Raw genomic sequence first — 114,608 nt, 5'->3', positions numbered from 1 at the left:
GTCGACCAGGAGCACCGCATCGGCATCGCTGGCCGCCGTGGCGGCGAGCTTCACGATCTGCTGTGCGATCCAGCCCCGCACGGGCGGCCACGGCTCGCGCACGTTGCCCCACATGTTCGCACCGGGGATCTTGATGAGCCCCCGCGGCAGCACGTCCCGCACCCGCTCGACGCGCACGGTGTCCGACACGAGGGACGAGAAGGCGTCGACGTCGCCGGAGGGAACGATCAGCCGATGCGTGACCGGCTGGCGCGCGAAGGCCCGGATGCTGTGGACCAGGTCATGGCACAGCTCCAGGTCGGGCCGGTAGCTGGGGGTGACGATCTCCATGGTGCGCACACCGCCGTCAACGCTCATCCTGGACCTTCCTGCCCTGGCCGGTGGTCCTGCCGGCGCCGCCGCCCGCCGCCGGCGCCCCACCTCGGGGATCCTTATCGAGCAGCCCCTGCAGACGCGTATCGGCGTCGAACAGGGCCTTGTCGGCCTCGCCGATCGTCCGGATCGCCGCGGTGAGCCCCATCACCAGGAAGAACAGCCCTGCCGAGATCGGGAAGCTCAGGCCGTCGAAGAAGAGGAACAGCGCCGCCAGGGTGGCCACGGATGCGGCGATCGACCGCGCGAGCGTGCGGGTCTCGCCGTAGGGCGAGCGCCGGCTGGCGCGGATCGCGCTCCACATCGCCGCCACGATCAGCGCGGTGAAGCACACCAGCCCGAGGATGCCCAGCTCGATGGCGATGAGCACCCACTGGTTGTCGAAGATGTAATAGCGGGGAAGGAAGGTCCCGAAGCCCTGACCGATGAGCGGTGACGCGCCGATGAACTCCGGCACCCGTGCCAGGGCGTTCGTGCGGGAAAGCGCACTCGGGTCGCCCGCTGCGTTCGTGAACAGCGACAGCACCGTCCCGAACAGACCGGGCACGGCCGCGATGACGATCATCGAACCGCACAGCCCGGCGACCCCGATGACCCAGCGGTATGCCTTGGGCAGCCCGGGCACCGAGGCGACGACGGCGACGACGAGCCCGATGAGGGCCGACCGTGAGACGGCGAGCATCGACACGAGCGCGATGAGAGCCACCGGCGTCCACCACAGCAGCGCCTGCCGGCGCGTGGCCGAGCGATATCCGCCCGCGATGGCGGTGGCGATCGCCAGCGGGAGGACGCCCACGATGGATGCGGTGAACTCGAGCGGATGCGTCGCGGTCCCCGAGGCGCGCGTGAAGTCGCCGCGGCTGTCGACCCCGCCGAGGTCGACGGAGACACCGGGGAAGCTGCGCACCCAGTCGAGCAGGCTCGAACCGGTGAACGACTGCGCCAGACCCAGGACCGATGCCAGGGCCGCGACGACCACGAGCCACCGCACCAGCCGTGTCGCTTCGTAGTACGTGCGCACCCCGTCCATCGCCACGAGCAGCACACCGCCCCACGACATGAGCCGAAGCAGGGCGGTGATCGCCGGGGAGACCTGATCGGCGGGCTGACCGCGCAGCATCGCGGCGGCGAACGCCACGAGTGCGACCACCACGAGTGCGGCGTACGCGAACCGGATGGGCTGCCAGACCGGGCGAGCATCGACGGTGCGCTGCTGCAGCCGCGACAGCACCCACCACACCAGAAGCAGGATGCCCCAGAGCAGCGCGGGGCGGCCGACCGAACCGAGCGGTCCGAGTGTCACGTTGGAGGGGACGGCGAACAGCAGCACGAGGTACACCGTGATCATGGTGGTCGCCGTGACGCCCCGGGGCGCGGTGAACCCGCGATGGCGCCACGCCTCGACCGGCGGTGCGATGGAGCGTTCGAGGGTCATCAGGCTGCTCGGGCTCACCCGCGGCGGGCGGCGACGGGCCGGGGCTTGTGCCGGTTCGCGGCCTTGGCGGGACGGCGCGGCGCGGCAGCGTCCTTGGCCGGCGCGGCGGGCGTCGGGGACGGAGCATCGACGTTCTCGTCCGCGTCGTCGTCCGGCTCGGACGGCGCGACGGACGCGGTCGGCGAAACGTCGCCGCCCTCGGCGCTGCGGTCCTCGACCGCGGACGCGGGCTCGGGCTTGGGCTCGGACAGGCTTCCCGCCGTGTTGACGTGGTCGCCGGCTGCGACCTGCGGCTCCGGCGAACCGTCTCGAGCTCCGACGGGCCCGGCGCCCGTCAACGCATCGTCTTCGTCGTGCACGAGTGCGTCGTCGTCGCCGTCCCGCGGGCCGCCGCGCCCGCCGCGTCCGTCTCGTCGCGAGCGGGTGACGAGTCCGTCCACCGCGCTGGCGATGAGGAGGACGAGGAGTATCCCACCGGCGGCGACCGCGGCGCTCAGCACGATACGGTCGCGCTGCTGCGGCTGGCTGACCTGGTCCACTGCGATCGGCGTCACCGTGATGGCGTCGTCCGCCGGCACGCCCTGCGCACCCTGGAGGTCGGCGAGGATGGTGGCGGTGCGCTGGACCATCTCGTCGATGATCTGTCCCGCGGCCGCGTCACTGGGTGCTGTGACCTTGATGAGGATGACCGGACCGGATGTCGTGGGGTCGCGCGTCACTTCGACCTCGGACCCGGGGTGTTCTTCCACGATGTCGCGGAGGGCGTCCTCCGCCCCGACGGCGCGCACGATCACGTCCGCGGCGGAGGGCAGACCGCCGAGGTAGAGGTAGGGGTTCGTCGCCTCCTCCGGCAGCGTGCCCATGCCCGGGAGCAGGATCTGCGTGGCCGTGCGCTCGTACGCCGGCTCGGTCACCGACCACGTGTACACCCCGGCGACGGCGGCCAGGAGGATGCCCGGTAGCACGATGTACCAGCGTCTGATCAGACCACGGAACGTTTCTGCAAGATTCATGCGGTTACCCCTTTGGACAAGATGAGTGCGGCGTGCCGGTGCGTTCTGCGCCGGGCGAGCAGGTCGAAGGTGACGGCCCCCCACCCTCCGGCCAGGAGTGCCGCGACGGACATCGTCGCGAAGGCCGCCAGCTGGGCGGTCCGCGACGGAGCAATGAAATCGATGCGCATGGTGAGAGGTTCGACGTGGGCGGCGATGCGCTCGTCTGCCGCAGCCGTCGCCGCGCCCAGCTGCGCGTCGACGACCTGGCCGATCTGCGTCAGGACGCGACTCTGCTGCTCGAAGACCCAGGCCTCGGTGCGGCCGACGATCTGGATGTCGATGATCGCGGACCCATAGTTCGGCGCCCATTGGCTGCCGTCGTCGCGGAGACTGACGAGCACGCCCTCACGGACGCCGGCGCCGTAGAACGGCGCGTCGCCACTGGAGTACCGCGGCGTCGGGCGCCCTCGGTTGATCTCGGTCGCCACGGCACCGGCGAAAGCGATGACGCTGGCGTCCTTGGACCCGTTGTCGGCCTCGAGGGTGCTCGCTGCGGGCAGGGTGAAGGTCACCACCGTCTTGGTGGAGTACACCCCGCCGTCCTGGATGAACAGGACCGTCAGGAGCGCTGCGGCCGCCGCTGTCGCGACGAGCACGTACCATCGTCGGGCCAGCGCGGCGATGAGGTCCCGGAACGTCATCGTGCACCCCCTACCCGAACAGTAGCGCGTGCCTCCGCGCGATCCACGAGATCGAGGAAATCCTCGGCCCGGCGCTGCCACGTGTGCGATGCGACGAACGCGCGCCGGGCCGCGTCGCCGGCCTCGTCCGCCCCACGCCCGACGAATCCCCGAACCGCGCCGAGGAACTCGTCGGGCGTCTGGGTCACCGCGACATGAGGGGTGTCGAGCCAGCGGGAGGCGGGCAGGTCGCTGGAGACCACGGGCACTCCGGCGGCGAGATACTCGAACGTCTTCAGCGGCGAGCTCGCGCGGTTGAAGTCGGTGTCGGCGTACGGCGTGAGTCCCACCGAGATCTCGGCGAGGTGGCCCGCCACCGCCGCCGCCGGAACCCGGCCGCGCCAGTCGACGAGCGGATGCGCCAGGAACCCGTCGAGTCGCTCGCCGAAGGAGGGGTCGTGGTCGGCCCGCGGCCCGACCACGCGCACGCGGATCCCGGCCCCCGGCAGCGCTTCCAGCAGGTCGAGGTCGAGACGTTCGTTGAGCTGACCCACGATCCCGGCGATCGGCTGCCGCGTACCCTGCACCGTCGCATCCATCGCCGCCGTGCCGTTCGGCAGCACCACGTCAGCGGCGGCGAGCGCGAGCGCGGGGCTGACGACGGCGACGATGTCGGCCTCCCGGCGATTGCGGCGCAAGCCGCGCATGATGGCGCCGCGGGGCAGCTGCATCAGCGGAGCACCGGCGACCCAGTCGTCGGTCACGTAGAGCACGCGCGCGACGCCGCCGGCGCCGCGGAAGCGCGCCAGCGGGTTGGCCACCACGACGGCCGACGCCCCGCTGCGGCGCACGGCGCGAGCCAGCGCCATGCCCCGCAGCGCGTCGGTGGCGAGCCTCATCGGCCACCGCGTGAGCGCCGGAGGCGCCGTGACTCCCAGTCGGAGGACGCCGGGCACCTCGGTCTCGACGCCGTCCGCGGGCGCGGCGGGCCGCCCGAGCGGCTGCGGCGGGTCGATCCACCACACGGCACGAAGGCGCGCGATCTCCTCGACGATGCGTCGGTCGGTTCCGGCCGTCTCGTTCCACGCGACGCCCGCCGACCAGACGAGCGGGGTGCGTCGCATCATCGGGTTCCCCGCCCGGCGACGGGTTTGGCGTTGAAATCGTCCATCGACTCGCGGCCCAGCGCACGGCGCACCCGCTTCGCCCCGTAATAGCGGGCGTAGCGCGCATAGGCCGCGGCCTCGGACGCACGCGCGTACGACGCGGGCGACGAGGCGGCCTCGGCATAGATGCCTGCCTGCACCTCGGCCGCTCGCGTCAAGGAGAACCGCTCGCGGACCACGGTGAGCCCGAACGCGCCCAGTTCTGCTCGACGCGCCGCATCGGTGAGGAGCGGAGACAGTGCGGCGTCGAAGGCAGCGGCGCCGACGTGCGTCCCCTCCCCCACCCCGTACCATCCGGTCCAGAGGAACTGGTCGAGCGACGAGGGTTCGCACGTGCGCCAGAACCCCTGCTCGCCCTGCACGATGAGCGGCGCCCCGAACGCGAGGGCACGCAACGCCGACCCGCCCATGCCGAGGGCGATGTCGGCGGCGGCGTAGGCCGGGCGCGGGTCGTCGAGCTGCCCCGTGAGGACGACGGCACGCCGGCCTGCGACGGCGTTCGCCGCCGCGGCGGCGCGTGCGACGTCGTCGCGGGCCGGACCGTCACCGACGAGTACGAGCTGCACGGGCGTGCTGCGCGCCAGCCGGCCGATCACCTCGATGGCGGTGAGGGTGCCTTCGAGCTTCAGCTCCCGCGCGAACCGCGCGACCGAGACCACCGTGAGCGCGTGCAGGTCGAGCTGATGCGCCGCCCGGAACGCGGAAGCGTCGCCGGAGGTCGGGTGATTGTGGGCGAGGTCGACAGGAGGCTCGATGACGGACACTCGAGCGCGACCGCTCCGGCGCTCGGCGTCGGCGATCTGCTCGGTGCCGACCACCAGGTCGATCGACCGCGGGATGAAGGGTGGCACCGACATCGACATGACGGTCGACACGATGGCGGTATGGCGGCCACCCGGGAACGCGAGCACCGCGTCGAGGGTGGGCGGCCACTCGTACCCGTGCACCAGGTCGACGGCGCGCTCCTGGACGAGCGCCCGCAGGGCGCGTGCCGTGGACGGAGAGGGACGCTTGCCGGGCGGCGGCGCCTCGACGAACTCGAGACCCAGTTCCTCCACGCGCTCAACGAGCGCCCCTCGCCGGCCGAAGACCAGGACGTCGTGACCGAGATCGCGTACCGCGCCGGCGAGTTCGACGGCGTTCAGCTGGCTGCCACCCATCCCCAGCTCGTGGGGGTAGACGACGATCCTCATGACGCCTCCTCCGCCGCGACCACGTCGGGTCGGAGGACGCGCATGCTCTCACGGGACAACGCGAGGGTGCCCGCGATCACCGCGAGCGCGAACGTCCCTGCGGCCAGTGCGGCCAGGAGGTCGAGCTCGATCAGGTGTGCGGCCAGAAGCGCACCGACACCGGCCACGACACCGCCGAGGACCGGAACGATCGACGTGCGGACCAGTGCCCCGACGTGGACGCCCGCGCGCGACAGCGCCCAGGCGTAGCATCCGACGAGCACGACGGCTGCGACGGCGAGCTGCGCAATGGCGACTCCCTGCATCCCACCCAGGTTGGCGCCGACCAGGAGCGCCGGAATGAGCGCGAGCACCCAGATGATCTGGATGACCATCAGGGTGCTCGAGCGGCGCCGCACCGCGAGGAAGTCGTACGCGAGCTCGAACGCGATCCGCAGCACCGCGTGCAGGGCGAGCCACTGCAGCGCGAGGGCCGCCGGCGCCCACACCTCCCCGTAGACGAAGGTCACGATCGGCAACGCGGCGCCCGCCACGAACGCGCACACCGGGAGGGCGACCACGAGCAGGAGCCGGAAGGCGGCACGGAAACCCGCGTCCATCCGCTCCGGATCGTTCTGGATGCGCGCGAACGCGGCCGGCGCGACGGCGCGCACGGGCTGCGACAGCATGCTCACCGGCCACGACGCCAGGTTGAACGCGAGGAGATAGAACCCGAGCGCCTGAGCCCCGAGAACCGCACCCACGACCAGCTGGTCGGAGTAGCCCACCGCGAAGACGACGATGCTCGCGCCGGCCAGCGGCAGACCGAATCGGAGCAGTGCGCCGGCGTAGGTGCGATCCCAGCCGAAGCGCAGCGGGAGCGGTGAGAACACCAGCAGCATGATGGAGAACACCACCGTGGCCACGACGCGTCCGATGGCGAGGCTCATCGCCCCGAACCCGGTCAGCGCGAGCGCGACCGAGATTCCCGCGCCGAGCCAGATGTTCACCTGGTCGGCGGCGGTGCGGCGCCCCTGCTGGTACTCGCGCTGGAGCAGCGCCGCTGCCGTGGCGACCAGTCCGTTCAGGGGCACGCACACGAGCATGAGCCGTACGACGTCGGTGGCCTGCGGGTCGCCCATGGCGGCGGTGAAAGCCGGCGTCGCGGCGTAGGCGACCCCGAAGAAGATGAGGCTCGCGGCGACCGAGATGGTCGTGACCGTGGGGGCGATCGTCCGAGGATCCTCTTCCCAGCGCACGATGGCCAGGCTGACGCCGAGCTCGTTGACGCTCAGGACCGCCATGAGCGCGACGAGCGCGACGGCGTACGTCCCGAACTCCTCCGGACCGAGCACGCGCGCGATCAGGATCGAGATGAGGAGGGTGCCGAACTTTCCGAAGGCCGTGTTCGCGAAGCTCCACACGAGGGCGCGCCGCGCACCGGGCGGTGTGACGATCGAAGGCCGCCGCGTCGCGGTGCTCACTCAGGCCACCGGAACGAGGGCGCGACTCATCGCTGTGGACAACGCCGCGGCGACCCGCTCCTGCTGCTCCTCGAGCAGGTGCGGGAACATCGGCAGCGAGAGGATGCGGTCCGCCGCGGCCTCGGCCACGGGGAACTGTCCGCGCTGGTACCCCAGGTGGGCGTACGCCTCGGTGAGGTGCACGGGCGTCGGATAGTGGATGCCGGCGCCGATGCCGTCGGCGGTCAGCTCTGCGAGCACGCGGTCGCGCTCCTCCACCCGGATGACGTAGAGGTGCCACACGTCGGAGTTCCCCGGTCGCACCGACGGGAGCCGGACGCCCTCGATCCCGCTGAGGATCTGCCCGTACCAGGCCGCTGCCTCCTGGCGCGAGGAGTTCCACGCATCCAGGCGGCGGAGCTTCGCCCGCAGCACGGTGGCCTGCACCGCGTCGAGACGGGCGTTGAACCCCACCCGGTGGTGCACGTACTTCGTGGCGCTGCCGTGGGCCGCCATGTCCCGGACGGTCCGCGCGAGTTCGGGGTCGTCCGTCATGACGGCACCGCCGTCGCCGGCCGCGCCCAGGTTCTTGCCCGGATAGAAACTCGTTGCCGCGACCCGGCCGAGCGAACCGGCACGGCCCGCGGCCGAAGCGGCACCCTGCGACTGCGCGGCGTCTTCGATGATCGGGATGCCGTAGCGCTCGGCGATCGGAGCGAGCAGCTCGACCGGGGCGGTCTGACCGAACAGGTGCACCGGCACGATGGCGCGTGTGCGCTCGGTGACGGCCGCCGCGACGGCATCGGGGTCGATGAGGAGGTACTCGTCCTCGACGTCGACGAACACCGGGACGGCGCCGATACGTGAGGCGGCCTCAGCGGTGGCGATGAACGTGTTGGCCGGCATGATGACCTCGTCACCGGGGCCGACGCCGACGGCGCGGTACGCCAGTTCGAGGGCGTCGGTGCCGTTGGAGACCCCGACCACGCAGTTCACGCCGAGGTAGGCGGCGTACTCCTGCTCGAAGCCGGCGATCTCGGGGCCGCCCATGAATGCGGCGGAGCGGAACTGCTCGCGCCACTTCGGCAGCACCTCGTCGATGATCTCCGCCTGCTGCGCGGACAGATCCAGGAATGGCACGTTCTCGGTCATTTCGTTACCCCCAGTCGTCGGGCCGGGACACCGGCCCAGATTTCACCGGCGGGGACATCGGAGAGCACTGCTGCTCCCATCCCCACCGTCGCGGCGGCACCGATCGACAACCCCTGCCGCACCGCCGCATTCATTCCGATGTACGCGGCTTCCCCGATCCGCACACCGCCCGCCAACGCGACCCCGGAGGTCAGTGTGGTGAAGTCTTCCAAGACGGCATCGTGGGTGATGACGCAATTCGGCATGACCACCACATGGCGGCCCAGCCGCGCGTCTGCCGTCACCACGACACCGTCGAGCAGGATGCTGCCCGACCCGACGTCGCTCGTGGTCCCCATCCGCGCCGACCGCGCGACATACGTCGCGTAGCGCTCGGCCGCGACACCCAACCGGCCGAGCCGGCGCACCACCTCACGGCGGGTGCCGCTGGGTCCGATGCACACGAGGAGCTGCTCGTTCCCGGCCGCGGCGTCCGCGACCGGGCCGACCACGGGCACGCCGGCGATCTCGGTGCCGTGCAGCGACACATCGTCATCCAGGATGCCGGCCACGCCGGTCATCCCCGCCGCCAGTACCTCGCGTGCGAGGCCGCTCGCCCCCACGAGCAGCACTCCCTCTCCCGCCACGGTCACCCTCCGGGATTGCGCAGCACCGCGATCACGCGGTCCTGATCGGCGGTGGTGAGCGTGTGGAACAGCGGAAGGATGAGCGTCCGGTCGGTGAGCCGCTCGGTGACGGGGAGCGTCCCCTCCGACGCAAGGTGCCGGTACGGCGCATGCCGGTGCGCGGCCATGATGCCTCGCCGCGCCGAGATGCCGGCGTCGGCGAGCGCGACGAGAAGCTGCTCGCGGTCGAGCGGATAGGACGCGTCCACCTCGACCCACAGGGACTGGAAGTTGCTGGTTCCCCATTCCGGGTCGTCCACGAGACGCAGGCCACGGATGTCTTCGATCTCGCGCCGGTAGCGCGCGGCGTTGACCCGGCGGCGTCCGACGACCTCGGGCAGCTTCGACAGCTGCACGATGCCGACGGCGGCCTGCAGGTCGGTCATGCGGAAGTTGTACCCGATCTCGGCGTACTCTTCCGGCGGCGACACCAGGCTGGCGTGCCGATCGGCGGCGGAGATGCTCATCGCGTGCTCGCGGAGCGCACGGGCCCGTGCCGCCCACTTCGGATTGCTCGTGGTGAGCATGCCGCCCTCGCCGGTGGTGAGGATCTTGCGCGGGTGGAAGGACCACGCGGCCAGTTCCGCGCCGGCTCCCACCGGGCGCCCCTTGTAGGTGGAGCCGGCTCCGCACGCCGCATCCTCGATCACCACGATGCCGAGGGGCTCGCACACTGCGCGCACCGCGTCGAGGTCGACGGGGATTCCGCCCTGGTCGACCACGATGACGGCCCGCGTCTCGGGCGTCAGCGCCGCGCTCACCGTTTCGGCCGTGACGTTGCCCGTCTGCGCATCGACGTCGGCGAACACGGGACGCGCACCCACATAGGTGGGTGCGTTCGATGTGGCGATGAAGGAGAAGGAGGGGACGACCACGTCGTCTCCCGGTCCGATGCCGGCCACGACGAGGGCGAGGTGCAGGGCCGTGGTGCAGTTCGACACCGCCACGGCCTCCGTTGTCTGCATGGCCTGCGCGAAGGCCGACTCGAACTCGGCGACCTTGGGGCCCTGTGCGACCCATCCGGACTCGATCACCGCGGTCACCGCGGCGACTTCGTCGGCGCCCAGCCACGGGGTCATCACGTTGATGCGCGACTGCTGAAGGACGCTCATGCCGCCACCACCGTCCGGCCGAGGCCGATCTCGTCGCGCAGCGGACGCCACCAGTCGACCAGCATCCGAAGGCCCTCTTCCAGCTCGATCCGCGACTCGAAGCCCAGATCGCGGCGGGCGGCCTCGGTGTCGGCGAGGCGGCGGACCACGCCGTTCACGGCGCGCTCCGGACCATGCTCGACATCGAGGTCGGAGTCCATCGCCCGCAGGAGCGCCTCGGCGAGGCCGAGCAGGCTCGTCTCGGTACCGCTGGCGATGTTGTAGACGCCCTCGACGATGTCGCTCTCGGCAGCGAGGAGGTTCGCCCGCGCGATGTCGGGCACGCAGACGAAGTCCATCGTCTGCTGGCCGTCGCCGAAGATGAGCGGCGGCTGGCCGTCGGCGATCCGCTCCATCCACCGCACGAGCACCTCGGTGTACAGGCCGTGCACATCCATGCGGGGTCCGTACACGTTGAAGTAGCGCAGGACGACGTAGTCGAGCCCCTGCATGGCGCGGAAGCTGCGGATCAGTCCCTCGTTGAACGACTTGGCTGCACCGTAGAGCGTGTCGTTGTTGTGGTGGTGGTGGCGCTCACCCGTCGGGAACTCCTCCGCCATGCCGTAGACGGACGCGCTGGATGCGGCCACCAGCTTGCCGACGCGATGACGAGCGGCGGATTCGACAACGTTGAACGTACCGTCCACGAGCACCTCGAGCGCGAGGCGCGGCTCCTCCGCGCACTGCGTGATGCGGATGGCGGCCTGATGGAACACGATGTCCTTGCCCGCGACGAGCTCGTCGACGAGGCCCGCGTCACGGATGTCGCCGTCGATGAGTTCGACGCGGCCGGTTGCCAGCGCCTCGTCGAGGTTGGCACGGCGACCGCGCACGAGGTTGTCGAGCACCTGGACGCGTCCCGCCCCGGCCGCGACCAGCTGGTCGACGAGCGTCGACCCGATCGTCCCTGCGCCGCCCGTGACCAGCACGTCGGCATTGTGGATGTTCACCATTCGAATCTCTCCCCTGTGAAGTCGTGAACTACGCGGCAACGCGCGTGGTGGTCTGCTGCGGTGCGCCGAAGCCGTTCAGGCTCTCGTTCGCCGCCTCGAGTACCGACAGCACCCGCAGGCCGGCTTCCCCGTCCGTGCGCGCCGGTCGGCCTTCGCGGATGGCGGCGGCGAACTCGGTCGCGACGCCGGCGAGCGCTTCGCCCTCGGCCAGGGCCGGAGCCCAGGTGTCACCCAGGCGGTACGAGATGTGCGCGGAGCGCGCATCGGTGGTGGTGGCCTTGGACACCTCGGCGATATCGACGCCCCGGTCGTAGACGCTCACCCGCTGCTGCGGGTTGAGGTCGTCCCACACCAGCGTGCGCTTGGTGCCGCCGATGACCATCTGCCGGATCTTCGTGGGGCTGAGCCAGTTGACGTGCACGTGCGCCATGGCGCCGCCGGCCAGCGGCATGGCGAGGTAGCCCACGCATGCCTTGCCGGTCTGAAGCGGGTCGGCGCCGTGCGCGGAAACGCTCGTGACATCGAGTCCGCCGGGCAGGACGAAGTCCATGATGGAGAGGTCGTGCGGCGCCAGGTCCCAGAACACGTCGACGTCGGGCTGGATGAGACCGAGGTTGATGCGGACGCTGTCGACGAACAGGATGTCTCCGAGGAACCCCTCGGAGATGAGCTCGCGGATCTTCAGCACCGCCGGCGTGTAGCAGTAGGTGTGGTCGGCCATCAGCACCAGACCCCGCTCGGCGGCGCGGCTCACCATTTCCCTGCCCGCCGCACGGCTGTCGGCCAGCGGCTTCTCGACGATGACGTGCTTGCCTGCATCCAGCGCGGCCATCACGATGCGGTGATGCGTGCCGGCCGGCGTCGCGATCGCGATCGCGTCGATGAGCGGGTCGCTCAGCACGTCGGCGAGGCTCGTCATGATCGGCGCGCCGCCGACGCTTTCCGCCACCCGGCGAGCGCGATCGATGTCGAGGTCGCAGATCGCGGCCAGGTTCCAGTCGTTGCTGTTGCGGAAGTTCCGCGCCAGGTTCGGTCCCCAATATCCAGCGCCGATGACGGCGATGTTCTTACGGTCGGTCACGGATTCCCCAATCCACGTTGTGATTCCCCAGATGAACGACGGGCCGTCAGCCGGCGCCGTCGAACGTGATGTCGACCCAGTAGTTGTGGATCGTGAGTTCGGCCGGATACCCCCGGCCGTAGGTGAAGGCGCTCCCGTGGCCCGGGATCGTGAACGGTCCGACGCGCGTCTCGAACGCCAGCGTGCCCAGGTCGACGGCGTATCGGCCGGTCGTGCTGTAGAGGCCCACGCGGTACTCCGTGTCCGCCAGGAGCGGGACCGGTGCAGCGAACTGGGCGGTCTGCCATCCGTCCGCCGTCTCGTCGACGAACTCGACCTCGGCGATGCGCTCGCCGGCGGCGTTCCACAGGTACCCCGTGTGCTGCCCGGTGTTCGCCTCGCCCTTGTAGAACCGCACACCGGTGGCGTTCCCCGCCGTGTCGACGGTGAAGCGGGTCGCCACCTGGACGGCATCGGAGTCGGCCCACCAGGGATGCTGCGGCGTTCCGTCACCGAAGATCGTCTGCACATCCGCCACCACCGGCTCCGCCGCGGTGCTGAAGGTCCACGTCGCACCGCTGATATCGCCCTCGGACGAGGAGACGGTGACGGTGTAGGCAGTGGACCACGCCAGCGGCTCCGACGGCGTGAAGACGAGCTCACCCGTGGCCGCGTCGTACGCGGTCTCCCCGGCGATCGCGGCACCCAGCGGCCCCTGCAGCGCAACCGTGGCGGATGCGGGGGCAGGGTTCAGGGTGGCCGACACCGTCGTGGTCGGCGAGACGTCGAGGGCTGCCGCCACCGGTGCCGACCCGCTCACCGCGGCGACCGGACCGCCGGGCTGCGTCGGCGTAGGAGTCGGCGTCGGCGTCGGCGTCGGAGTCGGAGTCGGCGTCGGCGTAGGCGTCGGAGTCGGAGTCGGCGTCGGCGTCGGCGTCGGGGTCGGAGTCGGCGTCGGCGTCGGCGTCGGAGACGGTTCCGGCGTCGGAGTCGGAGTCGGAGTCGGAGACGGTTCCGGCGTCGGAGTCGGTTCCGGCGTAGGAGTCGGAGACGGCGTAGGAGTCGGAGACGGTTCCGGCGTCGGAGTCGGAGTCGGAGTCGGAGTCGGCGTCGGCGTCGGCGTCGGCGTCCCGGTGCCCCCGAAGACGATCTCCGCATCCACGAAGTAGCCCGACGCACCCCACGATCCCGTCGGCATCCCGCCTGTGGGTCCGTAGAGGAAGCGTCCGTTGCTGCCACCGGGCGCCGTGATGTAGCCGCTGGTCACGGACGACCGGAAGTACTGCGGCGTGATGGCGAAGTGACCGTTCGGCGCAAAGTACGACGCGATGTACGTCTTCCCGGGTGTGACCGGCACCGGCTCGGCCAGGGCGGCGCGCTGCCACCCCGCCGCACTCTCGTCGGTGAAGGTCAGGGAGGTCAGCCGCTCCCCCGTGGCCGCATCCCACAGCGACGCCACGTGTTCCCCCGTGTTACCGGGACCCTTGAAGAACCGAAGGGCCGACACGTGGCCGGCACGCGACACCGTGAACGCCGTGCCGATTTCGACCGGGTCGGTGTCGGTGGTCGCCGCGACCTCAGGAGTCTCATTTCCGAACAGCGTGTCGGTCGCCCCCGGAAGCGCGGGCGCCGCGGTGGTGAAGGTCCACTGGTCGAGCACCTCACCGCCGATGCGGACGACGGCCGTATAGGTCGTCGCGGGCACCAGGGCCGATGAGGGCGCGAAGCCGATCGTGCGGGAGGCGCTGTCGTACGTCGAGGTGCCGGGCACCGGCTCCGAGCCGGCCATCAGCGCCAGCGTGGGCGACGGCGCCGCGACCGACAGGACAGCCTTCACGGCCGCATCCGTATCGACGCCGTCACCGACGGGTGTCCTGCTCGTGACGACCGGCACGGGCTCTTCTCCGCCGCCGGGGCGGAACTCCACGTCCACGGAGTAGTTGGACGACCGCCAGCTGGACTCGGGCATGACACCACCGGGGCCGTACTGGAACGTGCCGTTGCGCGGCGACACCGCGGTGAGCGGACCGCTGGAGACCGGCGACGTGAAGAAATCGGGGGCGTGGATGTAGCGACCCTGCGGTGAGAGATAGGAGACCGTGTACGTCTGGCCGGGCACGAGCGACACCGGGGCCGTGAGTTCGGCGCGCTGCCATCCCGAGGGGGATTCGTGGGCGAACGTCACGGTCGCCAGCGCATTTCCGTTCGGTCCCCACAGCGTTCCGGTGTGGGCAGCGGTGTCGCCTGGGGCCTTGAAGAAGCGCAGCGCCGTGATCCGCCCCGGAACCGACGTCGTGAACGCCATGCCCAACTCGACGGATGTTCCGTCGTTGGCGGCCTGGCCGGCCACCGAGGCGGAGCCGAAGAAGCTCACCGAGCTCGGTGATGCGTCGGCCAGGACCCGGAAGGACCACATGCGGTCGACACCGGTCTGCCCGCCCGCGGTGATCCCGGAGATCCGGGTGGCCACGTCGGCACCGGCCGGCAATGCCTCCGTCGGGTCGAACGTCACCGTGCGGCCATCGGTGGAGAGCGTTGCGACCCCCGCCACAGGGGCTCCGTCCGCGGTGACCGTCACCGCCGGCACGGTCGTCAGCTCCGTGTCGAACGTCGCGGTGATGTCGGTGCCGGCGGCCACGTCCGTCGCGCCGGCGAGCGGCGTCGTCGTCTCCAGCGCCGGGCCGGTGGCCGCGCGCTCGAAGATGACGTCCACGAAGTAGCTCGACGAGGAGGTCCGGGCGGGGAACCCGCCCTGGTAGGTGAAGGCGCCGCCCTGGGCGGAGACGGTCAGGGGTCCACGGCTGAAGCCATCGGCGTATGCGCCCGGGCTCACCGCGTAGCGGCCGGACGGCGCGATGTACGAAACCGTGTACTCCATCCCCGGGACCACGGCGATCGGGCGATCGAACACCGCGGTCTGCCACCCCGAGGTGGTTTCATCGGCGAACGTCACGCGCCCGAGTTCGAAGCCGTCGGCATCCCACAGCATCCCCGTGTGCGTGCCGAGGTTCGCCGTGCCCTTGAAGAACCGCATCCCGGTGACGACGCCCGACTCGGCGACCGTGAAGCGCGTGCCGACGGTGACGCTGGACGTGTCGGCATCGGAGGAGATCAGCGGCCGGTCGAGGTCGGTGTAGAGCGAGCAGGGGCACTGCCCCTCCGACGCGATGGCCTGCGCGGTGCGGAAGGTCCACGGCTCGCCCGGCTCGAACGCCGTTCCGTCCGACGGCGTGGCAGCGATCGTCACCGTGTAGTCGGTCAGTTCGGCGAGCGGCTCCGCCGGAGTGAAGCGCACGACGCGCGTGGCGGCGTCGTACGACATGGTCCCGGCGACCGGGCCGCCGTCGACGCTGGTCAGAGACAGCGCGACCGAGGACGCCTCGACGTCGCGCGTGAACACGGCCGTCACGGCGGTGTCGGGTGGCACCGAGCCACTGCCCGCGGCGGGAGTGCGCGCGGCCAGTCGTACGGGCGACGTCGTGGTCGGCTCGAACACGGCGTCGACGAAGTAGTTGGAGTCGCCGGAGGTGCGCCAGGGGTATTCACCGGCCGCCGCGTGGAGACCGGGGCTGGCGCCGCCCACACCGGGTTCCACCGCGAGGGGGCTGCTCGCGGTGTTCTGGTAGGGCCAGTAGTTGTCGACGTAGGCGTAACCGCCCTGCGGGGCCGTGTACGACACGACATACGGCGTCCCCGCGGTCACGGCGACAGGAGCATCGAACAGAGCGGTCTGCCAGCCGGTCGGCGACTCGCCCCGGAAGACCACGCTCGCGATGCGCTCCTGGTCAGCCGACCACAGCGTGCCCGTGTGCGTGCCCGCGTTTCCGGCCCCCTTGTAGAAGCGCACACCCGTGACGAAGCCGTCCGCCTCCGGGGTGATGCGCAATCCGAGCTCGAGCGCGTCCGGGTCGCTCGATGACTCCAGAGCCGGGATCTCCGCACCGAAGACCGTGTACGGCCCGGTCACGGTCAAGTCGATCGCCGTGCCCGTCTGCGAGAAGTTCGCGCTGTCGTCGATGGCGCGGGCGACGATCTTCGCCTCCGCGTAGCCCTGCTGCACGTAGGTGTAGCTCCACTGCGTGGTGCCCGTGGCTGGATGCCAGGACTCGCCGCCGTCGGTCGACACCTCGACACCGGCCACGCGTCCGCCGGAATCGTTGGCGGTGCCGGTGACGGTGACGGTGGATCCGTGCGTCACCGTCTGCCCCGCGATCGGCGAGGTGATCGTCGTCGCCGGCGCGATGGTGTCGACACTCGCGGTTGCGCTCACGAGCCCCGTCATGAGCGATCCGGGCTGGGCGCCCATGTCGGCGAGGAGATTCACCTGCGCCTGCTGCATCCGCTGGTCGGTGTCCACGCGTGTGCCGTCGTGCGTGGAGTCGAGACCCCAACCCCATTGCACGCTGCCGGCGGAGAACACGAGGGCACCGCTGGCCGCCCGGTACAGGGTGAGGTGGTGCGTGGTCGTGCCGGCGCCAACAGTGTTGCCGTAGTCGCGGAGGTACTCGCGCGTCTCACCGACCGTGGTCGACAGCCGGATGAGCCCTTCCGGGCGGAAGCCGTTGTCGATGTCCTCGTTCGACTCGTATCCGACGGTCTGGTCGGCCAGTTCGACACTCGTCCCCGGCGCCAGATTGGCCAGGTCGGTGTTCCGCCACAGTCGCGCCTTGCCCTCGTCGGAATTCACCGTGACGGGCAGGTACACGCTGTTGACCATGTACATGGTGCCGATGAGCTCGTTCTCGGGCAGGTGCCCGCCCTGTGCGGCGTCGGCGTAGCGCGGGTCGCGCCAGGTACCCGTCCACTCCGGGCTGGAGGTGTCGATCTTGTCCCAGCCCCACGTCTCCTTGTACGACACGAGCGTGCGGTAGTCGCCCTGCTCCCCGACCGTCGACGGCTCGTAGCGGGTGCGCCAGTAGCCCTCGTTGCCGGCGAGGAACTGCAGGTTCACGCCGGCGTCGCGCGCAGCTTCCATGTTGGCGCGCTGCGCGCCGGACCAGTACTCGTCGTGACCGACGGAGAGGAAGACCTTGTGGTTGAGAAGCTCCTCACCGCGGCGGTCGGTGTCGACGCCCGCGATGTAGCTCATGTCGTAGCCGTTGCGCTCCAGAAAGCGGACGGTGGCGTATTCGGAGCTGAAGTAGAAGTCGCGCTTCTCGACGCCGCCGCGCGTGGCGAAGGGACGGTTGTAGCTGATCTTGTGCGCGCGGCCCTTCGCCGCCCCCTGGTAGAAATTCGAGCCACCGTACGAGTTGTACGCGTGCCATGTCGGGTCGGAGGTCTGGAACAGCACGTCCGAGGTGTTGCCGTCGCGCCGGACGATGAATGTGATGTGGCTCGCACCGCCGGTGTCACCACGCTCGAGGCGAGCGACATAGACGCCGGAGACAGCATCGGCGGGGACATCCCACGAGGCCGACACGTCCCACGTGCCGCAGTCGTAGAGCTCCGTCGAGATGTCGGAGAGACATTCGTCCTGCACCTGCGGCAGCGGAGCCGATGGCTCGACGCTGTCGATGAGGCGCGCTCCCAGACCCTGGTACCAGCCGGTGCGGTAGATGTCGATGGCGTAGTCCGCGGCATCCGTGTCGATCTTGAAGTCGATCCGCGAACCCGCGTTGACGCTGATGTCGGTGGCGAAGCCCTGGATGGTCGGGTCGCCGGCACCCTGGATGTCCCACACGTCGGGATCGGTGCCGAGCTCGCGGTTCTCGCACTCGATCGGGTTGACGCCGTGGCCGCAGGGGCTCGGCGCGGTGGCCCGCGCCGCCGGAGCCGGCGCGACGAGAAGCGTCGTGACGAGAGCGCCCAGCACGGCGAGCGCGATGATGCGTGCGCGAGTCGATCGTTTCCGATCGACGGCGAGCGTCGAGTACCCCAATTTTTCCCCAGACCACCCGCCGCACTCCCAAGCGCTGCGGGCTTTCCGCCCCCGGCGGACCCCAGTCCACCCGAAGGCGGATATCCATGACAGCCTACGTCCGCGCCGTGACCGGTGCAGAGTCGCCTGTATCCCCGCCGCGAGTATAGCGTTTAGAGCGGGCCGTGCACGAGCATTTTCACGGATCCGCCTGCGCGCAGAGGAGTGTCCATGGTTTCGCACACCGATCAGCCGTTCATCGCGGCCACCGCCGACGTCGCCGAGGGGGCTCAGGTGGGCGAGCGCACCAAGGTGTGGCACCTCGCCCAGGTGCGCGAGGGCGCCGTGCTCGGGGCCGACTGCATCGTGGGCCGCGGCGCCTACGTGGGACCGGGCGTGGAGATCGGCGAGGGCAGCAAGCTGCAGAACTACGCGCTCGTGTACGAGCCTGCACGTCTGGCACGGGGGGTCTTCATCGGGCCGGCCGCGGTGCTGACCAACGACGAGTACCCGCGCGCGATCACGCCCGAGGGGCAGCTGAAGTCGGCGGACGACTGGGATGCTGTCGGCGTCGAGATCGGCGAGGGGGCCTCGATCGGCGCCCGCGCGGTGTGCATCGCGCCGGTGCGCGTAGGGGCGTGGGCGCTCGTGGCGGCCGGCGCGGTCGTGACCAAGGACGTGCCCGACTTCGCCCTCGTGGTCGGCGTGCCCGCCCGCCGCATCGGCTGGGTCGGCCGCGCGGGCCGGCCGCTGTCCCAGGATGGCGAGGACTGGGTGTGCCCCGCCACCGGCGAGCGCTACCGGGAGTCCTCGGGCACGCTGCATCCCCTCGCCTGACCCGGCGGCGCTGTCGGGCGCAACCCCCGGTCGGGGAAATCGGGGCGCGAATACGCTCGGGGCCACTCGAGAAGAGGAGCTCTGGATGTCTGCTGCCCGATTCCTGCGCCAGGTCGCCGCCGGCGCGCTCACCGTCAATGCGGTGCCGCACGCGGTGAGCGCTCTGCGCGGTCAGCCGTTCCCGACGCCGTTCGCCGATCCGCCCGGCCGAGGGCTGTCCTCCCCCGCCGCGAACATCGTGTGGGCGGCGATGAACCTCGCCGGTGCCGCGCTGCTGCGCCGGCGCCCCACGGCCACCTCGGCGCGGGTGGCGTTCGGGCTCGGCGGGCTGGGGATGGCGTTCGCCGTCGCGCAGTACTTCGCCTCGGTGCCGGCCGTCCACGGCAAGCGCGGCCGCTGAACCGCGGCCGCGGGCCTAGAGCTTGCGGAGCCGGACGCGCTCGACGGTGTGGTCGGCGGCCTTCTGCAGCACGAGGGTCGCCCGATGCCGGGTGGGCAGCACGTTCTCCAGCAGGTTCGGCAGGTTGATGTCGCGCCAGTAGCCGAGGGCGCGCTCGACCGCCTCGTCGTCGCTGATGTCGGCGAACACGCGGAAATACGAGTTCGGGTTGCTGAAGGCGCCCTTGCGCATGGCCAGGAATCGCTCGACGTACCACTGCTCGACGTGGGCGGCATCGGCGTCGACGTAGATGGAGAAGTCGAACAGGTCGCTCACGGCGACGTCGTTGGGCGCGGGCGGGGGCTGCAGCACGTTGAGGCCCTCGACGATCACGACATCGGGCCGGCGGACGGTGACGTGCGCGTCGGGCATGATGTCGTACCGCATGTGCGAATAGAACGGTGCGCGAGCCTCGGCGGCGCCGCTCTTGACCTCGCGCAGGAACTCGACCAGCGCACGCCTGTCGTACGACTCGGGGAAGCCCTTGCGGTCCATGAGGCCGCGGCGCTCGAGTTCGGCGTTGGGGTAGAGGAACCCGTCGGTGGTGACGAGTTCCACGCGCGGGGTGTCGGCCCAGCGGCTCATGAGCTCGCGCAGCAGCCGCGCGATGGTCGACTTGCCCACCGCCACCGACCCGGCCACGCCGATGACGAACGGGGTCGTGACGTCCTGCTCACCGAGGAAGGATGCGGTGTCCGCTCCGAGCCGCTTGGTCGCCTTCGCATACAGGCTCAGCAGCCGGCTGAGGGGTAGATAGACCTCGTGCACCTCGCGGACGTCGAGCCGATCCCCGAGGCCCCGCAGCTGCACGACTTCGGTCTCGGTGAGCGGCTGCAGCATCCCCGCGGCCAGTCGCGCCCAGTCGGATCGGTCGATCTCGCGGTACGGGCTCAGCGACGGCGCGGCGGTCTCGGCGGGCACGCGCCCATGCTACCCCGGGCTCCGCACTCGCCGCCTGCCCGCAGCGCCGCGGCCCGCGCTACCCTGGAATCGCGAACACCCGAGCCCGGAAGTTGGCCCTCATGGCGCCCGATCCGATCAGGACACCCGACCAGCGACTCCGCGTCTTCGTCAGCTCGACCCTCGGAGAACTCCAGCCCGAACGAGCCGCCGCGCGCGAGGCCGTGGAAGGGCTGCGCCTGGCCCCCGTCATGTTCGAACTCGGCGCCCGTCCGCATCCGCCGCGGTCGCTGTACCGGTCCTACCTCGACCAGAGCGACATCTTCCTCGGCATCTACTGGCAGAGCTACGGCTGGATCGGGCCAGGGGAGGAGATCTCCGGCCTCGAAGACGAGTACCGCCTCTCCGGCGACATGCCGTCACTCATCTACATCAAGGCGCCGGCCCCGCAGCGCGAGGAGCGCCTCTCGGCGCTGCTGGCCCGCATCCGCGACGACGACCGCGTGTCGTACAAGTCCTTCCACGATCCGGCGGAGCTGCGCGAACTCGTCACCAACGACCTGTCGACCCTGCTCGCCGACCGCTTCGACGCGGCGGCCCGCGCCTCGGTCGTCCCCGCCCCGCCGCCACCGCCGGCCGTCGCGGGCACCGGCATCCCGAGCAGTTTCAATCCGATCATCGGCCGCGCCCACGACCGCGACGAGATCCTGCGGATGCTGCGCTCCCCCGCCGCGCGCGTCGTCACGCTCGTGGGCCCCGGCGGCATCGGCAAGTCGCGGCTGGCGATCGAGGTGGCCTCGGCCATCGCCGCGGACGGCGGCGAAGTGGCCTTCGCCCTGCTGGAATCCGTCGGCTCGCCCGAGGAGGTCCTCCCCGCCGTCGCGCGGGCGGTGGGGGTGCGCGACGGCGGCGACCGGCCGCTGGAAGCCGCGCTGATCGCCGCGCTGGACGGACGCGACTACACGCTCGTGCTCGACAACATGGAGCACGTCCTGGATGCCGCCGACTCCCTCGTCCGGCTGCTCACGGCCCTCCCCCGGCTCACGGTCCTGGTGACGAGCCGGTCGCCGTTGCGCCTGCGCGCCGAGCGGGTCTACGCCCTGGCACCGCTCCGCGCCCCGGGCGAGGACGATGGCCTCGCCGCGATCGAGGCGAGCGCCTCCGTCGCGCTGTTCGTCGAGCGGGCCTCCGCGGTGCTGCCCGGGTTCCGCCTCACCGCGGCCGACGCGCCGACGATCGCCGCGATCTGCCGCGCTCTGGATGGACTGCCGCTGGCCATCGAACTGGCCGCGGCACGGATGCGGTCGCACACTCCCCAGGAGATCCTCGAGCGACTGGGGTCGGCGCTGTCGCTGCTGGTCGACGGCGCCCGCGACCTGCCCACGCGCCAGCGCACCATCCGCAGCACCATCGAGTGGAGCGTGCGTCTGCTCGACGACGACGCGCAGGCCGCCCTGGCCGCGCTCGCGGTGTTCGCGGGGCCCTTCACGCGCGCCGCGGCCGAGTCGGTGCTCGAGGGCCTCCCCACGGTGGATGCGGAACCCGTACTGGACGCGCTCGTTGACGCGAGCCTCCTCCAGCAGCAGGAACGGCGAGGCGTGCGGGTGTTCGCGATGCTGACGCTCGTGCGCGCCTACGCGAGCGAGATGGCGTACCCCGACACCGTGCGGGAGCGCTGGATCCGGCATTACGCGTCGCTGGCGGAGACCGCGGCACATGACATGAACGGCTCGACCCAGCCCGCGTGGCTCCTGCGGCTGGACGCCGAGACGGAGAACCTGTCGGCGGTGCTGCGCGCACTCATCGACGCCTCACGCTTCGACGAGGCGGCGCGGATGGCGTGGGCGCTGTACCTCTACGCGTGGCTGAGCGGGATGCTGGGCGCCCAGCAGGCGCGCATGGCGGAGGTGCTGAGCCGCGCGGAGGCGGAGGGCGTCGCTCTCAGCCCATGGACGGAGGCGGTGGCGAACTATTACGCGCACGCCATCACGTTCTGGCAGCATCCCGATGTCGACGTGATCCCCGGCCTCACGCGCGCCGCGGATCTGTTCGAAGAGGCCGGCGATGCACGCGGCGCGGCTCTGGCGCGACTGTCGCTCGGACTGGCTCTCCTGGCCCGTCGCGAGGGACCCGATGTCGCCGGTGCGCAGGCGGTGCTCACGCACGCGATCGACGGGTTCGCCGCGGCCGCGGATCAGTGGGGCGAGGCGATGGCCCTCGTGCCCATGGGCCGGCTGGATCTGCTGCTGGGCGACACCACCACCGCGCTCGACCGCTTCGAGCGCAGTCTCGCGCTGGCCTCGGCCAACAGCGAGCGCCTGGGCATCGTCATCGCGCAGCACCACCGGGGCTGGGCGCGCCTGGCCCTCGGCGACGTCGACGGCGCCGAGGCCGACTTCACCGAGAGCCTGAACGCATCCCTGGCGCTCGGTCACGACGAGGGCATCGCCTACGGCCTGGAGGGCCGCGCCGCCGTGGCCGCCGTGAAGGGCGACGTCGAAGACGCCGGCCTCATGCTGGGCGCCGCAGCCGCCGCCCGCCGGCGGACGGGCACCACCGACGCCGGCCAGCTCGACCTGTACGCCCCCGCCTTCGAGACCCTCGCCGACGACGGAGCCGGCCCCCTGCTCGATGCCGCCGTCGCGCGCGGCGGCACTCTGTCACCACGGGAGGTTCTGGATGCGGTCGCCCACTGACACCGCCGATCATCGAACCGGCGCACCCACGCGCGACGACGTCGTGCTGCGCGCGACCCGCGTGGTCGCCGTCGTGATCCTGCCGTTCCTGGTGGTCGCGGCGTTCCTGCTGTACGTCGTCCCCGACCGCACCGGCGAGCTGTTCGCGTGGGCGATCGACCCGCCGCTGTCGGCCTATCTCCTCGCGTCGGCGTACGTGGGTGGCATCTGGTTCTTCGTGCGCGTCGCCGTGGAACGCAGGTGGCACCGCGTGCAGCACGGATTCCCCGCCGTCGCGGTGTTCGCCGGGGCGCTCCTGGTGGCCACGCTGCTGCACCTCGACCGGTTCTCGCCGAACCTGTCGTTCGCCGTGTGGATGACGCTGTACGCCACCACCCCCTTCGCCGTCGTCGTCCTCGCGATCATCCAGCGCCGCCACGCGCAGCGCGGTCCCGACCCCGTCGACGTGGAGGTTCCGCGGTTCGCCGCGCTGGGCCTGGCCGCCATCGGCGCGGCGGCGTTCGCCTTCGGCGCCGTGGTCTTCGCCGTCCCCGGATTCGCCGCATCCTTCTGGGCGTGGGAGCTGACGCCACTTACCGGCCGAGTCACCGGCGCGGTGCTGAGCCTGACCGGAGTCGTCAACGTCGCGCTGCTGTGGGACCGGCGCTGGAGCGCGTTCCGCATCCTGTTCCAGGCGCAGCTGCTGAGCCTGGCCGCGATCTGCCTGTCGCTGCTGCTGCGCTCCACCGACCTGCAATGGGAGCGCCCGATGACGGCGGTGTTCCTGGGGCTCGTGGCCGGCGCGGTCGTCGCCTACGGCGGCTTCACCGCCTGGTGCGAGCGCGAAGCCCGCCGCATCCGCCCCTGACCCCCGCGCGCGCCCGCGCCTGCTCCCCACTCCCCACTCCCCACTCTCCACTTCGCCGAGAGTGCATCATCCCGGCGAGAGTGCACGGGATTCGGTGCACTCTCGCCGGGCTCGTGCACTTTCGCGGCCGAGGAGGACAGAATCGATCCGTGCCCAAGATCATCGACCGGGACGCACGCAGGCGCGAGATCGTCCAGACCTACCTGGCACTGGTCGCGCGCGAGAGCATGGAGGCCGCCACGACGCGACGCCTCGCCCAGGAGCTGGGAATGGCGACCGGGGGGCTGTGGCACTACTTCGCGAACTTCGACGAGGTCATCGCGCAGGCGTTCGCGCTGGTCGTCGAGCGCACGACCGCGCGCATCCAGGAACACGTCGGCGAAAGCACGGGACTGGTCGCCCTGACGAGGATGCTGGAGCAGATCCATCCGCTGGACAAGACGACCCAGGACGAGGCCCTTGTCGTGGTGAACTTCTGGGGACGAGTCACCGCGCAACGGCACCACACGGTGCGCGAGGCGTTCGCCGAACGGCTGTGGCAGGAGGAGTATCGCGCGCACCTCGACCAGGCCGTCGGCGACGGAGAGCTTCGTCCGGAGACCCCGACGGAGGCTCTCGCGGACGCGCTCCTCGTGATCGCACTCGGACAGCAGGTCACGTTCGTGCTGCATGCGCCGTTGGCGCAGGCGCAGGCGCAGTGGCGCACGGTGCAGACGCTTCTCGAGCCGTGGATGACCCCTCAGGGCCGCGAGCGCGCAGGGTTCACCCAGCGCCTCGGATGACGCGGCTCAGCTCAGGCCCATCGAGAGCAGGGCCAGTGCGAACATGACGGCCATCGCCCCGACCTCGACGCGGGCGGCGACCGTCAGCACCGGCCGGGCCCTTCCCACAGGATCGCCGGCTCAGTGTCCGTGGTGCTGATGACGGTGCGCGCCATCCGCGTCGTGGTCGGGCGCGGCGTTGGCCAGCCCATGATCGGCCTCACCGCCGGCGGCGGAAGCCGAGCAGTGGTCTCCACCGGACTGGTCGGGAACGTCGATCGTGGGGTTGCGGTCGAAGAACCCGTGCGGCACAAGAGTGAAGCCGGCGTAGTCGACGGGCATGACGGGCCAATCCTCGGTGCGCGGGAAGTGGGTCAGGCCGAACGTGTGCCACACGACGACGTCCTCGCCGTCGATCGAGCGGTCGGCCCGCACGTATGCCGGCAGTCCGGAACCGCCGGGGTTCTGGTTCGTGGTGCGCCCCGCGGCCCACATCTCGTCGCGGTCGTACCGGGTCACCCAGAGGTGGTGGGTGGCGAATTCGGCGCGCGGACGGATGTACGCGTCCTCGTCGGCGAGGAGGGTGGGCTTGCCCTCCGGGAAGAGGAGGTACGACGTCGGCTGGCCCAGGTAGTTCGTCCTGTCGGTGCTGAGGATGCGCCAGACCCGGTCGACCCGATTGTCCGCATCGCGGATTCCCTCCGACTCGGTGGCCAGCCGCGTGTGGGTGCGTGCGAAGGCGTTTCCCCACGGGTTCTCCTCCGACTTCGGCACGCGCACCGCGTCGATCTCCTCGACGGCATTCGCGACGCCGTCCACGGTCAGATCCAGCCGTGCCGAGAAGAGGTGCTGGTGCACAGGTGCGCCCAGTCCCGGCGCCACCTCGGTGGCGTACGGGTAGTCCCCTCCGGGGTGGGCATTCGTGAAGACGATGCCTGTCGCCTTCGCCTCCAGCTCGATCTTCCCGTCGAGGTACAGATACCAGTAGAAGCCATAGTCGTAGTTGCCGACCGTGACGAAGAACGAGATCACGAGCCTTCTCTGACGCCGGGTCTCGCTCGTGCCGTTGATCGCGTCGTTGTGCTTCCAGAGGATCCCGTAGTCCTCCTCGTGGATGCAGATGGCGTTGCGGATGGTCTGCGCCCGACCCAGATCGTCTGCGACCACCGCGTCGACATAGGTGATGTCGCCGACGCAGTCGCACCCGAGCTCCAGCGAGTTCGCGAGCCGTCCGAACTGGTACTCCGACACGTCGTAATAGTTCTGCCACGCGTTCGTGGGCGAGGTGTCGCCGTAGTTGACGACCATCTCCGACACCGACCCGCGGTACAGGATCGGCCGGTCCACCCCGCCGTCGCGGAACCCGAGCTGATGGAGCGTGAGCCCCTCACGCCCGTTGAACCCCAGGCGGACCGACCAGTTCTCCCAGCTGAGCACTCCTTCCTCCAGCGTGAAGCTGACGCCCTCCGGCTGGGAGATCGAGATGGGCTTGAGCGTCGTGCGCTCGGGGCCGCGCACCTCCGGGTCGAGGTAGTCGCCGGATGTCTCGGGCACGAAGGCGAGCTCGGTCTCGACGAGCCGCACGACGCGTTCCGACTGCAGATCCACGTGCGCGACGAGGCCGCCGATGGGATGCGCCCAGTACGAGTCGGTCGGGTGATTCCGCAGGAACGCCAGCACGCGGATCATCCGGACGCCGACCTCGTCCTCGTACCCGAAGACACCCGCCGACAGTGCCACGACGATGACCTTGTCCAGATCGGTCACACCGCGTCGCGCGAGCGCCTCGACGTACGCCTCATCCGACTTCACGATGCGGTCGACGGCCTCGAAGTCCTCGTCGAAGACCGGCCCGAAGCCCTCGGCCGCGGTGTCCACCGCGCGCCGGGAGACGATCCGACGTGACGAGAGGTCCACGACCAGGTCCTCCACCGTCCCCGCGGCCAAGTCGGTGAGCAGGACGGCGACCTCGCGAGGAAGGGGGACGCCGGGCCGCCACTGCAGGACGTCCCGCTTGTCGGGCTCGCGCACGGCGACGTATGAGAACCGCGTGCTGTCGGTGACGAGGCCCTCCCGCGAGAGCAGTTCGCGCAGGTCGGCGATCTCCGGCGCCTCGAGCGGGGAAAGCGGGTGCCTGCTCGCCGTCCGTCCTACACTGACGCCCTGCACTTCGGCGATGGTCATGAGTGTGCTCCTCGGATCGTCGGACCGTCTTCGGTCGCCCTCTCAACATCTTTATTGAGCGTGCGCTCATTATTGATGCCGTGCACGTTTCCCACAAGTGCCCCTTCGGCCGTCACACGACGACGAGTTCGTCGAACCGCTCGAGGTCCTTGTTCAAACCGGCGTACACCTCGGGGCGCTTCGCCTTCAAGTAGGCCGCGTAGGCCACCCCACCCACGACGGCCACCACCAGGAGCCAGGGCAGCAGCTGCACATAGATCGCCTCGGATCCCGCGACGAGGGTGAAGTTGACGATCGCCATGAGGCTGAATACCAGCAGCGCGACGAATCCCACGCCCGGAGCGATGAACGTCGACCACCATCGCGGGTCCCTGCGCCGACGGAAGTAGACCACGATCGACAGTGCGGCGATAGCCTGCACGATCATGACGGCGAGCGTCCCGAACCCGAGTCCCACCGGCACGAGCGTGAGCACGGGCGGGAGCGGATTGCCGTCCGGATCCGTCTCGACGAAGACCGCGAACACGGCGGCGACGAGGATCGCGAAGGCGAGATTGACCAGGAGCGCCCGCTGCGGTGCGCCGTTGCGGTTGGTGTGGGCCAGCCAGCGCGGCAGGACGCCCGCCCGGCCCAGCGCGAAGAGGTAGCGGGCGGCGGAGTTGTGGAACGCCAGCTGGGCGGCGAAGAGGCTCACCACGAGCAGGACGAGTGCGATCGCACCGACGATCGGACCGAGGTAGGTGTCGATGAGGACGAGCGTCAAGTCGCCCGCGGCGAGGCTCTCGAGCGCGGCCGTCTGGGCGTCGCGGACCCCGAGCGCGCTGACGATCGCCCAGCCCACGAGCGCGTGCATGACACCGATGATGACGATGGCGGCGTAGGTCGCGCGCGGCACCGTGCGGCGCGGGTCCTTCGCCTCCTCGCCGAACAGGGCCGTGGCCTCGAAGCCGATGAAGGCCGTCGCCACCATCAGCAGCCCGATCCAGATCGAGCCTCCCACGAGGATCTCCGGGCTGAACGCCAGGGTGAAGGCCTCGATGCTGAATCCGACCTGGACGAACACGGCGACGGCGAAGGCCAGGAGGATGACGATCTCCAGCACGAGAGCGACGCCGAGGACGGCGGCGCTCACGTGAATACCCGAGCGTGCGAGCAGGAAGACGATGACGAAGAGCACGACGGCGACCAGGAACCAGTTGAGTTCGATCCCGAACAGCGCCGGCATCACGACCATGCCGGTGAAGAAGCCGATCGTCCCCAGCGCGCCGGCGACGAAGAAGTTGTACCCGAGGGTGGCGATGATGCCGGTGACCAGTCCAGCCGGGCGACCGAGCCCTTTGACGGCGATGGCGTAGAACCCGCCGGCGCTCACGAGGTCTTTCGTGATCTGGGCGTAGCCCACGGCGAACAGCAGAAGGGCGGCGGCCACGATGATCACCGCGACCGGGATGCCCCCGCCGTTGCCGAAGGCCATGGCCAACGGCAGGACCACGATCGCGACGGTGAGAGGGGCGACCGCGGCGAGGACGAGGAAGACGATGGATGGCGCGCCGAGCTGATTGCGCCTGAGACTGCTTTCGGGTGCGGACATGCGGACCTCCTTGGCCGGATGCACCTGATTCTCGCCATCCGGCGTCGGCGGGGATTGCCGCGCGGTGCGGTCCGCTTGACCCTCAGCGCATGGTCGCGTGGATGCCGCTCACATGCCGGCTCGCGCGAACGCCGTGGTGGGCAGACACGCTCGGATCGGGCGTCGCCCGCGTGGGGGCATCCGACGCGCCGTCGTGACACGACCGCGCCCCACGGGAAATCTGCCCTGACGAGGATGGGATTTCCACCACTCGTCCGGGAAGAGTGATACTGTGTGGCGAATCATATACGATTCATGTTTCACGATGGAGTGAGACCATGCCCACGCACTACAGGCAAGCGCCCGACACGTACGACAGTGTGTTGCCCCTCGATGCCTTCCGCGCGGCGATCAGGACCGCCGTGGTCTCCCTCAACGTCCAGGCCCACTCGCCGGGCGCCTTCCAGGGCGCACTGTGGGGGCGTGCTGCCGGAGACGTGCACGTGCTGGGCATCGCCGCCGACGCGCATTCCGTGCATCGCACCGAATCGCTCATCCGGGAGGCGCCCCAGCACTTCTTCAAGTTCACTCTCGTGGAACGAGGTGCGGGCCTGATCGTGCAGGGCGGCCGCGAGACCGCACTCGCGTCGGGCGATATGACGTTCTACGACACCGACCGGCCCTACTCGCTCGTCTGCGCCGCCGACACCCGCATATCGGTGGTGATGTTCCCCAAGGATCTGCTCGGGCTGCCGGCCGATCTCACCGCGCGACTGACGGCGACGAAGCTGGGCGCCCACTCCCCCGTCGGCGCCATCGTGCGTCCCTACGTCGCGTCGCTCTCGAGTCAGATCAGCGACATGCAGGCGCACCCGGCGCGGCGAATGTGCCGCGGCGCCATCGACATGATCTCCGCCCTCATCGAAGACGGGTTGGGCGCTCAGACGATGGTGTCACCGCACGGTGCGCTCATGCGGCAGGTCCTCGCGTACATCGAGGAGCACCTCGCCTCCCCGGAACTCAGCCCACCGATGATCGCCTCGGCGCACTTCATCTCAGTTCGACACCTGCACGCAATCTTCAACGATCAGGGCACGACCGTCTCGACCGTCATCCGCAACCGCCGCCTCGAGCGCTGCTATGACCAGCTCATCGACCCGCGCTCCGCCGACCGCTCCGTGACGGCGATCGCGCTGGAGAACGGTTTCGTGGATGCGGCGCACTTCAGCCGCACCTTCCGCGCGCACTACGGCGTGCCGCCCAGCGTGGTCAGGCCCACGCGGGCCTGACCACCAGCTCGAAGCCGACGCCGAGCTGACCTGAGGGGCCGGCGGCTTCGAGACGCGCGGAGGGTCGCCTGGGTCAGGTCATCCGTTGATCACCTGGGGGACGGCGACGGCCTTGAGTCCTTCGACGCCGAATTCGAGGCCGTACCCCGAGCCCTTCACGCCGCCGAACGGGATCATCGGGTGCACGCCGCCGTGCGAGTTGATCCACACGGTGCCCGCCTGCATCCGCGCCGCCACGCGGCGGGCCTCGTCGCGGTCGCTCGACCAGACGGAGGCACCCAGGCCCACGTCGAGCCGGTTGGCGCTGGCGATCGCCTCATCCACGTCGGTGTAGCGGATGACCGGCAGCGCGGGACCGAACTGCTCCTCATCGACGAGCGCCACCCCGTCCGCGACGTCCGCGACGATCGTCGTGCGGTAGAACAGCTCTCCCAGTTCGGGCGCGGGCGCGCCACCGGCGACGACGCGACCGCCCTGCGCCTTCGCATCCTCGACCAGGCGCGAGACGATGTCGAACTGCTGCCTGTTCTGCAAGGGACCCAGCACGTTCTCCTCGTCCAGCCCCAGCCCCATCGGCACCTGCTCCGCCAGCGCTCCCAGCGCTGACACGACGTCTTCATAGATCGAGTCGTGCACGTACAGGCGCTTGAGTGCGGCGCACGTCTGGCCGGTGTTGATGAAGGCGCCCCAGAAGAGCCCCTCCGCGATGGCCTGCGGATCGGCGTCCGCAAGCACGATGCCCGCGTCGTTGCCGCCGAGTTCCAGCGTGAGCCGGGCCAGGTTGCCGGCGGAGCTCTCGATGATCTTCCGTCCGGTGGCCGTCGAGCCGGTGAACATCACCTTGTCGATGTCGGGGTGCGCCGCCAGGCGCGCCCCCACCTCCCGGTCGCCGGAGATTCCGATGAGGACGTCTTCGGGGAGCGCGTCGTTGAGCACGGCGAGCAGTGACAGCACGCTCAGCGGCGTGTACTCGCTCGGCTTCACCACGACGGTGTTGCCCATGCGCAGTGCCGGCGCGACCTGCCAGATGGCGATCATCATCGGCCAGTTCCACGGGCCGATGGCTCCCACGACTCCGACGGCCCGGTAGACCAGCTCGGCGTACACCTCGCCGTCGTCCACCACGACCTGCGGGTCCAGCGGCGTGGTGGCGGCAGTGCGCAGCCAGGCGGAGCATGCACCCACCTCGAACCGCGCATTGGGGCCGTTGAGGGGCTTGCCCTGCTCGCGGGAGAGGAGCCGGGCCAGCGCGTCGGCTGCGGCGTCGACGCGGTCGGCCGCCTCGAGCAGGAGGCGGCTGCGCTCGTCGTGGCCCTTCGCCTCCCAGGCCGGTTGTGCGGCCTTGGCGCGCGCGATGGCGGCGTCCAGATCGTCGACCGAGTGCACCGGCGCGCGGCCGATGACCTCGCGCGTCGCGGCGTCCCGGATCTCGCGGCCCCGCCCTTCGGGGGCCCGCACGCGCTCCAGGAGGTCGGCTTCGTCGGACGACGACGCGGCACCGGTAGGAGCATCCGCGTCGACTGCCGGATCGGCGAGGGCGGGAGTGGGGTCGGACATCATCGTCTCCTTCGGTGGGTGGATCGAGGCGGCACCCTCAGCGCACCGCCGATGTCTGCCAGTCTCCGCCAGGCAGAAGCTGTCCACTTGACGAACAGCGCGCGATGAATGACCGGGGGTGAACGCCTCCGCCCCTGCCCCGCTCCCCCGCACGCCTCTCCCCTTCGCCGAGAGTGCATCATCCCGGCGAGAGTGCACGGGATTCGGTGCACTCTCGCCGGGCTCGTGCACTTTCGCGGCCCGGGCGCCGCGAGGCGGCCCCGGCAGGCGCGGGCGGGCTACGCGGCGAGGCGCTCGCGGACGACGGCGGCGATGCGGTCGGCGTACGACTGGGCGGATGCCGCGTCGGCGGCCTCGACCATGACCCGCACGAGGGCTTCGGTGCCGGATGCGCGCAGCAGCACGCGTCCGGTGTCGCCGAGTTCGGCCTGCACGGCCTCGACCTCCGCCTGCAGCACCTCGTCGGAGGCGACGCGGGTGCGGTCGACGTCGCGGACGTTCAGCAGCACCTGCGGGAACACGGTCATGACCGACGCGAGCTCGGCCAGCGACTTGCCCTGGCGCGCCATCTCGGCGACCAGGTGCAGGCCCGTGAGCAGTCCGTCGCCGGTGGTGGCGAAGTCGCTCATGATGACGTGGCCCGACTGCTCCCCGCCGAGGGAGTAGCCGTTCTTGTTCATCGCCTCGAGCACGTAGCGGTCGCCGACGGCGGTCTGCACGACCCGGATGCCGTTCTCGGCCATCGCCCGGTGCAGCCCGAGATTGCTCATGACCGTCGCGACGAGGGTGTCGTCCACGAGTCGCCCGCGGTCTTTCATCGCCACGGCGAGGATCGCCATGATCTGGTCGCCGTCGACGATGCGGCCGGCTGCATCCACCGCCAGGCACCGGTCTGCGTCGCCGTCGTGGGCGATGCCGACGTCGGCGCCGACCTCGCGGACTTTGCGCGCGAGCTGGTCGAGGTGCGTCGAGCCGACGCCGTCGTTGATGTTGAGGCCGTCCGGGTCGGCGCCGATGACGGTGACGCGGGCACCGGCGTCGCGGAACGTCTCGGGCGAGACGCCGGCGGCGGCGCCGTGGGCGCAGTCGAGCACGACGTGGAGGCCGTCGAGGCGGTGCGGCAGCGACCCGAGCAGGTGCACGACGTAACGGTCTTCCGCGTCGGCGAACCGGCGGATGCGGCCGACCCCGGCGCCCGTGGGCTGGAGCATGTCGCCGTCGAGGGCGGCTTCGATGCGCTGCTCGACCACGTCGGGGAGCTTGACACCGCCGCGCGCGAAGATCTTGATGCCGTTGTCGGGTGCGGGGTTGTGCGAGGCCGAGACCATGACGCCGAAGTCGGCGTCGATGTCACCGATGAGGAACGCGGCCGCGGGGGTGGGCAGCACCCCGGCGTCCAGCACGTCGACACCGGATGAGGCGAGCCCCGCGGAGACCGCGGCGGAGAGGAACTCCCCCGACACGCGCGGGTCGCGGGCGACGACAGCGGTGGGCCGCTTGCCCGCGGCGCGACGCGCCGTGGCGGTACGGCCCTGGCCCAGGACGACGGCGGTCGCCTGGGCCAGGTGCAACGCGAGGTCGGCGGTGAGGGGGCCGTTGGCCAGCCCCCGCACCCCGTCCGTGCCGAACAGCGGCATGGAAGGTTCCGAACTCAGCGCTTGGAGTACTGAGGCGCCTTGCGGGCCTTCTTGAGACCGGCCTTCTTGCGCTCGATGACGCGCGCGTCACGAGAGAGGAAGCCGGCCTTCTTCAGGGCCGGGCGGTTGTTCTCGGCGTCGATCTGGTTCAGCGCGCGGGCGATGCCCAGGCGCAGGGCGCCGGCCTGGCCGGAGTCGCCGCCGCCGGAGATGCGGGCGATGACGTCGTAGGCGCCGGTGAGGTTGAGCACCGTGAACGGGTCGGTGATCAGCTGCTGGTGGAGCTTGTTCGGGAAGTAGTCCTCGAACTCACGGCCGTTGATGGTGATGACGCCGGTGCCCGGAACCAGGCGCACGCGGGCGATGGCCTGCTTGCGGCGGCCCACGGCTGCGCCGGGGACGGTGAGGACGGGGCGCTCGGCGGCGACGGCGGTCTGGTCGGCCGGCGTCTCAGTGGAGTAGTTCTCGATGTTCGACACGAGTGATCCTTAATCGGCGCTTACTGGGCGACCTGGTCGAAGGTGTACGTCTTGGGCTGCTGAGCACTGTGAGGGTGCTCGGCGCCGCGGTAGACCTTGAGCTTGGAGAGCTGCTGCGCACCGAGGCTGTTCTTGGGGAGCATGCCGCGGACGGCCTTCTCAATGGCGCGCTCAGGGTTCTTCGCGAGAAGCTCTTCGTAGGTGACCGACTTGAGGCCGCCCGGGTAACCCGAGTGGCGGTAGGCCTTCTTCTTCTGGAGCTTCTGGCCCGTCAGCGCGACCTTGTCGGCGTTGATGACGATGACGAAGTCACCGGCGTCCATGTGGTTGGCGAAGGTCGCCTTGTGCTTGCCGCGGAGCAGGACGGCGGCGTGAGAGGCGAGGCGGCCGAGGACGACGTCGGTCGCGTCGATCACGAGCCACTCGCGCTGAGCTTCGCCAGCTTTGGGGGTATAAGTGCGCGTCACAGTAGTGCTGCTTTCTGATTCGAACGGAGGTGTTCGTGAATCCCGCTCCGGGGGCTTTTCCGGCCGAGGGCCGGCGAAGACACCAGTGGAGGGCTCACGTTCGCAGTGGCACGCCAGCAGGGGGCATGCACCAAAGAGGTAGCTTACGGCATCCGGATGCTGCGGCCAAACAGCATCCACCCGCCCCGGGTTTCGAAACTCTCCCGTTTGTCCCCCAGATGGGGGACAGATCGCTATCGTGTAGACCGCGACGGCGCGCACCACACCCGTGGAGTGCGCCGATCATCTTCGGGGGCTGAGATGAGAAGAGCGGTAACCGAGCGCGCCCGGTGCAGGCATCCGGCGCCGCCGACACCGGCGCACATCGGCGATTGGGCGTCGCAGGTCACGTCGATCGCGATCGTCCGCCTGGATGCTGCGGGCCGCGTGCGTTCGTGGAACCCGGGCGCCGAGCGTATTAAGGGGTACACCGCGCGGGAGATCATCGGATCCGCCTTTGCGCGGTTCTACCGCCCGCAGGAGCGGGAGCGGCACCTGCCGGCGCAGCTGCTCGAGCGCGCGGCGCGAGTGGGGTCGGCCGAGGACACGGGCTGGCGCGTGCGCGCGGACGGGTCGCTGTTCTGGGCGCGTGAGGTGATCACGGCGCTGCGCGCCGAGGACTCCACCCTCACCGGGTACGTCACGCTCACCCGCGACCTCACCGCTGAGAAGCGCGCGGAGGACGAGCGGGAGGCTTTCCTGCGCGCCTTCGCGCACGACCACCTCTCCCCGGTCACGGCGCTGCGCGGCTACATCGACCTGCTGGAAGAGGCCGCGCCGGAGCATCACGCGCTCATCGAGCGCATCTCCACGGTGAGCGACCACCTCGTGTCGATGATGTCGGAGCTGACCGGACACGTCTCGGGCACGCCCGCCGCCGAGTGCGAGAGCGTCGCGCTGGGCACGCTCGTGCGCGAGGCCTCGGCGCTCGTGCTGTCGGACGGGGAGTTCCACCGCCTGCGCATCGCCGGCGACCGGCGGCTTCGCGTCATGACGCACGCGGCGATGCTGCGACGGGCGGTGGCGAACGTGATCGACAACGCGGCGAAGTACAGCTCCGACGACATCGGCGTCACGATCTCCGAGCACGACGGCGAGGCGGAGATCGCGGTGACCGACACCGGCCGGGGGATCGCGCCGGAGGATGTGGCGAGCATCTTCTCGCCGTTCCAGCGGGGGCGCCTCGCCGACGCCGACGACGGCGGTTCGGGCCTGGGCCTGGCGAGCGTCCGTGAGATCGTCGAGCGCCTGGGCGGTCGCGTCGACTTGACCTCCGCCCTCGACGCCGGCACGACGGTCACCCTCACCCTCCCCCTCAGCCTCTGAGCTGGGCTCGCTCAGGACGACAGCGTCGTCCGGGACTGCTCGATCTGCGTGCGCCACCAGGGGGTCTCGACGAAGCCGCGCTTGAGGAAGAGCAGCTCCATGTTGGCCGTCCACCCCTGCACGCCGTCCAGGTGCGCGAGCGAGTCGGTGACGAACCCGTACAGCTCGTCCACCGACGTCGTGATGACCTCGCACAGCAGGGCGTTCTCGTCCAGCAGCGCAGCGAGGTACCGGACGAAGGGGTACTTCGCCAGCTCCCGGGCCACCGCATCCATGCGCGAGGGCTCGACGGTCACGGTGAGGAACGTCTCGGACTCCATGCCCAGCGCCGCCGACGGCACGAGGGTCAGGATGTCCACGCACCGGTTCGAGCGGAGGCGATCGAACCGGCGGCGCACGCTGGATTCGTTCAGGCCGAGCTTCTCCCCCACGCTCTGGAACGACTCCCGCCCGTCTTCGCGGAGGATCGCGAGGATCTCCCGGTCCACGTCGTCGAGGTGCTCGGGCGTGCATCCCTCCGCGGGGAGCTCCTCGCCGTCCCCCTCGGTGGGCGGGATCTCCAGCAGCCCGCCGAACAGCTGGCGGCCCCAGTCGTAGCTGACCTTGTAGACGTGCATGATGAGGTCGCTGCGCCAGCGCTGCACGCCCGCGATGGGCTGCAGGTCGACGATCACCTGCGGATAGCGGGTCGCCGCGCCCCGCACGACGAGTTCGGCGATGATGTCGTAGCTGCCCGTCACGATCGTGCAGAACCGCACGAAGGGGTTTCGGACGAGCTCTTCGGCCACCTCCATGTGCGTGCCGGGCTGACAGTTGATGCGCACGAGGAACTGCGAGTGCGCACCGTCGGCCCCGAGCGCCGGCACCGCCACGACGCGCAGCAGCCCGTCGGCCAGAAGCTGCGGGCCGCGGCGCGACACAGTCGAGACGGATGCGCCGATGCGGTCGGCGATCGCCCGCCAGCTGGCGCGGCCGTCGTGCTGGAGCGCGACGACGATGCGCTTGTCGAGATCGGAGAGCTGGTCGAGTGCGCCCGACCCCATCAACGGGGAGAGACCGTCGTGGGGAACACCTCGCGCAGGAAATCGCGCACTGTTGCCGTCCATTCCTCCGCCTGCTCGATCTGAGGAGAGTGCCCCGATTCCTCGAAGATCGCCAGACGGGCGCCGGGGATGAGCTCCACAATGCTCTCACTGCACGATACCGGCGTGATCCAGTCCGTGCGGCCCACGGTCACGAGCGTCGGCACAGAAACCGACGGCAGCTGCGGCTTGAGGTCGTAGTCGGGCAGGTTGACGGAGAAGGCGTAGTTGTGGGCCTCGTACCGGTACGGCGTGGCCTGCACCTTGCGCTCGGTGGCCTCGGGGTCGTAGTGGAAGTCGTACAGCGGGAGGATCTCGCGCCAGCAGTCCATGAGGTCCTCGTCGTCACGGACGCGGCCCTCGTCGATACGGTCGAACTTCTCCATGTCGATCGTCACGCGGTCGCTCGCCAGCGCATTCTCGCGCGCGAGGGCGGCGTGGGAGTTGTCGGGTGCGGTGTCGCGCAGCACGAGCGCGGCCACCCGGTCGGGGTAGCGGATGGCGTACTCCATCGCCATGAAGCCCCCGTACGAGCCGCCCGCCATGATGATCTTCTCCGCGCCGATCCATTCGCGCAGGCCGTCGATGTCGGCCGCCCACTGCTCGTGGCTGAAGGTCCCCGACCCTTCGCTCTCGCCGCTGCCGCGTGCGTCGAAGACGACGACGCGGTACTCGTCGGCGAGCCGGCCGAAGCTCGCCCGCGGTTCGGCCCGGGAACCCAGCCCCGGCGCGCCGTGGTGGGTGATGATGACCGGCGCCCCTTCGGGTCCGAGCACCTCGACGGCGAGCTCGTTGCCGTTGATGCGCACCTGCTGGGCGGTGGTGGTCGGGCGGGCGAATTCGGGGGACACGGTCTCTTCGGCCATGAAGGGTTCCTTTCGAGTTCAGACGGGGATGACGCAGTCGTCGAGCGACCGCGGGAAGGAGGTGAGGGGCTCGGCGCCGCGGTCGGTGACGAGCATGCTGTCGGAGATGCGGTAGCCCGCGTGCCCCGCGATGTAGATCCCGGGCTCGTTGGAGACGATCATCCCGGCCTGAAGCGGCGTCGGGTCGCCGTCCTCCAGCCACGGCGGCTCGTGCATGCCGAGGCCGATGCCGTGACCCTGGCGGTGGCGGAGGTAGTGCCCCAGGCCGGCGTCGCGGATCACGTCCAGGCACGCCTTGTTGCTGTCGGCGCAGCGCACGCCGGGTGCGATCGCCGTTGTTCCGGTCGCCTGCGCGAGCCGGACGGCGTCGTGGTAGCGCCGCTGCTCTGCGGTGGGCTCGCCGAGGACGAACGTGCGCTCCCCCTCCACGAACCGGCCGCCGACGGCGGCACCGAGCGACAGCTGGAAGGTGTCACCGCGGCGGAGCCGGTACGAGGAGGGCAGTCCGTGCGGGATGGCGGAGTTCGCCCCTGAGTAGACGAGGCCGCCGGCCATGAAGGAGATCACGACGACGTCGGTGTGCTCGCGGTACATGCGCCCGAGACCGTCGCGCCCGACGTGCGCGGCGAGTTCGGCCTCGGTGGGCAGCTCCCCGCCGGATGCGACGGCGTCGCGGACGAGCGCGACGCCCGCCGCCAGCATGAGGTCGGTGATGCGCGCGGCCTCGCGGTGCAGCGCGACCTCCTCGGGGAACTTGATGTAGCGCGCACGCGTGATCAGCTCGGTCGGCTCGAACACGCCGTGCAGGAGGGCGCGGGTGAGCATCGCAAGGCGGTGCTGCGTCATGAGGGTCGTGATGCCGATGCGCTCGGGCGCCGTGCCGATGGCCCGCACGAGAGGTGCGAACGGGTTCTCCACGCCGGGGTACTCGGCGAAGTCGACGATCTCGGCGTGCGCGTGCTGCTCCTCGGCGTGCTGACGCTCGAGGGCGGGCAGGAGCAGTACGGCGCGGGATGCGTCCAGGTAGACCGCGACGGGGCGCTCACCGGGGTGGTGGAAGAAGCCCGTCAGATAGGAGACGTCCTCGGGATCGTCGGTGAGGATCGCGGGCAGGCCCGCCGCATCCAGGTGTGCGCGCACGCGCTCCTGGATGCGGTCGTACACCTCGGGCGCGAGCCTCTGGCTGAATGCGGTCAGGGAGTCAGCGTTCATTGCTCCGGGGGTTTCGTGCGTCGTTGTAGGCGATGGACAGCAGTGTGGCGGACAGGACGAGGGCGAGGATCGCGAGCGAGGGGAACAGCGTCAGCCACCACGCGTTGACCATCGCGCCCGACTGCTGCGCCTCGTACAGGACGCGCCCCCACGACCACGTGGTCGGGTCGCCGAGGCCGAGGAACGACAGGCCCGCCGCCGAGAGCACGGCGCGGGATGCGGTGACCACGACCGACACGACGACCACGGGCGTCACGGCCGGCAGCACGTGGCGGCCGAGGATCCACGCGGAGTTGCGGGTCATCAGCCGGGCGGCGTCGATGTAGGGCAGCTGCACGACGGCCAGCGCCTGGGAGCGGACGAGGCGCGTCACCTCGGGCCACGAGAACGCCGCGACGACGAGGATGAGGGTCGAGGTGGAGGGGCCGACGAGGGCGGCGACGAGGATCATCAGCGGCAGCACGGGCAGCGACAGCGTCAGGTCGACCAGCACACTGACGACCGAGTCGATGCGGCGCCAGTATGCGCCGACGACGGCGATGAGCGTTCCGAAGACGATGGCGATGGCGGATGCGGCGACGGCGACGAGCACGGACTGCTGCGTGCCCCAGATCACCTCGGCGTACACGTCGCGGCCCAGCGCGTCGGTGCCGAACCAGTGCGCGGCGCTGGGCGGCTTGAGCACATCGGTGCCGTAGCTGGCCGGGTAGGGCGCCAGCAGCGGCGCGGCGACGGCGATGACGACCAGCAGCAGGAGGATGACCAGCGAGATCATCCCGAGCGGCTGGCGCCGGAAGGCGCGCCACGTCTGGCGGCTGGCCCGCTTCCCGTCGTCGCCGGCGGGGTCGACGATCGGAGCCAGCAGCTCGATCTCGGGCATCGGAGCGGTCATGCGGTCTTCACTCTCGGGTCGAGGAATCCGTAGGCGATGTCGGTGAGGAGGTTCGCCACCACGACGGTCGCCGCCAGCAGCAGGAAGGCGCCCTGCAGGACGGGGAAGTCGAGCTGGGTGACGGCCTCGTAGATGCCGCGGCCGATACCGGGGTAGGCGAAGACGGTCTCGGTGAGCACGGCACCGCCCACGAGGAATCCGAGCTGGAGGCCGATGAGAGTCGTGGCGGGGAGCATGGCGTTGCGCACGGCGTGCTTCCACAGGATCGTGCGACCGGGCACGCCCTTGGCCTTGGCGAGGGTCGTGTAGTCCTCCCCCAGCGCGTCGATGAGCGTCGCGCGCATCGTCAGCACGTAGGAGCCGAGCTGGATGAGCGTGAGGGAGACGACGGGCAGGACGAGGTGCGAGAGCACCGAGCCGTACCACTCCAGTCCGTACACGCCCTCGTCGTAGGCGCCGCCGATGGGGAACCAGCGGAGGTTCAGCCCGAAGACGAACAGCAGCACGATGCCGATGGAGGGCACGAACAGCGACTGGCCGGTGACGCCGAAGACCTGGACGAGCTTGTCGAGGAAGCGGTTCTTGTGGGATGCGGCGATGACCCCGAGGGGGACGCCGATGACGATCGTGAGCACGAGTGCCGAGAGGGTCAGCAGCAGCGTCCAGGGCAGCCGCTGCAGCAGCACGTCGGCCACGGGGATCGACTGGGTGAAGCTCGTGCCGAGGTTTCCCTGGATGAGCTGCCCGAGGTACAGCACGTACTGCACGATCAGTGGCTGATCCAGGCCGTACTGGGTGAGAAGGGCCGCCCGTGTCTCATCGGTCATGTTCGGGCTCGCGATGGCGAGTGCCGGGTCGCCGGGCAGCAGACGCAGCAGGAGGAACGTCACGGTCACTGCGAACAGGATCGTGAACACGCCTCTGCCGAGCCGGCGGAGTGCGAACAGAGCGATGGACATTGCGGGCGGCCCTCCTCGTGCCTGCTACTCGGCGACCTTGGAGGCGCCGGCGATCGACACGGGGTTGACGATGGACAGGAGCTCACTCGGCTTGGAGATGAACCCGGTCCAGTCCGAGCTGTGCGCGACGTACAGGTTCTGCGTGTACATCACGTTGTCGTAGACCTGTTCGTGCACGATGCGAGCCGCCTCGCGCATGATCTCGACCTTCTCGTCCTCGTCGAACGTGGCGGATGCCTCGTCGATCAGGGCGTTGAGCTCCGGGTCGTCCACCAGCGTGTAGTTGATGGCGCCGTCGGGCAGGTACGACAGGGTGAAGTTGGTGACCGGATCGTCCATGATGGCGAAGTTGCCCGCATAGATGTCGTAGTCGGCCTCGTTCGTCTTGGCCAGGTAGGTGTTGCGCTCCATTCCCTGCAGCTCGATCGTGATGCCGGCCTCGGCCGCGCCGTCTTTGACGAGCTGCGCCCACTGGCTGGTCACCGGATCCTGCAGCGAGTAGATGAGGCGGAACGACACCGGGAAGTTCCCGCTGGCGTCGGCGGTGTAGCCGGCCTCCTCCATCAGCTCGCGCGAGAGATCGGGGTCGTACTCGTACTCGGTGATCGAGTCGTCGTAGTAGTTCGACAGCACGGGCATGAGCGGGCTCGAACCGGTCGACACCGCCTGTCCCTGCAGCACGACCGAGCGGATGGCCTCGTAGTCGGCGGCATGGGCGAGGGCCTGACGCACCTCGGTCTTGGCCAGGTCGGGCTGCTGCATGTTGTACGTCATGTGGGCGTACCCCAGGCCCGTCACCTCGACCACCTCGATGCCGTCGGTGTTGCGCAGCTGCTCCACCTGGGCCGGCGGCAGCGCGTTCGCGATGACGTCGACCTCACCGCTCTGCAGCGCGAGGATCTCGGTGTTGACGTCCGGGTACACGCGGTAGACGACCTTGGCCGGGATGGGCGTGCCGCCCTCCACGAGCGGGTAGTCCTCGACCCGCTCCATCGTGTACGACTGGCCGACCTGCACCTTGGTCAGTTCGTACGGCCCGGCGCTGACCCAGCCGCCGTCGGAGCCGTCGTTGGCGAACTCCGCGACCGAGCCGGCCGGCTCGAACACGTGCTGGGGCACGACGTTGCCCCAGAATCCGATCTCCCCGACGATCGAGGAGTCCGGCTGCGTGAGCGTGATCTCCACGCGCGTGTCGGAGACGGCCTCGGCCGACTCGAAGTTGGTCATCTGGCCGTAGTACGTGCCCGAGGGCGCGTCCTGCTTGACCGCGTTCATCGTGTACGCGACGTCCTCGGCCGTCAGCGGCTCTCCGTCGCTCCACGACATGTCGTCACGGATCTCGTAGAACCCCGTCGTGTCGTCGATGTAGCCCCACTCCACCGCCAGCTCCGCGGCCTTGGAGCCGTCGTCGCCGATCGTGAGCAGGTGCGGGTACATGAGGTTCGTGACCCAGTAGTCGCTGCGGCTGTTGCCGATGAGCGGGTTGTAGTTCACGACATCCGTGGTGGTGGCGATCGTGAGCGTGTCGTTGCCGGCCTCGGCCGACCCCGTGCTGGTGGCCTCCGGCGCCTGCGGGGCGCAGGCGCTGAGGGCGAGTGCGGCGGATGCCGCGAAGACGCCGATGGCGGCGAACCTGCTGTGTGATTTCACACCCATACCTCCTCGAGTACCCGCATGGTGTTGCCGCCGACGACGGCGCGGATCTCGTCGTCGGAGTAGCCGTGCGTGACCAGCCAGCCGATGATGTTGCCCATGGCCTCGGCGGGGTTCTCGACACCGTCGACGTAGGGCACCTCCTCGAACTCGACCTGGCCGTGGGCCTGGCCGAGGGAGAGCTGCGAGGAGAACGCGTGGTGCAGGCCCACGTGGTCGCCAAAGAGCGTGTCGGGGCCGAAGCTCACGTGCTCGAGGCCGACGAGGTCGACGCAGTAGGTGAAGTGGTCCATGACCGACTCCAGCGAGTGCTTCGGGTGCTCCGGCGACAGCGTGGTGTGCGGGGCCGCCTCGATGCCGATGACGCCACCACGGCGCGCGCACTCGATGATCGTCTCGTCTGTCTTCATGCGGTTGGTCGGCCACACGGTGCGGGCGCCGGCGTGCGTGATGAAGACCGGCTTGGTCGAGGCCTTGATGACGTCGACGCACGTGCGGTCGCCCGAGTGGGAGATGTCGATCGCGATGCCCAGCTTGTTCATGCGCGCGACGGCCCGCTCGCCGAAGTAGGTCAGTCCGCCGTCGCCGCGCTCCTTCAGGCCGCTGCCGAGGGTGTTGGCCTCGGAGTACGCGATGCCCATCTGGCGCACGCCGAACCCGTACAGCACGTCGAGACGATCGACCTCGTTCTCGATCATCGTGGCCGCCTCGAGGGCGAACACATGGGCGATGCGACCGGTCTCGTGCGCGTAGCGGATGTCCCCCAGCGTCTCGGCCTTGATGACGAAGTCCTGGTGCGCGAGGTCGGCCATGCGTACGCCGAGGTCGAACAGCACGTCCTGGTACTTCCACCCGGCGTCGCTGGAGATGCAGCACGTGCCGTCCATGCCGTTGTCGAAGACGACGGTGAGGCCTGACCGGGCCAGACCCTCGTAGCCCGTGGGTTCGCGGCCCTGGCGGATGTGGTCCTTGAGGTGGTCCATGTTCTCGGGGAAGACCTGCACGTGCTCGTGCAGCGAGATCACCATCTCCTCGCGCAGCAGGCGCTCGGCCCGCTCCGCCTCGGCGGTGGTGAGCTCGAGTCCGGCGTACTCGGGCACGCGGCCGATCTGCTTCGCGTAGTCGAAGACGCGATAGTCGACGCCGGGCTCGAGATAGTCGTAGGCCTTGTAGCCGGTGTAGCGCTCAGCAGGTTCGAGCACGTTTCCTCCTCTATGAAGACAGCGCACCACCGATTGCCCGTGGGGGACCGAAGGTCGGGGTGTCGAGAGTGACTCTCGCGCCATTCCGGCGTAGATGTCAAGCGTGATGAGCGATTTCGGCACAGAATTTTTGAGGACGAAACATTTCCGAAGCATTTTGCGGTAAGACTGGACTCGTGCAGACGAACGATGACACCGCCCCCGCCGCGCTCCGCGTGCGGGGACTGACGATCGGCTTCCGGTCGGAGGGCACGATCGTGCCCGCCGTGGAGGGCATCGACCTCGACGTGCGCCCCGGCGAGCTGGTGGCTCTGCTGGGCGAGTCCGGCTCGGGCAAGACGGTCACGGCGCGCGCCATCATGGGCATCCAGGATTCCGCGGCGGTCGTCTCCGCCGACGAGGTGCGCCTGGGCGACACCGACCTGCTGTCGCTGGACGACGAGCAGTTCCGCCGCATCCGGGGCGATCGCATGAGCATGGTGCTGCAGGACGCCCTGTCGGCCCTGAACCCCGTGCTCACCATCGGCGACCAGCTCGGCGAAGTGATCCGCGTGCACCGGAAGATGCCGCGCAAGCGGGTGCGCGCCCGCTGCATCGAGCTGCTCGAGCTCGTCGGCATCGCCTCCCCCGAGACCCGCGTCGACGACTATCCCCATCAGTTCTCCGGCGGGATGCGGCAGCGCATCCTCATCGCGATGGCCATCGCCCTCGAACCCGACGTGCTGATCGCCGACGAGCCCACGACGGCGCTGGATGTCACGGTGCAGGCCCAGATCCTGCGCCTGCTGCACGACCTCCGCCGGCGCCTGGGCATGGCGGTCCTGCTCATCACGCATGACATCGGCGTCGTCACCGAGGTCGCCGACCGCGTCGTCGTGATGCGCCACGGCGCCGTCGTGGAGGCCGGTGACGCCGACCGCGTGTTCACCGCGCCGGAGATGCCGTACACTCGCGAACTGCTCGCGTCCGCTCCGCATCCGGCTCCCGCGCGGGTGCTCGACCCGATCGAGAAGGAGGATCGCGTCCTCGAGGTCGTCGGCGTCCGCCGCACTTTCCGCACGGGGCCCGCGTTCGCGCGGCGCTCGGTGCACGCCGTCGACGGCGTCGACCTGGTGCTGCGCCACGGAGAGACCCTCGGCATCGTGGGCGAGTCGGGCAGCGGCAAATCGACGCTCGCGCGCATGATCGTCGGGCTGGAGAGCATCGACGAAGGCACGGTGCGCTACCGCGGAACCGACATCACACGGCGGACGCGTGGGCGGCGCCCGCCCTCGCAGGCGGGCATCCAGATGGTGTTCCAGGATCCCTACGCCTCACTGGACCCTCGCATGCGCGTGCGCGAGGTCATCGCCGAGCCCCTCGCCGTCACGCGCACCGGTTCGGCGGGAGACCGTCGCGACCGTGTCGCGGAGCTGCTGGAACTCGTCGGGATGCGGGCGGATGCGATGTACCGCTTCCCGCACCAGTTCTCCGGCGGTCAGCGCCAGCGCATCGGGATCGCCCGTTCGCTCATGCGCGATCCCGACGTGCTGGTGTGCGACGAGCCGGTCTCCGCCCTCGACGTCACCATCCAGGCCCAGGTGGTCGATCTGCTGGTCGAGCTCCAGGACCGCCTGGGCGTCAGCATCCTGTTCATCTCCCACGACCTCTCGGTCGTGCGCAACCTCGCCCACCGCGTGCTCGTGATGTACCACGGCGAGTGCGTGGAGACCGGGGATGTGGAGCAGATCTTCGACCGCCCGCAGCACGACTACACGCGGCGCCTGCTGGACTCGATCCCCCCGCTCACGCGCGCCGAGCGCGGCCGCCTCGTCGGCGCGGCGGCCTGATCCGGGCTCGAAGCGCCGGCACGGAAACGTCGCAGTAACCGACACGACGTAGCCTGGCCGGATGCTCCGTTCCGCCCGCGATCCGCGCCGACTGCTGCTGGCGCTGCTCGTGGCATACGTCGTCACCCTCGCGCTCATCGCGTTCTGGCCGACGCACGTCGACCGCGACGCGGGCCCGTTCCTGGATGCCATCGAGCGGATCTTCCCGTGGGCGACCTACCGGCGCATCGAATTCTCCGCGAACGTCGCCCTGTTCGTCCCGTTCGGGATGCTGCTGACCCTCCTGATGCGATCGTGGCCGCTCGCGCTGTGCTCGGGTGTCGCCGCATCCCTGGCGATCGAGTTCGTGCAGGAGATCGCCCTCCCCGGCCGCACGGCGAGCGCGCTCGACCTGCTCGCCAACGCGGTGGGCACGGGCGCGGGCATCGCCATCGCGCTCCTCATCGCCCGCGTCGCCGCATCGCGCCGGCGCCCCGCCTCGGCCTAGAGCGGGAAGGCCTAGAGCTGGAAGAGGGCGAGGCCCTTGCGCGTCTGCAGTGCGCGCAGGCCGTCGTCCTCGCCGTCGCCCGCGGGGTCCCACCGGCCCGAGCCGACGCCCACGACACCGACGGTGTACTGCCGCGGGTCGTCCACCTCGCCGTCGATGCCGCAGCCGCGCACGAGGGCCCCACCGGTGTAGCGGACGTTCTGGTTGTACGGGTCGCTCGACTCCGGATAGAACGGCCCGCTGGTCTGGAAGCATCCGACCAGGTCGTCATCGGCGAGCTCGCGGGTCTCGCCGGTCGCGGTGTCCAGCACGTGCGGAACGCCTCCGTCGGTGTAGGCGAGCACACCCGGGGGCGCGACGAATCCACCGTCCTGCTTCCTGTTCCCGACGCCGCCGAGCTCGCCGGTGATCTCCCACTCGGTCTCCCCGGTGCGCGGGTCGATCCGCGTCAAGGCGCCGCCGGCCAGGTCGAGGTCGAGCTGGGTCGTGCTGTCGGGACGGGGCCGGTAGGCGGCATCCCCGGAGCAGAACAGGTCTTCGTGGCACGGGGCCAGGCCCTCGCGGGTCCAGAGCACCTCGCCGGTGTCGTAGTCGAATCCGACCGCGACATAGTCGTGTGCGGAGAACCCGCCCTCCTCCTGCGCCGGCCTCGGGACGGCCGTCACGACGATCGTGGGCCCCTCGTCGAAGTACAGGTACCCGGCGGGCACGTTGTCGAGCGTGGCGCCCTCGCCCCACAGCTGTGAAACCGGATGCGCCCACTGCTGTCCGTCGTCGCCCACGCGCACGATGCTCTGCGCGCCGGCGTCGTCGACCGCGAGGTACACCTCGCGTCCGAAGGAGCGCCCGATCACGCCGACATCGGTGGCCGGCAGGCCGATGCCGCGGCCTGAGGTCACGGTGCCGTCGAGGGCGAGCTGCGTGCGCACCCACGACTGGCGTGCCTCGTCCCACACCAGGTAGCACGCGCCCCCGGTGGCGCACGAGCCCGGGCTGCCCACCCACTGCGGCGGACCCTCGAGGACGACGCGACCGTCGTCGGGGTCGACGAAGCGGACGGTGTGCGCGTATCGCTGGTCGGGCTGCAGCGCCGGCACGCTCACGCTGATGAGCAGCGGATCGCCCTCCGGCGTCGCCGTCCGCATCACGGTCAGAGGGCTGCCGGATTCGATGCTGCCGGGGCTCGACGGCAGCGACCACACCCGTTCGCCGGTCTCGACCGAGTAGCCGCTGAGCGCGAACGGCGTCTCGGGGGTCTGCTCGTAGGTGACGACGACGTCGCCGACGATGATGGGCGCTGAGGCGAAGCCCGTCGTCGGAGCGACCCAGAGCGGCTCGAGCGGCGTGGACAGAGAGTCCAGTGCCGTCTCCGCCGGTGTCTTCTCGGGCGCCGGCTCACCGCTTCCCACAGCGCACGACGCCAGCAGAGCGGCGGATGCGGCGGCTGCCAGGCCCGCCGTCACGAATCGTCGAACAGGTCGTCCCTTCACGCGGCACCTTCCCCCGAATACAGCCGTGAACTGTTCAGAACATATCCAGCGGGAGATTCCGCCCACGGAGGGGTTGCGCGCAGGAGGTGATGTGCGCAAAAGGGACGGCGCGCCACCGGCCAGGGGGTCAGCTGAGGGAAGGCCCGGACGATCCGCCGAGGAGCGTCCCCACGGTGGCGAGCGCGACCCACATGCCGTTGTAGACGACGTGCATGAGCACCGCGGCCCAGATGCGCCCGGTCAGCAGCACGAGGAGGCTCGCGACGATCCCGACCAGTGCGAGCGACAGCGCCTGATCCCACGCCGCCGGCACCAGCAGCGCGTGCGCGGCGACGAACAGGCCGGTGGAGACGAGGGTCGCGGCGAATCCGGCGACGCCGCGTCCGGCCAGCCGGCGCACCGCGGTGTAGGCGGCGACCAGGATGAGCCCGCGGAAGAAGAACTCCTCCAGCACGGGGCCCACGACGGTCGCGGCGACGAGTTCGTCGAAGATCCACCCCGACGGGAGTGCGCCGCCCGCGGTCGGGTACGACGGCCACGCGCCGGTGCCGCCGGCGGCCATGTCGAGCCACCCCTGCACGATGCGGAGGAGGATGCCGAGGGCCAGGCCGTAGAGCAGGTCGAGCGGGCGGAAGCGCAGCAGCGCGCGCGGCACCGACCGGCGGAAGGCCAGCAGCACGGGCACGGCGAACGCGACCCACAGGGCCAGCAGCGACAGGGTCGATCCGAGCGGCTGCGGCAGGAATTCGTTGAGCGCCGCCCCGGCGACGAGCCCCGCGCCGAGGGAGAGCACGGCCCACCCGAGCAGTTCCCAGCCCCAGTGGTGCACCGAGGTGCCGCCCTCGATCCACGTGCGGCGGCGGCGCGGCGACCGGGGCCGACGGCGCCGCTCGGCGGGAGCGGCGGAGGCGTCGTCCGCCTCGGCCTCCACGTCGGGCAGGAGGATGTCGCGGGGCGCGGCGTCGGTAGACTCGGTCATCGACGCCCACGTTACCGGCGGGCCGTCGACGCCGCCGACACTGAGGACGGGATGCTCGACCTTGACCTGAGCGGTTTGTTCGCTCCACGAGGCGATCGGCCGTCGTCGCCGACGATCGAGATCCTCACCGTGTGCACCGGCAACATCTGCCGCTCGCCGCTGGCCGAACAGGTGCTCCGCACGCGCCTGCGCCCCCTCGACGTCACCGTCGCCAGCGCCGGCACCCACGCGATGATCGATTCGCCGATGCCCCCCGAGGCGGCGCGGATGGCCGCATCCCTCGGCGTCGCCCCCGACGACAGCGCCGCCCACCGCGGCCGGTGGCTCAGCGAGCGCGAGCTCGTCTCCCCCGACCTCGTGCTCGCGATGACCCGCGAGCACCGCCGCGACATCGTCGAGCTGGCGCCGGCCAGGGTGCGGTCGACGTTTACGGTGCGCGAGTTCGAGCGCCTCGCGACGGGGCTCCCCGACGCCGAACTGCGGCAGGCGGCGGATGCGGCGGGCACCGACCCGCACGTACGCGTCCGCGCCGCCCTGTCCCTGCTGACCTCGCGTCGTGGCGAGGCGGCGCCGGCCGCGGCGAGCGACGACGACGTGATCGACCCGTATCGCCGCTCGTGGGAGACGTACCAGCGCTCCACGGCGCAGCTGCTGCCCGGACTCGCCGAGGTCGTGCGGGTGCTCCAGGTCCTCCTGGGCTGACGGAAACAGCCCGGTCAGCCCGCTCCCGCGCCGCGACGGGACGGTACCACGACCTGTGGCAGGATGATCGCGTACAGCCGCGACCCCGAGAGGCCTCATGGAGCTCAGCGACTACATCCGCATCCTCCGCAAGAATTGGCTCGTCATCGTCGCGACGACGCTCATCGGCATTGCGACGGCTGCGGGTTACTCACTCACCCGCACGCCGATGTATGAGGCATCCAGCCGGGTCTTCGTGTCGACGCAGGCCGGTGGCACGGTGCAGGAGCTTCAGCAGGGCGGCAGCTTCGCGCTGCAGCGCGTGGGCACCTACGTGCAGCTGGCCGAGAGCCCGCTCGTGCTGAACCCCGTGATCGCCGAGCTCGACCTCGGCGGAACAGCCGACAGCCTCGCCGCGCAGGTCTCCGCGTCGAGCCCGCTGAACTCCTTCCTCATCGACATCTCGGTCGAAGACGCCGATCCGGTGCTGGCGGCCAACCTGGCCAACGCGATCGCCGCGAGTCTCACCACCGCTGTGGAGAGCATCGAGATGCGCGACGAGCAGACGGCCAGCCCCGTCCAGCTCAGTCGGGTGAAGGATGCGCTCCCCCAGGCCAACCCGGTGAGCCCCAACGTCCCCTTGAATCTCGCCCTCGGCGCCCTCGTGGGTCTTGCCGCCGGTCTCGGCATCGCGGTGCTGCGTGCCGTGCTCGACATCAAGGTGCGCAACGCCCGCGACGTCGAGGCGCTCACCGATCGCCCCCTCATCGGGGCGATCCCCTTCGATCCGAAGGCCCGCGAGCGTCCGCTCATCCTCGAGGCCGACCCGCACAACAGCCGCTCCGAGGCGTTCCGCACCTTGCGCACGAACCTGCAGTTCCTCGAGATGGACGGCGGGCACAGCTTCGTCGTCACCTCGAGCCTGCCGAGCGAAGGCAAGTCCACGACGACGATCAACCTCGCCCTCGCCCTCGCCGACGCCGGCAAGCGCGTCGCGCTGCTCGACTGCGATCTGCGCAAGCCCAAGGTGTCGGAGTACCTCAACATCGAAGGTGGCGCGGGACTCACCGACGTGCTCATCGGGCGCGCCCGCGTGGCCGATGTGATGTTCCCGTGGGGCAAGCGCCCGCTGTACGTGCTGCCCTCCGGCAAGATTCCGCCGAACCCGAGCGAGCTGCTCGGGTCGAAGCAGATGGGTCAGCTCCTCGATGCCCTGTCCAAGGAGTTCGACGTCGTCCTGTGTGACGCGCCGCCGCTCCTTCCGGTGACGGATGCTGCGATCCTCTCGCGCTCGACTTCCGGCTCGATCGTCATCGTCGCCGCGGGCCGCACCACGACCCATCAGCTGAACGGCGCCCTCGACGCGCTGGAGACGGTGGGCGGCAAGGTCGCCGGCCTCGTCCTGACGATGGTGCCCACGCGCGGCCCTGACGCCTATGGCTACGGGTACGGCTACGGCGGATACGGCACCTACACCACGTCACAGTCGGCGACGCCCCCACCGGCGCCCGCGCCGGCCCCGCCCAGGGCCCGCCGCAGTCGGCGCTCCGCCGAGCCCGCACGCCAGATGACCCGCGAACCTGAAGAATCCAACCTGCTGCCCTGACCCTGGAGTGTGATGGCTCGTCGTCCACCGGGCGTCCGCACCTCCGCGCGCTGGCTCGCGGGGGTGGCGGTGGCTGTCGCGGCCGTCGCCGCGATCGTCCTGGCCGTGATGGCGCTGCAGCACGGCACATCCCGGCCCGCCGCGACAGACCCCGACCCGGTTCCGTCCTTCACATTCGGACCGCCGGCGACCCCCGCGGCCACCCCCACGCCGACGACACCAACCGCCCCCGTGGCGGTCACGTCTTATCCCCGCTCCGACGAGCGCTTCCTCTCCGTCGGCTCCGGCGGAATGTGGCGCGGAGTCGCCGGTGAATGCGGCGTCACCGCCCCGCTGATCGAGCGTTCGACCGACGGCGGCCAGACGTGGACCGACGTCACCCCGCTCTACCGCGGCATCGGCCAGCTCGTCTCCCTCGACGCCTTCGCCGGCACCGAGGCCGAGGCCATCGCCCGTATGGGCGACGCATGCGAGACCGAGGCGCTCCGCACCTTCACGCAGGGCCGGTTCTGGGAGCCCTACCCCGAGGTGCTCGCCGCGTCGCGCTACCCCGACCCTGCAGCCCCCGCGTCCCTCCTCACGCCCCAGGGCCCCGTGGAGACGCCCTGCGCCGACCCGCGCAGCGCCCGGGCCTCCGGCGCCACCGTCGCGCTCGTGTGCGAGGGCACGGCCTTCGTACTCGGCTCCGACGGCCAGTGGGCGCCGCTCCCGGCGACGGATGCGGCGGCGGTGGCGATCTCCGCTGACGCCGTCCTCGTCGCGACCCGCGAAGACGGCTGCGAAGGCCTGCAGATCACGCGCCTGTCGGGCGACGTGTTCGCGGATGCCACCTCCCTCGGGTGCGCCCCCGTCGACCCCGCCGCTCCCGTCGCCCTCGCCTCCTCCGGCGACGCCACCCTCGTCTGGTCCGGCGACTCCCTCACGCGCCTCCCCTGACTCCGCGCGTCTCGGCGTCGATAGCCCCTTCCGGTAGCTGACCTTGTCGAAGCGTCCGGGTTCGTCCGACCGCACATCGCCGGCCGCGGCGACACCCTATGCTCAGGCACACCGCGGTCCACGCCCCGCGCCGCACCCGAAGCGGCGACACGCCGAGATGGCCCAACTGACCGCCCCAATTTCACCCCTTCTGCCGCCTGGCGAGAAGGGATCGTTTGTCCCCCATTTGTCCCCCATTCCGAAATTCGAGCGACACAATCCGGTGCTAGCTTGAAATTGGGAATCAAGGTCCGTTGGGGTGCCAAGCGACGGAAGGAACTATCCACTGTGACGTCTGACCTGACGGTCGGCGCGACATCGACGTCGCAGACCACCAAGTCCAACTCGCGCCCGACCGCAGAACGAATGCCGTCAACGTACCCGGCAAAGACGTCGTCCAGTGGTCAAGCTCGCGAGGGAGTACGACCCATCCCGTCAAAGTGGCGGCACACCTATGCGCGACGGCTCCTCCTCACAGACTTTCTCGTGCTCGTATGGGTCGTCTACGGCGCTCAGATCGCTTGGTTCGGTATGGGCAACGCCACGGTCGCAATGGCGAACGACGCCAGAATCACCGACCTGTCGTACTGGGCCTTCTCGGCGATCCTGATCGTTGTCTGGATGTGGGCGCTCTCCCTCGTCGACTCACGGAACGAGCGAGTCATCGGCACGGGCTCCCAGGAGTACATCCGAGTGGCAGACGCGAGCTTTCGCCTATTCGGACTGATTGCCATATTCGCATTCCTCACCCAGATCGACCTCGCTCGTGGGTACCTGCTGATCAGTCTGCCGCTCGGCATCGCGACGCTTGTGCTGGGGCGGTGGGTATGGCGTCAATGGCTCATCATGAAGCGTCAGCGGGGAGAGTTCTCCGCGAAAGTGCTGCTCGTTGGATCCCTCGCTTCAGTCACCCAAATTGCGCGCGAACTTCAACGCAACCCGAGCGCGGGTTACCTGGTCGTCGGCGCGTGCGTTCCCTCCGGAAAGGTCGCGGACACCATCCCTGGGTCGACGATCCCGGTGATGGGATCCGTAGATGCCGTCGAACGCGCGATCGCGGCGACGGGAGCCGACACTGTGGCGGTGACAAGCACGGACGAACTTCCCCCCGATAAGGTCAAGGAGATCTCGTGGAGCTTGGAGGCCGGCCGCCAGCACTTAGTGCTCGCTCCGAGCATCACTGATATCGCCGGGCCTCGCCTGCACACACGCCCCGTGGCAGGGCTGCCACTTATTCACGTCGAGACGCCCCGCTTCAGCAAGGGCCAGCTCTTCCTGAAGCGGGCGGTCGACGTGGTCGCGAGTGTGCTGGGCGTCATCGTGCTCAGCCCGCTGCTCGTCGTCCTCGCCGTAACTGTCAAGCTGACGAGCCAGGGACCCGTCCTCTTTCGTCAAACCCGCATCGGACTGCGCGGCCAAGACTTCACAATGCTGAAATTCCGCTCGATGGTCCCGAACGCCGAGGAGTTGCTTGAGCAACTCGCGGACGGGAAGCGCGACGCTGGCAATGAAGTCATGTTCAAGATGAAAAACGACCCGCGAATCACCCCGGTTGGTCGAGTCATGCGTAAGTTCAGCCTCGACGAACTGCCACAACTGTTCAACGTGATTGGCGGCTCGATGTCGCTCGTGGGGCCGAGGCCGCCCCTCCCGAAAGAGGTAGCGCAGTATGCCGACCATGTCCATCGCCGGTTTCTCGCGAAGCCCGGAATCACTGGACTGTGGCAAGTTAGCGGGCGCTCGTCGCTCTCCTGGGAGGATTCGGTTCGCTTGGACCTGTCCTACGTTGAGAACTGGTCCTTGATGGGAGACGTCGTTATCCTCCTGAAAACCGGTCGGGCCGCACTACTTCCCGGAGAAACAGCCCATTGAGCGCGCCACACCCGTCTGGGCCCCATTCGCCAACTCGCGTTCTTCACGTAGTCGAAAGTTTCGGAGGAGGCGTAGGTTCCGCGTTACTCGATTACGTGGCCGCAACGCCTGAGTTCGAACATCACCTTCTGTACGCCGAGCGTGCCGACGCGCCGATTGTGGCGGCCGACTTAAGTCGCTTCACCACAGCTACAGCCCTGCCCCCAGGCCACGGAAGGCGTGCCCGCGCTACGCGCTCCCACCTGCGAAGGAAGCGGTTCGACATCGTGCATGCACATTCGAGCTTTGGTGGGCTTTACGCGCGAGTAGCCGCCCGCAGGGCGCGCACGCTTATCGTGTATACGCCCCATTGCTACGCATTTGAGCGCAAGGATATCGGCGCACTGCAAAGGTTAGCTTTTCGCCTGACGGAGTTCTTCTTAGCGTTCAACACCTCCGTTTTTGCTGCTTGCTCACCGCGAGAAGCGCAGCTTTCTCGGTGGACACCAGGGACTCGAGTTGTGTTTGTCCCCAACGTCGCCCCTCGCGCGAAGGCCGTCGACGTGCGTCCGAACGGCACCCCTCCGCTGAGGGTGGTGGGCGCTGGACGCGCGGCCCGACAAAAGGACCCGGAATTCTTCCTTGCATGCATTCGAGAAGCGAGGCGGCAGGGTGTCGAGGTCGACGCAACATGGGTGGGAGGCGATAGCACATTACAATCAACGGCGGAAGCAGACGGCGTGACCGTGACGGGTTGGTTGCCTCGCGAGGAGGCCTTGCGCCACGTGCGGACCGCAGATATCTACCTGCACACGGCAGCCTGGGAGGGCTTCCCCGTCGCGGTGTTGGAGGCTGTGGCGCTGGGAGTTCCTACGGTCGTTCGCCGCATTCCGGCCTTCGAGTCTTTAGACCTGCCGCAGTTCACAAGCGCAACAGAATTCGCGGACGTGGCAGGAGAGGCGCAGGATCCGCGCCTTCGAAGGATCCTTCTTTCACGGGCAGAGGTCGCGCTATCCGACTACACCCCTGAAACTCAACGCCTTGCACTTCTATCCGCATATCACTCTGGAATCACTAAATGAGCAGCCAGCCCCACGTCCTCGTGTCCGCGCGAGTTCTCGACCGCCAAGTCGGAGGCAACACGCGCTACGCGCGTAGCGTCTATGAGCGCATCGCAGACTTCGGTATCCGTTACACGCTCGCGCGTCCTCCGAGGTTTTCGGATTCCGGCCGATTCCGAAGCGTCGCCTACGCTGGACTAGAAGGAGTGGTGTGGCCTATCTCTCCCCCCGCGGAGGCAACCGTTGCGCATTTCCCTGCCGACACTGGGGCGGTCCTCCGAGGCCGGCTCCCGATAGTCGGAACCATCCATGGTCTGGCAACATTGCACCTTGGCGGCGTGCGGAATTCAGCCGCTGATCGGTTGTGGCGTGAGCGAGTCCGCAGGCTCGCGAAAGTGAGCGACAAGATAATCACCGTCTCGCACTCTTCCGCAGACGACATTGCGTTCTTTGAACCAACGACTGCGGGTCGAATCAGCGTCATTCACCATGGCATCGATCACGACAAGTTCCATCCACGCCCCGCCGGAGACCCGGCCAGCCTTCGTCGTCGGCTCGGCTTACCGGAGCGGTATTTTCTCTACGTCGGCAATCTCGACCCGCGCAAGAACCTACTGGCGCTGACGGATGCTTCGCAGACCGTGTTCAAGGAAACAGGAGTTCCGCTCGTTGTTGCGGGGGCGCCAGCCTGGGGAAGCCGCGACATCATGCAGGCAGTCCGCGGAACGAGGGGCGTCCAGTATCTCGGGCGGGTATCCGAGGCTGATCTCCTTCCACTGATGCAGGGGGCGACCGCGTTTTGCTTCCCCTCTTCCTATGAAGGGTTCGGATTCCCGGTACTCGAGGCTATGGCAAGCGGAACGCCGGTGATATGTAGCGGTCGCGGCTCTCTCAGCGAGGTTGCCGGCGATGCAGCGCGGATCCTCAACGGTATCGACGCCACCTCGATAGCGGAGGCGATGATCGAGCTCGCGCAGGATGAGAAGGCACGTTCAGAGCTCCGCGCGCGCGGGATCGTTAATGCCGAACGGTTTGACTGGCAGCTTTCAGCGAGGGCGCACGCCGATGTATTCAGGCAGGTAAGCCGATGAGAGTGGTTCTCCTGCACGCGTACAGCAGCACTAACTCCGGCGACGGGTTGCTGGTCGAAGAAGCGGTCAAGCTGGTCCGGAGCGTGGACCCGTCGAGTACCGTCACGATCTTGGCTCTCGACCCCGACAGCTTCGCGGACGGGCCGCGACGCACGCACGTCAACCCATTCACCTTGAAGCGTGAGACCCTGCGAAGCCTTGACCTGGCTTCACGCTCGATAGCCAGCGTTCTCCGCGGTGGGCGCCTTCCCAAGGCCGCGCGTCTCCTGATCTCGAACGCAGATCTCGTGGTGGGCGTGGGGGTGGTTATCTCCGCGGCGGCAACCCGGTCGAGGCTTTGAAGATGATGTTGGTTCACTACCCGCAACTTGAGGCTGGCGCACTCAACGGCGCGACCGTGTACCTCTCTCAGAGCGCGGGACCATTCCGATACGCACCGACTCGCATGATCGATCGACGGCTCGGGAAAGCTCGCGCCTACCTCGCGCGCGACGACCGCACGGCCGATCTCCTTCGCCGCAAGGTGAATGTAAAACGACTCCCAGACACAGCGCTCCTGGCGCTCACCACCGACACGACTCAGACTGTTCCGGCTACCCCGCCGGACGCTCTGAACATCGGAGTCGTCGCACGGCAGCTTTCTAGCTCTCGGACGCGGCAAAAACGATACACGGAGAACGTCCGTGAACTCGTCCGGGTTACTGACGGCGAATTGCTCGTCCAAGCGTCCGCGCGTGGAAATGACGATGCATCGTTCTACCATCACTTCCTCGGCGGCGCCGCCAGCCGCTCGCTCGTGGAGGGTACCCTTCCTGGGCCGTCTCGAGTATCCGTAGTGGTCTCGGTCAGGTTGCACGGCGCCATCCAGAGCATTCGAAATGGCGTTCCTGCCGTCCATCTGAGCTACGAAAGGAAAGGTTGGGGGGCGTACGAAGATCTGGGACTGACTCCGTTCGTCCACAACGCCTTTGATTTTGACGTTCAGCATGTGGCACGGCAACTGGAAGAGATCGCGTCCGATCCCACGGAGTACTGGTCACGGATCCGCAGATCGCTCACACGCTTGACCACTGCGCGCAACGAGATCATTTCGACCCTCGGGGCGGCCAGCACATGATCGCAGACCTGACCGTGGTCATCCCGGCATACAACGCGGAGTCGACCATACGAGAAGCCATCAGTTCAGCGCAGCTGGCAGGCGCAGCAAGAGTGATAGTAGTAGACGACGGTTCCACAGACGCGACGGCAAATCTTGCTGCCGCGTGCGGTGCTGAAGTTCACACCCAAGAAAACTCAGGAGCATACGTAGCACGCGCTACCGGATCTAGCCTGTTGGAGAGCGGTTACGTGATCTTCCTCGATGCGGACGATCTGTTGATTCCGGAAGGAGTGAAGAACTCCGTCCTGGCCCTCGACGAAGCTCCCGCAGTCGCTGTCGCGGCAGGCGTTGTTGTCGGCTTCAGCCGCTCATCGACAAGGAAGACGAAGTTTCCCATCCGATACTCTCCTGTCAACACCCACTCCCTGTTGACTGAGGGGTACGGGCCCTGGCCACCCTGCAATGCCGTAGTCCGTGTAAGCGCGCTTCGAAAGGCCGAACAGGCTGCGCCCGAACCACTACGACCCCGTTATGGGGACGACTATGAGTTGCTCCTTCGCCTCTCCCGCGAGGGTTACATCTCCGTCCGCGACGAAGCCACCTCTCTTTACTGCATGGATGGTGGGAAGTCGGTGAAATCGGCTGAGTCGGCAATCCGTTCAAAGGAACTGATTCGCGCTCACTATAGCAATGCCTATGGCATAGCTATTCGCCCAATGACGGAGAGGGAAATTCTGCAGTCAACTCAAGCTCGAATTGCCCGCGCGGCGCTTTCCGCGAGCAGACCGGTCGCCCTCATCGGCGCCGCGTGGCGCTGGATCTGGTCCGACCCACGTGCAGCCGCCGCTCGAGTCGGTAAGCATTTTCGAGGTCTGAGGAGTCGAAGTGAGCGATAAGAGGGATGTATTCGTTTGGTGCACCGGCCAACTAGACAACATCGGCGATTCCTTGTTGCGAAGGCCCTACCTTGCCACTCTGCGTCGCTTTGGCGATATGCATGTGTGGGTGAAGAACGCGGACGAGGGCTTCCTGTCCGGGCTCGGGTTGGTCGCCGGCGATCGTGTGCAACCGTCCTACTCCTCCTGGTACCGACGAGCCTGGATTACGTCCATTCGAGGACGGATCGTGCTCGCCCTGAACGCGGGCGAGGTTCCGGTCTCCCGTCGGGGGGCACTGCGAATGGCGTCGCTATTGCCGCTCGCACTAGCGACGCGTGCGCGGGGCGGCGCGGTGCTTTGGCTTGGCGTGGGCGTGCCTAAGCACCGCGGGCCACTGGCTGCGCCATACCGCTTAATGTCCCACCTCGCCACAGCGGTGTGGGCAAGAGACGGGGTGACAGCAGCGATGCTGCCTGGGTCTGTGATCGTGCCAGATTGGGCCTTCAGCCTTGCCACGGAAGACGCGAAGATGACGCCTCGTAGTTATCTCGGGGTTATGCTCCGCGGTGATCGAGCTGAGCCCGAGCCCGCATGGTTCGATTGGGTGGCCGCGCAGGCGCGTGAACTTGGCCTCGAGTTGGCGTTCGCGTCCCAGGTCACACGGGATAACGCTCGCGCGGAGGAGCTCGCCACTCGGTTCGGGGTTCGTTCAGTGCTATTTGCGGATAATGAACATCGCGCCCACGAGGAGTCGATCCGTGGCTTCTATCGTCAATGCGCGTTCCTAATCAGCGACCGTTTGCACGGGCTTGTAGTGGCGGCGACCGAGGGCGCGATCCCAATCGGATGGGTTCCCACATCAAGGGGAAAGATTGGCCGCCACTTCCTGGCGGCTGGAATGCCGTGGGTCGGCCAGCACGAGGGCGAAGGGCCGCAAGAATACCCGAATATGACGGCGCTCGATGTGGATGTCGATGCAGCCATCCGGCACGCTCGTGCATCCGTACTTACGGCAACCGAGCGTGTCGCTCCGGCATGAGCGATACAGCAACTGACGACTCCTTCAGTTCGCGCGGAGCAAGGGGAGCGTCGCTCGTAACGGCTGGGCAGTTGGCCCGCGTACTGCTTCTCCTCATATCTACGGTGAGCCTGTCACGTCTGCTCTCACCGGGTGATTTTGGCCTCATGGCTATCTGTCTGAGCGTCGTCGCGCTAGGAGAACTGGTCCGCGACTCCGGGTTGGGGCTGGCGGTTGCCCGCGGTGTCCCGCTCTCTCAACACCAGAAGTCCAATCTCTTCTGGATCAACCTGGGTTTAGGGGCCTCAGTCGCCATGCTCACCTTCGGTGCGTCTTGGCTCGTGGCTGCGGTATTCGGATCCAACGAGCTAGCTGCGATGCTGCAGTGGATATCGGTCAGCCTCCTACTTACGGGATTCTCCACGCAGTTTCGCGGAGAAATGAACCGCCGGCTTCAGTTCCTCCGACTGACGATCACGGACACCGCACCCGTCGCCGTCGGACTCGTGGTGGGCATCTTGTGGGCGGTGCTCGAACCATCAGTATGGGCTCTTGTGGCGCAACAACTGACGACGGCGCTGGTTGGAGCAGTTCTCGCCGTAGCACTATCGCGGTGGCGACCCGGGCTTCCGAACCGGGCCTCGGTAAGTGAGTTCCTCAACTTCGGAGTAGGGCTCCTGGGCGCTCAACTGCTAGCGTATGGCGCCCGCAACGCGGACAACTACATGTTGGGCGCGTTTACGGGCGCGGCGGCCTTGGGCTACTACAGCCGTGCTTATCAACTCCTGATGGCACCGATAAACCAAATTCTGGCCCCATTAACCAGGGTTGCCGTCCCCGTCCTTTCCCGAGCCAGCGCCCCGCAAACCTTCAACCGTCAAATCCTCGCCGCCCAGCTCGCTGCGGGAGCCCCACTTGCTACGGCCTACGCGCTTGCATTCGGCACAGCTGGTCCCCTCGTCACGATCCTCCTCGGAGATCAATGGCTACCAGCGATTCCCATCTTCCAGGCCCTTTGCGTGGGCGGCGTTTTCCGGTCGCTCAACCAGGCGTCCTACTGGGCATTCGTTTCAACGTCACGAACCGGTTCGCTCTTCCGTGCGCATCTCGTCACCCAACCCTTGATCATTTTCGCGATGGCGCTGGGGCTGCCCTGGGGGGCTACGGGCGTGGCCTGGGGACACTCGGTCGGTTACGCTGCGGCGTGGGCCATAACTACCACGTGGTGCGGCCGCTCCACGCTGCTCGACAGTCGCCGCACTTTTCTGCAGGCGGCGGTTATCGCGACATGCTTCCTAGTTCCGATCGGCGCAATCGGCTGGCTATCGACTACGTGGGTTCCGAACCCCTGGCTGGCCATAATTACCTCGGTGCTTGCGTCGGTGACGTGGCTTCTTCTGGCCTATCTACTGATCCGCCCCGCGCGGGGCGCGATGCAGACCACCGCGCGGGTTCTACGGCTTGCCACCACAAGGCGCTCGCCAGGTCCCGGCCGTGATTGACTCCCCGGGCGCCACCTCATGGGCGCCACCTCTGGGCCACCCAATGTGACCATTGTCGTTACCCCGACGCCGGAGAACGCAACCCATCCAGCGAACCGGTTTCGACGAGAGGGGCGGGGCCTTCGGCGCATACTTCATCACCCCCGGTCCTTCAGTGCTTCACTCCTCCCCACGGTAGGTTCGTACCAGTGCAGCCCGCGGCTGCGACGCAGGGGGCCCACAGCGTGGCGTCACACGCCAGATCGGGTTCTCCAACTAGACGGTGACGTAGCCGCTCGTCGTCGCACTGATCGCAGCATTCCACGTGCCATCGCATGGATCAGGCTGGTAACAGTAGCGAGCGCCCGGCTCGCATGGTCACGTTCAAGAGACGCGTCTCAGCCGTCGAGAGTTCCGTTTCTCCGGAACCCCCGGCCTGCGCGGTCCGTCAAGGCGCCAGACTCTCTGCGAGAGTGCGCACCCTCTGCGCGCGCGGGCGGCAGGAAGTAGCCTCCCGCGTGGAAGATGACCACCGGCACGATGGCGAGCGTGCGCATCCCTGTGAGGCCGGGGCGATACAACGCGCGATCTTTAGACGGGTTCATCTGCACCTCCAAGGGGGGCCAAAGTAGTGCGCAGTGTTACCCGGGAGGGGAGATGGGGGTGACGATGAGAGGGCGTCTCCACCAAGGTAACGGTCGCGACCACAAAGCCCGCCCCGGCGGGGCTCCTCACCTTCAAAAGTATTCCGTTACGCAGGCAAAATAGAGTTGCCCACACACGGGGTAGCATTTCGGAGACTCGGCGCACAGGCGCCCGCAGACGCAGATAGGGCGAGACACGCGTGAACGCGGCGGTTCAGCAGACGAAGAAGCGTGACGGCTCCCTCGACCTAATGCGCGGATTAGCGATCATGCTGGTGATCTTGTTCCACGCGTCTACGGTGCTACGTGCGGACATGGACGTTCCCTCCTGGTTACAGACATTTAACGCCGTCTTCGCTCCAGTACGAATGCCCGCCATGGTCTTCCTATCGGGACTGCTCGTCGCCCCATCGATCAAGAAGGGCACCGCGCCGTATCTCACGGGTAAGGCTCGGCGGATCCTCTGGCCGTACGTGCTGTGGTCCGTTGGTTTCGTTGTCCTCCTCGCAGTCGCCGCCCCAGAAAAGTACTCTCTCTCTCGTCTAGTGACCGTTCCGATTGACCCGGTGGAGCATCTGTGGTTCCTCTACTACCTGATGGGCTACTACTTCGTGGCTCTCCTCACGCTTCGTATGCGCGCAGAGGTCATTGCTGGCGCGTTCCTGGTTGTGAACGTGATCGGAAGCGTCACCGGTCTTAGCGACCTTCAGATCTTCGGGTTCCTCGGCTGCTTCTTCTTCATGGGGGTGGCCTGCTCCTGGCACCCCGAAGGGCTCGTGTTCCTTCTAAGACAGGGCTGGGCCGCCATCCTTGGAGCAGCATGCCTCATCTGCATGGTCGCGCTCGGACTGGTCGCAGGCGAAGTTCGGTACTTCTGGTACCTCGCCCCGTTCGTCTTCTTCCTCGTTGTCGCGGGCCTCAGACTTGCACGCAAACTCTCACCGCAGAGATGGACGACCCCCTTCAAGTACCTCGGCGTGGAGTCGCTGGTCTTCTACATTGCGCACTACCCGGTGATGATCATCGTCGCAAATCTCGCCAAGCGAGCCAGCGATAATGGCCCCCTCCTCGTTATCATCGTGATCGCCGCGGGCTTCCTGATCCCCTGGGGATTGTCTGCGGTCACCAGGCGAGTCCCTGTGACCCGCTGGATATTCGAGTTCCACCCGTCTACTGCCAGGGCAAGATCTGCCAGCCGGCTCCCCTCCTAGCCGCGAGGTAGGTTCGAACCTATGCCCCCCACAACTCTCGTGCGCCCCGCGCGGAAGCAGCGAACGGATCGACTTGGGCTGGACAGTTGGCTTTGGGTCGTCGTGGTAGCTATCACGCCAATCCAGCAGCTGATCTTCGCCTTGGTTTCATATCAAGTCCGCATTGCTCCGGTCGTGCTCGCGCTTGTGAGTCTGCTCCTGGGCCGTGTCTCACGACCCCGTATGCAGGGTGTGCTCATCGCCGCGGCGGCAATGATTGTCTTGGGAGGGCTCAGTTCCGGCCAGAACAGCAATCTGACGGAGAGCACCACGGTCGCTGTCACGTTCGCGCTCCTCGTAACGGTGGCGCCCGCGGCGATCCTGTTTCAGACACGCCGACACCCGTCATTCGTGCGAATCACCGTCACGCTCACGCTCGTTGTACAGACTGCTTCCGCGGCTGCCGGGATCGCGCAGCTCGGCGGCATCGCCATTTTCGGGGTCATCGCGCGAGAGGGGCGAGTGAATGGACTTGCGTACCACCCGAACGTTCTGGGCATTATGTCTACGCTCGCGATTCTCGTGCTTCTGGATCTGCTGCGCCGTAAGGCCGCTCGGCCTTTTCTGCTTGTTTGCGCTCTTGGAATCAACGTCGTTGCGCTTTTGGCAACGGCAAGTCTGAGCTCGTTGATCACTCTGTTGGTGGGCTTGCTCTTCTTCTTCGTCCGTCTTTCCACCACTGCCAAGATGCTCTCGTTTCTAATCGCGGCGGTCTCCTTACTGGTGTCCCTCTGGGTCGCGAACGGTGACCTCTCGGTGTTGCTTCCCGAAGCTTTCGCCAGCCGCGTCCAGCAAGTCACGGGGGCCTCCGCAGAGGGGGGAGTCGCCTCTTTGCTCGTTCGTTTCCAGACATACGAGTGGGCTTGGAACTACATCACCGCGGATCCGTGGGTGGGCGTAGGCATGGACGCACTGAACCAGGGGACGTTGACGCCATCTCTGGTCGTCCACAACTACATCCTGCGCGGTTGGTACCAGGGGGGCATATTCCTTCTCATGGGGTTCATCTTGATCACGATCTCGCTTCTCGTCGTGGCGATGAACGGCATGCGTAAGACCAACCTCATCGCACCGTCGGCGGTGATCGGGGCTGTGCTGGCGTTCGGCATGACCTCGGCCTTCTATACACAGTCGCATTATTGGATACCGATCCTGGTCGCTGCGGCCGTCCTGAACGACGCCAGCCCCGTTGGGCAAAAGACCACAGCCAAGGAGCGACATGTTGCGCGGATGGCTCGCAGGTGGGCAAACCGCCCGCTCTCCAGCCTCTAACAGGAGGGTCTGGCGCAGGAGTAGGCGACATCAGAGTCGAGTTGACCTGCGCGGAACGCGGGAAGAATGTGTCCACGTCGCGTATACCCGCGAGGCCGGAGTGACCGCCGAGCCGATCGCGACCGACTTCCGAGTCCACCACCCACCCGGTGACGCCGTGGAAGTGGTGGCCTCGAGCCGCGGTCGAAGAGGGTACTAAGCCGGGTCAGACGCATTCAGAAGGCTCGAACGTCGGGAGGCCCAACAACTATCGGCGGCTGGAGCAAGAGGTCGAAGCACTGCGGCGAGCGGCGGCGAATCTTTCGCAGGCGCCCTACCGAAATAGGCTCTGCCGCTCGTGACTGCGGAGCTCGCAGACGCCGGGAGACCCGTGACGGTGACCTGCCGGGTGCTAAAAAGCCGGCAGGTCAGCCCTACTACGGTGGCTGGCAAACCCCATCAGGGCAGTCATGCTTGGCGACGATGCAAGAGAACGTAGCTCCTGAAGGGGACTGCTCCACCTCCGAATGATGGGCGGCGAAGCCGCGGCTAGCCCCGCGCGCGCCACATGCTCACGTGAGGAAGTTGATATGAATAGAGAAGCTCGACGGTGAGTGACCGCGCAAGAGTACGGCAAATATAGGGAGTTCCATGCGTCTGTCAGTCATCGGTTGTGGATACCTTGGTGCGGTGCACGCCGCATCCATGGCGTCGATCGGGCACGAGGTCGTCGGCATCGATGTGGACGAGCGCAAGATCGCTTCGCTGTCCAAGGGTGAGGCGCCGTTCTTTGAGCCCGGGCTCCCGGAGATCCTGACCGAAGGCATCCAGTCGGGGCGCCTGCGGTTCACGACCGACATGGCTGAGGCTGCCGGCGCGAAGGTCCACTTCGTGGGGGTGGGCACACCTCAGGTGAAGGACGGCTACGCGGCCGACATGACCTACGTCAACGCCGCGATCGACGGCCTGCTCCCTTACTTGGCCGCCGGCGACATCGTCGCGGGGAAGTCGACCGTCCCTGTCGGCACCGCCGCGACCCTCGCTGAGCGGGTGACCCCGACCGGTGCGACGTTGGTCTGGAACCCGGAGTTCCTCCGCGAAGGCTGGGCCGTGCAAGACACCATCGACCCCGACCGGCTCGTGGCCGGTGTCCCCGCCGGGGAGGAGGGCAAGCGAGCAGCCGACGTGCTCCGCGAGGTCTACCACCCCTCGATCGCGAAGAACACGCCCTTCATCGTCACCGACTACGCGACCGCCGAGCTCGTGAAGGTCTCGGCGAACGCGTTCCTGGCGACCAAGATTTCCTTCATCAACGCAATGGCCGAGATCGCCGAAGTCACCGGCGCCGATGTCACGACTCTCGCTGACGCGATCGGGCATGACGCCCGGATCGGCCGGCGGTTCCTCGGCGCCGGCATCGGCTTCGGCGGCGGGTGCCTGCCCAAAGACATCCGCGCCTTCTCCGCGCGCGCCGAAGAGCTCGGCCGCGGCGAATCCGTGGCGTTTCTACGCGAGGTCGACGCCATCAACCTTCGACGCCGCGACCGCGCCGTCGACATCGTCGTGGGCGCATTCGGCGGGTCGGTGTTCAAGAAGAACATCACCGTCCTCGGTGCGGCGTTCAAACCGCACAGCGACGACATCCGTGACTCCCCCGCCCTCGACGTCGCCGTCCGCCTGCACGGCCTCGGCGCGTGGGTCACGATCACCGACCCTGCCGCGATCGCGAACGCCCGCCGCATCCACCCACAACTCAACTACGTCGAAGACCGCGACGAGGCCCTGCGAGGCGCGGATGCAGTGATCGTCGTCACGGAGTGGGACGAGTACCGCCGCGAGCTCTCCCCCGAGCACGCCGGCGAACTCGTCGCAGGAAAGGTCATCGTCGACGGGCGCAACTGCCTCGACGCCGCCGCCTGGCGCGGTGCGGGCTGGGAATACCACGGAATGGGACGGCCGTAACCCGCTGACGCGGGGGCTGCACTCTTATTGGAGTGTGGCCAAGTCAGCCCAACCGCTGCGGCGGCTTACTTGATACTCCCGTGGGTGAGGCCTCCCACGAGCCACTTCTGCAGGAACAGCGCCAGCAGGTAGATCGGGATGAGCCCGGAAAGGCTGGCTGCCGCCATCTGACCGAACATCACCTCGCGGCCGCCCTGCATGAGGGCGATGCCGACCGGGAGCGTCTGCGAGTCCACGCTCTGCGTCAGCAGCAATGGGATGAGGAAGTCGTTGTAGACGAGGATGAACACGATGATCGACACGGCAATGATGCCGGGTGCCGCAAGCGGCAGGATCACCGACCACAGCGTGCGCAGCGGTCCACAGCCGTCGAGCGCTGCCGCTTCGTCGATCTCGAGCGGGATCGCGCGGAAGAAGCCGTCGAGGAGCCACACCGCCACCGGCGTGAGCAAGAGACCTTCGACGACGCCCAGCCCGATGACCGAGTCCATGAGGCCGGCGCTCCGGACGAGTACGAATAGCGGGATGATCGCGACGATCGGGGGCGCAACATACGCGGAGACGATGAGGCCCAGCGTCTGCTTTCCCCCTACCCGCAGGCGCGCCATCGCGTAGTTCGCCGGTATCGAGATCGCGAGCGCCACGATCACCGCGACGAACGCGGCGCCGAACGAGTTGCGTAGATACGTGAGGATGGGCCAGTTCTCGAAAGCCGCGACCCAGTTCTCCCCCGCGAGGCGGGACGGGAAAATGCGCGTCGAGAGGATGTCGTCGGGGCTCTTGAACGACATGCCCACCATGTAGAGGACGGGTAGCAACGCGAGTGTGATCGCGACGCCGATGACGATCCACTTCAGCGCCGTCACGAACCCGGACGGCCGCCCCGGCCGCGACGTGCTCGATGTGCGCGACTTGGTGCGACGCCGCCCTGGCGGGACGACGAGCGTTCGAGTCTCTTCACCAAGGGCCTCGTTACGAACCGTGAGCGACACGTTCATCCCTCCTTGTGCATGCGCTGGCGCGCAGCGTTGAGCGGCAGGATGACGATGGTGACGAGCACGAGGAATGCGATCGTCTGAGCCGCCGCCGCCCCGACGTCGAAAGTCTGCAACCCGGTCCGGTAGATCTCGTAGCTGCTGACGGTCGTATCGAAGCCGGGCCCTCCGCTGGTCATGATGAAGACCAGATCGAAGACCTTGAACGACACGACGAGCTTGAGGAGGAGCACCGTAACGAGACTCGGCAGCACGAGCGGGAAGGTGATGCGCCAGAACGTCTGCCAGACGCTCGCACCATCGACTTGCGATGCCTCGTACACCTCCGTCGGCAACGTTTGCAGCGCGGCGAACACGAGCAGAACGCAGAAGGGCGTCCACTGCCACGCGTCGACGAGGATGAGGGAGACCATCGCGGCGGGGCTGGAACCGAGAAACAGGAACGGCTCGGCGCCCGGAGAGAAGGTCTGTCCGATGTTGTTGAGAAGCCCGCCCGTCGGGGCGAGCATGAGCTTCCAGATCACCCCGGCCATGACAGGCGGTGTCATCAGGGGAAGCAGGAGGAGCACGCGGATGACGCGCCCGCCCTTGACCGCCGCGTCCAACGACAGGGCCACGATGAGCCCCGCAATGAGCGCGAGGAGCGCCGAGGGGATCGCGAAAATGAGCGACCTGCCGAGGGACGGGAGCGTGACCCCGTCCCCCAGCAATGCCGCGAAGTTGCCGAAGCCTACCCACTCCGAGAAAGGACGCCCCAGCGACGACTCCGAGAAGGAGGCAGCGACGATGTACGCGAGCGGATAGACGGCGATCAGCCCGATGGCGACGATCGCCGGTGCGAGCAGCGCGCGCCCCGTCCAAGCCGCGCGTCGCGAGACGCGTTTGCCCGAAGCGAGCTGCGACATGGAGGGTCCTTTCCCAGGGCGGTGACGGGTCAGTCGGCCATCGACTGCCACGAGTCCCACGTCTGCTGCATGGCTTCTTCGGCTGTGAGGCTGCCTTGCAGCATGAGCGCGAGATTGTCGCTGAGGGACTGGATCATCTCCGGAGCCTGAGGCGACGTCGGCCACGACTGCGCGTTCGGCAGCACCTCCGCCGCGACCGCCGACACCTCGGGGGCGAACTCGGTGTATGCGGAGCTCTCCAGCGTCGAGGTCCGGATCGGGTCGACGCCCGAACCGGTCGTCGTGATGAGCTTCTCGTTCATGTCCTTCGACGACGCGAATGCGACGAACTGCTTCGCGAGGTCCTCGTCGCTCGCGTTAGGGCTGATTCCCATGGCCCATCCGGCATTGAGTGCACCCGACACCGACCCCTCGGGGCCGACGGGGAGCGGCGCGACGCCCCATCCGTCGACGATCTTGGACTGCTCGGGATCCTGTGCGAAGACGCCGAGGTCGGTCCAGAACTCGATCATTCCGACCGATCCCGATAGGAACTGCGGGAGCGCCTGCTCGAAGCCGATCTCGAGCGGGCTCGGCAGCGCGTAGGGCGCCGCATCCAGCATGGACTGGGCGGCCGCGACCGCCGCATCCGTGTTCAGCTGCGGCATCTGCGAGTCGATCGGGTCGGGAGACATCGTCGCGAGGCGGTTGAAGAACGTGGAGCCGATGTTGAAGGCGCTCTTGGACCCGAGCAGGGCGTTACCGTAGACGCCGTTCGCCTTCTCCGCGTCGGTGATCGTCTTCGACACCTGGAGGTACTCGTCCCAGGTCGCGGGGACCTCGACGCCATTGCGTTCGAAGATCGCCTTGTTGTAGAAGAGCACGTGCGTGTCGCCGTCGATCGGCAGTCCAAAGGTGGCGCCCTCATACTCCGTGTACGGCGCGGTGATGGCTTCGATGAAGTCGGACGAGTCGATCTCTTCATCGCCCTCGACCCACTCGGTGATGTCCGCGAGCGCGTCGGCCTCGGCGAGCGCACCGACCGACGTGTACCAGTACTGGATGACGTCGTAGTTGTTCGTCCCCGACTGCGCGTCGAGGATCGCCTTGGTTTGGATCTGGTCGTACGGAACCACCTCAACTTCGACCTCGACTCCCGTCTCCTCTTCGAAGTCGGCCTCGAGGATCTTCCCCGCGCCTTCCTGCGGCGCGGCGATCAGCACCTTGAGCGTCTGACTTCCGCCGCCGGAGTCGTCGCCCGTTCCGCCTCCGCAGCCGCTGAGCACGAGGCCCGCGCTCGATGCGACAGCGATGACGGCCGTCAGGCGGCGGGCTCGGCGAGCGGGTGATGAGGAGCGTCGTTGCACACTCATGGTCGTGTCCTTTCGATGGGGTGGGGCTGCGGGTCTGTGGCGGACGCGTCCGGCGTCCAGGGCTTGTCCACCTTGTCGCCCTCGACCCAAGGGGACTTGACGAAGATGGCGCGGAAGGTCTCCTCGAAGGGGTTTCGCACGAAGTGCTCTTCGTTCGGCTCGGCGTGCAGTATCTCGCCCGCGGAGGCGACGACCGGCTGCGCCCGGTCTATCCAGAACTCCGCGCGTCCTTCGAGGACGACGAACGACTCGGTGTGCTGTTCGTGGAGGTGGTTGTCGAACTCATCGCCGGGTCGGAGCACGACGATCCCGAACGCTGCGGCATCCGTCGTCGACAGGTAGGCCGGCCCCCACTCGCCGAAGCGCAGCGCAGCGTCTGCCGACCGGAGGATCTCGGCGCTCATGCGAGCGCCTTCGTCTCCGTGGCGTCGCGGAACAACTCGTAGGCGTCAGCCGGGTCGAGATCGTCGTGGACGACCCCGCGGACGGCGGTCATCATCGCGGCGGGGTGGGAGCTCTGGAAGATGTTCCGGCCCATATCGACGCCGGCCGCCCCGGCGCGGACGGCGTAGGACGCCATTGTGAGCGCATCGAGCTCGGGCAGCTTCTTGCCACCGGCCATGATGACGGGCACGGGGCAGCCGGCGACGACATCTTCGAAGCCCTCCTCGCAGTAGTACGTCTTCACGAGTTGTGCCCCGAGCTCCGCGATGATGCGCGTCGCAAGCCCGAGGTACCGGGCATCACGCGTCAGCTCCTTGCCGACTGCGGTGACCCCGAGAACCGGGATGCCTGCGGAGTAGCCCTCGTCGACGAGTGTCGTGAGATTGCGGATGCTGCGCGTCTCGTGCTCCCCGCCGACGAACACCTGCACGGCGACGGCATCGGCATTGATCCGGACCGCGTCGGCCATCGTCATCGCCGTGAACTCGTCGGAGAGCTCCTTGAGGATGGACGGACCTCCCGATGCGCGCAGCACGAGTCCCGCGCGCGTCGCGGGCGGGATCGAGGTGCGTAGCGCGCCCCGCGTGCACATGAGGGCATCGGCGTACGGGGCGAGCGGCGCGATGTTGAGGTCGATGCGCTCGAGGCCCGACGTGGGGCCTTGGAAGTACCCGTGATCGAACGCGAGCATGACGGTGCGACCGGTTCCGGGGTCGAGGATCCGCGCCAGGCGGTTCTGCATACCCCAGTCGAGATTCCCGGCTCCCCGGATCTGGTGTTCGAACCGCGCAGCGGGCGTGTCGGGGTGGAACCGCTTCGCGGCGGAGTTGCCTTCGAGATCTGCCATGGGTTTCTCCTTGTTCGGGGTCGGTCAGCTGAGGTTTCCGGCGCTCGTGCGCCGGAACTCCGCGGGACCGCGCGCGGCTCCCGGAGGCAGGAAGAGAGGTGGGAGGTCAGGGCCAGAGATCGAGAGGACGTCGCGGTAGACCCGGTGCCACCGCGCCACGACGTCGCCGTAGGCGTCACGTTCTTCCGGGTCGACCCGCACGACACGGTCGGGCTCCCCCATCGGAGGGAGTGAGGCGCCGACGCCCTTCGCCGCGAGCCGGGCGGCGCCGTACGAGGTGGCCTCGGGAGCCGGGGTGACGAGCGTCTCCAAGCCGGTGACGCCGGCGATGACGGCGGGCCACAATGCGCCAGCGCTCGATCCGCCGGTGAACGTGACAACCCCTTGCGCGACGGCACGTCCTTCCGTGAGAGCGGACAGGATGTCGAGATGAGCCGCCGCGACGATCGCGGCAGACTCCTCGATCGCCCGGATGAACGCGCCACGCGATGAGCGGACGGCATCGTTGATGTCGAAGCCCGTGAACGAAGGCGCGGCGTGGTGCCACGCATCCGCCTGCATGACGTTGCCCATCGTCGCGACGATCCCGTTCGCCCCCGGCGGCACGTCCGCAGCCCACTCCTCCATGACGGAGAAGGCCGAACGGCCGGTAGCGGCCCCGGTACTCACGGCGTCGGGACACATGGCATCCCGGAACCACCGCATGGCCAGGCCCGAGAGGAATCCGATCCCCTCCAGCATCCAAGTGTCCTGCTCGACATGGCAGAGCGTGCGCAGGCGCCGGTCGGGATCGATGAGCGGCTCGGACATGACCGCTGCGGTCTGCCAGAACGTGCCCGCCACGATCGTCGGCGTTCCTTCGCGCGCGTCGATGCCGTGAAGCGCGAGCTGCGTGTCGGCACCCCCGGTCACCACCGGAGTGCCCGCGGGAACGCCGGTCGCGGCGGCTGCGGTGGGCGTCACGACGCCGACGACCGCGCCGCATTCGACGACGGGAGGGAGGATGGCGCGATCGACGCCGACCAGGTCGGCCAGATCCGCCGACCATTCCCGTGCCCGCAGGTCGAACAGCGCAGAACTCGATCCGCACGTCGGGTCGGTCACGAACGCACCGGTGAGGCGCCGGGTGACCCAGTCGCTGAGCATCCCGAGATGACGAGCGCGCGCGAGCACGTCGGGTTCGTGGCGCGCGATCCATCGCAAGCGCGCGGGCGCGGTGATCGACACCCAGTCGCCGGCAGTGCGGTAGATCGCGTCGGCGATCCCGAGGGCCACCAGTTCGTCAGCCTCGGCGCGGGACCGGCCGTCGGTGTTCGGGCACGCCCAGAGCTCATCTCCATCCGCGCCGTAGAGGACGAACCCCTCTCGCATACTCGACGCTGCGATCGCGGCGATGCGGCGGCCGTCGAGGTGCGCGACCACCTCCGACACGGCGTCACCGATCGCCCGCCAGCCGGCAGACGTGTCGAAGGTCGTGCCGCCCGGGTGGCCCGGCACCGTCGCATGCGACCATTCCCGACCGGCCTGTGCGACGAGCCGGCCTTCGATGTCGAAAGCGAGCGCCCGCGCCGATCCGGTGCCGGCGTCTATCGCGAGGAAGACGTCGCTCATCGTTCCCACCGCAGTGCTTCCCCGGACATGAACGACCTGACCTCGGATGCGAGCATGTCGGCGCCGCGCGACAAGGTCTCCCGCGTCGCCCCCGCCAGGTGAGGGGTGAGGAGGAGGTTGGGCTGCGCCACGAGCTCGCGCCACGGCCCGTCCGGTTCGTTGACATCGAGCGCGACTCCGGCGAGTTGTCCGCTGCGCATCGCGTCGAGCATGGCCTGTTCGTCGACGAGCGACTCCCTCGCGGTGTTGATCAGGAACGACCCCCGGGGCATCCGGGCGATCTGCGGCGCGGCGATCATGTGGCGGTTCTCTGCTGTCGCCCGGGCATGGACGCTGACGACGTCGCTCTGCTCGAGAAGCGCGTCGAGATCCGTCACGATCGACGCGTCGGCGACGGATCCGGGGTCGATGAACGGGTCGTAGGCGATGATGTCGGCGCCGAGGGCTCTCGCCCGCTGCGCCACGAGTCGCGCGACGTTTCCGTACCCGATGAGTCCCAGCCGCAACCCCTTCACTTCGCGACCGAACCACCGGGCGCCCTCGAACGTGGATTCCGCGAGTGGTCGCCCGTCAGCCACGCGCTCGTCGACGTCGCGCACGGATGCCGGAACGTTGCGCACGAGCGAGATCAGGAATCCGATCGTGAGGTCGGCGACCGCATCGGCGTTCTTCCCGGGCGTCGTCGTCACACGCACCCCGCGCGCTTTGGCCGCAGCGAGGTCCACATTGACGGGTCCGCCGCGAGCGCACCCGAGGAGCCGGAGCTCGGGCAGCTCCGCGAGCACCTCGGCTGTCACGGGCGCCGCATGGAATGCGAGGATCTCGTAACCCTCCGCGAGACGTGCGACCTCCGCGGGATCGCCTTCGAACTCTTGGATCCCGGCGGTGTCCCACGTCGGGTCCGCCATCGTCATCGAGACGGAGCCGGCGACGAGTCCGTGGCGATCGAAAGCGCGCACGAACACGTCGGCGGGCATGTAGCTGTCGCCGATGATGAGGATGCGAGGGTCGGTCATCGAATGATCTCCATGTGCGGGGGCGTTCAGCGGGGTGGTCGTGCGCCGGCGCGGCGGCTCTGACGGGGGGCGGGTGGGTACCGGCCCGAAGCTGTCTCGCTCGTCATGCCCGCGGCGTCGAAGCCCGTATCCACGCTCACGCGAAGCCGGTCGGTTCGCACCGACGCTCGCGAGAAGTCGATGGGCTCCCCGCTCTGGTCGTACGCGACCGCTTCCACGACGACGATGGGATGGCCGGGCTCGATGTCAAGGAGCCCGGCGAGGATGCGATCCGCAGCGACGGCTTCGATAGTGCGGTGCATCCGTGCGATGCGGACGTCGGCCACCCTCGTGATCGTGGCGTAGAGGCTTGCCCGAGGGTCGCGGAGGTCGGGAATGACGCCGGCGAAGCGTGTGGGGAGGTAGTTGATGACGTGCACCGCCGTGCGGGCGCCCACCGCGCGCACGCGCTCGAGGACGAAGCCCTGGCCGTCAGGAGAGTCGCGACCGACCACAGCCGCCGCCCAGGAAGGGAGCGGTTCGATGCCCGCGCGGAGGATCTGTGAGCTCAGGGCGCTCCGGCCCTGTTCGCTGTACTCGCCGAGAAGGCTGGGGGCAGAAGGGAGCGTCCACGCCGACGGGCCCTGCACCCGCTCGACGAAGGCCCCCTTGCCCTGTTGACGGGAAATGATGCCCGCGCTCTCCAGACGGGCCAGCGCGTCACGAACCGAGGTGCGAGAGGCGGAGAAGTGCCCACAGAGCTCGCTCTCACTCGGGAGGCGGTCACCCGGTGACCAGGCGCCATCCGCGATCTCCGTCTCGATGGCTCGCATGATCTGAAACCAGATCGGAGCGGTCGATCCGCGGTCGAGTTGTGGCAACGCGAGCATGGACATTCAGCCTCTTCGGTGAGCGAACGTGGTGAGTCTCGTGGGCCCTGACACCGGCGGCATCGCCGGACATGTATCGATCCTGATGGACCGACTTGTATCTGCAGAAGAGACAAGTGAATGATTCCCGCGAAGAGCGGGCGCGATTGCGAATAGATACGCTGATCAGCGTTTTGTCGCTGCGTGCTTCGACGGCGCCCTGGCGCTCTCGTCGCGTGTGGACCACCCCTCCTGTGACATCCGATACAAGTTGGGGCGCGATAGGCCCGCCGCGACCCTCGGGCGCCTTGATACGACGCGCCGGCGAGTTATCCACAGGCTCCGTCCTCGGCCGGTCGGAGCACCCGGGAATGTCGGAACCCCCGAGTAGCTTCGGGTCATGGAGAACAGCCCCCGGCCTGGTGAAATCAGGCCCCACGAAGCCACCCGGATGCATGCCGGGCTGGCGGGGGTGCTCGAAGAGAAGGCGGCCATCGCCCGCGCGCAGGCGGCCCTCATCCGCCACCAGGCAGAGCTCGCCGCGGTCGCGCTGGAGCAGATGGAGCGGTTGTCTTCGCAGGTCTCCCGTGATCGAGAAATGCCGATGCGGTCGCTGTCGGCCGAAGTGGCCTTCGCCACTCACGTGCACGACCTCACCGCGCAGAAAGAGTTGAACGACGCCTACGCGTTCGTCACCCGGTTCTCCGCGACGCTCACTGCGCTCGAAGACGCCCGCATCTCCAAGCGGCACGCCGACGTGATCCTCGAAGTGGGCGCATCAATCGACAACGCCGATGTCCGCGAGGCGTGGGAGCACACCGTGCTCGAACGTGCGGCGCGCGAGACGCCGGGGCGCACGCGCGCATTCGCGCGGCAGCTGGCCGAGGCGGTCAATCCCGTGGGCATGTCGGAACGCCACGCCCAGGCGCGCGAGACCCGCGGGGTGAGCATCGTCGACCTCGATGACGGGATGGCCCTCCTGCAGGTCCGGCTCCCCGCCGCCCTCGCCTACGGCATCCGCGACCGCATCCGTCAGCAGGCTCGCATCATCCGCGACGCCGCCAACGCCGAGCGCGCCCGCCGCGCCGCCGAGAAGTCGGTGACCACTCCGCCCGAACCCGAGACGACACCGGATGCTGCCACCGCGGCGGATGCGGCGGACTTCACGCGCGACGGCCTCACGACTCCGCCCGCCGGGGAGGATGCCGAGCCCGCGCCCGCCGAGGTGATCGACGACACCCGCACGATGGCGCAGATCGGCGCCGACCTGGTCTCCGACATGCTGTTGACCGGCGCTCCGGCCATCGATCCGGTGACCGACCGCAGCGCCGGCGGGCTCGGCGCGATCCGGGCGCACGTGCAGGTGGTCGTGCCGGTACTGACCCTCGCGGGCAAGACCGACGCGGGAGCAAGTCTCCACGGACAGATCCCCATCGATCCCGAAACCGCCCGGCGCCTCGCCGGCGACGCCCCGGGGTGGGACCGGGTGATGTGCGATCCCATCACCGGGACGGTCCTCGAAGTCGACCGATACACGCCGCGCGCCGACCAGCAGCGCTTCCTCCGTGCCCGCGACCAGCACTGCCGCGGATTCGGATGCCGCCAGCCCGCGCACCGATGTCAGCTCGACCACAATCACGAGCACCACGAGGGCGGACCGACCGCGATCGGCAACCTCGCCCACCTGTGCACGCGACATCACACCCTCAAGACCGAAACCGCCTGGACCGTGCGACAGCTCCACGACGGCACCCTCGAATTCACCAGTCCCTCGGCAACGTCTACACCGACGAACCGCCGCCACGGGTGATGTTCGTCCCCGACGGCGACCCACCACCCTTCTGACGCTCCCCCCTGCTCCGCCCGGCCGCACCACCCGCCCGAGGTCGCGCCGTGTAGCCGGCACCCGCCGTCATCTCCCGGCTCCCGCCTGCACCGCACCCCGTGGCCCGCCCTCTCACCACAGAGACCGTCCGGATCGCCCGCCGACTCCGCGAAGACAACCCCGCTGCACCGAGCCGCTCCCCCACGCGGTCGACCACCTGCCCCCCGTGCGCGCACGTACCCCACGACGGCCATCCGACACCGTTCCGAATCCGGTCCACGTCATCATTGCGACGCGCGGCGAGTTCCGCCACGCTATGACCGTGCTGGTGATGCCCCTCCTGCTCTTTGCGCTCCTCGTGATCGCGCTCATCGACGTCATCACCCGCCGCGACGACCAGGTGAATCACCTCCCCAAGTTCGGCTGGGTGCTCCTCATCGTCCTGCTCCCCGTCATCGGATCCATCCTGTGGTTCACCATCGGGCGAGAGTGGGGAAGCCGCCGCGAACCGATGAGCTTCGGCGACCCGCGCCGGTGGGCGACGGATGCGGCGGCCCAGCCGTCCGCGCCACCCGTCCCTCACTCCACCGAGGCGCAGCTCGCCGCCCTCGAACGCGAGATCGAGATCGCGGCACTCGAAGAGGAGATCCGCCGGCGGAAGGCATCGACCCAGCCTCTCGACGACGCGCCCGGCGGCCACCGCAGCTGACGCACGTATCGATGCGCCGGGGCTGGGACGAGAGGTCGCCCCGTGCTCGGCGTGATGTCCCGGCTTCTGTCAGGCCCGGGCGCGCCGGCGACGGGCGCGCAGCACCGCGGCCGCTCCCGATCCCGTTTGCCGGCGAACAGCGACCGGCCGTCGGAGTAGCCGGAGAGATCCTCGATCGCCACGCCGAGATCGACCCCCGCGACGGTCGCCTCGTCCGGTCACGCGCGCCCCGCGGGTAATGTGAGCGCATGGCCCGCCACGACGACCACGACGAGTCGCGGGCGGTCCAGACCCTCGGCGCCGCCGTCCGCGACGCGCGCCGCAGGCTCGGACTTTCGGTGCAGGCCCTCTCCGAGCGCGCCGGGGTCAGCTTCGGCCTCGTGAGCCAGCTCGAGCGCGGCCTCGGGAATCCGTCGCTGCAGTCGATCCAGCGCCTCGCCGGCGCACTGGGCGTCCCGGCAGGGCAACTCCTCGACGAACCCGCCGGCGACCTCGCCGTCGTCCCGGCCGAACGGCGGCACGTGATGCCCCCGGCGCCAGGCCTGCCGCGCGATCAGCAGGCGGTGCGCGAACTGCTCACCCCCCGCGGCGAAGCCATGCTGCAACTGATCCGCTCCACCCTGCCCCCGGGGTTCAGCAACGAGCAGCGTCCGTTCCGCCACATCGGCACCGAGTGCGTCACCGTCGAATCCGGCGTGCTCGTCGTCGCCCAGGGCGACCGCCGGGTCGAACTGCACGCCGGCGACACCGTGACCTACCGGTGCTCCGAAGCGCACTGGTGGGCCAACGGGCACGACGACGTCACCGTCGTGCTCGGCGCCGTGACACCCTTCGAGCGCTAACGCGGCGGCGGCAGGGCGCCCGGCGAGGAGAGATCCGCCGCATCCGACGCCCGCACGTCCACCAGGCGCGCGAGCTCCGTCACGGGGTCGGGGTCATCGTCCACGCGCAGGTCGACGACGATGTCGCCCTCGGCGCGCGCGACCAGGACGGCCGCGCTCTGCCTCCCCCGGAGGTCGCCGCCCGCCTGCTCCCCGCGGGCCAGCACCGCCACCAGGTGGCGGGCGAACTCCAGGGCATCCGGTTCTGCCGGTGGTGACGACAGCGCGGTCGCCATCGCGGCCAGCACCCCGGCATCCGCCAGCAGGTTGCCGGCGACGACGCCGTCGGGCAGCACGAGGTGTCCCGCCCAGCCCGACGTCTGCGCGCCGGTGAACGCGGCGGGCGCTCCCGCCCACGTGAGGGCGGCGACCTGCCGCAGCTCGGGGCGGTCGTCCTGCTCGCCGATCATCCCGACGGCATCGGCCGCGGCATCCCCCGCCCCCAGGCGCTCCAGCAGGAAGCCGCGCAGCGCCCGGTTCGTCCACGCCTGACTGGCCACCGCCCCCACCCGCGGGTCGACGGCGATCACCGCGTTGCCCACCGCGAGCGAGCGACTCGCCGTCGCCGCCCCGATCAGGCCGCCGCGGGGATCCCGCGCGAGAACGGTGTACGTCACAGAGTCCTCCGGGTCGGGGCGAACGTGACGATCGTGTTTCGCCTGCGCCCACTGCTTGTCCTGACCCCCATATTCACACATACTGATCGAATCATCATCAGAGTGATGCCTTGGCATCCGCACGGATGGGGGACCCCATGGGAAAGCGCGTCATCTCCGGAGCCGCCCTGGCGGTCGCTGCACTGCTGGTGGCCGGATGCTCCGCCGGCGAGGGCGTCGACCTCGATTCGTCCGGCGCCGAGGGCGAAGTACTCGTCGCCGCGATCGGCGGAGAGCCCGACCAGCTCGACCCGCAGAAGACGACGTCGTACTTCGCATTCGAGGTGCTCGAGAACGTGTTCGGCACGCTCGTCGAACCCGACGAGAATCTGGAGATGCAGCCCGCGCTCGCCGAGAGCTGGGAGGTCAGCGACGACCAGCTCGAGTGGACCTTCACGCTGCACGACGGGGTGACCTTCCACGACGGGAGCGAATTCACCAGCGCCGACGTCGTGTACTCTTACGACCGCATCATCGACGAAGAGCTCTCCAACGCGTGGAAGTTCGCCGCCGTCACCGACGTGACCGCGCCCGACGACCAGACCGTCGTGATCACGGTCGCCCAGCCCACACCGAACCTGCTGTCCAACCTCGGCGGGTTCAAGGGCATGGCCATCGTGCAGGAAGACAACGTCGCATCCGGCGACATCACGACCGCGCCCGTGGGCACGGGTCCCTTCTCGGTCGAGGAGTACGTCTCCGGCGACCACATCACCCTCACCGCGAACGCCGACTACTGGGGCGGCGCGCCCGAGCTCGGTGGCGTGGAGTACCGCTTCATCTCCGAACCGGCCACCGCGCTCGCGGCCCTGCGCGGCGGGGAGATCCAGTGGACCGACGTCGTGCCGCCGCAGCAGGTGGGCGAGCTGGAAACCGACGAGGCGCTCGAGCTGGGTGTCACGCCCTCCAGCGACTACTGGTACCTGGCGCTCAACCAGGCCCGCGAACCGTGGAGCGACGTGCGCGTGCGCCAGGCCATCGCCTATGCCATCGACCGCGACGCGATCGTGCAGGCCGTCAGCTACGGCACCGCCGAGCTCAACCAGCTCGCGATCCCCGAGCAGAGCGTCTGGCACACCGCGTACGACACGTACGCCACCGACATGGACACCGCGCAGCAGCTCATGCAGGACGCCGGGTTCACCGGTGGCACGCTCGACCTGCTCGCCACGAGCGACTACCCCGAGACGGTGACGGCCGCGCAGATCATCGCCGCGAACCTGGAGCCCCTCGGCATCGAGGTCTCCATCCGTCAGCCCGACTTCTCCACGTGGCTCGACGAGCAGAACTCCGGCAACTTCGACATGCTGATGATGGGATGGCTCGGCAACATCGACCCCGACGACTTCTACTACTCCCAGCACCACAGCACGGGCGCCAGCAACGCCCAGAAGTACGCCAATCCCGAGGTCGACCAGCTGCTCGACGCCGGCCGCGTCGAGACCGACACCGAGGCGCGCAAAGACCTCTATGCGCAGGCCGCGACGATCATCGCCGACGAGGCCAGCTACATCTACCTCTACAACCCGTCGGTGATCCAGACGTGGTCGCCCTCGGTCACGGGCTACGAGGCACGCGCCGACCGCGCCATCCGCTTCCGCGACGCAGCACTCGGCGACTGAGCACGATGAGGATGCAGCCGGCCCGCGTGCTGCGCTTCCTCGGCGTGCGGTTCGTGTCGTCGGCGGTCGTGCTGCTCGGCGTGCTGGTCGTGGTGTTCGCGATCGTGCAGCTCGTGCCCGGCGACCCGGTGCGCCTCGCGCTCGGGACGCGGTACACCCCCGAGGCGTACGAGGCGCTGCGCGCCGCATCCGGGCTCGACCGTCCCCTGCCCGAGCAGTTCGTGGGCTACGTCGGCGGCGCCCTCACCGGCGACCTGGGTGTGAGCTTCCGCAACGGCGAGCCGGTCACCACGACGCTCCTCTCGCGCCTGCCGGCGACGATCTCCCTCGCTTTGGCGGGGCTCGCGATCGCGCTGGTTATCGCCGTGCCCGCCGGAATCTGGTCGGCGCTGCGCGAGGGACGCGTGAGCGATGCGATCGTGCGCACCGCGAGCCAGTTCGGGGTCTCCATCCCCGACTTCTGGCTCGGGATGCTGCTGATCTCGCTGTTCTCGGTGACCCTCGGCCTGCTGCCGGCCAGCGGCTACACCGCCATCACCGACGATCCCGCCGAGTGGGCACGGCGCGTGGCGCTGCCGGCGCTGACCGTGGGTCTTGTCGCGGGGGCGATCATGACCCGCTACATCCGCGCGGCCGTGCTCGACGTGGCATCCGCCGGCTTCGTGCGCACGGCGGTGTCGAAGGGACTCCCCCGCCGCGTCGTCACCTTCCGCCACATCGTGCGCAACGCGCTGGTGCCGGTGCTCACGATCGCGGGCATCCAGCTCGCGACGATCCTCGGCGGCGTGATCGTCGTCGAGGTGGTGTTCGCGTGGCCGGGGCTCGGCCGGCTCGTCTACGACGCCGTCGCCGCGCGCGACTATCCGCTCATCCAGGGCGCGGTGCTGCTGATCGCGGTGATGTTCCTGCTCGTCAACCTGCTCGTCGACGTGCTCTACGCCGTCATCGACCCTCGGATCCGCGTCTCATGAGCACCGACCGCCCCCTCGTCGCCGACGTGCCCGCCGCCCAGCCGCGGATGTCGGCGGTGCGCATCCTCGCCGCCAACCCGGTCACCGTCGTCAGCGCCGCCATCATCGCCCTCGTCGTGCTCGTCGCGGTGCTGGCGCCGTGGACCGCGCCGTACGGCGTCAACGCGATCGACGTCAGCGCGCAGCTGCAGCCGCCCAGCGCCGCGCACTGGTTCGGCACCGACGAGCTCGGCCGCGACGTGCTCTCGCGCGTGATGCTCGCCGCCGGCACCTCGCTGTCGATCGCGGTGGTCGCGGTGACGTTCGCGCTCGTCGTCGGGCTCACCCTCGGCGTGGCGTCCGGATACCGCGGCGGATGGCTCGACATGGTGCTGATGCGCCTGGTCGACGTCATGTTCGCCTTCCCCGTGCTGCTCCTGGCGCTGGCGATCGTCGCGATCTTCCAGCCCGGCATGGTGACCACGATGATCGCGATCGGGGTCGTGTACACGCCGATCTTCGCGCGCATCGCCCGCGCGAGCGCCCTGTCGGTGCGCGTCTCCCCCTTCGTGCAGGTGTCGCAGACGATGGGCACCCCCGGGCTCTCGATCGTCCGCCGCCACGTGCTGCCGAACATCGCCGGGCCGCTGGTCGTCCAGACCTCCCTGTCGCTGGCGTTCGCGATCCTCTCCGAGGCCGCGCTGTCGTTCCTCGGCCTCGGCATCCAGCCGCCGGCGCCGTCGTGGGGCGGGATGCTCTTCACGGCGCAGGGGTTCCTCACGCAGGCGTGGTGGATGAGCGTGTTCCCGGGAGCGGCGATCTTCGTCACAGCCCTCGCCTTCAACCTCTTCGGCGACGGCCTGCGCGACGTGCTGGATCCGCGGCAGCGCACGATCATCGAGGCTCGGAGGACGCGATGACCGGTCCCGTGCTGCGCGTGGACGACCTCCGGGTCTCCATCGGCCGCGCCGACATCGTCCGCGGCGTGAGCTTCGCCGTCGAGGCGGAGCAGACCCTCGGCATCGTCGGCGAATCCGGCTCGGGCAAGTCGATGACGGTGCTCGCCGCGACCGGCCTCATCGACGCGCCCGGCCGCCGGGTGTCGGGGTCGAGCGTGCTCCGTCGCGGCACGGATGACGCGGTCGAGCTCGTCGGCGCATCCGATCGCACGCTCCGCCGCGTGCACGGGGATGCGGTGGGCTTCGTCTTCCAAGACCCCGGCACGTCGCTCAACCCGCTCCTGACGATCGGGCGGCAGATCACCGAATCGCTCGAGACGCACCGCGGCCTCTCCGGCCGGGCAGCGCGCACGCGCGCGATCGACCTGCTGGAGGCCGTCGGCATCCCGCATCCGGACGAGCGCGTCGACGCCTATCCGCACCAGTTCTCCGGCGGGCAGCGCCAGCGCGCCATGATCGCCGTCGCCCTCGCGTGCGACCCGGCGCTGCTCATCGCCGACGAGCCCACCACGGCGCTGGACGTCACGACGCAGGCGCAGATCATCGATCTCGTGCAGACGCTGCAGCGCGAGCGCGGCACCGCGGTGGTGTGGATCAGCCACGACCTCGGCGTCATCGGCCAGGTCGCCGACGACGTGCTCGTGCTGCGCAAGGGCGTCGCCGTCGAGCAGCGGCCGATCGCCGACGTGTACGCACAGCCCGAGCACGCCTACACGCGCGAGCTGCTGGCAGCCCGCCCCCGCATCCGCGCCGACGCCGGGCCGCCACCGCGTCCGGATGCGGCGCCGCTCCTGGATGTCGCCGACCTCGACGTGCGGTTCACCATCGCCACGCCCACCGGGCCCCGCGTCGTGCACGCCGTCGACGACGTGTCGTTCCACGTCCGCCGCGGCACGACGCTCGCCCTGGTGGGCGAGTCGGGGTCGGGGAAGTCCACGATCGCCAACGCGCTCACCGGGCTGGTCTCGCCCAAGGCCGGCACCGCCACCCTCGCGGGCGCCGACCTGCTGCGCGCCCGCCGCGCCGACCGGCGCCGCATCGCGATGGTGTTCCAAGACCCCTTCGCCTCGCTCGATCCGCGCCGCAGCGTCGGCGACGCCGTCACCGAGCCGCTGCGCGTGCACCGTCTGGGCGGGCGCACCGCTTCCCAGCGCCGAGACCGCGTCGCCGAGCTGCTCGACCTGGTCGGACTGCCCACGGCGTTCCACGAGAGATTCCCGCACGAGCTGTCCGGCGGCGAGCGCCAGCGCGTGTCGATCGCCCGCGCGCTGGCGCTCGAACCCGACGTGATCGTGCTCGATGAGGCCACCGCATCCCTCGACGTCTCCGTGCAGGCCCACGTGCTGACGCTCCTGCGCCGGCTGCAGGACGAGCTCGGGACGACCTACCTCTTCATCGCGCACGACCTCGCGATCGTGCAGGAGATGAGCCACGACGTCGTCGTGCTGAAGGAAGGCCGCGTCGTGGAGGCAGCGCCCGCCCCCGAGCTGTTCGCGAACCCGCGCGAGCCCTACACGCGGCAGCTGCTCGCCGCCGTGCCGCCGGAGCGCCCTCGGGCCGTTCGCTCCTGAGCGGGTGCGGCTCAGCCGGGGACCTTGTCGAGGAAGCCGCGCACGTCGGCGACCCGCCCCTCCCCGTCGAGCACGACGACGTCGAAGCCGATGACGACCGGCTCGACTCCCTCGGGTCCGAGACCCCACTGGAACCGCACCTGGTCGTGGTGGGCGTCGGGTGCGCCGACCGGCGTGAACACGAAGCCGGGGAACTGCGCCTGCACTCCGTCGATGAGACTGCCGAGCTCGCCGCGCCCGCGCACCTGTGCGAGCGGGTCGGTGTAGGTCACGGCCGGCGCGAAGTGCTCCTCGAGCAGGCGGCCGCGCTCCTGCGGCCGGGCGTTCCAGGTGGCGAGGTAGCCGGTGACGATGTCGTCCATGGGGTTCTCCTTCATCCGTTGTCGGTACGGCAAGGATCGGCGAACGGATGCAGCGGGGCCATGACCTCCGAGGTCATGAGAGCGCGGGCTCCACGTCTTAGGCTCACCCCATGTCGACCTACGCACCCGACCGGCCGGTGGGCGCGATGCTGCGCGAGTGGCGACAGCGGCGCCGGTTCAGCCAGCAGGAGCTCTCCGACGTCTCGACCGTGTCCACGCGCCATCTCAGTCGCGTGGAGACCGGCCGGGCCCACCCGACGCCGGAGATGATCCTGCACCTCGCCGACACCCTCGACGTGCCCCTGCGCGACCGCAACGGGCTGCTGCTGGCCGCCGGCTACGCCCCGCGTTACAGCGACCGGCCGCGGGGCGACGCGTCCGTGGCATCCGTCATGGCAGGGCTTCGCTCCCTGCTGGACGCACACCTCCCCTATCCGGCGTTGCTGCTCGACGACGACTGGGACGTCGTGGATGCCAATGCCGCCGTCGACGCGCTCCTCGCCGGATGCGCCCCGGAGCTGCGGGAACCGCCCATCAACGTCCTGCGTCTGACGGTCGATGAGCAGGGGCTGGCACAGCGGATCGTGAACCTCGAGGAGTGGACGGCGCACCTGTACTGGCAGGTCGCGCACCGTGCCGACCGCACCGGCGAGCCACGACACCACGAGCTGGCGGCCATGGTCGCACGGCTGCGCGGCGGAGTCCCGCGCCTTTCGCCGTCGACCGGGCCGGTGCTCACGATGGATCTCCGGGTCGATGACACGGTGCTCCGGATGTTCAGCACGACCGCCCGGCTGACCACGGCCAGCGACGTTGCGCTCGAGGGTCTCCACCTGGAGACATTCCTGCCCGCCGACGAGACGACCCGGGCCTACTTCACGGCGTAGCCCGACCGACGCGGAAGATACTGCATCCGGCTCGCCGGCGATAGAGGCCATCGCGCTGATCTTCGCCGCCGCTACCGTGGGCGCTACCCGTTCTTTCGCACTGCCTGCACTCGAGGGGGGAGTCAGTTGGTCACGCTTGCCATTGTCCTGGCCTGGATCGTCGGATCGTTGGGGGTCGGCCTTCTCCTCGGACGGAGCATCATGCTCGCCGACCGCCGCGAAGGAGCGCTCGCCGTGGTGGAGCCGGCCACGCAGTAGGTGGTGGGGCCCGGTCATGTCGCTTTAGCCTGACCGACTCGCCCCCCCCACGTGTGGACAAGGCCCGACGAGGCCTACAAGCCGGTCCACATCTCGGACGATCACCTCGGCATCGACGAGTTCGACACTGTCCATCGGCTTCTGGTGTCGCACCACTACGCAGGCGGAGCGGTGGGCAGACTGGGCGCGAACGCCCTTCACCGCCGAAAGCCGGTCGCACGTCTCGGTGTGGCGGAAGCCGTGGCGGGGGCGGGCTCTCGGTGGGGCCCCCTCCTCCCCAGCCGACGCGGGTGTTGGACTTTTCCACAGGCGATGGGGTGCGCCTGCCCGATGTCGGTGGTAGGTGCGAAACTCATGGCATGAGCAACCCTCTCAGTGACGTAGATATCGACGAAGAAGCGCAGCTCGCTTCCATCGTCGATGGACTGCGCGAGAGTGAGGAGAGCATCGCGGCGATGGAGGCGCAGAAGACCGCGCAGCTCGCCACAGCGATGCGGATCGCGCTGCGGCGGATGGAGGGGAAGCACCCCACGCAGCGCGCGCGGGAGATGGAGCTGCGCTCGATCGCCGCGGAGATCGGCGCTGCGGTGCGCTGGAGCGATCGGGTCGCGCAGCAGCGGATGGCCGATGCGCTCGATCTCGTCGAACGCTTCCCCGCGACCGTCGACGCGCTCGCGGCGGGGCGGATCACCGCCCGGCACGCCGCGGTCATCCAAGACGCCGGCTGCGTGCTGCCCGACGCCACGGAACGCGCCGCCTTCGAGCGCGTCGTGCTGGAGTGGGCCGAGTGCGAAACCGTCGCGCGGACGCGCGACTATGCCCAGGGTCTCGCGGAGCAGATGAACCCCGAGTCGATCACCGAGCGGTTCGAGCGCGCCGACAAGGGGCGCAAGGTGAGCGTCACGGAGCTGGGCGACGGGATGGTGAAGGTCGAAGCCATCGTCGCCGCGGCTCTCGGCCACGGCATCCACGACCGGCTCACGCAGCAGGCCCGCGCGATCCGGCAGGTCGCCGCCGAGGAGACGCGCGAACACGGAGAGCAGGAGGACGGCGCCGACTCGGCGGTCGTCGTCGACACGCGCACGCTCGACCAGACACGCGCCGATCTCTTCTGCGACATGCTCCTCACCGGTCAGCCGGCCATCGATCCCACCGCTGACGCACTTCCCGGCGGACTGGGCGCGATCCGCGCGAGCATCCAGGTCACGGTTCCGGCGCTCACCGCGGCAGGCAGCGACGATCGCGGGGCATCCATCGACGGCAAGAGCCCCATCGACGCCGACACCGCGCGGTGCCTCATGGCCGGCGCACCGGGCTGGGACCGCGTCCTCACCCACCCGGTCACCGGAACCGTCCTCGCCGTCGATCGCTACCGGGCCGGCAACCAGATGGAGCGGTTCCTCGCCGCGCGCGACGTGCACTGCCGGTTCCCCGGATGCCGCATGCCCGCCCGGCTGTGCGATCACGACCACAATTTCGATTGGGCGCTGGGCGGACAGACCGACGTGTGCAACCTGGCCTGCCTGTGCAAGCGACACCACACCCTGAAGACCGAGACCGAGTGGGTCGCCTCCCAATCCCCCGACGGATCCATCCACTGGACGTCACCGCTCGGCCGGGGTTACACCGATCGGGTTCCCCCGCGCGTCACGTTCGTTCCCGACGGCGATCCCCCACCGTTCTGACGCGGTGCTTGGGGAGAACTCTGCTCAGCGGAGGTCGCTGAGCCGCACGCTGAGGAACCCGCCCGCGGCCTCGCCCGCCACGTACCGCAGATCCACGTGCACATCCAGGATCAGCTGCAGCGCCGTCGGGCGCACCACGAGCGAACCCGATCCCGCGGCATCCAGCGTCGCCGTCGCGCGGACGTCACCGGTCGTCAGCGCCTGCACCGTCGCACCCGGGGCACCGCTGAGCTGGATCCGCACTTCTGTCACGGTGCCCACCAGCACCGTGACCGCATCCACGATCGCCGGCGTGCCCTGTGGCAGCACGGGAGTGGGATCGGGAGTGGGCGTCGGTGTGGGCTCAGGCGTCGGCGTCGGCGTCGGCGTCGGCGTCGGCGTGGGCGTCGGCGTCGGTGTGGGCTCAGGCGTCGGCGTCGGCGTCGGCGTCGGCGTCACTTCGGGAGTGGGTGTGGGCTCGGGAGTGGGTGTCGGCTCGGGAGCAGGCGTCGGCTCTGCGCTGGGGGTGGGATGCGGGGTTGCCGACGGCGCCGGAGTTCCGGTACGTCCGGGGTCGGGCGACTCCGGAGTCGGAGGGGTGGTCACCGTCGGCTCCTCCGGCTCACGGTCTTGCACGTCGCTGGACGGCAGCGGGACCGGGGGCACCGGAACCGACACTGCGGGAGCGGGCGTGACCGCCGACGGGGGCGGCGCCGAGCCGGGAGGAGTGTCCGTCGGAGTCGTCGGCATCTCGGTCACCGCGACCACCGGCTGACCCGGGCCACGCTCGGTGCCCTGTGCCGCCGTGAACGACACCCCCACCACGACGGCCGCACCCGCGGCGAGCAGGGCGACGGTCGCACCGATGCCCCCGGCGGCCGCAGAGCCGGCGACCGACGCACCGGCCGCTGTGATCGCGTGGGCTGCACCCACCGCACCGGCCGTGCCGCCGGTACCGGACGCGGCCGAACCGCCGATGACCGCAGACGGCATCGCCGTGACGGCCACCGCAGCCCCGGCGCCATCGCGCAGCGCCGACAGCGTGGCCAGCGTCGCCCCCGTCCCGACGATGAGGGGCAGCAGCGCCATCGCCAGCCGGCTCGACACCTGGCGCGCCTCCGACGCCACGGCAGAGCACCGCGTGCAGCCGGGCAGGTGGTTCCGCACGCGACGGAGATCCCGGCTGGAGAGGTTTCCGCGGGAGTAGGCACCCAGGTGATCGACGACCCAGTGGCACTCCTCGTTGTCGTCGATGGCCCGCAGGTGCGCCTGGATCCACGCCTCCCGCAGACCTTCGCGGGCCCGGAACGCCAGCTGGGCCACCGCCACCGGCTTGATGCCCAGCAGCGGCGCCACATCGGCGGGCTTGAGTCGTTCGACCTCGGTGTACCAGAGCACTTCCTGCCACCGGGCAGGGAGCGCCTTGAAAGCGTCGCTCGTCAGCGAGCGGTCGAGCGTCGCGTCGGAGACGTGCGCGTCGGCATCGGGGTCGGCGACTTCGGCGACCTCATCGGTCGACGCGTCCACCCGTGGCGCCCGCCCCCAATCGGCGGCGGTGTTGCGGATGCTGGTGAACAGGTACGCGCGGAAAGACCCGGTCGGGCCCCCTCCGCTGCGCACCGACTGGAAGATGCGCGAGAACGCCTCCTGGACGAGGTCATCCGCGTCGAAACGTTCTGTGATGGAGCGTGCGACGGTGATCGCCGACCGGTGATGGCGACGCCACAGTTCGGCGAAGGCCTGCGGATCACCCGCGCGTGATCGGTCCAGCAGATCGGCGTCCGACGGCCACGGGCCGTCCGCCTCCACGGCAGCACTGTTCTGCGCCATCTCTCCCCCCAACGCATGTTCCCCCTGAACATGCGAGATTTCGCGCCGCGAGCGCAGCGCCGTCATTCCCGACGGCGAGCGCTCGCCCGTAAACATTACGCCTCCCAGAGCGGCGGCGGAAGATTTCTGCAGAACCGCGTAATAGATCGCGCGTCACTGCGTCTCATCAATGAAGGACACCAGCGCCCCTGCCTGGGGGTGGGGGCTAGGGTCTGCGACGCCTTACTTGGGGGCCACTAGGGTGGCGGGGCGTCGACGCGGGGCCCCAGCGCTCTTCCGGAGGAGTGTTCGGGCCCCGCCACTTCCTTTCTCACGCGCACAGCGGCTCACCCAGATCGATGCGCGTGCCGTCCACGGTGACACTGCCCTCGGCGCACAGGAGCGTGTCGGGGCTCGGACGCACGACCAGGGCGGTGTAGGCACCCGGCACGTCGTGTTCGGTCGCCTCCTGACGGTCGGGGCCATCCCAGCCGGCCTGGCACTTGTCCGACCAGACGACCTCCAGCAGCAAGCTGTCGGCACGGGCGTCGCCCGAGACCACGCGCGCGTCGTCGACGCAGGCCGTCAGGGCCGGATCTTCGCCGGAGGCCACCTCGATCTGCGGCGCCGCAGCACCCGCGGTCTGCGCGGAGAGGATCTGCGTCGCGATGACGGCGGCGATCGTGCCGCTCACGAGCGCCCCGACGAGGAACGCCGCTGCCATGAGCCATCCCGCGGTGCGCCGCGGGATGGACGCCGCCCGCTCCGGGACGGCGGGGGGTGCCTCGCCTGCGCCCTCGGTCGCGGGGGTTTCGGCGGTCGCGGCGGTGGCGGCGCGGCGAGCCTGCGCGAGCGCGTCGCGCCGGTCGATCCAGGCGGCGGGGTCGCCACCGCAGGCGCGCGCGATGCCGTCCACCGTGCGGGTGGAGGGCAGATGGCGCCCGGAGAAGGCCTCCGAAAGGACGGTGCGCGAGATGCCGGTGTCGTGCTGCAGCCGTGCGAGCGTCGGGCTTCCCGCGGCCAGCCGCAGCTTGCGCAGATCGGCCACGAACTGGGCGACCGAATCGGCGTTCTCCGTCACATCGACATCCGGCAATGACCCTCCCCCGAGGCTCGCAGTTCGTCGAATTGATGTATACCACCCGGGGCATGGGTGAGTCCATGCACACGCATCGGGATCTCGAGCGGCGTTCGGAGGTGTTCGGGATTTCCGGATGCGTTCGGATCGGGCTCATCCGCGCCCGCACGCCTCCCCCGGCCCGGTTCAATGGAAACGGCATCAGCGCCGCGCGTTCGTCTCGAACCGCAGCGCAGCCACGTTCGGCTGGGACACCGGGGGGTTCCCCGCCGTACGGTCACGCTCCGCGTGGCCCGAGCGCCCGCCGTCCTGTGGGGAGGCGGGCGCTCGTGCGTTCCGCGGCGATGCAGCCGGGTCGACGGCTACTCCGCGAAGGCGGCCGCGATCTCCGCCAGCGCGCGCGGAGCGTCCTCGTCCGGCTGCACCTGTACGCACACGTGGTCGGCTCCGGCGTCCAGGTGCGCGCGCACGGCGCGCACGAGGTCGGGCGCCTCCCCGTGCACGACGATGCGGTCGATCAGCTCGTCGCTGCCCTCCCCCGCGACATCGGACTCGGTGAACCCGGCGCGACGCATGTTGCCGGTGTAGTTGGTCAGCTGCAGGTACCGCCGCAGGAATGCCCGTCCCGCCCGGCGGGCCGCGTCGACGTCGGCGTCGAGGACGACGGTCTGCTCGGGGGCGACGAGCTTGTCGGGTCCGAGGGCCGCACGAGCCTCTGCCGTCTGACTCGGCACCGTGAGGTACGGATGCGTGCCACCGCTGCGCTCGGCGGCGAGCGCCAGCATCCGCGGCCCCAGCGCCGACAGCACCCGGTCCTCGATCGGAACCCCGTGCTCATCCAGCACGTCGAGGTAATCGGCCATCGCCTGCAGGGGCTTCGTGCGGTGCGGTGTGGCCTCCTGGTGGCCCGAGCCGATGCCGAGCACCAGCCTCCCCGGGTGACGGGCGACGATGCGGTGGTACGCGTCGGCGAGCTCGGCCGCCTCATCACGCCAGATGTTCACGATGCCGGTGGCCACGACCACCGACTCCGTGCCATCCAGCACCTCCTCGGCGCGCTGGAGGTCGGCGCTGGGTGAACCGCCCAGCCACACCGTCCCGTAGCCGAGGCGCTCGGCCTCGCGGGCGAAGGCGACGTCGACCTCGCTCACGCGCGCCCAGACGCCCAGCTGCCCCAGTCGCGTGCTCCACGCGGATGCCGCGGTCATCGCTGGTACGTCCCTTGGATGATCGCCCGGCCGAGCGTCGCGAAGGCCAGACGGAACGACACCACCGCCGGGGAGGCGTCGGGCGTCACGCCGAGGGACTCCTCTCCCACCGCATGCACGACGAAGAAGTAGCGGTGCATCTGGTCGCCCTCGGGCGGTGCGGCGCCGGAGTAGCCGGCCTTTCCGCCGTCGTTGCGCACGTGGAAGGCGCCGGGCGGAAGCGGCGCGTCCGCCGCCCCCGCGGGCAGCTCCGTGACGGAGGCCGGGAGGTCGACCAGAACCCAGTGCCAGTACCCGCTCGGGGTCGGCGCATCCGGGTCGAAGCACGTCACGACGAACGACTTCGTCCCCTCGGGCACGTCCGACCAGCGCAGGTGCGGCGACGTGTCGCCGTGGTCGGCCACCTGAGCGGGAGCGAGCGGCCGGCCGTCGACGACGTCGTCGCTTTCGAGGCGGAAGGCGGCCACCGCGGGAAGCAGCGGATACGGGTCGGGTGCCTGGGGGCGCGTGAGGTCGGTCATACCCCGAACCTATCGAGGCGCAACCGGCCCGGTGGCGGGCTTGCGCGGCTACCGTGAAGTCATGAGAACCGTTCTCCTCGGACCCACCGATGTCCTCGTGCCCAACGTCGTCGCCGGGATGATGCGCATCACCGACAAGAGCGACGACGAGATCCGCGCCCTCGTCTCGGCCGCTCGCGAGGCCGACATCGACTTCTTCGACCATGCCGACATCTACGGCAACGAGCCGCACCACTGCGAGCGGCGCTTCGCCGAGGCCCTGCTGCTCTCCCCCGCCGAGCGTGCGGAGATCACGATCCAGACGAAGGCGGGCATCGTCAAGGACGGCCCGTACTTCGACTTCTCCTACGAGCACCTGGTGCGCTCGGTCGAGGGTTCGCTGAAGGCGCTGCGCACCGATTACATCGACATCCTCCTGCTGCATCGCCCCGACGCCCTCGTCGAACCCGAAGAAGTGGCCCGCGCGTTCGAAGACCTCGAGGCTGCCGGAAAGGTGCGCGCCTTCGGGGTGTCCAATCACACGCCGCGGCAGATCGACCTGCTGCGCACGGCGGTCCGCCAGCCCCTCGTCGCCAACCAGCTGCAGCTGTCGATCCCCCACTCCCCGATCGTCGCGCAGGGCCTGGCGGCCAACATGGACATCGACCAGTCCGTCACGCGCGACGCCGGCGGCATCCTGGACTACTGCCGCGTGCACGGCATCACCGTGCAGGCGTGGTCGCCGTTCCAGGCCGGGTTCTTCACCGGGGTGTTCCTCGGCGCGCCCGAGTACGCCGAGCTCAACGCGGTGATCGACGAACTGGCCGCGACCTACGACGTGCCGCCGATCGCCATCGCGACCGCATGGATCACGCGTCACCCCGCCGGCATGCAGGTCGTCCTCGGCACGACCACGCCCGAGCGGGTGACCGGCGCGGCCCAGGGCTCGGACATCCCGCTCACCCGCCCCGAGTGGTACGCGCTCACGCGGGCCGCGGGGCACCGCGTGCCGTAACCGTCGGCCGGGCGGCCCCGCGGTCGGTCAGAGCCACTGCTTGCGGCGGAACACCGCCCACAGCGCGACCGACGTCCCGGCCATCAGCGCGAGGGCGGCGGGGTAGCCCCACACCCAGTCCAGCTCGGGCATGTAGGTGAAGTTCATGCCGTAGATCGTGCCCACCAGGGTCGGACCGAACAGGATCGCGGCCCACGCGGAGATCCGCTTCACCTGCTCGTTCTGCGCGAGGGAGGTCTCGGTCTGCCGCTGGGTCTCCAGGGTCGCGTTGACCGTCAAGGCGTTCTCGAGGATCGCGCGGAGGGAGGCGAGCTTGTCGGTGATGCGCAGGGCGTGGTCGAGCACGTCGCGCAGCGATCGCTGCAGTTCGATGTCGACGCCGTACTTGTCGGCTCCGCGCAGGAGGGAATCCAGCATCCCGCGCAGCGGCTCGGTGGCCCGCTGGAACAGGATGACTTCGCGCGAGAGGTCGTAGATGCGGCGGGAGAGCCCCGCCCCGCTTCCGGAGAAGAGCTGGTCTTCGATCTCGTCGACGTCGTTCTGCAGACCGGCCGTGACGGGGGCGTACTCGTCGACGACCTCGTCCATGATCGCGTAGAGCACGGCCTCGGGACCCGTGGCGAGGAGGTCGGGCTGGGCCTCCATGCGCTTGCGCACGCGCGCGAGGTCGGGGACGTCGGCGTGGCGCACCGTGACGACGAAGTCAGGACCGACGAACACGTGCAGCTCGCCGAACTCCACCGACTCGGTCGCATCGTCGTAGTGGGCGGGGCGGAGGACGGCGAAGAGGATGTCGCCGTAGCGTTCGAGCTTCGCGCGCTGATGGCCCGACAGGGCGTCTTCCACGGCGAGGGGATGCAGCGAGAACTCCGCCGCGACCTGCTCGAGCTCCTCGCGGCTGGGCCGGGCGAGCCCGATCCACGCCATGCCGTGGTTCTCGCGCATGTACTCGAATGTCTGCTCCAGGCTCACCGGGTTCTGGATGCGGCGGCCGGCGACGTACACGCCGTTGTCGATGAGGGGCATCCGAACATTCTGGACCACCGCGGCCCGTCAAGCCCCCGGCGCCACGGAAGACGGATCCGTATCGTGCAGGCCATGACACGTTTCGGATACACCCTCATGACCGAGCAGAGCGGGCCGCGCGACCTGGTCGACTACGCCGTGAAGGCCGAGTCGGCCGGGTTCGACTTCATCGTCTCCAGCGACCACTACTCGCCGTGGCTGATGTCGCAGGGTCACGCGCCGTACGCGTGGAGCGTGCTGGGCGCCGTCGCCTACGCCACCAAGGACGTCGGACTCATGACCTACGTCACGTGCCCCACGATGCGCTACCACCCCGCCGTCGTCGCGCAGAAGGCCGCGACGCTGCAGCTCCTGTCGGAGGGGCGCTTCATCCTCGGCGTCGGCTCGGGCGAGAACCTCAACGAGCACGTCGTGGGCGAGGGATGGCCCGCCGTCTCGGTGCGTCAGGACATGCTCGTGGAAGCCCTCGAGATTATCCGCGAGCTGCATGGCGGCGACCTCGTCACCTACGAGGGGGACTACTTCCGCGTCGACTCGGCGCGCATCTGGGACTGCCCCGACGGCGGCGTGCCGATCGCCGTGGCGGTCTCCGGCGACAAGTCCATCGACAGCTTCACCGACCTCGCCGAGCACATGATCGCCGTCGACCCCGACGCCGAGCTGGTCCAGAAGTGGAACTCGGTGTCGCCGATGGGCGGGTCGGAGTCGGGAGAGTCGCGCAAGATCGGTCAGATCCCGATCAGCTGGGACCCCGACCGCGACACCGCGATCGCCCGCGCACACGATCAGTTCCGCTGGTTCGGGGGCGGCTGGGCCGTCAACGCCGATCTGCCGACGCCGGCGGGATTCTCCGCGGCATCCCAGTTCGTGCGTCCCGAAGACGTCGCCGAGTCCATCGCGAGCGGTCCCGACCTGGACGAACTGGCCGAGAGCGTCCGGCCCTACGTGGATGCCGGCTTCACCGACGTCGCGATCGTGCAGATCGGTGACGAGCAGCAGGACCGCTTCGTCACCGAGGTCGCCGAGCCGCTGCTGGAGAAGCTGCGCGCACTGTGATCAAACGCCTGTGATCAACGCGCGTAGGTGAGGAAGGCGGCGATCACCAGCACGATGGTGCCGAGCGCGATGATCGAGACTCCGACGATGAGCCACACCGGCTGACGGTACGGCGAACGGACGGGCACCCGAGAGCGAGACTTACCTCTACGGCTTGGCATAGCTCAGAAGGTACTAGATCAGGCTCGTCCTTTGAGGATCATGTGCCAGTACACCCACGGGAGTACGCGACGGTCGGCGATCCACGACAGACGACGTTCGCGGAACAGGGTCCGCCAGAACGGGACGGTGGGGGCGAGCCGGCCTGCGCGGTCGAACTCGGCGAACACGACCGTGCGCCGGCTCACGGTGTAGGGGCAGACCGAGTATCCGTCGAAGCGCGCCCGCGGCTCCTGGCCCCGCACGGCGGCGAGGAGATTGCGCACGAGCACCGTGGCCTGGCGTCGCAGCGCGCCTCCGGAGCGGTACGAGGCGGTGTCGGCGGCATCGCCGAGCCCCCACACGTCGGGGTGGTCGCGGTGCCGCAGCGTCTCCGGATCCACCCGCAGCCAGCCGCCCTCCGACGCCGGGGCGGCCAGGGGCGTCGCGGCGAGCCAGTCGGGGGCGCTCTGCGGGGGCGCGGGGCGCGGCGTGCAGCACGTCGTAGGAGAGCGTCTCGGTGACATCGCCCCGCCCGATCGTGACCATGCGCGCCGACGGCTCCACCGACAGCAGGTGCGTGCCGGAGCGCACCTCGATGCCGTACTCGTCGATCTTGCGCTGCAGCTCGGCGTCGATGGCGGGGATGCCGTGCGGAGTCGGCTCGGGCGTGACGAGGACGACGCGGATGCGGTCGAGCACGCCCACCGCCCGCCACCATGCGCACGCCAGGTACATGGGCTTCTGCGCGGCGCCGGGGCACGAGGTCGTGTCGGCCGCCTGCACGAAGACGACGGTGCCCTCGCGCAGATCCCGCAGCAACGGGGAGGCCTTGACGGCGAGCGCATGGTCGTAGTTCGACACCCCCGCCGGCGTCTGCATCGCTTCGGCCAGGCCCGGCACGGCAGACCAGTTCATCTGGATGCCCGGGCACACCACGAGCTGGTCGTAGGCGACGGTCGCCCCGGAGGCCAGCACCACCTCGCGCGCATCGGGCCGGATGTCGACCGCGGCATCCCGGATCCACTCCACGCCGCGCGGTGTCACCTCCCCCTGCGGACGCACGGCGTCTGCGGCCAGCGCGGCACCGCCGGCGATGTGCGACTGCAGCGGCGCGAAGACGTGCGTCTCCCGCGGCTCGATGACCACCACGTCACGGATGCCGGCGCGCTTGAGCCGTCCGGCCACCGACAGTCCGGCGTTGCCGCCGCCGATCACGACGACCCGAGAATCCGACATACGCGCAATGCTAAGCGTCGGGTACCCTCGACACACAGCAAGGGGAGTACTCCCACCAGCGGCGGACCCGTCAATACGGACTCGATGCAGCGTCCCGGCCCGCCGGCCCGGCTACTTTCGGGACGGAGGAGACCTTGGCGTTCGGCAACGCCTACCCTCTGGAGATCCCATGCTCGTCACCCCGCTCGTCTGGGGCATCACCCTCGCCGTCACCGTCGCGTTCTTCGTGTACGAGTTCTTCGCCCACGTGCGCAAGGCGCATGAACCGAGCATCGGGGAATCGGCGCGCTGGTCGGCGTTCTACATCGGCCTCGCCCTCATCTTCGGCCTCGTCATCGGCCTCGTGTGGGGGTGGGACTTCGGCGGCGAGTACTACGCGGGCTACCTGACCGAGAAGGCGCTGTCCATCGACAACCTCTTCGTGTTCCTCATCGTCATGACCGGCTTCGCGGTGCCCCGCATCTACCAGCAGAAGGTGCTGATGATCGGCATCGTCATCGCGCTCATCCTGCGCGGGGGGTTCATCGCCGTGGGCGCAGCGCTCATCGAGAACCTGTCGTGGATCTTCTACGTCTTCGGGGCGCTGCTGCTGTTCCTGGCGTACCGGCAGGCGTTCGCGCACGGCGACGGCAACCCCGCCGACGGGCGGGTCATGCGCTTCGTGCGCCGTCACCTCCCGGTCACCGACGAGTACCACCGCGACCGGCTGACGGTCGTCAAGGACGGCCGCCGCTTCGTCACCCCGATGCTGCTGACCATCATCACCATCGGGTTCGTCGACCTGATCTTCGCCGTCGATTCCATCCCCGCGATCTACGGACTCACCGAGCAGGCCTACATCGTCTTCACCGCGAACGCCTTCGCCCTCATGGGGCTGCGGCAGCTCTACTTCCTCATCGGCGGGCTGCTGAAGCGCCTGATCTACCTCTCGCAGGGCCTGGCGGTCATCCTGGGCTTCATCGGGATGAAGCTCGTGCTGCACGCCCTGCACGTCAACGAGCTGCCCTTCATCAACGGCGGCCAGGGCGTGAAGTGGGCACCGGAGATCCCCATCTGGTTCTCGCTGCTGTTCATCGGCGCGACGATCCTGGTGGCGACGGTGGCGAGCCTCGTGCGCACGCGCACCCTCCGCCGCGAGGAGTCCCCGACATGATGGTCCGATGAACGCGAAGTCGTGGCGGGCGGTGCTCGTGCCTGCGGTGGCCCTGCTCGCCGCCGGATGCAGCGCGCCCGACGCCCCCGCCCCGCCGCCCGCGGGCGCCCCGTTCGACTATCAGCTCGGCCGCGCGTATCCGCCGCCCGACGGCGTGGAGGTGGTCGTGCGCGACCGGTCGGCGTCCCCGCTGGAGGACGGCTATTCGATCTGCTACGTCAACGCCTTCCAGACCCAGCCCGGCGAGGATGACGCGTGGCCGGCCGACGCCCTCCTCCGGCGGGAGGGAGCACCGGTGGTCGACCCGATGTGGCCGGATGAGATCCTGCTGGATGTCTCGACGTCCGAGCGCAGAGCGGAGATCGCGGCCGTCGTGACGCCGTGGATCCATGAGTGCGCCGATGCCGGGTTCGACGCCGTCGAGTTCGACAATCTCGACACGTTCGCCCGCTCCGGCGGAGCGATCACCGTCGACGACAGCGTCGCGCTCGCCGCCGAGCTGGTCGACGCGGCCCACCGTGCGGGCCTGGCGGCCGCGCAGAAGAACGCCGCCGAATTCGCCGGGCTCTTCGCGCGTGAGGCCGGCTTCGACTTCGCCATCGCCGAGGAGTGCGCGGCATTCCAGGAGTGCGACGCGTACGAGGACGTGTACGGGGCGCACGTGCTCGACATCGAGTACGCCGACGTCCTCCCCCGCCGCTTCGAGGAGGTGTGCGCCGACTCGGCCGTACCGGAGTCGATCGTGCTGCGCGACCGGGGGCTGGTGGGCCCGTCCGATCCGGGGTACGTGTTCGAGAACTGCTAGCGCGTCGACCACCACGCCCACGCGACGAGGGCGGGCTGGAAGAACAGGCGGATGAAGCGCTTGCGGTCGGTGTCGAGCCCGAACGCCGACCGGTGCTTGCGCCACTGATCGATGTTGCCGGGGAAGACGGCGAGGAAGAACGCCGCGAGAGCGGCGCCGATGGTGCGGCGCTCTCGCGGCAGGGCGATGAGTGCCGCTCCGAACGCGATCTCCACGACCCCCGAGGCCAGCACGACGTCGTCCTTGTCCAGCGGCACCGCCTCCACCGCCCAGTCGGGCACCTGCGCCTGGAAGTCGCGCCGGGCCCAGAACACATGGCTGAGCCCCGCGAACAGCATCGCGGCCCCCAGCATCCAGCGGGCGAATGTGCGCATGCGGTCTCCTCTGTGGTTCATCGGAGGACGTGGGCCCGGATGGCCTCGCCCAGCAGTCGCGCGCCCTCGGCGGTGGGATGAAGGCCATCCCACGTCAGGCCCTCGCGAAAGGTCTCATCGGGAGCACGCAGATCCGCCGCGGCGTCGGCGAACTCCCACCCGCGCTCGGCGGCGAGCTCGCGCAGCGCCTGGTTGTAGGGCCCGACGGTGTCGGGGGCGAAGTCGATGGGCGGGACGCCGACGAGCACGACCCGCTCCACGCTCGCCGTGTCGGCGATCTCGACGAGGTGGCGCTGAGTGTCCCGCAGGTCGATGCCCAGGGCCAGGTCGTTCGTGCCGCCGAGGATGACGAGCACGTCGGCATCGTAGGGCCGCACGTTCTCTGCCATCGCCTCGGTCAGAGCGCCGGACACCGCCCATCCGCCGGCGAACACCACGCGCTCATCCAGCGCCCACGGCAGCCATGACCGGTCGCCGAAGTCGCCGCCGGAGAAATCGGCGCTGTCGCCCTCGCTGAGCGAGTCCCCCACCACTGCCATGCGCACCGGGTCTTCCGCGGCCGCCGCGGTCGCGGCGGGGCTCGCGGACGAAGGCGCGGGGTGCGCGGTCGTGCGAGCGCAGCCGGGTGCGAGTGCGACGAGGACAAGGGCCAGCACGACGCCCAACGCAGATGAGAAGATCCTCACCGGCGGCCTCTCGCGCGACCGCATTCGCGGGGGCAGGATTGTCGCCGAGTCGCTTCGCAGCGACGGGCGCGATACGTGGCCGTCGGCCGACTGCCCCGACCGGCCGACGTCCACCACGCCGCTCACATCACGAGGGGATGCCGTGGGGCCACCGGCGGCGGCTCGTCGTCGTCGTCGACGAGCGCGCGGGCCCATTCCCGTTCGATTGCGATGCGGTGTCGCAGTGGAGGACGGTGCGGGATGTCCACGGGCCGCCGCCACGGCTCTTGCGAGGAGTACATGGGATGCTCCGTATTCTGCGTCGTCGCTCACCCCACGATCCCTCGCCCACGCCGCGCGATCGATGGGCTTGACAGCGACGGATGGACTCCCCCAAGAAGCCCACCCGGTCCCCGCCGCGAGCCGCTCAGGCGGCCCGCGCCCCGACCGGGACGCGGGCCTGCGGCGTCGAAACCTCGTCGTTCACCGGCACCGGCATGTTGAGGTCGACGGATAGGCCGCCCGACGAATTGGCGGCGTTGGCCAGGTCTTTCAGGAATGCGGGGTCGAGCAGCTCGGGCTCGGGGGTGGAGAAGACGAACCGAAGGGGGATCGAGGGCTGCAACCAGATGGTCGAGCGTCCACCCGGGACGTCCTCGGGGTGCCGCCAGGAGAGCGTGAAGCTCTCGCCACGACGCAGCTTGGTGGCCGTGACGACCTTGATGTGTGCGAGCAGCCGGTCCGGCATCTCGATGGGCTGAGTTGCGTTCCCGTAAAACAGGCGTCCCATGATGCGGTCCCCTCTGCATGTCAGGTGATTGATTTATTACTCGTCACGTTACTAGGCAAACTAGCTATCAGGCAACTGCATGAGAAACGTCTCATGTCGGTCGGCGACGAGAAAGCTCACCTGGTGAGTAATCACCGTGCCTAACTACAATGGTCACTTCACCGTTCCCGGCTCCGCCCGACGGAAGGATGCAGGTGACCACCCCCACCGACACCGGCGATGCGATCGCCGAGGCTGTACGGGCCGTCGAACGACTCCGGCAGTCGGAGTCGCGCTTGGCCCGCCGTCGCCAGAACGCGTGCGGACCGAGCGAGAACGCGCGAGCCGCCATGCGCTACATCCTGGAATGCACCGACGAGGGCGAATCCGTGACGCCCACGGGGATCGCGCAGCATCTGGGCGTTTCCACCGCCTCCGTCACGGGAATGCTCGACCGCCTCCACGCCGGCGGCCTCATCGCGTTCACCTCGAACCCGACGGATCGGCGCAGCAAGTTCGTCGTCCCCTTCGACCGCGACATCGACCTCACCGACGTCGATCCGCTCAGCACGCGCATCCGGGAGTTCGCCGGCGAACTCTCCCCCACCGAGGCCGAACACGTCGCGCAGTTCCTCGAGCGCGTGCGGGAGGCCGTCGACCAGGAGTGCGCTTAAGCGCGCTCCGTCATCAGCGGTGAGTCGGGGTCGGGCTCCGGCACCACCGTCAGCCCGTGCGGACCGTTGGCCTCGCGCATGAGGTCTTCCACCCACCGCCGGTTCAGCACGGGGGCGCGACTGCCGTAGAAGTGGAAAACCACCGGAATCGACGGATGGATCCATGAGCTGCGGGTCCCGCTGCCGTCGCCGGCGGTGTGGTGGAACATGAACGGCTCGCCCCGGCGCAGTTTGTTCATGAAGATCACCCGGAGGTGGGCCAACGCGCGATCCTCGATATCGAACGAAAACCCGAGCCCCGTGTAAATCAGTTTTCCCACCGTCCGAGCGTACCCAACGACGGCGCCTAACCATTCCAGGATGGCCGCATGAACCACCTCACTCCTGACGGCTAGCCGCTCGCGGGCTTTTCCACAAGGGGAGTGACCTGTCCCCCGAACGGGGGACACGCTCTGTATACTCATGGAAGCGACCCGGCACCGGTCGCGAAGCCCCTGCCGGCGTGGATTTCCATCCGCCGTCGGGGGCTTTTCCTTTGTGCACGCGACGGCCGGGCTCGGCTAGAGTCCAGGTGATGATGAGACCGACCTCGCCACCGGCGAACCGTCGGCGTCTCCGGCGGATCCTGCTCGTGGGCGGATCCTCACTCGCTGTCGCCGGTCTCATCGCCGCCATCGTCCTCGTCGCCACCCACACGCAGACCTTCGTCCAGATGATCTCCGCCCGTCCACCGGCCGTCGGCACGGTCGTCGTGGTCCCCGACGAGTCCAAGGCGGCCCGCGCTCTCACCGAAGGCGAGCCCCCCACCGCTGCCGAGACCGCCGCGACGGAGTATCTCGCCGCCCAGCCGACGGCGTACTGGCTCACCCCTGAACTCGACCCCGCCGACAAGGTGTGGGACCGCATCGCCCATCTGGCCGCGGAAGCGCGCGATCAGGACGCCGCCCTCGCCGTGGTCGTCTACGGCCTTCCCGGTCGGGACTGCGGCAATCATTCGGCCGGCGGGCTGGACGAGGCGGACTACGCCATATGGACCCAGCGGATCGGAGAGGCGCTGCGCAATGCCCGCGATGTGCAGAAGATCGTCGTCCTGGAGCCGGACAGCCTCGCCCTCGCCCCCGAGTGCGGCAACCTCGCCGATCGCGGGGCGCAGCTCTCCGGCGCCGTCGACGCGATGACCGGCGTCGATACCTGGATCTACCTCGACGGCGGTCACTCCAGTTGGCTTCCCGCCGAGCAGATGGCCGACCTCATCCGCGGCATCGGCGTGCTCGACCGCGTGCGCGGCTTCGCGACCAACGTGTCGAACTATCAGACGACCTCGGCGGAGTTCGCCTACGCCCACGAGCTCTCGACCCTGCTCGAGGGCGCCCACGCGGTCATCGACACCTCCCGCAACGGCGCCGGGCCCGATGGCGCGGAGTGGTGCAACCCGCCCGGGCGTCTCGTCGGCGAGCCCGGCGGCACGTACGGCGACGACGTCGTGGACACGAATCTGTGGATCAAGCCACCGGGTGAGAGCGACGGCGAGTGCAACGGCGGACCGGCCGCGGGGGTGTGGTGGCCCGAGGCGGCGGTCGAGCTCACGCGCGACGTGCGATGAGGCCGCCGGCGATCGGCCGCGCACAACGCGACCTTCGAAGTGTGCGAGGATGGCGCACGACCCAGCGGTGGATCGAGTGAGGCGATAACAAGGATGAGCGACTCCGCGGACGCGCACAAGACCGCCGTGATCGTCGAGGACGACCCCGACATCCGGCACCTCCTGGTCGAGGTGCTCGAGTCGGCCGGCTTCTCCACGGTCTCGGTGGGCAACGGCATCGACGGAGTGCGGGCCGTGATCGCCTATCAGCCGCTCATCACGACGCTGGATGTCAACATGCCGGGCATCGACGGATTCGAAGCGGCCCGCCGCATCCGGGCCCAGTCCGACACCTACATCATCATGCTCACGGGGCTCGAAGACGAGGCCGACGTCGTGCTGGGGCTGGGCGCCGGCGCCGATGAGTACATCGTGAAGCCCTTCCGCCCGCGCGAACTCCGCGCCCGCATCGAGGCGCTGCTGCGCCGACCGCGCAGTGGGGCTGCCGGTGCGCCGCGCCAAGGCCCCGTCGGGCCCTCCTTCCCCGGCGCCCGCCCGGCCACCCAGAGCGTGCCCGTCGTGCGGCCCGAGGAGTACGCCGCCGCAGCGGCGACATCGGACGCGCCTGTCATCGTCCCCTCGACGCAGGGTCCTGAGCCGCAGGCGGCCGCCGGCACCGATCTGGCGCCGCGCGGGTTCGGCGATGTCGTCCCGGCGGCGGCGGACTGGCTCGTGCACCGCGACCTGCAGCTCGACCCCGACAGCCGGATCGTGCTCCTGGGTGGACGCGAGCTGGAGCTCACGCGCACGGAGTTCGACCTGCTCGCCACGCTCCTGGAGTCCAAGCGGCGCGTGCGCAGCAAGGCCGACCTGACCCTCGTGCTGCGCGGGGAGTCCTACGTCACGAGCTACTTCGTCGGCGATGCCGACAAGCGCGCGATCGAAGCGCACATGACGAACCTGCGCCGCAAGCTCGGCGACAACCCCACGACTCCGCGGTACATCGAGACCGTGCGCGGCGTGGGCTATCGCCTCACATCGGAGCTCCTGGCCCCCTAGTCTCCGACCCGTCCGAGCGCGTCAGACCTTGAATCCGTGGTGGCGACGGATGAGCTTTCCGAACATGAGCAGGGTCTGCAGCACGGTGACGACACCGACGATGGGCCACCCGATCCACAGGATCGAGGACTGCGCGACCGGACCCACGAGGTTCCAGATGACGGCCATCGCGACCGCGACGGCCAGCAGCACGATGAACGGTGCCCAGTGGCCGAGGCCTCCGCCCTTCTCGGCCTTGGCCTGCATCGCCCAGTTGTCGACCTGCTTGCGGGAGAGGAATCGGGTCCACGAGCGGACGAAGTGGCTGATGCGGATCCACATGAAGATCTCCGCCGGGATGAACGTCGCGGCGAACAGGAGGTCGCGGCCGTTGCAGTTCTGCATCGTGCGAGCGATGCGGACGTTCAGCAGGATCGCGACCACCGGCGGCAGGAGCCACAGCGGGGAGAAGATGAACGCGTCGATCGAGAGCGAACCGGCCAGCAGCGTGAAGAAAGCCACGCGCACGAAGAGGTTCGTCAGCATGCCGAAGTTCTCGAACCAGCGCAGACGCAGGTTGGGGTGGAACGGCTGACCCTTGGTGTCGCCGCGCTGACCCGGCCACATCAGCTCGATGGCGCCGTAGGTCCACTTCACCTGCTGCGCGTCGTAGGCCGACAGCGTCGTCATACCGCCCACGTCGGCGCGGGCGTACGGGCTGATCTTGGTGAGGTAGCCGGCGCTCTTGATCTGCAGCGACAGCAGCGAGTCCTCCACCTCGGAGTCGCGCACCCACGGCGTGCTCTGGTGGTTCTGCTTCATCGCGTCGCGCAGGGCGTTCGTGGCGAAGATCGAGAACTGCCCGCCGAGGACGGCCATGTTGCGCCCCCGCAGGAGGTTCTGCAGGTTGAACGCGGCGAACTGCGTGCGCTGGCCGGCGGTGAGGAACTTCGCGATCAGGCCCTTCATGGGGCGGTCGTCGATGGAGTAGATGGCCGAGATGCCGCCGATGCGGGAGTCGGAGACCGCCTCGGTCTCGAGGTATTCGACGGCCTTGGCATCGGCGATGGTGTCGCCGTCCACGCCCAGCAGGTAGTCGTAGCCCTCCACGAGCGAGTAGCCGTAGTTGAGCGCGCCGACCTTCTTGTCGGGGTTCTTGCCGATGTCGTGCACGAAGACCTCGGTGAACTGCTCCCCCAGGTCGGTGACGATCTCGTGCGGGCCGCTGTACTCGGAGGCGATCTTCACGGTGTTGTCGGAGGTGTTGTTGACCACGACGTGGATCACGTCGGGCACCCGCGTCTGGCTCAGCAGGCCCTCGATCACTCCGGCGATCGAGTCCTCCTCGTTGTACGCCGGGATGATGCATCCGATCGTGGAACGGTGACCGGTGCTGTTCTCCAGCACAGAGGAGAAGTCGTCGGCGAGGTCCATGTCGACGGCGGCGCGCAGCGGCGCGGTCGCATACGACGGGGCGTGTGCGACAGGTGCGAGATTGGTCGATGCGTTCACGGCCGCGCCTCCTGGTCATGCCGGGGAGGTGATCCTCCGGCACTCACAGATTGGCCCACGGGCCGCGAGGTAGCCCGCACGCGGCGACAGTGCAACCGCAAGATTGCCTCAAGACCGCCTGCGCTCCGCGTCCGCAGGCGGACCGCCGGAAGAGACAGGATGGCGCCTAGGCGAGTGGGCCACGGTCACTAGACTCAGACCTATGGCAGCCGCGAACAGCCTCCCGGCCACGTCGCCTGCCGACAACGCACGGGAAGGCGACGAAGGCGGCCTCGTCGACAACCGCACCCGATCCATCTGGCTGCTCCAGCTCGTGCTGGCCGCGAGCGTCGTTGTCACCGTGCTGGTGGTGCAGGCGATGGAACCGGCGCTGTTCGGGGTGTGGACCTTCTCCACCGGGGTGGCGATCATCATCGCGCTCACCGCCATCTGCCTCGCCGTCCCGTGGCGGCGCGTGCCGCGCGAGTACATCGCGCTCGTTCCCTTCGGCGACCTCATCGGCGTGAGCTTCCTCGTTCTGCAGAGCGACCTGCAGTTCGGCTATTTCTGGGTCTTCCCCGTCACGTGGATCGCGACCTACTTCGCGCTACCGGCACTCCTGGGCGCCTTCGCGATGGTCGCCGGGGTCATCGTCCTCGACGCCACCCTCTCCGGACCCGACACCCACGACGTCGTCCGGCTCATGGTGGTACTGCTGGCGCTGGCCTTCATCGGCCTGACCACGTATCTCGCGGCGCGGCAGAGCCGGGCGTTCCGCCAGCTCCTGCGCCGGCAGGCCGGTCGCCTGCAGGGGACGCTCTCCCGCGTCAGCGGGCAGGAGCGGCGCGTGTCGCAGATGCTCAACGGCCTGGACACCGGCATCGCCCGGCTCTCGCGCGCGGGAGAGGTGCTCGCCCTCAACGACACCTATGTGTCGCTGTACGCCATCGACCGCGACGACCCCAAGCGGCCGGGGCGCTCGGTGGAGTACTCGGCCCTGCGCGGCGATCCACTGGCCGAGCTGGACCGCCCGTTCGCGCGCGCGGCCCGCGGGGAGCTGTTCGAGGACGAGCGCGTGTGGCTCTTCGACACCGAAGGCGAGTGGCATGCCCTGTCGGTGTCGACGCGACGGCTGATGCCGGCAGGCGACGAGCCGGAGAGCACGTTGCTGATCGTCCACGACATCACCGCCCTCATCGAGGCCGAGCGCGCCCGGGAGCGCCTCGCCGCGGTCGTCTCCCACGAGCTGCGCAATCCCCTCACCGCCATCATGGGCCACGCCGAGCTCGCACTGGAGGCCGAGCACCTGCCGGCCAAGACGCGCGAGCAGCTGGAGGTCATCGACAACGCCGCGGAGCGCATGCAGACCCTCATCTCCGAGATCCTCGCCGGGTCGCGCGCCGAAGCGCGCGACCACACGGCCGCATCCTCCACCGACGTCCGCCGCATCCTGGACGCCTCGGTGGAGTCGTTCCGCCCCGCCGCCGACGGCCGTCGCGTGCGCGTGATCGTCGACGCACCGCCGTCGCTGGAGGTGCGCGGAGACGCGTTCCGCCTGCGGCAGGCCGTCGACAACGTGCTCAGCAACGCCATCAAGTACACGCCGGGAGGCGGGTCGGTGCACATCGGTGCGCGCGCGGAGGCAGGCCACGCGGTGATCGTGGTCGCCGACACCGGGATCGGCATCTCCGCCGACGAGCTGCCACGCGTCTTCGACCCGTACTTCCGCGCGCGCACGGCGCGGGAGAGCTCGACGCCGGGGACGGGGCTGGGCATGGGGATCCTCCGCACCATCATCGAGGAGCACCGCGGCACGCTGCAGCTGGAGAGCGAGCAGGGCACCGGCACGACCGTGACCATCACCCTGCCGGCGGAGCGCGGCGCATGACCGGCGGCCTGGACTCCATCGCGACCGCCAACCTCGGGATCGCCCAGGCCACCGTCGCCACCCTCGGCACGGTCATGATCATCGGCCTGGGCTTCCTTCAGCGCCCGTCGCGGGCGTCGCTGCTGTGGTCGCTCGCCTTCGTCGTGGCCATGGTGAGCACGTGGGTGAGCCTGGCGGGCGAAGCGCTCGGCAACGAACCGGTGCGGCGCATCGGCCTGGGAGTGCTCCTGGGCGCACCCGCCCTCATCTGGTCGGGCTTCCGGGCGCGGCGGCGCGTTGCCGCCCTCCCCTGGATCGCGGCGGCGGTCTCCGTGCTGTCGGCCCTGGCCCTGTGGCTCGGGTCCCACACCGAGATGTACAACCTGATCTTCCGCGTGGACTTCTTCATCGCGTCGATCTTCGCCGGCCTGACCCTGCTGGAGATCCGCCGCTCCCCCGACCGGCACGAGCGACTGGTGATCCCGCTCGTGCTGGTGTCGGCCAGCTTCGTCCTGCTCGCCCTCTTCATCCTCATCGCCGGCCTGTTCCAGCCGTCCGGATCGCTCGAGGAGCTCTCCTTCGTCCGCCTCCTGAACACCCTCGGGATGCTGATCTACCTCGTGTGCGCGACGGTCACGCTGCTGTTCTTCACCACGGTGTCACCGGTGGGCGCGGAGACCGCCGCCTCCTGGCCGCAGTTCACCGTCACCGCGAGCGACCGGCTCGCGCGCGCCCGGGCGGCCGGCGAGACGTCGTGGGCCATGCTCGTGGTGCGCCTGGACGACCCCGACGACATCCGGGCCGCCGCCGGTGAGGCCCTGTTCGGGGAGATCGTCGAGCGGTTCGAGCACACCGTGCGCGCGTCGTTCCCGGCGGAGGCCGACATGGGACGGGAGGGTCGGGGGCGTGTCGCCGTGCTGGTGTCGCGCCCAGGGCCGGTGCTGCGCGAGCACGTGAGCCGGATGCTGCGGGAGATCACCGAGCTCGATGCCGCACAGCCGATGGCGGTGCAGCTGTCGGCGAGCGTCGGGTGGGCCTCGGCGGACGTCGTGGGGTATGACTTCGACACGCTGCTCGCCCACGCCCAGCAGGCGTCGGAGGACGCATCCGACAGCGGCGGAGATCGCTGGCAGCGCGTCGGCGCGTAGCCTCAGCCCTCCGGAGCCGCTGCGGCGTCGCCGGCGATGGCGACGCGCAGCGTGTCGGTCGTGGTCTGCTTCGCGTACTCGGCCGAGGTGGGAGTCGTCTGCACCAGGAACTCGTACGTGAACTGCAGGGTGACATGGGTCGCTGCCTGGGGCACCTCGCCGATGTTGAAGGTCTGCGAGTAGCTGTACGGCGCGAGCACGGGGTAGCCCGCGGTCTGGCTCGACTGGTCGACCTGCGCCGCCAGCGGCGGGAAGGTCTCGGTCGGGTTGGCCGGCACGGCGATCATCGACACCCGCTGCAGGCCCACCTGCTTGCCGTCGTCGGGCGTGACCGTCGTCGTCATCGACAGGCTGATCGGTTTGAGCGCTGTCGGAGTCCACTGGTCCATCGACAGCGTCGACCAGTAGTTCGCGGCCGCGGCGACCGCGCCGGCCTGCAGCGAGCGCTCGGTCGATCCGCTGGAGAGGTCGTTCGGCACGGGCTGGGGGGCGACCGCCGCGGTGCGCGTGGGGCTCGGCGGTGCGGAGGTTCCCGCGGCGCCGCCCGCCCACGGGGCCGGCCCGCATGCCGTCAGCGACATGCCCACGAGGACGAAAGCGGCGCTCACTGCTGCGCGGCGACGGGTCGATCGAACCATGGGGCACCCTTCGTCGTACGCCGCCAGTCTAGGGGGAGCCGTCACCTCCTCCCGCGCGCGTCGACCATCGCGCGGCGGCTCGCTTAGGGTGATCGAGTGACCGAATACCCCGTGAGCGCCTCACGCCGGGTCGCGGGCCGCGTCGTCGCGGGGCTTCTGGCCGCCTTCGTCGCCGTCCTGCTCCTCGGCGGCCTGTGGATCGGCGTGCGCGGCGCGATGGCCTACGGCCACGTCGTCGACGCCCGCGCCGCGGCGGCCGATGCCCAGCAGTCGCTGTCCGACCCTGCGCAGGCCGCCGAAGTCATCGACCGGATCTCGGAGCACACCTCCGCGGCCAGGGCGCTCACCGGCGACCCCGTGTGGGCGCTGGCGGCGGGACTCCCCTGGATCGGGCCGCAGCTGGACGCCGTCGCCACCCTCACCCGCACCGCCGATGACGTCGCCACCACCGCGATCGCGCCGCTGGCCGAGGTCGCCACGTCGTTCTCCGTCGACTCGCTGCGGCCGCAGGAGGGCCGGTTCGACGTCGCCGCCCTCGCCGACCTGCACGAGCCCGCCGTCACCAGCGCCGCACGTCTGGCCGCCGCATCCGAGGAAGTGGCCCGGATCCGCCCCGAGAACCTGCTCGCGCCGCTGCGGGAACCGGTGGCGGAGGTGCAGGATCTCTTCGCCGACGTCGCCGTCGGCGCCGACGCGCTGGGGCGGGCGACCGCGCTCATGCCCGCGATGCTGGGGGCCGAAGGGCCGCGCGATTACCTCGTGCTCTTCCAGAACAACGCCGAGTGGCGCTCGCTCGGCGGCATCGCCGGGGCGATGGCGGTCGTGCACACCGAGGACGGCCGCATCTCGCTCAGCGCGCAGGGGTCCACGCGCGACTTCCAGCGGTACGCCGACCCGGTGCTGCCCCTGTCTCCCGAGCTCGAGGAGATCTACGCCCTCCGCCCCGCGCAGTTCGTGCAGAACGTCACGCAGATCCCCGACTTCACCGTCGGCGCGCCTCTTGCCCGCGAGATGTGGCAGCGGGAGTTCGGCAGCCAGCTCAGCGGCGTCGTCGCCGTCGATCCGGTGACGCTGTCCTACCTCCTGCAGGCCACGGGGCCGGTCACCCTCCCCACCGGTGACGTGCTGTCGGCCGAGACGGCCGTGCCGCTGCTGCTGAACGAGGTGTACCAGCGTTACGAGGCGCCCGCCCAGCAGGACGCGTTCTTCGCCGCCGCGACCGCCGCGGTCTTCGACACGCTCTCCTCCGGCACCGCCGACCCCGCCAAGCTCGTCGACGCCCTCGCGCGGGCCGGCAGCGAGCGGCGCCTGTACCTGTGGAACGCCGACGAGGCCGACCAGGCCATCCTCGACGGCACGAGCCTGCAGGGCCGGCTGCCGGAGACGGATGCGGAGGCGACGCGGTTCGGCGTGTACCTCAACGACGGCACCGGCTCGAAGATGGACTACTACATGAACGTCGCGGCATCCGTCGGATGGTGCACCGACACGGAGGGCTCGCCCGACGCGCTGCTGTCGGTGCGGCTGCGCAGCGACGCCCCCGCCGATGCGGCGGCCCTGCCGGACTACATCACCGGCGGCGGCTCCTTCGGCACGCCCGCCGGCACGACCGAGACCGTCGCCTACCTGTACCTCCCGGAGGGCGCCGAGATCGTCGCGGCGCAGCCGGGCGGCACCGCGTCGCAGCCGACCGCGGGGTTCGGCGGTGGCATGCACGAGGGCCGGCGCGTGCTCACGTGGGCGACGAACCTGCTGCCGGGCGAGGAGGCGACGGTCATCGTGCGGGTGCGCACGCCCGCCACCCCCGTCCTGGAAGCCGTCGTGACGCCCACCATGCGCGAGGTGGAATCGGCCGAACTTGCTCCGGGGTGCACGCCTACGGGACAATGAGCCACGCCCACGCGGCACCATCCACATCACCGGAAGCGGCCCGATGAAGAAGTTCCTTCCCCGTCTCGCCGCCGTCACGGCTCTCGCAGCCGGTGCCGTGTTCGCCGTCCCCGGCGTCGCTCTGGCCTACCCCGCCCAGGATGCCGCGAGCATCTCCAGCGCGGTGGTGGAACCCGGTGGCAGCGCGACGCTCTCGGTCGCCGACGGCACGTTCGGAGCGAACGAGTCCGCCACCATCACCGTCACCGGTGAGAACGGCGCCGGCGCGACGTTCGGGATGGTGCGCGCCGCGGTGTCGACCGCGACGTACCGCGACGCCGTCACGAATGCCCAGGGCGGGCTGGACCCCGTGCGCATCTCCTTCCCCGCCGACGCCCGCGGGGCCTACACGATCGCCGTCTTCACGGCCTCCTCGCCCGGCGACACCGTCACGGTGACCGTCAACGGGCTCTCCGCCACCGGGGCGGATTTCGGCCCGTACCTGGGCATCTGGGTCGGCGGCGGGGCGCTCGCGCTCGCGGGCGGGGCCGTCGCCGTGGCCACCGCCGTCGTGCGGCGCCGCCGAGACGCGGCGTAGGCCCGGCGGCGGTCAGGCGACCGCGGCCGCCCGCCCCGACGACACTTCCGCCGTCACGAGGATCGGCAGATGGTCGCTCGATCCCTGCGGCAGCGTGCGGATGTGCTCGATGTCGAACAGGTACGACGTGGCGAAGTCGTAGTGCCCGCGGAAGAACCGGTAGCGCGTGTAGGTGCGGGCATCGCTCAGGGTCAGCTCGTACCCCTGGGCGCGCACCTTCTGTCCCAGGTACTCCTTGAAGACGGGGTAGTTGTAGTCGCCGACCATGAGCGCCGGAAGCCCCTCGCCGAGGTTCTCCAGCTCGGCCAGGGCGGTGCGGATCTGGTGGCGGCGCAGCGAGTTCAGTGCCGTCAGCGGGGCGGCGTGGAAGGAGGCGACGATGATGTCGCGGCCGTGGTCGATGTCGTGCAGCCGCACCCCGAGGAGGCGCTCCTCGGCGGGCTTGAGCACGTAGTCGTGCAGCGACTTCTTCAGCGCCAGCGCGCGCACCTCCACGGGACGGAAGGTGTTCGCGCGGTAGTAGACCGCCAGGCCCAGCCGGTTGCGCTGCGTCGAATCCGCCAGACGCAGTCCGCCGATCTCCTCCGGCATGTCGGTGGTGTCGCATTCCTGCAGGCACAGCACGTCGGCCGCGTGCCCCTCGACCAGATCGACCAGTTCGCCGGCGGCGCGGTGTTTGCGCAGGTTGTACGAGATGACCCTCATGACGATTCCACCCTTGCACACGCAGAGTCGGCACGGAGCCGGTTGACACGACCTTCAGCGTTCCCGAAGGACGCTCACTCCGCGTCGCGGCGGTTGCGGGTCTGCTCCGCCCGTGCCGCCAGCAGGTCGGCCGCGGGGTACCCCACCTCCGCGAGGGTCAGCCCGCGGGCGGCGAGCACCTTCGCCTGCGCCGTGCGCTCCCCCGCATCGCGGATGGCCGCCACGTCGCCCACGCTCAGCCGCCCCTCGCCCACCGCGGCGCACGCGCCCACGAGGGCGCGCACCATGCTGTGGCAGAACGCATCGGCCTTCACCTCCGCCACGAGCACGCCCGCCGCGTCGCGCTGCCACCGGAAATCCAGCAGCGTGCGGATCGTGGTGGCCTTCTCGCGCGGTTTGCAGTAGGCGGCGAAGTCGTGCAGGCCGATGAGCGAGCGGGCCGCCGCATCCATCGCCGCCTCATCCAGGATGCTGCGCACGGTGGTCGTGCGGTGGCGTTCGAGCGGGTCGTACCGGCTCGCCGCATCCGCCAGGCGATAGCGGTACCGCCGCCACACGGCCGAGAACCGCGCGTCGAAGCCGTCGGGAGCCGGGGCGGACTGCCGCACGGTGACGTCGGGATACGCACCGAGGACGCCGCGCAGACGCCCCGCCAGCGCGGCGACCGGGTCGCCGTCCCGCCGCCCCCGGGGCAGGCGCAGGCGCTGCTGCTCGTCGAGGTCGATGTGGGCGACCTGTCCGCTCGCGTGCACGCCCGCATCGGTGCGACCGGCGACGACGAGGCGGGGGGATGTGCCGAGGATGCGGGCGAGGGCGTCTTCGAGCGTGCCCTGCACGGTGCGCAGCCCCGGCTGGGCGGCCCAGCCGCGGAAGTGCGTGCCGTCGTAGGCGATGTCGAGGCGGATGCGCACCCGATCAGCCTAATCGGAGCCCGCGCACGCCTCGTCTAGACTGGCATGTCCCCCGGCCGCGACCTCCGACCCGCACGCCTCTATGACCCTGCCTGCCTCGCCCCGCCCCGCGCGTTTCGCCGGGCTCGACGGGCTCCGCGCGATCGCGGTCGCCCTCGTGATCGTGTACCACCTGTTCCCCGGGTGGGTGTTCGCGGGCGGCTTCGTGGGCGTGGACGTGTTCTTCGTCATCAGCGGGTTCCTGATCACGACGCTCCTGCTGAGCGAGCGGGAGCGCACCGGACGCATCTCCCTGAGCGGGTTCTGGAAGCGCCGGGCCCGCAGGCTCCTGCCCGCGCTGGCGCTCGTGGTGACGGTGTGCGCGAGCGCGGCGTGGCTCGTCGGCGGCGATGTGCTCGCCCGCGTGGGCGCACAGGTCCTGGGCGCGGCGACGTTCGGCTACAACTGGATCTCGCTCGCGGAGGGTTCGAGCTATTTCGCCGCCTCCGCGCCCGAGCTGCTGCGCAACCTCTGGTCGCTCGCGGTGGAGGAGCAGTTCTACGTCGTCTGGCCGCTCCTGCTGCCGCTCGTGCTGCTGCTGCCCTGGCGTGCGGCGCGCGTCGGGCTCGCGCTGGCGGCCGCCGCCGCATCGGCGTGGTGGATGGCCCGCCTCGTGGTCGAGGACGGCGCCGTCACGCGCGCCTACTTCGGCACCGATTCGCACGCGTTCGGCATCCTCATCGGCGTCGCCCTCGCCTTCGCGATGCAGCGGGTGCTGCACGATCCGCCCGCGTGGATGCAGCGGCGGCCGTGGCGCGTGGGAGCCCTCGCAGCCGGCGTCGCCGCCGTCGCCGGGATCGTGTGGGTGGGGACCCTCCCCGCCACCGATTCGGCGGCGACCTTCCCCGGCGCGCTGCTGGCGGCATCCGTGCTGACGGCCGTCGCGATCGCCGCCGGGGTGTGGCCGGGCTCGTGGTTCGGTCGTGGCATCGACGCGGCGCCGCTGCGGTGGATCGGCGACCGCTCCTACGGGCTGTACCTGTGGCACTGGCCCCTCGTGATCCTGCTCGCCGCCGGCAGCGCCCCCGGCGCGGGCGTGCCGGCGGGGACGGGCGTGGTGTCGCTGGCCCTCACCGCCGCCTTCGCCGAGGCGTCGTACCGCTTCGTGGAGACCCCCGTGCGCCGGCACGGGTTCCGCGGCGCCGTGCGCCGGCTCGCAGCATCCCTCACCGGCGGACCGGTGCGGCGCCTGGGCGCCCTGGCCACCGTGACGTGCGCGGTGCTCGTGCTGGGCGGGACCACCGCCGCGATCGCCGGAGCGCCCGCTGCCACCACCGCGCAGAGCGCCGTACAGGCCGGCATCGACGCGCTCCGCGACCAGGAGGCGGCGCCGGCTGCGACACCCGAGCCCGAGCCGACCGCGACGCCGGCGCCCTCCCCCACGCCCGTGCAGGGCGCCGAGATCACCGCCGTCGGCGACTCGGTGATGCTCGCCTCGGCTCCCGCTCTCGTGGAGCGCTTCCCGGGCATCCACGTGGATGCGTCGGTGTCACGGTCGATGTACGCCGCGCCGGGGATCCTCGAGCAGCTGGAGGCCGCCGGCACGCTCCGCCGCTACGTCGTGGTGGCGCTGGGGACGAACGGCTCGATCGAGCGATCCACCCTCCAGCGCATGCGGGAGATCGTCGGCCCCGACCGCATCCTGATCCTCGTGACCGCGCACGCCCCGCGCGACTGGATCGCCGGCGTCAACGAGGAGCTCACGACGTTCGCGCGGATCACCGGCGTGGGGCTGGCCGACTGGGCGGGCGCGGTGGCACCGCGCCCCGACGTGCTCGCCGGCGACGGCATCCACCCCGGCGATGCCGGCGGGGTGCTGTTCGCCGACACGGTCGCGGGAGCCGTGGATGCGGCCGAGGCGCGCCGCGCCGCATCCGCTCAGAAGTGACGGGTGAGCACGCGTGAGCGGTCGGTGGCGGCGAAGCCCAGCCGCTCGTACAGCCCGAGCGCGCCGGTGGGGCTGGCGGTGTCGACATCCAGCACGGCCTTGCGCAGGCCCGCGTCGCGCGCGGCCCCGAGCGTGCGGGCGATCACCGTGGGGGCGTAGCCGCGACCGCGGCGGTCACGGACCACGCCGATGAGGTCGATGTAGGTGTTCGGCTCCCCCAGCGCCGCCCAGTCGTCCTCGTTGACCGACGCCAGGCACAGCGCCACGACGCGGTCGCCCTCCACGAGCAGGCTCGACAGGTCGGGGCGCAGGTACGGGCCGTCCACGAAGGCGCGCCACGTCGCCTCGACCGACGGCAGGCTCCCCCAGTGGTAGCGGAAGGCGTCGTTGCGGGCGGCCAGGACATCCATCGCCCGCTCCGGCGCGTAGGGCACCAGGCGCGTCCCCGCCGGCGCCGCCCGCTCCGGGACGGGGTCGTCGAGGTCGCGGACCATCGTGGTGAACCAGCGTCCGGTGGACAGCCCGATCCGCTCGGCGATGGCCGCGGCATCCGTGGTGCGCTCCTCGGCGTACATCGCCACCTCGCCCGGGATGGGCGCCGGGATCGACCCGAGGTGCTGCAGGGCGCGGTCGTACGCCCACGCGAGGGCCACCGTGCCGATGCCGCGTCGGCGGCGGTCCGGATGCACCGTGCCCTCCAGAATCACCTTGGCCACCGTGTCGCGGGAGGGATGCAGGATGGCGCTGGAGGCGGCCACCAGCTCACCGTCCGCACCGAACGCGAGGACCGTGTCGCGGGACGGATCGATGTGCGGGAGCGTGAAGTGGTCGGCGATCTCCTCACGCGGAACCGTGTACGTGGGGTGATCCACCAGGCCCGCGGCGGCGAAGAGCGCGTGCACCGCGTCGATGTCGTCCGCCGTCGCGCCGCGCCACACCGGCGCCTCCGGATGCTGCGGCGCCGGGAGGCGTTCGGGCGCGTGTACGCGCGCGGACAGGGGTGTGTCGTTCACCGATCCACCCTACGAGGAGACCCCCGTCCGCAGGGACGGGGGTCTCGATCGAATGCGCGACGAGCGGTTACTTCGCGGCGTCCTCGGCGGCGGCCTCTGCGGCTTCGCCCTCCTCGGGCGACTCCGCTCCGGCGTCCGCCTCGGCGGCTGCATCCTCGGCCGGCGCCTCGGCGGCGGGCTCGGTGGCAGCCGGAGCGGCGGCGGCGGGAGCCGACGACGTCTTGGACGACTTCACCTTGGGGGTCATCGGCTCGAGGACGAGCTCGATGACGGCCATCGGCGCGTTGTCACCCTTGCGGTTGCCCACCTTGGTGATGCGGGTGTAGCCACCCGGGCGGTCGGCCACCAGCGGCGCGATCTCGGTGAAGAGGACGTGCACGACCTCCTTGTCGCCGATGACGCTCAGCACCCGGCGGCGCGCGTGCAGGTCGCCGCGCTTGGCGAAGGTGATGAGGCGCTCGGCGAGGGGACGCAGGCGCTTGGCCTTGGTCTCGGTCGTCTTGATCGACTTGTGCGTGAACAGGGCCGCGGCGAGGTTGGCAAGCAGCAGGCGCTCGTGGGCGGGGCCGCCGCCGAGGCGGGGACCCTTCGTGGGCTTGGGCATGTCTCAGTTACTCCTGGAAGGTGTCGTGTCGGGGGGCCGCAGGTCAGACGGTCTCGTCGTCGTAGCCGCCGTAGAACTGGGCGCCGTCGAATCCGGGCACCGAGTCCTTCAGCGACAGACCGAGCGAGGTGAGCTTGTCGCGCACCTCGTCGACCGACTTCTGACCGAAGTTGCGGATGTTCATCAGCTGCGTCTCCGACAGGGCGACGAGCTCCGACACGGTGTTGATGCCCTCGCGCTTGAGGCAGTTGTACGAGCGAACCGACAGATCGAGGTCTTCGATCGGCATGGCCAGCTCGTTGGAGAGGACGGTCTCCACCGGCGGGGGGCCGATCTCGATGCCCTCGGCTTCGACGTTGAGCTCGCGCGCCAGGCCGAACAGCTCGGTCAGGGTGCGACCGGCCGACGCGACGGCGTCACGCGGCGACATCGAGGGCTTGCTCTCGACGTCCAGCACGAGCTTGTCGAAGTCGGTGCGCTCACCGGCACGCGTGGCGTCCACGCGGTAGCTGACCTTCAGCACGGGCGAGTAGATCGAGTCGATCGGGATCTGGCCCGCCTCGGCGTACTCGTTGCGGTTCTGGGTGGCCGAGACGTAGCCGCGGCCACGCTCGATCGTCAGCTCGAGCTCGAACTTGGCGGTGTCGTTGAGGGTCGCGATGACCAGCTCGGGGTTGTGCACCTCGACGCCCGCC

The 114,608-nt window shown here is 69.5% G+C and carries 102 protein-coding genes (2 of these 102 running past the window's edge); 45 read left to right on the top strand and 57 right to left on the bottom strand.

The features are described from left to right. The 13 genes in view from F6J85_RS03155 to F6J85_RS18130 are tightly spaced (at most 46 nt apart) and all read right to left on the bottom strand, a layout consistent with a single transcriptional unit that may run on beyond the window. A protein-coding gene (locus F6J85_RS03155; protein ID WP_202980868.1) for a DUF6492 family protein crosses the window boundary here: on the bottom strand, positions 1-357 show its 5' portion. It extends 516 nt beyond the left edge of the window; only the first 357 of its 873 coding nucleotides appear in the window; its start codon is at positions 355-357; its stop codon lies beyond the left edge, outside the window. Further along, a complete protein-coding gene (locus F6J85_RS03150) occupies positions 347-1,807 on the bottom strand; it encodes an O-antigen ligase family protein (protein WP_150923793.1) in 1,461 nt (486 codons plus the stop codon). The genes F6J85_RS03155 and F6J85_RS03150 overlap by 11 nt, the downstream gene beginning before the upstream one ends. A 14-nt stretch (positions 1,808-1,821) precedes the next feature. Next, a complete protein-coding gene (locus tag F6J85_RS03145) occupies positions 1,822-2,820 on the bottom strand; it encodes a YveK family protein (protein WP_150923792.1) in 999 nt (332 codons plus the stop codon). Then, positions 2,817-3,503 (bottom strand): hypothetical protein, encoded by a 687-nt coding sequence (locus F6J85_RS03140; RefSeq protein ID WP_150923791.1) that lies wholly within the window; start codon positions 3,501-3,503, stop codon positions 2,817-2,819. The genes F6J85_RS03145 and F6J85_RS03140 overlap by 4 nt, the downstream gene beginning before the upstream one ends. Next, positions 3,500-4,606 (bottom strand): glycosyltransferase family protein, encoded by a 1,107-nt coding sequence (locus tag F6J85_RS03135; RefSeq protein ID WP_191906729.1) that lies wholly within the window; start codon positions 4,604-4,606, stop codon positions 3,500-3,502. The genes F6J85_RS03140 and F6J85_RS03135 overlap by 4 nt, the downstream gene beginning before the upstream one ends. Continuing rightward, a complete protein-coding gene (locus F6J85_RS03130; RefSeq protein WP_150923789.1) occupies positions 4,606-5,841 on the bottom strand; it encodes a glycosyltransferase family 4 protein in 1,236 nt (411 codons plus the stop codon). The genes F6J85_RS03135 and F6J85_RS03130 overlap by 1 nt, the downstream gene beginning before the upstream one ends. After that, positions 5,838-7,304, bottom strand: a complete 1,467-nt coding sequence (locus F6J85_RS03125; protein ID WP_202980867.1) for an oligosaccharide flippase family protein — start codon at positions 7,302-7,304, stop codon at positions 5,838-5,840. Before F6J85_RS03125 ends, F6J85_RS03130 begins: the two co-directional genes overlap by 4 nt. Continuing rightward, positions 7,305-8,435 carry a DegT/DnrJ/EryC1/StrS family aminotransferase gene (locus F6J85_RS03120; protein ID WP_150923788.1) on the bottom strand — a complete coding sequence of 377 codons (1,131 nt, stop codon included), beginning with the start codon at positions 8,433-8,435 and terminating at the stop codon, positions 7,305-7,307. After that, the gene (locus tag F6J85_RS03115; protein ID WP_150923787.1) at positions 8,432-9,061 is read right to left on the bottom strand and encodes a NeuD/PglB/VioB family sugar acetyltransferase; all 630 of its coding nucleotides are present in this window, start codon (positions 9,059-9,061) and stop codon (positions 8,432-8,434) included. Before F6J85_RS03115 ends, F6J85_RS03120 begins: the two co-directional genes overlap by 4 nt. Positions 9,062-9,063: 2 nt before the next feature. Next, positions 9,064-10,212, bottom strand: coding sequence for a DegT/DnrJ/EryC1/StrS family aminotransferase (locus F6J85_RS03110; RefSeq protein ID WP_150923786.1), 1,149 nt, complete (start codon positions 10,210-10,212; stop codon positions 9,064-9,066). Continuing rightward, the gene (locus F6J85_RS03105) at positions 10,209-11,204 is read right to left on the bottom strand and encodes an NAD-dependent epimerase/dehydratase family protein (protein ID WP_150923785.1); all 996 of its coding nucleotides are present in this window, start codon (positions 11,202-11,204) and stop codon (positions 10,209-10,211) included. The genes F6J85_RS03110 and F6J85_RS03105 overlap by 4 nt, the downstream gene beginning before the upstream one ends. A 28-nt stretch (positions 11,205-11,232) precedes the next feature. Next, a complete protein-coding gene (locus F6J85_RS03100; RefSeq protein ID WP_150923784.1) occupies positions 11,233-12,285 on the bottom strand; it encodes a Gfo/Idh/MocA family protein in 1,053 nt (350 codons plus the stop codon). Positions 12,286-12,331: 46 nt separating this feature from the next. Further along, positions 12,332-18,079 carry a DUF4082 domain-containing protein gene (locus F6J85_RS18130; RefSeq protein WP_150923783.1) on the bottom strand — a complete coding sequence of 1,916 codons (5,748 nt, stop codon included), beginning with the start codon at positions 18,077-18,079 and terminating at the stop codon, positions 12,332-12,334. A 276-nt stretch (positions 18,080-18,355) separates the two neighbouring features. Here F6J85_RS18130 and F6J85_RS03090 point away from each other — a divergent pair, with 276 nt between their 5' ends. Then, the gene (locus F6J85_RS03090; RefSeq protein ID WP_150923782.1) at positions 18,356-18,961 is read left to right on the top strand and encodes an acyltransferase; all 606 of its coding nucleotides are present in this window, start codon (positions 18,356-18,358) and stop codon (positions 18,959-18,961) included. An 85-nt stretch (positions 18,962-19,046) separates the two neighbouring features. Continuing rightward, positions 19,047-19,361: a hypothetical protein gene (locus F6J85_RS03085; protein ID WP_150923781.1), complete on the top strand. Its 315-nt coding sequence runs from the start codon at positions 19,047-19,049 to the stop codon at positions 19,359-19,361. A gap of 15 nt (positions 19,362-19,376) precedes the next feature. Here the strand turns inward: F6J85_RS03085 and coaA are convergent, their stop codons facing one another. Next, positions 19,377-20,321, bottom strand: coding sequence for a type I pantothenate kinase (gene coaA / locus F6J85_RS03080; RefSeq protein ID WP_150923780.1), 945 nt, complete (start codon positions 20,319-20,321; stop codon positions 19,377-19,379). A 101-nt stretch (positions 20,322-20,422) separates the two neighbouring features. Here coaA and F6J85_RS03075 point away from each other — a divergent pair, with 101 nt between their 5' ends. The 3 genes from F6J85_RS03075 (at position 20,423) to F6J85_RS03065 (ending at position 24,625) form a co-directional block, all read left to right on the top strand. Continuing rightward, positions 20,423-22,996, top strand: a complete 2,574-nt coding sequence (locus F6J85_RS03075) for a DUF4062 domain-containing protein (RefSeq protein WP_150923779.1) — start codon at positions 20,423-20,425, stop codon at positions 22,994-22,996. After that, positions 22,980-23,843: a hypothetical protein gene (locus tag F6J85_RS03070; RefSeq protein ID WP_191906727.1), complete on the top strand. Its 864-nt coding sequence runs from the start codon at positions 22,980-22,982 to the stop codon at positions 23,841-23,843. Before F6J85_RS03075 ends, F6J85_RS03070 begins: the two co-directional genes overlap by 17 nt. Before the next feature lie 149 nt (positions 23,844-23,992). Next, complete coding sequence (locus tag F6J85_RS03065) at positions 23,993-24,625, top strand: TetR/AcrR family transcriptional regulator (RefSeq protein ID WP_191906726.1); 633 nt, start codon at positions 23,993-23,995, stop codon at positions 24,623-24,625. Positions 24,626-24,745: 120 nt separating this feature from the next. Here F6J85_RS03065 and F6J85_RS03060 read toward each other — a convergent pair whose 3' ends face one another. Together F6J85_RS03060 and F6J85_RS03055 are read right to left on the bottom strand one after the other, a co-directional pair. Then, positions 24,746-26,788 (bottom strand): primary-amine oxidase, encoded by a 2,043-nt coding sequence (locus tag F6J85_RS03060; RefSeq protein ID WP_150923777.1) that lies wholly within the window; start codon positions 26,786-26,788, stop codon positions 24,746-24,748. Between the two features lie 112 nt (positions 26,789-26,900). Beyond that, positions 26,901-28,379 (bottom strand): APC family permease, encoded by a 1,479-nt coding sequence (locus tag F6J85_RS03055; protein ID WP_150923776.1) that lies wholly within the window; start codon positions 28,377-28,379, stop codon positions 26,901-26,903. Positions 28,380-28,696: 317 nt separating this feature from the next. Between F6J85_RS03055 and F6J85_RS03050 the strand changes: the two genes are divergently transcribed. After that, positions 28,697-29,647 (top strand): AraC-like ligand-binding domain-containing protein, encoded by a 951-nt coding sequence (locus tag F6J85_RS03050; protein WP_150923775.1) that lies wholly within the window; start codon positions 28,697-28,699, stop codon positions 29,645-29,647. Positions 29,648-29,725: 78 nt separating this feature from the next. On the opposite strand, the gene F6J85_RS03045 is transcribed toward F6J85_RS03050, so the two are convergent. The 4 genes from F6J85_RS03045 to rplM form a co-directional block, all read right to left on the bottom strand. Further along, on the bottom strand, positions 29,726-31,204 hold the full coding sequence (locus F6J85_RS03045; protein ID WP_150923774.1) for an aldehyde dehydrogenase family protein: 1,479 nt from the start codon (positions 31,202-31,204) through the stop codon (positions 29,726-29,728). Between the two features lie 278 nt (positions 31,205-31,482). Beyond that, a complete protein-coding gene (gene glmM, locus F6J85_RS03040; RefSeq protein WP_150923773.1) occupies positions 31,483-32,841 on the bottom strand; it encodes a phosphoglucosamine mutase in 1,359 nt (452 codons plus the stop codon). A gap of 14 nt (positions 32,842-32,855) precedes the next feature. Then, a complete protein-coding gene (gene rpsI, locus F6J85_RS03035) occupies positions 32,856-33,320 on the bottom strand; it encodes a 30S ribosomal protein S9 (RefSeq protein WP_150917366.1) in 465 nt (154 codons plus the stop codon). A 20-nt stretch (positions 33,321-33,340) separates the two neighbouring features. Next, positions 33,341-33,787 carry a 50S ribosomal protein L13 gene (gene rplM, locus F6J85_RS03030; RefSeq protein WP_150917369.1) on the bottom strand — a complete coding sequence of 149 codons (447 nt, stop codon included), beginning with the start codon at positions 33,785-33,787 and terminating at the stop codon, positions 33,341-33,343. A gap of 300 nt (positions 33,788-34,087) precedes the next feature. On the opposite strand from rplM, the gene F6J85_RS03025 reads away from it, so the two are divergent. Next, positions 34,088-35,152: a PAS domain-containing sensor histidine kinase gene (locus tag F6J85_RS03025; RefSeq protein ID WP_191906725.1), complete on the top strand. Its 1,065-nt coding sequence runs from the start codon at positions 34,088-34,090 to the stop codon at positions 35,150-35,152. Between the two features lie 11 nt (positions 35,153-35,163). Here F6J85_RS03025 and F6J85_RS03020 read toward each other — a convergent pair whose 3' ends face one another. Genes F6J85_RS03020 through F6J85_RS02990 form a run of 7 tightly spaced genes read right to left on the bottom strand, consistent with a single transcriptional unit; the run spans position 35,164 to position 43,018 of the window. After that, positions 35,164-36,195: an Lrp/AsnC family transcriptional regulator gene (locus F6J85_RS03020; protein ID WP_150923771.1), complete on the bottom strand. Its 1,032-nt coding sequence runs from the start codon at positions 36,193-36,195 to the stop codon at positions 35,164-35,166. Continuing rightward, complete coding sequence (locus tag F6J85_RS03015) at positions 36,195-37,100, bottom strand: alpha/beta fold hydrolase (protein ID WP_150923770.1); 906 nt, start codon at positions 37,098-37,100, stop codon at positions 36,195-36,197. Before F6J85_RS03015 ends, F6J85_RS03020 begins: the two co-directional genes overlap by 1 nt. Before the next feature lie 18 nt (positions 37,101-37,118). Then, positions 37,119-38,312, bottom strand: coding sequence for a M24 family metallopeptidase (locus F6J85_RS03010; RefSeq protein ID WP_150923769.1), 1,194 nt, complete (start codon positions 38,310-38,312; stop codon positions 37,119-37,121). Further along, the gene (locus F6J85_RS03005; protein ID WP_238707043.1) at positions 38,302-39,204 is read right to left on the bottom strand and encodes an ABC transporter permease; all 903 of its coding nucleotides are present in this window, start codon (positions 39,202-39,204) and stop codon (positions 38,302-38,304) included. The genes F6J85_RS03010 and F6J85_RS03005 overlap by 11 nt, the downstream gene beginning before the upstream one ends. After that, positions 39,201-40,163 carry an ABC transporter permease gene (locus F6J85_RS03000; RefSeq protein ID WP_150923768.1) on the bottom strand — a complete coding sequence of 321 codons (963 nt, stop codon included), beginning with the start codon at positions 40,161-40,163 and terminating at the stop codon, positions 39,201-39,203. The genes F6J85_RS03005 and F6J85_RS03000 overlap by 4 nt, the downstream gene beginning before the upstream one ends. Positions 40,164-40,187: 24 nt before the next feature. Then, on the bottom strand, positions 40,188-41,819 hold the full coding sequence (locus tag F6J85_RS02995) for an ABC transporter substrate-binding protein (RefSeq protein ID WP_150923767.1): 1,632 nt from the start codon (positions 41,817-41,819) through the stop codon (positions 40,188-40,190). Next, the gene (locus F6J85_RS02990) at positions 41,810-43,018 is read right to left on the bottom strand and encodes a dipeptidase (RefSeq protein ID WP_150923766.1); all 1,209 of its coding nucleotides are present in this window, start codon (positions 43,016-43,018) and stop codon (positions 41,810-41,812) included. Before F6J85_RS02990 ends, F6J85_RS02995 begins: the two co-directional genes overlap by 10 nt. Before the next feature lie 176 nt (positions 43,019-43,194). On the opposite strand from F6J85_RS02990, the gene F6J85_RS02985 reads away from it, so the two are divergent. Next, positions 43,195-44,847, top strand: a complete 1,653-nt coding sequence (locus F6J85_RS02985) for a dipeptide ABC transporter ATP-binding protein (protein ID WP_150923765.1) — start codon at positions 43,195-43,197, stop codon at positions 44,845-44,847. Positions 44,848-44,908: 61 nt separating this feature from the next. Then, on the top strand, positions 44,909-45,334 hold the full coding sequence (locus tag F6J85_RS02980) for a VanZ family protein (RefSeq protein ID WP_150923764.1): 426 nt from the start codon (positions 44,909-44,911) through the stop codon (positions 45,332-45,334). Between the two features lie 11 nt (positions 45,335-45,345). On the opposite strand, the gene F6J85_RS02975 is transcribed toward F6J85_RS02980, so the two are convergent. Together F6J85_RS02975 and F6J85_RS02970 are read right to left on the bottom strand one after the other, a co-directional pair. Beyond that, the gene (locus tag F6J85_RS02975) at positions 45,346-46,824 is read right to left on the bottom strand and encodes a hypothetical protein (protein WP_150923763.1); all 1,479 of its coding nucleotides are present in this window, start codon (positions 46,822-46,824) and stop codon (positions 45,346-45,348) included. A gap of 127 nt (positions 46,825-46,951) precedes the next feature. Next, entirely contained in the window at positions 46,952-47,803 is an 852-nt protein-coding gene (locus tag F6J85_RS02970; protein ID WP_150923762.1) for a CPBP family intramembrane glutamic endopeptidase, read from the bottom strand. A gap of 51 nt (positions 47,804-47,854) precedes the next feature. On the opposite strand from F6J85_RS02970, the gene F6J85_RS02965 reads away from it, so the two are divergent. The 14 genes from F6J85_RS02965 to F6J85_RS02895 all read left to right on the top strand — a co-directional run bounded on the left by F6J85_RS02965 (position 47,855) and on the right by F6J85_RS02895 (position 64,651). Further along, positions 47,855-48,505, top strand: a complete 651-nt coding sequence (locus F6J85_RS02965; RefSeq protein ID WP_150923761.1) for an arsenate reductase/protein-tyrosine-phosphatase family protein — start codon at positions 47,855-47,857, stop codon at positions 48,503-48,505. 97 nt (positions 48,506-48,602) lie between these two features. After that, positions 48,603-50,090, top strand: coding sequence for a tyrosine-protein kinase domain-containing protein (locus tag F6J85_RS02960; RefSeq protein ID WP_150923760.1), 1,488 nt, complete (start codon positions 48,603-48,605; stop codon positions 50,088-50,090). A gap of 12 nt (positions 50,091-50,102) precedes the next feature. Beyond that, positions 50,103-51,026, top strand: a complete 924-nt coding sequence (locus F6J85_RS02955) for a hypothetical protein (protein ID WP_150923759.1) — start codon at positions 50,103-50,105, stop codon at positions 51,024-51,026. 405 nt (positions 51,027-51,431) lie between these two features. After that, on the top strand, positions 51,432-52,937 hold the full coding sequence (locus tag F6J85_RS02950) for a sugar transferase (protein WP_150927130.1): 1,506 nt from the start codon (positions 51,432-51,434) through the stop codon (positions 52,935-52,937). After that, positions 52,934-53,998, top strand: coding sequence for a glycosyltransferase family 4 protein (locus F6J85_RS02945; RefSeq protein ID WP_420846120.1), 1,065 nt, complete (start codon positions 52,934-52,936; stop codon positions 53,996-53,998). Before F6J85_RS02950 ends, F6J85_RS02945 begins: the two co-directional genes overlap by 4 nt. Then, positions 53,995-55,068: a glycosyltransferase family 4 protein gene (locus tag F6J85_RS02940; RefSeq protein ID WP_150923757.1), complete on the top strand. Its 1,074-nt coding sequence runs from the start codon at positions 53,995-53,997 to the stop codon at positions 55,066-55,068. The genes F6J85_RS02945 and F6J85_RS02940 overlap by 4 nt, the downstream gene beginning before the upstream one ends. A gap of 2 nt (positions 55,069-55,070) precedes the next feature. Continuing rightward, the gene (locus F6J85_RS02935; RefSeq protein WP_150923756.1) at positions 55,071-55,409 is read left to right on the top strand and encodes a hypothetical protein; all 339 of its coding nucleotides are present in this window, start codon (positions 55,071-55,073) and stop codon (positions 55,407-55,409) included. A 2-nt stretch (positions 55,410-55,411) separates the two neighbouring features. Further along, positions 55,412-56,185 carry a polysaccharide pyruvyl transferase family protein gene (locus tag F6J85_RS02930; RefSeq protein ID WP_150923755.1) on the top strand — a complete coding sequence of 258 codons (774 nt, stop codon included), beginning with the start codon at positions 55,412-55,414 and terminating at the stop codon, positions 56,183-56,185. Beyond that, on the top strand, positions 56,182-57,063 hold the full coding sequence (locus tag F6J85_RS18265) for a glycosyltransferase family 2 protein (RefSeq protein WP_150923754.1): 882 nt from the start codon (positions 56,182-56,184) through the stop codon (positions 57,061-57,063). Before F6J85_RS02930 ends, F6J85_RS18265 begins: the two co-directional genes overlap by 4 nt. Continuing rightward, positions 57,053-58,084 (top strand): polysaccharide pyruvyl transferase family protein, encoded by a 1,032-nt coding sequence (locus tag F6J85_RS02920; RefSeq protein WP_150923753.1) that lies wholly within the window; start codon positions 57,053-57,055, stop codon positions 58,082-58,084. Before F6J85_RS18265 ends, F6J85_RS02920 begins: the two co-directional genes overlap by 11 nt. Then, positions 58,081-59,565, top strand: a complete 1,485-nt coding sequence (locus F6J85_RS02915; protein WP_238707040.1) for a lipopolysaccharide biosynthesis protein — start codon at positions 58,081-58,083, stop codon at positions 59,563-59,565. The genes F6J85_RS02920 and F6J85_RS02915 overlap by 4 nt, the downstream gene beginning before the upstream one ends. Positions 59,566-60,388: 823 nt before the next feature. Then, entirely contained in the window at positions 60,389-61,399 is a 1,011-nt protein-coding gene (locus F6J85_RS02910; RefSeq protein WP_150923751.1) for an acyltransferase family protein, read from the top strand. A gap of 222 nt (positions 61,400-61,621) precedes the next feature. Further along, positions 61,622-62,710, top strand: coding sequence for an O-antigen ligase family protein (locus tag F6J85_RS02905; protein WP_191906723.1), 1,089 nt, complete (start codon positions 61,622-61,624; stop codon positions 62,708-62,710). Between the two features lie 630 nt (positions 62,711-63,340). Continuing rightward, the gene (locus tag F6J85_RS02895; protein WP_150923748.1) at positions 63,341-64,651 is read left to right on the top strand and encodes a UDP-glucose dehydrogenase family protein; all 1,311 of its coding nucleotides are present in this window, start codon (positions 63,341-63,343) and stop codon (positions 64,649-64,651) included. A gap of 65 nt (positions 64,652-64,716) precedes the next feature. Here the strand turns inward: F6J85_RS02895 and F6J85_RS02890 are convergent, their stop codons facing one another. The 8 genes from F6J85_RS02890 to F6J85_RS02855 all read right to left on the bottom strand — a co-directional run bounded on the left by F6J85_RS02890 (position 64,717) and on the right by F6J85_RS02855 (position 72,690). Continuing rightward, a complete protein-coding gene (locus F6J85_RS02890; protein WP_191906722.1) occupies positions 64,717-65,517 on the bottom strand; it encodes a carbohydrate ABC transporter permease in 801 nt (266 codons plus the stop codon). A 128-nt stretch (positions 65,518-65,645) separates the two neighbouring features. Continuing rightward, entirely contained in the window at positions 65,646-66,551 is a 906-nt protein-coding gene (locus F6J85_RS02885; protein WP_150923746.1) for a carbohydrate ABC transporter permease, read from the bottom strand. Between the two features lie 29 nt (positions 66,552-66,580). Then, positions 66,581-67,903 carry an extracellular solute-binding protein gene (locus F6J85_RS02880; RefSeq protein ID WP_150923745.1) on the bottom strand — a complete coding sequence of 441 codons (1,323 nt, stop codon included), beginning with the start codon at positions 67,901-67,903 and terminating at the stop codon, positions 66,581-66,583. Next, positions 67,900-68,307 carry a cupin domain-containing protein gene (locus F6J85_RS02875; RefSeq protein WP_150917461.1) on the bottom strand — a complete coding sequence of 136 codons (408 nt, stop codon included), beginning with the start codon at positions 68,305-68,307 and terminating at the stop codon, positions 67,900-67,902. Before F6J85_RS02875 ends, F6J85_RS02880 begins: the two co-directional genes overlap by 4 nt. Continuing rightward, positions 68,304-69,194, bottom strand: coding sequence for a 3-hydroxy-5-phosphonooxypentane-2,4-dione thiolase (gene lsrF, locus F6J85_RS02870; protein ID WP_150923744.1), 891 nt, complete (start codon positions 69,192-69,194; stop codon positions 68,304-68,306). Before lsrF ends, F6J85_RS02875 begins: the two co-directional genes overlap by 4 nt. Before the next feature lie 24 nt (positions 69,195-69,218). After that, the gene (locus tag F6J85_RS02865) at positions 69,219-70,805 is read right to left on the bottom strand and encodes an FGGY family carbohydrate kinase (RefSeq protein WP_150923743.1); all 1,587 of its coding nucleotides are present in this window, start codon (positions 70,803-70,805) and stop codon (positions 69,219-69,221) included. Beyond that, the gene (locus tag F6J85_RS02860) at positions 70,802-71,821 is read right to left on the bottom strand and encodes an NAD(P)-dependent oxidoreductase (protein ID WP_150923742.1); all 1,020 of its coding nucleotides are present in this window, start codon (positions 71,819-71,821) and stop codon (positions 70,802-70,804) included. Before F6J85_RS02860 ends, F6J85_RS02865 begins: the two co-directional genes overlap by 4 nt. 26 nt (positions 71,822-71,847) lie before the next feature. Continuing rightward, positions 71,848-72,690, bottom strand: coding sequence for a GntR family transcriptional regulator (locus tag F6J85_RS02855; protein ID WP_191906721.1), 843 nt, complete (start codon positions 72,688-72,690; stop codon positions 71,848-71,850). A 379-nt stretch (positions 72,691-73,069) separates the two neighbouring features. On the opposite strand from F6J85_RS02855, the gene F6J85_RS02850 reads away from it, so the two are divergent. From F6J85_RS02850 to F6J85_RS02840, 3 genes are all read left to right on the top strand, one after another. After that, positions 73,070-74,479, top strand: coding sequence for an HNH endonuclease signature motif containing protein (locus F6J85_RS02850; RefSeq protein WP_150923740.1), 1,410 nt, complete (start codon positions 73,070-73,072; stop codon positions 74,477-74,479). 346 nt (positions 74,480-74,825) lie between these two features. Beyond that, complete coding sequence (locus tag F6J85_RS02845) at positions 74,826-75,203, top strand: PLD nuclease N-terminal domain-containing protein (protein WP_238707150.1); 378 nt, start codon at positions 74,826-74,828, stop codon at positions 75,201-75,203. A gap of 248 nt (positions 75,204-75,451) precedes the next feature. After that, positions 75,452-76,045, top strand: coding sequence for a helix-turn-helix domain-containing protein (locus F6J85_RS02840; protein ID WP_150917486.1), 594 nt, complete (start codon positions 75,452-75,454; stop codon positions 76,043-76,045). On the opposite strand, the gene F6J85_RS02835 is transcribed toward F6J85_RS02840, so the two are convergent. Then, on the bottom strand, positions 76,042-76,701 hold the full coding sequence (locus F6J85_RS02835) for a DUF1028 domain-containing protein (protein ID WP_150923738.1): 660 nt from the start codon (positions 76,699-76,701) through the stop codon (positions 76,042-76,044). The genes F6J85_RS02840 and F6J85_RS02835 overlap by 4 nt on opposite strands. A gap of 137 nt (positions 76,702-76,838) precedes the next feature. Here F6J85_RS02835 and F6J85_RS02830 point away from each other — a divergent pair, with 137 nt between their 5' ends. From F6J85_RS02830 to F6J85_RS02815, 4 genes are read left to right on the top strand one after another with little or no spacing between them, the layout of a single operon-like run. Further along, the gene (locus F6J85_RS02830; protein ID WP_150923737.1) at positions 76,839-78,362 is read left to right on the top strand and encodes an ABC transporter substrate-binding protein; all 1,524 of its coding nucleotides are present in this window, start codon (positions 76,839-76,841) and stop codon (positions 78,360-78,362) included. 5 nt (positions 78,363-78,367) lie between these two features. Then, a complete protein-coding gene (locus F6J85_RS02825) occupies positions 78,368-79,333 on the top strand; it encodes an ABC transporter permease (RefSeq protein ID WP_150917494.1) in 966 nt (321 codons plus the stop codon). Next, positions 79,330-80,232: an ABC transporter permease gene (locus F6J85_RS02820; protein ID WP_150923736.1), complete on the top strand. Its 903-nt coding sequence runs from the start codon at positions 79,330-79,332 to the stop codon at positions 80,230-80,232. The genes F6J85_RS02825 and F6J85_RS02820 overlap by 4 nt, the downstream gene beginning before the upstream one ends. Next, positions 80,229-81,842 (top strand): dipeptide ABC transporter ATP-binding protein, encoded by a 1,614-nt coding sequence (locus F6J85_RS02815; protein WP_150923735.1) that lies wholly within the window; start codon positions 80,229-80,231, stop codon positions 81,840-81,842. Before F6J85_RS02820 ends, F6J85_RS02815 begins: the two co-directional genes overlap by 4 nt. Positions 81,843-81,853: 11 nt before the next feature. Here the strand turns inward: F6J85_RS02815 and F6J85_RS02810 are convergent, their stop codons facing one another. Further along, complete coding sequence (locus F6J85_RS02810; RefSeq protein WP_150923734.1) at positions 81,854-82,204, bottom strand: nuclear transport factor 2 family protein; 351 nt, start codon at positions 82,202-82,204, stop codon at positions 81,854-81,856. 110 nt (positions 82,205-82,314) lie between these two features. On the opposite strand from F6J85_RS02810, the gene F6J85_RS02805 reads away from it, so the two are divergent. The 3 genes from F6J85_RS02805 to F6J85_RS02800 all read left to right on the top strand — a co-directional run bounded on the left by F6J85_RS02805 (position 82,315) and on the right by F6J85_RS02800 (position 85,034). Next, on the top strand, positions 82,315-83,091 hold the full coding sequence (locus F6J85_RS02805) for a helix-turn-helix domain-containing protein (RefSeq protein WP_191906720.1): 777 nt from the start codon (positions 82,315-82,317) through the stop codon (positions 83,089-83,091). A 126-nt stretch (positions 83,092-83,217) separates the two neighbouring features. Beyond that, positions 83,218-83,349 (top strand): hypothetical protein, encoded by a 132-nt coding sequence (locus F6J85_RS18125; RefSeq protein ID WP_275094059.1) that lies wholly within the window; start codon positions 83,218-83,220, stop codon positions 83,347-83,349. 317 nt (positions 83,350-83,666) lie between these two features. Continuing rightward, positions 83,667-85,034 (top strand): HNH endonuclease signature motif containing protein, encoded by a 1,368-nt coding sequence (locus tag F6J85_RS02800; RefSeq protein WP_150923733.1) that lies wholly within the window; start codon positions 83,667-83,669, stop codon positions 85,032-85,034. A gap of 24 nt (positions 85,035-85,058) precedes the next feature. Here the strand turns inward: F6J85_RS02800 and F6J85_RS18120 are convergent, their stop codons facing one another. From F6J85_RS18120 to F6J85_RS02780, 4 genes are all read right to left on the bottom strand, one after another. Further along, positions 85,059-86,843 carry a sigma-70 family RNA polymerase sigma factor gene (locus F6J85_RS18120; RefSeq protein WP_191906719.1) on the bottom strand — a complete coding sequence of 595 codons (1,785 nt, stop codon included), beginning with the start codon at positions 86,841-86,843 and terminating at the stop codon, positions 85,059-85,061. Between the two features lie 310 nt (positions 86,844-87,153). Then, positions 87,154-87,903, bottom strand: coding sequence for a helix-turn-helix domain-containing protein (locus tag F6J85_RS02790; RefSeq protein ID WP_150923731.1), 750 nt, complete (start codon positions 87,901-87,903; stop codon positions 87,154-87,156). 359 nt (positions 87,904-88,262) lie between these two features. Beyond that, the gene (locus F6J85_RS02785; protein ID WP_150923730.1) at positions 88,263-89,108 is read right to left on the bottom strand and encodes a TIGR03620 family F420-dependent LLM class oxidoreductase; all 846 of its coding nucleotides are present in this window, start codon (positions 89,106-89,108) and stop codon (positions 88,263-88,265) included. Further along, positions 89,105-89,629 carry a YbhB/YbcL family Raf kinase inhibitor-like protein gene (locus F6J85_RS02780; RefSeq protein ID WP_150923729.1) on the bottom strand — a complete coding sequence of 175 codons (525 nt, stop codon included), beginning with the start codon at positions 89,627-89,629 and terminating at the stop codon, positions 89,105-89,107. Before F6J85_RS02780 ends, F6J85_RS02785 begins: the two co-directional genes overlap by 4 nt. Before the next feature lie 61 nt (positions 89,630-89,690). Between F6J85_RS02780 and F6J85_RS02775 the strand changes: the two genes are divergently transcribed. Then, entirely contained in the window at positions 89,691-90,623 is a 933-nt protein-coding gene (locus F6J85_RS02775; RefSeq protein ID WP_150923728.1) for an aldo/keto reductase, read from the top strand. 27 nt (positions 90,624-90,650) lie between these two features. On the opposite strand, the gene corA is transcribed toward F6J85_RS02775, so the two are convergent. Next, entirely contained in the window at positions 90,651-91,649 is a 999-nt protein-coding gene (gene corA / locus F6J85_RS02770; RefSeq protein WP_150923727.1) for a magnesium/cobalt transporter CorA, read from the bottom strand. Between the two features lie 72 nt (positions 91,650-91,721). On the opposite strand from corA, the gene F6J85_RS02765 reads away from it, so the two are divergent. Continuing rightward, the gene (locus tag F6J85_RS02765; protein ID WP_150923726.1) at positions 91,722-92,705 is read left to right on the top strand and encodes a TIGR03557 family F420-dependent LLM class oxidoreductase; all 984 of its coding nucleotides are present in this window, start codon (positions 91,722-91,724) and stop codon (positions 92,703-92,705) included. Between the two features lie 174 nt (positions 92,706-92,879). Here F6J85_RS02765 and F6J85_RS02760 read toward each other — a convergent pair whose 3' ends face one another. Then, complete coding sequence (locus F6J85_RS02760) at positions 92,880-94,082, bottom strand: FAD-dependent oxidoreductase (protein ID WP_338037099.1); 1,203 nt, start codon at positions 94,080-94,082, stop codon at positions 92,880-92,882. Between the two features lie 169 nt (positions 94,083-94,251). On the opposite strand from F6J85_RS02760, the gene F6J85_RS02755 reads away from it, so the two are divergent. Together F6J85_RS02755 and F6J85_RS02750 are read left to right on the top strand one after the other, a co-directional pair. Continuing rightward, complete coding sequence (locus F6J85_RS02755; RefSeq protein ID WP_150923725.1) at positions 94,252-95,235, top strand: TerC family protein; 984 nt, start codon at positions 94,252-94,254, stop codon at positions 95,233-95,235. Positions 95,236-95,242: 7 nt separating this feature from the next. After that, complete coding sequence (locus F6J85_RS02750) at positions 95,243-96,040, top strand: endo alpha-1,4 polygalactosaminidase (protein ID WP_150923724.1); 798 nt, start codon at positions 95,243-95,245, stop codon at positions 96,038-96,040. Here the strand turns inward: F6J85_RS02750 and F6J85_RS02745 are convergent. The 4 genes from F6J85_RS02745 to F6J85_RS02735 form a co-directional block, all read right to left on the bottom strand. Then, positions 96,037-96,414: a DoxX family protein gene (locus F6J85_RS02745; protein ID WP_191639770.1), complete on the bottom strand. Its 378-nt coding sequence runs from the start codon at positions 96,412-96,414 to the stop codon at positions 96,037-96,039. The genes F6J85_RS02750 and F6J85_RS02745 overlap by 4 nt on opposite strands. Before the next feature lie 17 nt (positions 96,415-96,431). Continuing rightward, on the bottom strand, positions 96,432-97,100 hold the full coding sequence (locus F6J85_RS02740) for an SGNH/GDSL hydrolase family protein (RefSeq protein WP_191906718.1): 669 nt from the start codon (positions 97,098-97,100) through the stop codon (positions 96,432-96,434). A gap of 122 nt (positions 97,101-97,222) precedes the next feature. Further along, entirely contained in the window at positions 97,223-97,381 is a 159-nt protein-coding gene (locus tag F6J85_RS17630) for a hypothetical protein (RefSeq protein WP_191906717.1), read from the bottom strand. A 125-nt stretch (positions 97,382-97,506) separates the two neighbouring features. Continuing rightward, positions 97,507-97,869: a DUF7882 family protein gene (locus tag F6J85_RS02735; protein WP_150923722.1), complete on the bottom strand. Its 363-nt coding sequence runs from the start codon at positions 97,867-97,869 to the stop codon at positions 97,507-97,509. A gap of 194 nt (positions 97,870-98,063) precedes the next feature. Here F6J85_RS02735 and F6J85_RS02730 point away from each other — a divergent pair, with 194 nt between their 5' ends. After that, complete coding sequence (locus F6J85_RS02730; RefSeq protein WP_191906716.1) at positions 98,064-98,522, top strand: MarR family winged helix-turn-helix transcriptional regulator; 459 nt, start codon at positions 98,064-98,066, stop codon at positions 98,520-98,522. Here the strand turns inward: F6J85_RS02730 and F6J85_RS02725 are convergent. Further along, positions 98,519-98,899, bottom strand: a complete 381-nt coding sequence (locus F6J85_RS02725) for a DUF7882 family protein (RefSeq protein ID WP_338037098.1) — start codon at positions 98,897-98,899, stop codon at positions 98,519-98,521. The genes F6J85_RS02730 and F6J85_RS02725 overlap by 4 nt on opposite strands. 197 nt (positions 98,900-99,096) lie before the next feature. Here F6J85_RS02725 and F6J85_RS02720 point away from each other — a divergent pair, with 197 nt between their 5' ends. Together F6J85_RS02720 and F6J85_RS02715 are read left to right on the top strand one after the other, a co-directional pair. Then, positions 99,097-100,125, top strand: a complete 1,029-nt coding sequence (locus F6J85_RS02720) for a glycoside hydrolase family 6 protein (RefSeq protein ID WP_238707039.1) — start codon at positions 99,097-99,099, stop codon at positions 100,123-100,125. A gap of 93 nt (positions 100,126-100,218) precedes the next feature. Next, positions 100,219-101,163, top strand: a complete 945-nt coding sequence (locus F6J85_RS02715) for a response regulator transcription factor (protein WP_150923720.1) — start codon at positions 100,219-100,221, stop codon at positions 101,161-101,163. Between the two features lie 21 nt (positions 101,164-101,184). Here the strand turns inward: F6J85_RS02715 and F6J85_RS02710 are convergent, their stop codons facing one another. Then, positions 101,185-102,576 carry a glycosyltransferase family 2 protein gene (locus F6J85_RS02710; RefSeq protein WP_150927126.1) on the bottom strand — a complete coding sequence of 464 codons (1,392 nt, stop codon included), beginning with the start codon at positions 102,574-102,576 and terminating at the stop codon, positions 101,185-101,187. A gap of 280 nt (positions 102,577-102,856) precedes the next feature. Between F6J85_RS02710 and F6J85_RS02705 the strand changes: the two genes are divergently transcribed. Together F6J85_RS02705 and F6J85_RS02700 are read left to right on the top strand one after the other, a co-directional pair. Further along, on the top strand, positions 102,857-104,521 hold the full coding sequence (locus F6J85_RS02705) for a sensor histidine kinase (RefSeq protein ID WP_150923719.1): 1,665 nt from the start codon (positions 102,857-102,859) through the stop codon (positions 104,519-104,521). Beyond that, positions 104,518-105,648, top strand: a complete 1,131-nt coding sequence (locus tag F6J85_RS02700) for a nucleotidyl cyclase domain-containing protein (RefSeq protein ID WP_150923718.1) — start codon at positions 104,518-104,520, stop codon at positions 105,646-105,648. The genes F6J85_RS02705 and F6J85_RS02700 overlap by 4 nt, the downstream gene beginning before the upstream one ends. A 2-nt stretch (positions 105,649-105,650) precedes the next feature. Here F6J85_RS02700 and F6J85_RS02695 read toward each other — a convergent pair whose 3' ends face one another. Continuing rightward, the gene (locus F6J85_RS02695; RefSeq protein ID WP_150923717.1) at positions 105,651-106,286 is read right to left on the bottom strand and encodes a hypothetical protein; all 636 of its coding nucleotides are present in this window, start codon (positions 106,284-106,286) and stop codon (positions 105,651-105,653) included. Between the two features lie 96 nt (positions 106,287-106,382). Between F6J85_RS02695 and F6J85_RS02690 the strand changes: the two genes are divergently transcribed. Then, a complete protein-coding gene (locus tag F6J85_RS02690) occupies positions 106,383-108,176 on the top strand; it encodes a DUF4012 domain-containing protein (protein ID WP_150923716.1) in 1,794 nt (597 codons plus the stop codon). Positions 108,177-108,219: 43 nt separating this feature from the next. After that, the gene (locus F6J85_RS02685) at positions 108,220-108,753 is read left to right on the top strand and encodes a cell wall protein (protein ID WP_150923715.1); all 534 of its coding nucleotides are present in this window, start codon (positions 108,220-108,222) and stop codon (positions 108,751-108,753) included. A 12-nt stretch (positions 108,754-108,765) separates the two neighbouring features. On the opposite strand, the gene F6J85_RS02680 is transcribed toward F6J85_RS02685, so the two are convergent. Continuing rightward, on the bottom strand, positions 108,766-109,458 hold the full coding sequence (locus F6J85_RS02680; protein ID WP_150917528.1) for an endonuclease/exonuclease/phosphatase family protein: 693 nt from the start codon (positions 109,456-109,458) through the stop codon (positions 108,766-108,768). 74 nt (positions 109,459-109,532) lie between these two features. After that, entirely contained in the window at positions 109,533-110,369 is an 837-nt protein-coding gene (gene truA / locus F6J85_RS02675; protein ID WP_150923714.1) for a tRNA pseudouridine(38-40) synthase TruA, read from the bottom strand. Between the two features lie 82 nt (positions 110,370-110,451). Here truA and F6J85_RS02670 point away from each other — a divergent pair, with 82 nt between their 5' ends. Further along, entirely contained in the window at positions 110,452-112,296 is a 1,845-nt protein-coding gene (locus F6J85_RS02670) for an acyltransferase family protein (RefSeq protein WP_150923713.1), read from the top strand. Here F6J85_RS02670 and F6J85_RS02665 read toward each other — a convergent pair. From F6J85_RS02665 to F6J85_RS02655, 3 genes are all read right to left on the bottom strand, one after another. Beyond that, positions 112,287-113,309, bottom strand: coding sequence for a GNAT family N-acetyltransferase (locus F6J85_RS02665; RefSeq protein ID WP_150923712.1), 1,023 nt, complete (start codon positions 113,307-113,309; stop codon positions 112,287-112,289). The genes F6J85_RS02670 and F6J85_RS02665 overlap by 10 nt on opposite strands. Before the next feature lie 67 nt (positions 113,310-113,376). Then, complete coding sequence (rplQ, locus tag F6J85_RS02660) at positions 113,377-113,913, bottom strand: 50S ribosomal protein L17 (protein WP_150923711.1); 537 nt, start codon at positions 113,911-113,913, stop codon at positions 113,377-113,379. A gap of 43 nt (positions 113,914-113,956) precedes the next feature. Further along, positions 113,957-114,608: the 3' portion of a DNA-directed RNA polymerase subunit alpha gene (locus F6J85_RS02655; RefSeq protein ID WP_150917513.1), read on the bottom strand. It continues 338 nt past the right edge of the window; only the last 652 of its 990 coding nucleotides appear in the window; the start codon falls outside the window, past its right edge; the stop codon is at positions 113,957-113,959.

Origin of the sequence: Microbacterium lushaniae (genome assembly GCF_008727775.1) — a bacterium.
In the GTDB taxonomy this organism is placed as follows: domain Bacteria; phylum Actinomycetota; class Actinomycetes; order Actinomycetales; family Microbacteriaceae; genus Microbacterium; species Microbacterium lushaniae.
The sequence above is the reverse complement of the archived record's forward strand: the minus strand, read 5'-3'. Positions and strand labels throughout refer to the sequence as shown.

What these genes read in the sequence shown, in the direction of transcription:
- F6J85_RS02965 (WP_150923761.1), top strand. Translation starts at nt 47,855, where the DNA reads ATGCTCGACCTTGACCTGAGCGGTTTGTTCGCTCCACGAGGCGATCGG.
- F6J85_RS03050 (WP_150923775.1), top strand. Translation starts at nt 28,697, where the DNA reads ATGCCCACGCACTACAGGCAAGCGCCCGACACGTACGACAGTGTGTTG.
- F6J85_RS03150 (WP_150923793.1), bottom strand. Translation starts at nt 1,807, where the DNA reads ATGACCCTCGAACGCTCCATCGCACCGCCGGTCGAGGCGTGGCGCCAT.
- F6J85_RS02685 (WP_150923715.1), top strand. Translation starts at nt 108,220, where the DNA reads ATGAAGAAGTTCCTTCCCCGTCTCGCCGCCGTCACGGCTCTCGCAGCC.
- F6J85_RS02745 (WP_191639770.1), bottom strand. Translation starts at nt 96,414, where the DNA reads ATGCGCACATTCGCCCGCTGGATGCTGGGGGCCGCGATGCTGTTCGCG.
- F6J85_RS02875 (WP_150917461.1), bottom strand. Translation starts at nt 68,307, where the DNA reads ATGAGCGCCGAGATCCTCCGGTCGGCAGACGCTGCGCTGCGCTTCGGC.
- F6J85_RS02930 (WP_150923755.1), top strand. Translation starts at nt 55,412, where the DNA reads ATGATGTTGGTTCACTACCCGCAACTTGAGGCTGGCGCACTCAACGGC.
- F6J85_RS03000 (WP_150923768.1), bottom strand. Translation starts at nt 40,163, where the DNA reads ATGTCCATCGCTCTGTTCGCACTCCGCCGGCTCGGCAGAGGCGTGTTC.
- F6J85_RS02860 (WP_150923742.1), bottom strand. Translation starts at nt 71,821, where the DNA reads ATGACCGACCCTCGCATCCTCATCATCGGCGACAGCTACATGCCCGCC.
- F6J85_RS02970 (WP_150923762.1), bottom strand. Translation starts at nt 47,803, where the DNA reads ATGACCGAGTCTACCGACGCCGCGCCCCGCGACATCCTCCTGCCCGAC.
- F6J85_RS02980 (WP_150923764.1), top strand. Translation starts at nt 44,909, where the DNA reads ATGCTCCGTTCCGCCCGCGATCCGCGCCGACTGCTGCTGGCGCTGCTC.
- F6J85_RS02775 (WP_150923728.1), top strand. Translation starts at nt 89,691, where the DNA reads ATGAGAACCGTTCTCCTCGGACCCACCGATGTCCTCGTGCCCAACGTC.
- F6J85_RS03110 (WP_150923786.1), bottom strand. Translation starts at nt 10,212, where the DNA reads ATGAGCGTCCTTCAGCAGTCGCGCATCAACGTGATGACCCCGTGGCTG.
- F6J85_RS03075 (WP_150923779.1), top strand. Translation starts at nt 20,423, where the DNA reads ATGGCGCCCGATCCGATCAGGACACCCGACCAGCGACTCCGCGTCTTC.
- F6J85_RS02815 (WP_150923735.1), top strand. Translation starts at nt 80,229, where the DNA reads ATGACCGGTCCCGTGCTGCGCGTGGACGACCTCCGGGTCTCCATCGGC.
- F6J85_RS02765 (WP_150923726.1), top strand. Translation starts at nt 91,722, where the DNA reads ATGACACGTTTCGGATACACCCTCATGACCGAGCAGAGCGGGCCGCGC.
- F6J85_RS02865 (WP_150923743.1), bottom strand. Translation starts at nt 70,805, where the DNA reads ATGAGCGACGTCTTCCTCGCGATAGACGCCGGCACCGGATCGGCGCGG.
- F6J85_RS03045 (WP_150923774.1), bottom strand. Translation starts at nt 31,204, where the DNA reads ATGTCCGACCCCACTCCCGCCCTCGCCGATCCGGCAGTCGACGCGGAT.
- F6J85_RS03090 (WP_150923782.1), top strand. Translation starts at nt 18,356, where the DNA reads ATGGTTTCGCACACCGATCAGCCGTTCATCGCGGCCACCGCCGACGTC.
- F6J85_RS03105 (WP_150923785.1), bottom strand. Translation starts at nt 11,204, where the DNA reads ATGGTGAACATCCACAATGCCGACGTGCTGGTCACGGGCGGCGCAGGG.
- corA (WP_150923727.1), bottom strand. Translation starts at nt 91,649, where the DNA reads ATGCCCCTCATCGACAACGGCGTGTACGTCGCCGGCCGCCGCATCCAG.
- F6J85_RS02760 (WP_338037099.1), bottom strand. Translation starts at nt 94,082, where the DNA reads ATGTCGGATTCTCGGGTCGTCGTGATCGGCGGCGGCAACGCCGGACTG.
- F6J85_RS02885 (WP_150923746.1), bottom strand. Translation starts at nt 66,551, where the DNA reads ATGTCGCAGCTCGCTTCGGGCAAACGCGTCTCGCGACGCGCGGCTTGG.
- F6J85_RS02785 (WP_150923730.1), bottom strand. Translation starts at nt 89,108, where the DNA reads ATGACCGCGGCATCCGCGTGGAGCACGCGACTGGGGCAGCTGGGCGTC.
- F6J85_RS02755 (WP_150923725.1), top strand. Translation starts at nt 94,252, where the DNA reads ATGCTCGTCACCCCGCTCGTCTGGGGCATCACCCTCGCCGTCACCGTC.
- F6J85_RS02680 (WP_150917528.1), bottom strand. Translation starts at nt 109,458, where the DNA reads ATGAGGGTCATCTCGTACAACCTGCGCAAACACCGCGCCGCCGGCGAA.
- F6J85_RS03020 (WP_150923771.1), bottom strand. Translation starts at nt 36,195, where the DNA reads ATGGGGTCGGGCGCACTCGACCAGCTCTCCGATCTCGACAAGCGCATC.
- F6J85_RS02995 (WP_150923767.1), bottom strand. Translation starts at nt 41,819, where the DNA reads ATGGGTGTGAAATCACACAGCAGGTTCGCCGCCATCGGCGTCTTCGCG.
- F6J85_RS02750 (WP_150923724.1), top strand. Translation starts at nt 95,243, where the DNA reads ATGAACGCGAAGTCGTGGCGGGCGGTGCTCGTGCCTGCGGTGGCCCTG.
- F6J85_RS02805 (WP_191906720.1), top strand. Translation starts at nt 82,315, where the DNA reads ATGTCGACCTACGCACCCGACCGGCCGGTGGGCGCGATGCTGCGCGAG.
- F6J85_RS02845 (WP_238707150.1), top strand. Translation starts at nt 74,826, where the DNA reads ATGCCCCTCCTGCTCTTTGCGCTCCTCGTGATCGCGCTCATCGACGTC.
- F6J85_RS03010 (WP_150923769.1), bottom strand. Translation starts at nt 38,312, where the DNA reads ATGAACGCTGACTCCCTGACCGCATTCAGCCAGAGGCTCGCGCCCGAG.
- F6J85_RS02720 (WP_238707039.1), top strand. Translation starts at nt 99,097, where the DNA reads ATGATGAGACCGACCTCGCCACCGGCGAACCGTCGGCGTCTCCGGCGG.
- F6J85_RS02850 (WP_150923740.1), top strand. Translation starts at nt 73,070, where the DNA reads ATGGAGAACAGCCCCCGGCCTGGTGAAATCAGGCCCCACGAAGCCACC.
- F6J85_RS17630 (WP_191906717.1), bottom strand. Translation starts at nt 97,381, where the DNA reads ATGTACTCCTCGCAAGAGCCGTGGCGGCGGCCCGTGGACATCCCGCAC.
- rplQ (WP_150923711.1), bottom strand. Translation starts at nt 113,913, where the DNA reads ATGCCCAAGCCCACGAAGGGTCCCCGCCTCGGCGGCGGCCCCGCCCAC.
- F6J85_RS03120 (WP_150923788.1), bottom strand. Translation starts at nt 8,435, where the DNA reads ATGACCGAGAACGTGCCATTCCTGGATCTGTCCGCGCAGCAGGCGGAG.
- F6J85_RS03140 (WP_150923791.1), bottom strand. Translation starts at nt 3,503, where the DNA reads ATGACGTTCCGGGACCTCATCGCCGCGCTGGCCCGACGATGGTACGTG.
- F6J85_RS02780 (WP_150923729.1), bottom strand. Translation starts at nt 89,629, where the DNA reads ATGACCGACCTCACGCGCCCCCAGGCACCCGACCCGTATCCGCTGCTT.
- glmM (WP_150923773.1), bottom strand. Translation starts at nt 32,841, where the DNA reads ATGCCGCTGTTCGGCACGGACGGGGTGCGGGGGCTGGCCAACGGCCCC.
- F6J85_RS02940 (WP_150923757.1), top strand. Translation starts at nt 53,995, where the DNA reads ATGAGCAGCCAGCCCCACGTCCTCGTGTCCGCGCGAGTTCTCGACCGC.
- F6J85_RS02705 (WP_150923719.1), top strand. Translation starts at nt 102,857, where the DNA reads ATGGCAGCCGCGAACAGCCTCCCGGCCACGTCGCCTGCCGACAACGCA.
- F6J85_RS03005 (WP_238707043.1), bottom strand. Translation starts at nt 39,204, where the DNA reads ATGACCGCTCCGATGCCCGAGATCGAGCTGCTGGCTCCGATCGTCGAC.
- F6J85_RS18265 (WP_150923754.1), top strand. Translation starts at nt 56,182, where the DNA reads ATGATCGCAGACCTGACCGTGGTCATCCCGGCATACAACGCGGAGTCG.
- F6J85_RS02830 (WP_150923737.1), top strand. Translation starts at nt 76,839, where the DNA reads ATGGGAAAGCGCGTCATCTCCGGAGCCGCCCTGGCGGTCGCTGCACTG.
- F6J85_RS18120 (WP_191906719.1), bottom strand. Translation starts at nt 86,843, where the DNA reads ATGGCGCAGAACAGTGCTGCCGTGGAGGCGGACGGCCCGTGGCCGTCG.
- F6J85_RS02715 (WP_150923720.1), top strand. Translation starts at nt 100,219, where the DNA reads ATGAGCGACTCCGCGGACGCGCACAAGACCGCCGTGATCGTCGAGGAC.
- F6J85_RS02905 (WP_191906723.1), top strand. Translation starts at nt 61,622, where the DNA reads ATGCAGGGTGTGCTCATCGCCGCGGCGGCAATGATTGTCTTGGGAGGG.
- F6J85_RS02700 (WP_150923718.1), top strand. Translation starts at nt 104,518, where the DNA reads ATGACCGGCGGCCTGGACTCCATCGCGACCGCCAACCTCGGGATCGCC.
- F6J85_RS02695 (WP_150923717.1), bottom strand. Translation starts at nt 106,286, where the DNA reads ATGGTTCGATCGACCCGTCGCCGCGCAGCAGTGAGCGCCGCTTTCGTC.
- F6J85_RS02670 (WP_150923713.1), top strand. Translation starts at nt 110,452, where the DNA reads ATGACCCTGCCTGCCTCGCCCCGCCCCGCGCGTTTCGCCGGGCTCGAC.
- F6J85_RS03055 (WP_150923776.1), bottom strand. Translation starts at nt 28,379, where the DNA reads ATGTCCGCACCCGAAAGCAGTCTCAGGCGCAATCAGCTCGGCGCGCCA.
- F6J85_RS02710 (WP_150927126.1), bottom strand. Translation starts at nt 102,576, where the DNA reads ATGGACCTCGCCGACGACTTCTCCTCTGTGCTGGAGAACAGCACCGGT.
- F6J85_RS03070 (WP_191906727.1), top strand. Translation starts at nt 22,980, where the DNA reads ATGCGGTCGCCCACTGACACCGCCGATCATCGAACCGGCGCACCCACG.
- F6J85_RS03145 (WP_150923792.1), bottom strand. Translation starts at nt 2,820, where the DNA reads ATGAATCTTGCAGAAACGTTCCGTGGTCTGATCAGACGCTGGTACATC.
- F6J85_RS02855 (WP_191906721.1), bottom strand. Translation starts at nt 72,690, where the DNA reads ATGCTCGCGTTGCCACAACTCGACCGCGGATCGACCGCTCCGATCTGG.
- F6J85_RS02955 (WP_150923759.1), top strand. Translation starts at nt 50,103, where the DNA reads ATGGCTCGTCGTCCACCGGGCGTCCGCACCTCCGCGCGCTGGCTCGCG.
- F6J85_RS02820 (WP_150923736.1), top strand. Translation starts at nt 79,330, where the DNA reads ATGAGCACCGACCGCCCCCTCGTCGCCGACGTGCCCGCCGCCCAGCCG.
- F6J85_RS03130 (WP_150923789.1), bottom strand. Translation starts at nt 5,841, where the DNA reads ATGAGGATCGTCGTCTACCCCCACGAGCTGGGGATGGGTGGCAGCCAG.
- F6J85_RS03015 (WP_150923770.1), bottom strand. Translation starts at nt 37,100, where the DNA reads ATGGCCGAAGAGACCGTGTCCCCCGAATTCGCCCGCCCGACCACCACC.
- F6J85_RS02840 (WP_150917486.1), top strand. Translation starts at nt 75,452, where the DNA reads ATGGCCCGCCACGACGACCACGACGAGTCGCGGGCGGTCCAGACCCTC.
- F6J85_RS02950 (WP_150927130.1), top strand. Translation starts at nt 51,432, where the DNA reads ATGCCGTCAACGTACCCGGCAAAGACGTCGTCCAGTGGTCAAGCTCGC.
- F6J85_RS02880 (WP_150923745.1), bottom strand. Translation starts at nt 67,903, where the DNA reads ATGAGTGTGCAACGACGCTCCTCATCACCCGCTCGCCGAGCCCGCCGC.
- F6J85_RS03060 (WP_150923777.1), bottom strand. Translation starts at nt 26,788, where the DNA reads ATGACCATCGCCGAAGTGCAGGGCGTCAGTGTAGGACGGACGGCGAGC.
- F6J85_RS03025 (WP_191906725.1), top strand. Translation starts at nt 34,088, where the DNA reads ATGAGAAGAGCGGTAACCGAGCGCGCCCGGTGCAGGCATCCGGCGCCG.
- F6J85_RS02735 (WP_150923722.1), bottom strand. Translation starts at nt 97,869, where the DNA reads ATGGGACGCCTGTTTTACGGGAACGCAACTCAGCCCATCGAGATGCCG.
- lsrF (WP_150923744.1), bottom strand. Translation starts at nt 69,194, where the DNA reads ATGGCAGATCTCGAAGGCAACTCCGCCGCGAAGCGGTTCCACCCCGAC.
- F6J85_RS02895 (WP_150923748.1), top strand. Translation starts at nt 63,341, where the DNA reads ATGCGTCTGTCAGTCATCGGTTGTGGATACCTTGGTGCGGTGCACGCC.
- F6J85_RS02825 (WP_150917494.1), top strand. Translation starts at nt 78,368, where the DNA reads ATGAGGATGCAGCCGGCCCGCGTGCTGCGCTTCCTCGGCGTGCGGTTC.
- F6J85_RS03135 (WP_191906729.1), bottom strand. Translation starts at nt 4,606, where the DNA reads ATGCGACGCACCCCGCTCGTCTGGTCGGCGGGCGTCGCGTGGAACGAG.
- F6J85_RS02960 (WP_150923760.1), top strand. Translation starts at nt 48,603, where the DNA reads ATGGAGCTCAGCGACTACATCCGCATCCTCCGCAAGAATTGGCTCGTC.
- F6J85_RS02915 (WP_238707040.1), top strand. Translation starts at nt 58,081, where the DNA reads ATGAGCGATACAGCAACTGACGACTCCTTCAGTTCGCGCGGAGCAAGG.
- F6J85_RS03085 (WP_150923781.1), top strand. Translation starts at nt 19,047, where the DNA reads ATGTCTGCTGCCCGATTCCTGCGCCAGGTCGCCGCCGGCGCGCTCACC.
- F6J85_RS02810 (WP_150923734.1), bottom strand. Translation starts at nt 82,204, where the DNA reads ATGGACGACATCGTCACCGGCTACCTCGCCACCTGGAACGCCCGGCCG.